This is a genomic window from Stenotrophomonas rhizophila, from assembly GCF_001704155.1.
Classification (GTDB): Bacteria; Pseudomonadota; Gammaproteobacteria; order Xanthomonadales; family Xanthomonadaceae; genus Stenotrophomonas; species Stenotrophomonas rhizophila_A.
The window spans coordinates 3454898-3568413 of sequence record NZ_CP016294.1 but is presented as its reverse complement, the minus strand read 5'-3'; the positions used below and the strand labels follow the sequence as shown (position 1 = coordinate 3568413).

Here is a 113516-nt window from a genome sequence, read left to right as displayed (position 1 = left end):
CATCCTGATCGTGGCCCTGCTGCCCCGGCGCACCGCGATCAAGCGCGGCGCGGCCGGCGAGCATTACCACCAGCAGGTGATCGCGGCCAACATCGATACCGTGTTCATCGTCTGCGGGCTGGATGCGGACTTCAACCCGCGCCGGATCGAGCGTTACCTGATGCTGGTGGGCGGTGGCGGCGCGCAGCCGGTGGTGGTGCTGACCAAGGCCGACCAGACCGAATACAGCGAAGATGCCCTGGCCGTGCTGGAAGAACTGGCCGCGCAGGACATCCCGCTGCTGGCCATCAACGGCCGCGACCCGGCCAGCGCCAGCGCACTGCTGCCGTGGCTCGGCGCCGGGCAGACCGTGGTGCTGGTCGGTTCCTCCGGTGCCGGCAAATCGACCCTGACCAACACGCTGCTCGGCTACGAGCTGATGAAGACCGCCGAAGTGCGGGGCAACGATTCCAAGGGTCGCCACACCACCACCCACCGCGCGCTGATTCCGATGCCGTCGGGCGCCTGCCTGATCGACACCCCCGGCATGCGTGAGCTCAAGCCCACCGGCGAAGAGGCGCTGGGCGAAGTAGGGTTCGCCGATGTGGAAGCGCTGGCCGCACAGTGCCGCTTCCGTGATTGCGCCCACCAGCGTGAGCCGGGGTGCGCGGTGCGCGCGGCGATCGACTCCGGTGAACTGGATGAAGAGCGGCTGCTCAACTACTTCAAGCTGAAGGACGAAGTGGCGGCCGCGGCCGCCAAGCTGGCGGTGCGCCAAGCCCAGCAGGCATTGGAGCGCAAGCATGTGAGCAAGGGGGCGCAGTGGCGCCCGCCGGGCAAAAAGCGCTGAGGCGCATCTCCGCGCCTCGATTACCGGCCTCTGCTCCGGAACAGCAGGTTGTACTGAAGTCGGCGCGTGGCCCGCGCGGTCATGCGCAGGGCATCGGGATGCTGGGCATTGATGAGAACAATGGTCTCTTCCGGAGCAATCACCGACGGTAGTTCGATGATCGCGTGAGCGCCCTCGCTGTACCACGCAGATCCCGTGTTCACCGAGATCATGCCGTGTGGAATGGCGTCCCAACCTACCGGCAGCGTGGCAGCGGAAGTAACACGTCGCGCCGCCCAGACATCATCCGGTACGTCGATCTCGATGACGTACCTGTTCAGCGGCAGGCCGTTGTCATCGATGTGCGCGGCGGTCTCCAGGACCGCCATGGCGAGACTGGGGGCCGCATACTCCACCTTCTCGCCAGGCCGGTTCCAGCGGCCCGGCGAACAGGCGGCGCCGGTGCCGCTGATGTCGTCGGGCGTCCACGCAGGCCCTGTCGAGCCAATGCGGGCCAGCTTCATTGATAGGCGCCGCTCTGGATGGCCCCCAGCACCCGCATCACCGACGCACGGCCGGTGGGCGTATCCATCACGTCGGCCGGCGCCAGGCCACCCAGCGCAGGTTGCGGCCGCTGGATCCACTCGCCCACCCATTTTTCGACGTCGAAGCCACGCGCCTGTTCGTTGTCGCGTTCGGCCGCGAGCATGTCTTCCACGCGGTTGATCAATTCCATCAAGCCCACGACGGACTGCCCGGTGGTGCCGGCGAACAGGGACTTGTCCCGCATCTTCTTGGTAAAGGTGGCTTTGGGAATGCGCACGAAGGTCTGGAATTCGGTACTGCTGTCGAATATCTCATCGATCAGGCCCTTCACCACCTGGTAGGGCACGCCTTCGCGTTCGATCTGCACGCGCTCGGCCAGTGGCGCGGTGCGCAGCAGGGCCCTGAACGAATCCACCTTCACCGGCAGTTTGAATTTCACGGTTGTCGCATCGCGCACAACCTGCGCGGAACGGGGTTCTTTCAGGGGTCCGATGGCGTACGACTCAACCTTGGCCGACGCGGGGGCACGCTTGCTGGCGGCGGACATCGTCATCTCCTCTGGCTACCAATAGTCCAACTATAGGCCAATAGTGCTCCATCCGCACCTGGCTGCCCATCCCCCTTTTGACCCTGCTAATGTCCGCTTCATGAGCATCGCTCCTCACCGCCCGCCGATGACCGTGGACCGGGACGTGGCCCACCACACCGAGCTGGACGCCCGGCTGGTGGAGGCCGTGGGGGGGCTGCGGCTGCTGGGCCTGACCAGTTGGCCGGCCGCCCTGCAGGCGCCGTTCCTGGCCAGCGTGGCGCGTGGCCAGCCGGTGCTGCCGGTGCTGGACTACCCGAAGCTCGATTTCGCCCGCACCCGCCGCGAACTGGCCGCGATCAGCGCCCAGTGCGATGTGGACCACCCCATCGGCCTGTACATCCGCCGCTCCGCCCACAGCTGGGACCTGGCCGCCGGCCTGCTCGAATCGCTTGGCACCGCTGCCGTGGACCGTTACTCGGTGGAGCTGTTCGGCTCGCCCGAACAGCCGCTGCCGGGCAACGGCCCCAGCACCCGCGAAGCGGCCCGCCACTTCATCCAGATCGCGCAGGAACTGGACCACGAGCTGCTTGCCCCGGAAGAGCAGGTGCCGGTCTCGGCCACCGCATTGCAGCTGCAGCTGCAGAGCGACCTGGATGCGTTCTTTGAATCGCGCATCATCAGCGTGCAGCTGGACCCGGAGCTGATCTCCAAGGCCGCTGCCGGCCCCACCCGCATCCGCCTGCGCACCAGTGCGCGCTTCAGTGCCTACGACCGCGCGCAGCTGTTCCACCATGAAGCGCTGGTGCACTCGCTCACCGCGCTCAACGGGCGCGAACAGCCGCACTTGCCCAGCCTGGCCTTGTCCTCGCCCCGGGTGACCGCCACCCAGGAAGGCTTGGCCACGTTCGCCGAACAGATCACCGGCAGCATCGACATCGAGCGGCTCAAGCGCATCAGCCTGCGCACCGAAGCGATCGCGATGGCACGCGAAGGCGCGGATTTCATCCAGGTATTCCGCTACTTCTGCGACGCCGGGCAGAACAACGAAGAAAGCTTCGCCTCGGCCCAGCGCGTGTTCCGCGGCGTGCCCGCCACCGGCGGCGCGGCCTTCACCAAGGACACCGTGTACCTGCGTGGGCTGGTGTCGGTGCACACCTTCTTCCGCCATATGCTGGCCGAAGACCGCCTGCAGAACTGCCGCTGGTTGTTCGCCGGCAAGATGTCACTGACCGACGCGGTGGATTTCGCGCCGCTGTTCGAAGAAGGCATCCTGCGCCCACCGCGCTGGCTGCCGCATTGGGTCAGCCGCGCCAATGGGCTGGCCGGCATGCTGGCGTTCTCGCTGTTCGCCAATCGCATTCGCATGGATCAGCTCGCGGCCGAGTAACCGAAATTGGACCCACGCATTCCATGCACCCGGTCGCACTTTGCGACGAGCCTCGCCAACCCGTAAGAATCCTTTCATCTTCCGTCCCCATGATGGCCGCGCACCTGCACCACGCAGGCACCTCCATCATGTAACGGACCCTCATGCTCAACCGACCCCTGACGATCGCCGTGGCGATCGCGCTGTGCGCTGCAAATGCGCACGCCGCCGACGTGGACAGCTCCCTCGACGCCAGCGGCGCGCCCAGCGCCCGCACCCTGGACGCCGTATCGGTGATCGGCCAGGGCGAAACCCGCCAGGTGCAGCGCGTTACGGCCGTGGACAAGCAGGTGTTGCCGCCCGGCACCAGCGCGCAGAAGATCCTCGACCGCCTGCCCGGCGTCTCGGTACAGTCCAACGACGCGTTCGGCGCCAACGAGGAATCGCAGACCATCAGCCTGCGCGGCTTTGACAAGAGCCGCCTGGGCTATACGCTTGATGGCATTCCGCTGGGCGACAACAGCTACGGCAACTACAACGGGTTGAGCATTGCGCGTGCACTGATCGCCGAGAATCTGGCCGGCGCCGAACTGTCGCAGGGCATCGGCTCGCTGGGCGTGGCCTCCACCAGCAACCTTGGCGGCACCATCCAGTACTTCTCGCAGGACCCGTCCACGGAGTTTGGCGGCCGTGCCAGCGTCACCGTCGGCGACGACAACCAGCGGCGTGGCTTCCTGCGCGTGGACACCGGCGACCTCAACGGCTTCTCGGCGTACGTTTCCGGCGTGCACCAGGACGCGGACATGTGGGCCGAACCGAACCAGAACCAGACTACCCGGCAGTTCAACGCCAAGGCGGTGTGGAACGTGGGTGATCACCGCTTTGGCGCATTCGCCGCCACCTCGCGGGTGAGCCAGGCCAACTACGCCTATCTGTCCAAAAGCATGCTCGAGCGCGGCCTGGGCTGGGACTGGAACATCTACGCCCCGGACTGGGATCGCGCCTTGGCCGCGGCCTACTGCGCGCCGGCCACCTACAACCCGCAGCGCTGCGCCTTCAGCGGTGGTGTCAACAGCATCGACGATGCGTACTACCAGAGCCGTGCGCTGCGCGATGACAACCTGTACTCGCTGGATGCGGATCTGGCATTGGGCGACAGCGCCCGCCTGAAGCTGCTGGCCTACCACCACGAGAACCGCGGCCAGGGCCACTGGTGGGCACCGGGGCAGGCGTCCAATCCCGGCACCCCGCAGGCGCTGCCGATCTCCATCCGCAGCACCAACTACACCATCAACCGGCAGGGCGTCACCGCTGCGCTGAGCTGGCAGCTTGGCCTGCACGAGCTGGAAGCCGGGCTGTGGTACGAGCGCAATGACCACAATGTCGAGCGCAACTTCTACTACATCACCGGGCCGTTCCTCGATGATGGGTACCTAAATTACCCGAACCGTCGCCTGTTCGACCAGGACTATGACATCCGCACCCGCCAGTTCTACGTGCAGGACCGCATGCGTTTCCTCGACGACAGGCTGACCGTGGACGTGGGCATCAAGAGCCCGAACACGCGCATGACCGCCGTATCCAAGCCGGGTACCGAGGCCAGTTATGCCTCTGGCACCCTGACCGCGAAGGAATCGGTGCTGCCGCAGGCCGGTATCGGCTTCAAGCTCAACGCGAACAACGAGCTGTTCGCCTCCTACGCGGAGAACATTGCCGCGTTCGTCGGCGGTGGCAGTGGTGGCCCGCTGCAGGTGTCGCCGGAATCGTTCGCGGCCAGCGTGGACGATCTGGAGCCGGAAAAGTCGCGTTCGTTCGAAGCGGGCTTCCGTACCTTCGGCGAGAAGTACCAGGCCTCGATCGCGGCCTACCACGTGATGTTCGACAACCGCCTGCTGTCGCTCAATCCCTGCACCAGCATTGAAGTGGGCACGCGGCCGGAGTGCATCACCCGCTTCATCAACGTCGGCTCGGTGAAGAGCCAGGGCGCGGAGCTGACCTTCATCCTCAAGCCGGTGGATGGGCTGCAGTGGTACAACGCGGTGTCGTGGAACAAGAGCACCTACGAGGATGATTACACCTCGGGCGGCGCGGTGGTGCCGGTGGCCGGCAAGATCACCGTGGATACGCCGCAGCGGATGGCCTCCAGCGAGATCAGCTGGAACCGGGATGGCTTCTTTGCCAGCCTGCGTGCCAAGTACACCGGCAAGCGCTATTACACCTACACGAACGATCAGTCGGTGCCGGGCGTGACCACCTTCGATGCGGGCATGGGGTATTCGTTCGGGCCGGGCCTCGGCCTGCGCGACATCAAGGTCTCGCTCAACGCCACCAACCTGACCAACAAGCGGTACGCGGGTCAGCTGAGCTCATTTGCCCCGACCGACCCGACCGGTACGCGCTACGCGATCCATGCGAGCGCGCCTCGGCAATTGTTCATGACGGTCAGCGCGGAGTTCTAACTCCGCGTCGCCGCCCGACCAACGGTCGGGCGCTACCGACCAGGGCGACATCGATCCAGGATGCAGGGTAGGAGCCGACCGTTGGTCGGCACATTGCCCGTCATCCCGGCACTGCATCAGAACATATGCAACCCGCCGTTCACGGCGTAATCGGCGCCGGTCACATACGCGGCATCATCCGACGCCAGCCACGCACACAGGCTGGCCACCTCTTCAGGCTTGCCGAGGCGGCGGATCGGGACCGAGCCTGCCAGGCGGTCCAGCACATCCGGCGGGAAGCTGCTGATCGACTGGCTGGCAATGTAGCCCGGCGAAATGGTGTTGACCGTTACCCCGCGCGTGGCCACTTCATTGGCCAGCGCCCGGCTGAAGCCGTGCATCGCCGCTTTGGCGGTGGCGAAGTTGACCTGGCCGATCTGGCCCTTGTGCGCGCTGACCGAGCCGATGTTGATGATGCGGCCCCAGCCGCGGCCGGCCATGCCGTCGATCACCTGCTTGGTGATGTTGAACAGCGCATGCAGGTTCGAGCCCATCACCGCGTTCCAGTCGTCCTGGGTCATCTGCCGGAACAGCACGTCGCGGCTGCCGCCGGCGTTGTTGACCAGTACGTCGATCTCACCCACTTCGGCCTTGACCTTGGTGAAGGCCGCCACCGTGGATTGCCAGTCCGCCGCATTGCCTTCAGAGGCGATGAAATCAAAGCCCAGCTCACGCTGTTCGCGCAGCCAACCGGCCTTGCGCGGCGAATTGGGCGCACAGCCGGCCACCACCGTGTGCCCGGTGCGAGCCAGCTTCTGGCAGATGGCGGTGCCCACGCTGCCCATGCCGCTGGTGACGTATGCGATACGAAGGGTCATCTCGGAATCTCCCGGGTCAAGCGGCAAGGGGATACAGCGCGAACAGCAGGCTGCCGGCCATCAGCACCAGCGACACCATCACCGCCCACTTCAGGGTGAACTTCTGGTGGTCGGCAAATTCCACCTTGGCCAGGCCCACCAGCAGGTAGGTCGATGGCACCAGCGGGCTGAGCAGGTGCACCGGCTGGCCGGCGAGCGAGGCGCGCGCCATTTCCACCGGGGTGATGCCGTAGTTGCCGGCCGCCTCGGACAGGATCGGCAGCACGCCGAAGTAGAAGGCGTCGTTGGACATGAAGAACGTGAACGGCATCGAGGCCAGCGCGGTGATCACCGCCAGGTAAGGGCCCCAGGCATCGGGAATGATGGCCAGGAAGCTGTGCGACATCGCCTCCACCATGCCGGTGTTGTTGAGGATGCCGGTGAAGATGCCCGCCGCGAAGATCAGCGACACCACCGACAGCACGTTGCCGGCATGGTTCACCACGCGGCGGCGCTGCTCGGCCAGGTTCGGGTAGTTGATGACCAATGCGATTGCAAAGCCGACCATGAACAGCACCGGCATCGGGAGCACGCCCATCACCAGCGCCGTCATCAGCGCCAGGGTCAGGCCCAGGTTCACCCACAGCAGCTTCGGTCGCTTGGTGTCTTCGGCATCTTCCACGGTGGGCAGCGCGCCGTCATCGGAAACGCTGGCATCCATCCAGCTGCCCCCCTTGGGCAGCGTCACCACACCCAGCCGACGGCGCTCCTTCAGGCCCAGGTACCAGGCCAGCAGCAGCACGGAGATGCAGGCCAGCACCATCGCTGGGATCAGCGGAATGAACACATCGGCCGGGTCCACGTGCAGCGCCGTGGCCGCACGCGCGGTCGGCCCGCCCCACGGGGTGAGGTTCATCACGCCGCCGGCCAGGATGGTCACGCAGGTCATGTTCAACGCGCTCATGCCCAGTCGCTGGTACAGCGGCAGCATCGCCGACACGGTGATCATGTAGGTGGTCGAGCCATCGCCATCCAGCGAGATCAGCATCGCCAATGCGGCCGTGCCCAGCACGATCTTCATCGGGTCGCCCTTGACCAGGCGCAGGATGATCCGCACCAGCGGGTCGAACAGGCCCGCATCGATCATCACCCCGAAGTACAGGATGGCGAACATCAACATCACGCCGGTGGGCGCGATCTTCTTGATGCCATCCAGCATCATCTGGTCGATATCCGCACCGAAGCCGCCCATCAGCGCGAACACGATGGGAATGGTGATCAGCGCGACCAGGGGCGACAGTCGTTTGCTCATGATCAAGTACATGAACGTAATGACCATGCCAAAACCGAGGATGCTCAGCATCATCTGCGGGTTTCCTTGCAAGGGGGGTTAGAAATCGAACTGCAGGCGGCCGGTAACGGCTCGGGTGTGGTCCACGGTGGCCGCGGCGAGGTAATCGCGGTTGCGGCTGTCGATCAGGTTCAGCATGAAGCGCAGATTCGGGCGCAGGTACCAGTTGCCGCCCAGGGTCCAGGCGTCGGTGCGCGCATCGATCAGGTCCGGCTGGCCGGACAGGTGCTGCTCGCCGCGCATCTGGTCGTAACGCAGCGCCAGCTCGAACGCACCGGCCTTGTGGCGGATGTCCTTGATGCGCGCGAAGCGCCCGGTCTTGCGGTCGTAGCCGCGCGATTCGCCGGTGACGAACCAGCTCAGCATCCCGTAGCCCGCCAGCACCGTGCCGCGCTGGCTGCCGTCATCGAAGGTGGCGCCGCTGAACTCGCCCTGCCACGACAGCGGGCCGCGCACCTGCGCGTATTCCAGCGACCACTTGTTGACGTCGGTATCGCGCCCGGAAGAGAAATCGATCAGGGTCAGCCGGCTATTGTCGGAAAGGTGCCCAGCCGGGCGCGGGCGGATCCGCAGCGCCGGCACGCCGTTGGCGCCCGGGGTGTCGTAGCGCTCATGCGCCAGCGACAGCCCCAGGTGCAGCACGTCGCCGGCAGTGGCGCCCGGTGCCCAGGTGGCGCGGCCGCCGGCCGCACGGCCCTTCACCTGCCACGCATCGATGCTCTCCAGACTGTAGGCACTGGCGGCCCAGGTCATGTCGTTCTTGGCAGCCTGCCACGACGCGCCCAGCCGGTACAGCGGCGCCAGCGTGGTGCCCGCGTTGCCTCGCTCCAGGAAGCTGCCGTAGTTGGAGCCGGTGCGGTCATCCAGCGAGAAGAACTGCTTGAACTGGCCCACGCTGAGCTTGCCGCCGCTGAAATCACGGCTGACGTAGACATCCTTGGCTTCCACCTGGTCGCCGGAGAAGTCCGCTTCCAGCTTGTAGTCCACCACGAAGAACCTGCCGGACATGTCCAGCCAGGCACGGCGGATCTCGGTGTCGTCCTTGTTCGGGGTGCCGCGCGCATCGTTGTCGAAATCAGCGAAATCCAGGTGCAGGCGGCCGCCGAAGGTGGCGGTGACCGGTCGGTCCGCATCGACCTCATCGGCGGCCCAGAGCGGGGCGATGGGCAACAACAGGGCGCAGGCGGCCAGCCCGCGGCAACGCAGGAGATTGAAGTGCATGAACCCTCCCAGGTACATGGCGGTGGGCGGGCAGGGCGTGTGGGCCATGCCAACCCGCAGGTTGTCGGGACGCGTCCGCACGGGGGTGCCTGGCGATGGCGCAGCCTAGTGCGGGGAAGCTGTCATCCACCTGTCGGCGCCTGCTGCAGCGCAGCGCAACCCACGGCACACCCCGCTCGCGCTAGGATTCCCGCACCCCCGCCTGTTTCCGCCCGATGCGCATCCTGCTGGTAGAAGACAACCCGGACCTGGCCGACGCCATCGTCCGCCGCATGCGCCGCAGTGGCCACGCGGTGGATTGGCAGAACGACGGCCTGGCCGCCGCCAGCGTGCTGCGTTACCAGAGCTTCGACCTGGTGGTGCTGGATATCGGCCTGCCCAAGCTCGATGGCCTGCGCGTGCTGGCGGGCATGCGCGAGCGTGGCGATGCCACCCCGGTGCTGATGCTTACTGCGCGCGATGGCATCGAAGACCGCGTGCAGGCGCTGGACGTGGGCGCGGACGATTACCTGGGCAAGCCGTTCGATTTCCGCGAATTCGAAGCGCGCTGCCGCGTGCTGCTGCGGCGCACGCGCGGGCAGGCCAGCGAAGTGGTGCAGATCGGCGGCTTCCAGTTCGACAACGCCTCGCACCGGGTCAGTCTGGATGGCCAGCCGATTGAACTGCCCAACCGCGAGTACCGCCTGCTGGAAATCCTGATGGGCCGGCTGGGCCACGTGGTCGGCAAGGACGAGATCGGCAACGGGCTGTTCGGCTTCGACGACGAAGCGGGCCCGAATGCCATCGAACTGTATGTGGGCCGCCTGCGGAAGAAGCTGGCCGATGCGCCGCTGCGCATCGTCACCGTGCGTGGCAGTGGTTACCTGCTCGAAGCCATCGACGGCACGCCCGATGCCGAAGGCTGAAACCCGCGCGCCCAGCTCCCTGCGGCGCACGCTCACCCTGTACCTGGGCGTGCTGCTGGCGGTGTTCGCCGTAGCGTTGCTGTTTGCCGCCCGCGATTACGGCCAGCGTGCCGCCAACCGTTCCTACGACCACCTGCTGGTGTCGTCAGCGCTGTCCATCATCGACTCGGTGGCGCTGGTGGATGCGCAGTGGCAGGTGGATCTGCCGTATGCCTCGCTGGACCTCTTGTCGATGGCGCCGGATGACCGCGTGTTCTACCGCGTGTTCGACGGCCAGAACCGCACCGTGACCGGCTACGCCGATCTCCCTCTGCCGCCACGCACGCCTTCGGACGAACCCCAGTTGTTTGATGCCCAGTACAGTGGTGAAACCGTGCGCTTCGTAGTGGTGTCGCGGCGCGTTTCCTCGCCATCGGCGCAGGCCGAAGTACGTGTACAGGTCGGCCAGACGCGACGCGCGCGCGAAGCGGTAGCGCAGGACATCGTCAACCGCGCGTTGCTCGCCATCGGCGTGCTTTCGCTGCTGTCGCTGGCGCTGGTTGCCTTTGGCGTGCACCGCGCCTTCCGCCCGCTGGTGAAGGTGGAGCGCGAACTGTCGCGGCGTGAGCCGTCCGACCTGAGCCCGCTGGATGCCCGCGTGCCGCGCGAGATGGACCAGATGGTGGCCGCGCTGAACCGCTTCATGGCGCGCCTGTCCAGCAGCAATGAAACCCTGCGCGCCTTCATGGCCGAAGCCGCCCACCAGATGCGCACCCCGCTGGCCGCCCTGCGTGCGCAGGCACAACTGGCGCTGGACGACGACGACCCCAAAGACATGCGCCGCAGCCTGGCCGCCATCGACCGCAACGCTACCCACATGAGCCGCCTGCTCAACCAGCTGCTCAGCGATGCCAGCGTGATCCACCGCTCTAACCTGCAGCGCTTCGCCCCGGTGGACATGGTGGAAACCGTGCACCAGGCGCTGCACGAAGCGCTGCCGCAGGCCTTGCCTGCTCCACGCGTGCAGCTGGCCGTGGGCGTGGCCTCCTCGCGCGTGCAGGGCGACGCACTGCTGCTGCGCGAAGCAATCAAGAACCTCATCGACAACGCCCTCAAGTACGGCGGCGACGGCCCGTTGCAGGTCGCGCTCACCGAAGAGGGTACCTACTGCGTGGTCACCATCGCCGACCACGGCCCGGGCATTCCGCCGGGCGATGCCGAGCGCGTGTTCGAGCGCTTCGCCCGTGGCGAAGATGCCGCACCGGGCGGGGCAGGGCTGGGCCTGGCCATCGTCAAGCGCGTGGTGGACAGCCACGGCGGCCAGATCGACCTGAGCAACCGGCCCAGCGGCGGGCTGGTGGCCACCATCCGTCTGCCGAGGCTGCACGCATGATGCGCACCGTGTTCCTGTTGTTGCTGCTGGCGGCAGGGCCGGCGTTCGCCGCCCCTGGCGATGTGCAGCGCTTCCCGGCCAAGGGCACCGCCACGGCCGAGCTGCGCATCCACGGCTCCACCGACATCGAAGTGTTCGCCACCGTCATCACCGATTACCAGCGCCTGCACCCCGGCACCGAGATCGTCTACGAAGACGTCATCACCCAGGACATGTACGCCCAGTACCTGCGCCAGCGCCACAGCCCCACCGGCCCGGACATGCTGATCAGCAGCGGCATGGACCTGCAGGCCAAGCTGGTCAACGACGGCCACGCCTTGCCACACCGCTCGCCGCAGACCGACGCACTGCCCGCGTGGGCGCAATGGCGGCATGAAGCATTCGGTATCAGCTACGAACCGGTGGCGATGGTCTACAACACCCGTACCCTGCCAGCGGCCCGCGTCCCGAAAACCCGCCGCCAGCTGCTCGAACTGCTGCGCGCCCCGGACGCCCCGCTGGCCGGCAAGGTTGGCACCTACGACGTGGAGCGCAGCAGCGTCGGCTACCTGCTGGCCACCCAGGACGGCCAGCGCGGCAGCATGGCCGGCGCGCTGCTCGGCGCGCTGGGCGACAACCAGGTACAGCTCGAAGAACGCACCGGTGTACTGCTGGACCGCGTAAGCAGCGGCCAGCTCTCGCTGGTCTACAACGTACTGGGCTCCTACGCCCAGGCCCGCATCGACGCCGGCGCTCCACTGGGCATCGTCGAGCCCGAGGACTACACCCTCGTTGTCCTGCGCACCGCCGTCATCCCGCGCACGGCCCAGAACGCAGCAGAAGCCCGTCGCTTCCTCGACTACCTGCTATCCCCCCGCGGCCAGCAGGTGCTCTCCCGCGAAGCGCGCCTGATGTCGATCGTCCCCACCCAGCGCGGCCGCGCCCCCGGCCGCAGCTACCGCCCGATCCTGCTGGGCCCGGGCCTGCTGGTCTACCTGGATGCCCTGAAACGCCGCCAGTTCCTCGACGCCTGGAAGGGCAGTACCCAGCCGCGCTGAACGGAACCACGTGGGGTGCACGGGTTGCGCTTCTTTCCGCGCGGACACGCATGGCGTACCCCTACCGCTGGGTGGCAACCCCACCCATGCGTGTCCGCTCTTCGCGGGATCCAAAATTCCCCCCTACAATCCCCCCATGAGCGAAACCACCATCCTCGTAGCCGACGACCACCCGCTACTCCGCGCCGCCGTCGTCCACTCCCTACGCCAGGCTCTCCCAGCGGTCCAGGTCATCGAGGTGGCCAGCGCCCAAGCCCTGGAAGTAGCCCTCAACCAGCACCCGGAAATCGAGCTGGTCCTGCTGGATCTGACCATGCCCGGCGCCCGGGGCTTCTCCTCACTCCTGCACGTACGTGGCTCCCACCCGGACATCCCGGTGGTCATCGTCTCCTCCAACGACCACCCACGTGTCATCCGCCGTGCCCAGCAGTTCGGCGCCGCCGGCTTCATCCCCAAATCCGCCCCGGCCGAAACCATCGGCCAGGCCGTCGCAGCAGTACTCGACGGCGGCCTCTGGTTCCCGGCGATGGCAGCAGAGCGCAGCGAATCCGACGCATTGCTCGCAGCCCGCCTGGCCCAGCTGACCCCCCAGCAATTCCGCGTGCTCCTGTGCCTCGCCGATGGCCTGCTCAACAAGCAGATCGCCTACGAACTGGGGCTTGCTGAGAACACCGTAAAAGTCCACGTAACCGCCATCCTGAAAAAGCTCGAGTGTGTCAGCCGCACCCAGGCAGCGGTACTGGTAAAGGCCCTTGAACCAGAAGGCGACGCAGGCGCAGACCTCACCTAGGCCCGGCGTGTGTGGCAACGCGGTGCAAACCAAGCGTTGCCCCAACAGGTAGGGTCGCATCCCAATCGACCGCCGATACGGCCCATCATCACGATAACGGCATGACCCAAACCGAAGACGCGCTCTTACCTCAGGTCGCGAGAATCTCAAGGACGAGCCAAACCATGCCACACCCTTGAGATACGACGAGAAGAGGAAGAGTCCTGTGGAGAATGCGGAGCAGATTAGCCTCGAAGAGTCGATGAAAAATTGCCTCTTCTATCTCGATGCCGCCGTGCTAAGCGTAGCCGGCGGGCCTGAACGCGCCTATCTGGACATGGGGGAGATCAGCGCGGCAGCGTGGGAATTGCGGCAGGAGCTGCTCGCAGGACAAGCACTTTTACAGTGGCAAGGGATCTCAGAGCGGGTCCGCGTCGCGCTTGAAGAAATGGTTTCTTTAGTGAATGCGCTGCCCGAAGCCGTATTCCAGGGAGAAGGGTTTGAAGGGCTCTGTCATCCGGCTTGGGGTGAAGTTAGGGGGGCTGCGAAGAAGTTCATTGGCGTCAGGCATAACGATGCGCCAACGGGTGAGTAGCTGGAACCTTAAAGCGCATCGTTAAAGGCGTAGGAATATGAGCGGAAACATCCACTACGTAGAGACCACGACAGGACGTACGTTCCCGCAGATACGTCATCGAGCTGACGAAGATCGATTTGGGAACTGTGATTTCGTGCGACATGAGATATAAGAATTAGCGCACATCGCCTGCTGGCTGGGCGATCCTTGCCGGCTTGATGATCTCGGGCGGCGCCGCCGCCGCCGAGAAGTCGGCGTTCTTTGTTGAGAATGCCAGCTCTGTGGCCGATGGGTGCCTCGACGTTGGCACACGAGAACTGCAGTTCTCATGCCACCCAATGCAACCGGGGGGGGCTCCCTCGGCCTTCTGTCAGTAGCCAATTGATCCATCGGAACGCCAGAAACACTGACCTTCTTCCCACGTGTTCCGTGTAGTGCGAGGGAGTCCCGCCGCGCCTAGACACTCATGAAGGCATCCATCCACGGCGCACGCCACTCGCTATGGAGGTCCCGCCTGACCAGGCAGGAAAAGCGTCTAGGTTGTTCGCCGGGCAATTCTCCCATAATCGTTCCCTCAATCAACTGGTCGTCGTACCCGAGCGGGAGCCCGGTTGAAAGAAGGCGAAAAGACATGTCGCTTGCGCCAGATCCTCCTCCCTCAAATCGCTCCATGGAAGGAAACATCTGCGACAGGCCAGGCGACGCTGGTCTTACGGAGACGCTGGTAATAGCGTGCTTGTCGTCGACGCCGGAAACCTCGATAAAAAGGTTATAGGGGGACGCGCGGGTACGTGGTCTGCTCGGGTCGTAGGAGCCGGTGAGCCTTACATGCAACGTCGCATCGCCAGCCGCGCACTGCGTGATCTCGTAGTCGTAGTAGGTAAATCTGTCGAACATCAGCACGAACAGGACCACCAGCGTGGATGCGATGGCTCCGAGGTAGATGATGGTAGATGCCTGAATTCGATTCATCTCATCTCTCCTGCCAATCGACCGTTGACCCTGCACGGTAGCGCGGTGTCGGTATCAACCTCGCCGAAGCTGCGTCTTCCGGATGGGGCATGCCTTCGTCGCGCCGCTCATCCGTCCGTGCAGTCGGCAGGTGCGCGACCCTACCTCGGCTTCTGCGCGAATAGTATGCCTTTCCGCGCTGATTGCGACGAGCCAAAGTGTGCGCCTATCAATACTCGAATATCATTCAAAACAAGCAATTTAACTTTGCGCGCTGCATGGTGCATGGTGTTGCCTCGGAGCTTGAAATCTCCTCAGTAACTGAACGTTGACGTGCCTTTTGTCGGGAGGGTGGCGAAATAGAACACCCTCGTGGGAATACGTCGCGCCGTGTGTTGCTGAGCGGATTTCAACCTCCCGACTCCCTCGCCATTCCGGCGAGGGAGACTTCCTTGGAGGTGGCAAATGCGTCGTTCAAATTCGGATCTGCATTCCAACGAACAGCCCCAAACCCGCATCGGCATGCATGTGCCGGAGAGCCTGCGTGTCGGGTCCTTCTCACATCCCGGCGGTCATGCGCTCCCTGACGGTGGTCGCATTCCCTGCCTGGTACTGCGCGGCATGTGGATGGAACGGTTTGAGCTGCCGGTAGGCAGTCGCGTCATGGTTGAAGTGGAGCACAAGCGCATCACGCTGACGTTGGATGAGACGCCGATCCCGGTGCCGTATCGGTATCTGGACCACGCTCCGAAGAAGAGCCGACGGCTGGCCGATACGACAACCGAAAAGGCGTCGGAGTAACGGGATTGGTCCGGTATCGCGGGGTGCGCCCGGTAGGGTCGCATCCCGATCGACCGCCGACGCCGTTCGAACGTTCGGTAACGGCATGACCGTCGGCGAAGAAGCGCATTCCGTTCGGAGGTCATGCGTTCGTCGCACGTAGCAGCGTTACGTGCAGTCGACCGGGGTCCGACCCTACCGAAGCAGCCGGGCGGATCCCGGTAGGGTCGCATCCCAATCGACCGCCGAGCATGCCCGAGCGTTCGGTAATGGCATGACCATCAACGAAGAGCAGCATCTCGCGCCGGTGAGGTGCACACCGGTTTACGCCCGGTGGCGCACCAGCAACTGCGTCATCAGCGCCCGAAGGGCCGGCGGGCGAACCGGCTTGGACAGGAAGCCCCAGCCGTTCTCCGCCGCCTGCGCCTTCAACGCATCATCGCGTTCAGCAGTAACCAGAATCACCGGTGGCCGTGCCCGCCACAGCTCGCACAGCTGCTCGTACAGGTCCGGCCCATGCCACTGGCCCATGCGTACGTCCAGCAGCACCAGCTGCGGCACGTTCAATGCAGAGGCAATCTCCAGCGCGGCATGCGGGCCATCGGCCAGCTCCACCCGGCAGCCCCAGCGTTCCAGCAGGGCGCGGGTAGCCGCACAGACACGCGGGTCATCATCAATGCTCCACACCCGGCACTGCCGCAGTGGGCTGTCATCGCCCGAATCCGCCGACACCGCCGGGGCAGGGGCGGGCGCCGGTATCGCATCGGCGCTGCCCAGCGGCACGGTCACGGCGAACACGCTGCCGCTGCCCAGTGTGGAGCGTAGGCTGATGCGGTGCCCCAGCAGCCGCCCGATGCGCTCCACGATCGCCAGGCCCAGCCCGGCCCCGCGCTCCTGGTCCACGCCATCATCCAGCCGCCGGAATTCCTCGAAGATCTCGCCCTGCAGGCTCTCCGGAATACCCGGGCCCTGGTCATGCACCTCAATGCGTAGCTGGTCGCCCACCCGGCGGCACCCGATCAGCACCCGCCCACGCGGCGTATAGCGCAGTGCGTTGGAGAGGAAATTCTGCAGGATGCGACGCAGCAGCGCCTCATCGCTCACTACCACCGCACGGGTATCCACCCAGTCCAGCCGCAGCCCACGCGCCTTGGCGGCAATCCCAAACTCACGCGCCAGTGTTTCCAGCAGTGGCGACAGCGCAAACGCACGCACATGGGTCTGCAGCGTGCCCGATTCCAGCCGCGAGATATCCAGCAGGCTGTTGAGGATGGAATCCTGCGCGGCCAGTGCAGCATCCACATGCTCGCTCAGCTCGCGCGCATCGCCACTCAGCTTGCCGCGCAGCACCGAGACGAACATGCGCGCCGCATTGAGCGGCTGCAGCAGGTCATGCACGGCCGAGGCCACGAAGCGGGTCTTGTAGCGGTTGGCGCGCTCGGCCTCACGCCGCGCCTCGTCCAGGTCGCGGGTGCGCTCGGCCACGCGGTGTTCCAGCGCATCGGCGAGCGAGCGCAGCTCACGTGCGGTGTTCTTGTAGGCGGTGATATCGGCGTAGCTGGTGACGAAGCCGCCATCGGGCAGCGGGTTGCCACGAATCTCCAGCACCGTGCCGTCGTCCTTCTCGCTCTCGCGCATGTGCGGCCGGCCGCTGCGCAGGTGGTTCAGGCGACGCTCGATGGCCTCGTCAATCGGTCCCGGGCCGAGCAGGCCGCGGCGGGCGTTGTAGCGAAACGCCTCGGCAATGGGCACACCCACCCGGATCAGGTCCGGCGGGAACCGGAACAGTTCCAGGTAACGCGCATTCCACGCCACCAACCGCTGCTCGCTGTCGATCACCACCACGCCCTGCGGCAGGTGCGCCAAGCTGCGGCTGAGCCCGCTGTCGGCCTGCTGGGCGGCCTGCAGCACGCCATCCTGCGCGGTGCGCAGTTCCTGTGCGTGCTGCTGCAGCACCGCCTCCAGTTCCAGCCGGCTGCGCTGCCGGTGCGAGGCCAGGCGCCGGCGCTGCTGGACGAACAGCGCCAGGAAGCACAGCGCCAGCCAGATGCCGCCGGCGGCCAGCGCGGTACTGCGGCCCACGGCGGCGCTGGCGCCGGCATCGTGCAGCAGGTGCAGCTTCCACTGCGGGTCATCCAGCACGTAGGTCTGCCACAGCATGGGGCGCGGCAGCGAGGGCTGCTCCAGCCGCACCATGCGCCCGCCATCGGCCAACACATCCAGCGTGCGCGCCTGCAGCGGCTGCAGCGAGCGGTCGGCGTACTGGCGGGTGGCCAGCATCTCCTTGCGCTCGGCCGGGGAGAGCGGGCGCAGCAGGCGGTAGCGCCATGCATCGCCGTTGGCCAGGAACACCACGTCATGCGCATCGCTGGCCATCACGATGTCGGTGCTCTGCAGCCATTCCTGCTCCAGCGCCCGCAGCTCGATCTTGATGGCGATGACACCCAGCACATCGCCCTCGTGGTCGAGGATCGCCTGTGACAGGAAGTAGCCCGGCACCGCCGTGGTCATGCCGATGCCGTAGAAGCGCCCGGTGCCCTTGGTCATGGCCTGCTGGAAGTAGGGCCGGTAGCTGTAGTCCTCACCCACGTTCGTGGTGGGCTGGTCCCAGTTGCTGGCAGCCACCGCTACGCCGTGGCGGTCGATCAGGGTCAGGGTGGAGGCGCGGGTGACGTTGTTGGCCTGCTGCAGTTTCAGGTTGAGCCGGTGGCGCTCGGCGTCATCGAGCGGGTTGCTCACCGCCTGCAGCAGTTCCGGGTCCAGCGCCAGCAGCTGGGGCAGGGTACGGAAGCGATCGATGCGCTGCTGCAGCGTCTGCGCGTACAGGTCCAGCTGGCGGCGCACCTGGCTGCTTTCGGCTGCGAGGGCGCGCTGCTGGGCATAGCGGCCGGCAACCAGGCCAGCCAGGAGCGTACCGCCCACCATGACCAGCAGGGTCAACAGCAACGGGCGGTAGCGGGAGACGCGGTACATGGCGTCAGTTTACGGCGTGCCGGCGGGTGCGCGTTGCACGCACCCGCCGTTGAACATCAGAAGTGAACCTGCGCCCGAAGCTCGAAGATCTCCGGCTTGGTCCGCACGCCACGGCGGCTCGCATCGGCCCACACGTAGTTCGCCTGGAACTTGAAGTGGCTGGTCAGGTACCAGTTGGCGCCCACGGTCCAGTCGTGCTGGCGGCCACCGAACACGTCGGCGTCGTCCAGGTCGATGCGGCTGTAACGGGCCAGCAGTTCCACCGCGCCGTAATCGTGCGCCGGCTTCACGTTGGCCACGGCGCCGGCGCTGTACGGGCGCGATTCGCCGGTGACGATCCAGCTGCCCATCACGTACTGGCCATCACCGGTGTAATCCGGCTTGCCATCACGGGTGACGGTGGTGCGCAGCGCTTCGGCCTGCACCGAGAACGGGCCATGGATGTAGATGCCCTCCAGGCCGGTGCGGCGGATCTGGTCGGCGGTGACCAACGAGCCCGAGTCCACCAGGCGGATGTCGGTCAGGCCGGCTTCCGGGCGCGCGCGCAGGCGGGCGCTGGCATTGAAGTGCACATCGCGGCCGTCGCGGTAGCCGCGCGGGTTTTCCTGCGAATAGGCCAGGCCCAGGTGGATCACATCGCCCGGTGCCTTCACCGGGGTCCACACGCCGCGCACGGCCTGGGTGGTGCCGGGGTTGTCACCCTGCAGGTCCTTGCCGCCATAGGCGCCGACCTGCATCAGGTACTGCGGGCGCTCCAGCACCCACTCGGCACCGGTGCGGCGGCCGGCGTAGAAGGCCTGCACGGGCAGGGCGGTTTCCACGAAGCTGCCGGCGCGCGAGGAGGTGTTGGAATCCAGGCCGACCGGGGTCTTCATGTAGCCGAAGCGGAAGCGGCCGATGTCCTTGCCGAACACGGCCTTGCTCTCGAAGCGGAAGAACACGTCCAGCCAGGTGTCGGCCTGGAAGTCGTAGTACACCATCGCGTCGTACACGCCCTTCTTCTTCAGGGTCGCGCCGAACTCCTTGCGGCGTACCGCATCGTCATCTTCGAACGCGTCGGCGCCGGAGAAGTCGTTGAGGTCATAGGCGATGTTGGCAGTGGCGGCCAGTTCGGTGCCGTCGCTGAAGGACACCTTGGTCGGCCAGTTGTCCCAGTCCGCGGCGGACGCGGCGAGGGGGGCGGACAGGGCGGTGAGGGCGATAAACAGGGGGGTCAGGCGCATGGATATGGTCTGGCTTCTAAAAAGTGGGGCAGAACAACAACGGCCGCGAGCGGGAAAACTGTTGGGCCACAAGGCCCGGAACGACACGGCCACCCGCCGCCGTGGGGGCGCGGTGCCCGTGCAGTGTAGGCACTGGGCTTGGCTGAACAGGGGGGCTAGTACCAATAGGTTATCTGCGTGGCGATGCAGCGGGCGTAAAAAGACCACGCCCGATGCCGCCGCCTGCGGCCGGCATCCCCGTGACACTGCCGGAGTTTCCCATGCACGTTCCCACCGCTGCCCCGCTTGCAGCCAAGCCGTTGCCGTTCTACCGCCAGCTGTATTTCCAGGTGGTGGTGGCGATCGTGCTGGGCGCCATCCTTGGCCATTACGAGCCGGCCTTCGCCGAATCGCTCAAGCCGCTGGGCGATGGCTTCATCAAGCTGGTGAAGATGATCATCGCCCCGGTGATCTTCCTGACCATCGTCACCGGCATCGCCGGCATGACCCACCTGCGCACCGTGGGTCGGGTGTTCGCCAAGTCGATGGCCTACTTCCTGTTCTTCTCCACCCTGGCGCTGATCGTGGGCATGGTGGTGGCGCACGTGGTGCAGCCCGGCGCCGGCATGAACATCAACCCGGCCGACCTGGACCAGACGGCGGTGCACAGCTACGTGGAAAAATCCCACGAGCTGACCCTCACCGGCTTCGTCATGGACATCATCCCGGCCACGCTGGTCAGCGCCTTCGTGGATGGCAATATCCTGCAGGTGCTGTTCGTGGCGGTGCTGTTCGGCATTTCGCTGGCCCTGGTGGGTGAGCGCGGCCGCCCGGTGCTGACCTTCCTGGAGGCGCTGACCGCCCCGGTGTTCCGCCTGGTCCACATCCTGATGAAGGCCGCGCCGATCGGTGCGTTCGGTGCCATCGCCTTCACCATCGGCAAGTACGGGGTGGGCTCGCTGATCAACCTGGCCTGGCTGGTGGGTTCGTTCTACCTCACCGCGTTCCTGTTCGTGGCGGTCATCCTGGGCGTGGTCTGCCGCCTGTGCGGGTTCTCGGTGTTCAAGCTGGCCCGCTACCTGAAGGCCGAACTGCTGCTGGTGCTGGGCACCTCGTCCTCGGAATCGGCGCTGCCGTCGCTGATGGAAAAGATGGAAAAGGCCGGCTGCAGCAAGTCGGTGGTGGGCCTTGTGGTCCCCACGGGCTACTCGTTCAACCTGGACGGCACCAACATCTACATGACCCTGGCCGCGCTGTTCATCGCCCAGGCCACCAATACCGAACTGACCTTGGGCCACCAGATCGCGCTGCTGCTGGTGGCGATGCTCAGCTCCAAGGGCGCTGCGGGCGTGACCGGGGCGGGCTTCATCACCCTGGCCGCCACCCTGGCGGTGGTGCCGGAAGTGCCGGTGGCCGGCATGGCGCTGATCCTGGGCGTAGACCGCTTCATGAGCGAATGCCGCTCGCTGACCAACTTCATCGGCAATGCGGTGGCCACGGTGGTGGTGTCGCGCTGGGAAGGCGCGCTGGACCGCAACCGCCTGGCGCTGGCCCTGGATGGCCGCGAGGCCGAGCTGCCGCCGCTGGCCACCGACGACCTGCCGTCGCCGCTGACCGCCCCGGCGCACTGAACACGCCCCTCCCCCTGATGTGTGTGCAGCAGGTCCGTGCTGTCCCCCCCTTGGGCGGCACGGCCTGCTTTTTCATAGGGGTTTCCGGTGATGTAAGTTGTCATCGGAGCCCGTCAGGCTGGCGTGGCATACGCCGGCGCACGGCCTGCCTGATGTGCGGTCGCAGCATGATCGCGACAGCGTAGCGACAGGTCCAACACCGCCAACGGGGGTATGATCCCCTGTTCCTCTCGCCCATTCATCTGCAGAAAGCGATGTCCAACGAAGATTTCAAACAGGCCGCCCTCGACTATCACCGCATGTCGCCGCCGGGCAAGATCAAGGTCACGGCGACCAAGCCGATGCTGACCCAGCGCGACCTGTCGTTGGCCTATTCGCCGGGCGTGGCCCACGCCTGCGAAGCCATCCTGGCCGACCCGCAGCAGGCCAGCGAGCTCACCGCCCGTGGCAACCTGGTGGCCGTGATCTCCAACGGCACCGCCGTGCTGGGCCTGGGCAACATCGGCCCGCTGGCCGGCAAGCCGGTGATGGAAGGCAAGGGCGTGCTGTTCCAGAAGTTTGCCGGTATCGATGTGTTCGACATCGAGATCAATGAAAACGACCCGGACAAGCTGGTCGACATCATCGCCTCGCTGGAGCCGACCTTCGGCGGCATCAACCTGGAAGACATCAAGGCGCCGGAGTGCTTCATCGTGGAGCGCAAGCTGCGCGAGCGGATGAACATCCCGGTGTTCCATGACGACCAGCACGGCACGGCGATCATCGTCGGCGCCGCGGTGCTCAACGCCATGGTCGTCACCGGCAAGAAGATCGAAGAAGTGAAGCTGGCCACCACCGGCATGGGCGCCGCCGGTGTGTCGTGCGTGAACATGCTGGTCTCGCTGGGCCTGAAGCCGGAAAACATCCTGGCGTTCGACCGCGAAGGTGTGATCCATACCGGCCGTGCCGACCTGGACCCGGAAAAGAAGCGCTATGCCCGTGATACGGACAAGCGCACGCTGGCCGAGATCGTCGATGGCGCCGATATCTTCCTGGGCCTGTCGGCGCCGGGCATCCTCACCGCGGACATGGTCAAGACCATGGCCAAGGACCCGGTGATCTTCGCGCTGGCCAACCCCACCCCGGAAATCATGCCGGAAGTGGCGCGCGCAGTGCGCCCGGATGCGCTGATCGGCACCGGCCGTTCGGACTACCCGAACCAGATCAACAACGTGCTCTGCTTCCCGTACCTGTTCCGCGGTGCGCTGGACGTGGGCGCCACGGCGATCAACGAAGAAATGAAGATCGCCTGCGTGCACGCGATCGCTGCGATGGCGCGCCGCGAAGCCAGCGACCTGGGTTCGGCCTATGGCGATGACACCCCGAGCTTCGGCCGCGACTACCTGATTCCGCGCCCGTTCGACCGCCGCCTGCTGGTGGAGCTGTCGGCCGCCGTGGCGCAGGCCGCGATGGATTCGGGCGTGGCCACCCGCCCGGTGGCCGATATGGGTGCCTACCGCGAGAAGCTGGCCCAGTTCGTCTACCGCACCAGCCTGATGATGAAGCCGGTGTACGACCGCGCGCGCGCCGATAAGCAGCGCGTGGTGTACGCCGAAGGCGAAGAAGAAGTGGTGCTGCGCGCGGTGCAGAACGTGGTCGACGAAGGCCTGGCCTTCCCGATCCTGATCGGCCGCCCGGACGTGATCGAATCGCGCATCGAGCGCATGGGCCTGCGCATGAAGGCCGGCGTTGATTTCGACGTCACCAATATCAACGACGATCCGCGTTTCAACGACTACTGGCAGTACTACCACAACCTCACCGGCCGTCGCGGCGTGACGGTGGCGGCGGCCAAGAACCTGATGCGCTCGCGTCCGACCTTGATCGCGGCGGTGATGGTGGCACGCGGCGAAGCCGATGCGCTGCTCACCGGCGTGGTGGGCCGCTTCCACAAGAAACTGGGCTACGTGCGTAGCGTCCTGCCGCTGGAATCGAAGGTCACCTCGACCTCGGCCATGACCGGTGTGATCAACCAGCAGGGCGTGTTCTTCTTCGTGGACACGCACGTGCAGGAAGACCCCACGGCCGAGCAGATCTGCGAAGCCACGCTGCAGGCGGCCTACCGCATGAAGCTGTTCGGGATCGAGCCGAAGGTGGCGCTGCTGTCGCACTCCAACTTCGGCAGCCACGATTCCAAGGACGCGCTGAAGATGCGCACCGTGCGCGAGCTGCTGCTCAAGCGCAACCCGCGTCTGAACGTGGACGGTGAAATGCAGGGCGATACCGCGTGGGATGAAGCGCTGCGCCAGAAGCTGCTGCCCGACAGCACGCTGAAGGGCCGCGCCAACCTGTTCGTGCTGCCCAACCTGGAAGCGGCCAACATCGCCTACAACCTGGTTCGCGTGTTCACCGACGGCGTGGCGATCGGCCCGATCCTGATGGGCGTGGCCAAGCCGGCGCACATTTTGACCACCAGCGCGACCTCGCGCCGCGTGCTCAACATGACCGCCATTGCCGCGGTGGATGCGCAAATCCGGAAACAACTCGAGGCGGAAAAGGCCTGAGGGTTGGATACCTGGTAGCTACCGACTGTTAGTCGGTAGGCAAAAGAGAGGGATCGGTGCAGCGCACCGATCCCTTTTTCGTTTCCGGGGTCGGCAACATCGCCGCAGTCCCGGCGTCACCGGCCTGCAACCTCCATCGGGCCAAATACCCCCACGCGGCCCGGCCGTGGCGGTGGTCCGCTGGACCCCGCCACCCTGGGCCCGACCACTTCCCCCCCCTCTGGAACAGCGCCATGCGCACTCGTCCTGCAAAGCGGTACTTCAAGCAGTTGTTCGCGTTGTATGCGGGTCTTGTACGCGGCAGGTAAACCGAAAAGGGGGCGCATTGCACCCCCTTTTCTTCACGGTGCGGCCGGCGCCAGCAGCTCCACTTCCGCCAGCTGCATCCGCCCCGGCCCTTCAATCCGCAACCGGTACTCGGCATAACGGCCCGGCTTGGCGATCCGGAAGGGACGGGTCTGCTGCTGCCACTCGAACGTTTCACCGCTGCGCTGGTCCAGCGTGACCCAGCTGCCGCCGGTCGTGCGCGCTTCCAGGGTCCACTTGCCACCTCGGATCGGCGCATTGCCGCTGGTCAGGGTGTACATCGACGGCGTGCCGTCAGACACCCCGGTGAACACCACGCTGCCCTTGCCGCCGAACGGCACCACGGTGCCGGCGTCATCATCGGTCAGCGCCGCCAGCACCTTCCCATCGTCCAGCTGCGCACGCGCGCCGCTGCCCAGCAGGTCATGCAGAATCGCCGGGCGTTCACCGCGCGCGGTCAACGAGCGCGGCGCATCGTCCGGCCCGGTGCCCCACCTGGACGGCGCCGGACCCATCTCGAAGTCCAGCGTGGCGCCCTTGGCAATCACCTCATGCGGCACCCAGGTCCTGGTCCACGGTTGGCCGTTGATCTTCAGCGACTGCACGTAGACGTTGCGGTCCGAATTTTCCGGGGCATTCACGGTCAGCACCGCGCCGCCCTGCAGTTCCACCTTGGCATGCCTGAAGGCCGGCGAGCCGATCACATATTCCGGCGAACCCATGCGCAGCGGGTACAGGCCCAGCGAGGCCAGCACGTACCACGCCGAGGTTTCGCCGTTGTCCTCATCGCCCGGGTAGCCCTGGCCGATCTCGCTGCCCACGTACAGCCGCGACAGGATCTCGCGGACGTGCTGCTGGGTCTTCCACGGCTGCCCGGCGTACAGGTACATCCACGGAATGTGGTGCGAGGGCTGGTTGCTGTGCGCGTACATGCCCATGCGCACATCGCGCGCTTCGGTCATTTCATGGATGGTGCCGCCGTAGGAACCGGAGAATTCCGGGTCGGCGGTTTCCGGGGTGCTGAAGAACGTATCCAATTTTTCAGCCAGCTTTTCGCGGCCACCGTACAGGCCGGCCAGGCCTTCGCCATCGTGCGCGGCGGTGAAGGCGAACGTCCAGCCGTTGGATTCGGTGTAATCGTGGCCCCACACGCGCGCATCGTAGTCCTTCGCAGCCACGCGCCAGCTGCCATCGTCCTTGCGGCCCTGGAAGAAGCCGGCGGCCGGGTCGAACACGGTGGCGTAGGTGCCGGCGCGGGCGCGGAAATACGCCGCTTCGGTGCTGTAGCGCTCGCGTGCGGCCGGGCTGCCGGCGGTTTTCGCCAGCACGGTGGCCATGTTGGCGATGCCGAAGTCGTTGAGCGCGCCTTCCATCGTCCACGACATGCCTTCGTGCACGTCGGCGCTGGCGTAGCCACGGAAGGTGGATTTATCCATGCCCTTGCGGCCGACATGGCGGTCCGGCGGCACCACGGTGGCGTTCTTCAAGGCGGCCTGGTAGGCCTCATCCGGATCGAAGCCCTTGATGCCCTTGAGGTAGGCATCGGCGAAGGCCACGTCCGAACTGGTGCCCACCATCAGGTCGGCATAGCCCGGCGAGGACCAGCGCGCCACCCAGCCACCGGCGCGGTACTGCTCCAGGAAGCCCTGCACCAGCTGCCCGGCATCGTCCGGGGTGAACAGTGCATACGCCGGCCAGGTGGTGCGGAAGGTGTCCCAGAAGCCGTTGTTGACGTACACCTTGCCATCGCGGATCGGTGCGAAGCTGCGCACCGCGCTGCCATCGGTGTTGTCGTCGGCGGCGCTGGCCTGGCTGGCGTAACGCCAGTCCGGGGCGGCAGCGGTACCGGCATTCTCGAACCCGGAATTCGGGTACAGGTACAGGCGGTACAGGCTGGAATACAGCGTGGTCTTCTGGTCGTCGCTGGCCTGGCCGATGTCGAAGCGGGCCAGGCGCTGGTCCCAGGCGTCCTGTGCGCGGGCGGCGACGGTAGCGAGCGTGTCTTCAGCAGCCAGTTCCAGCGCCAGGTTGTGGCGGGCCTGCTCGACCGAGATCAGCGAGGTGGCGATGCGCATGGTCACCCGACGGTCGCTGCCCGGGTCGAACTTGATGTAGCCGGTGGGCCGGCCGCTGGCGATGGTGCCGCTGCTGCGCCACGGCCGGTCGAAGCTGGCCACCACGTACATGCGGGTAGCGCCGTTGGACAGGCCGCTGCGCGTATCGGTGTAGCCCGACAGCGTCTGCGTGGCCGCATCCAGGGTCAGTCCGCCACGCGCGTCGACATTGTCGAACAGAAGGTTGGCATCGCCGTCCTTGGGGAAATCAAACTGGAACAGCGCGGCGTGGTCGGTCGGCGCGATGGCGGCGGCAATGCCGTTGTCGAAGCGCACCGCATAGCGGTACGGGCGCGCGCTTTCGTTATCGCGCGAGAACGACAACGCACGCTTGGCGCGGTCCGCTTCCGGCACGCCACGGGTGGCCGACGGCATCACCTGGAAGGTTTGGCGGTCGCCCATCCACGGGCTGGGCTGGTGGCTCAGGGCCAGTGCCTGCAGCTGCGGGCGGTTGGCCGCGTTGTTCTGTTCGTTCCAGCGATACAGCCAGTTCAGCGCGCCGGCATCGGTCACCGGGGTCCAGAAGTTGAACCCGTGTGGCACGGCGGTGGCGGGGAAGTTGTTGCCGCGCGAGAAGGTGCCATTGGCCTGCGTGCCGCGGGTGGTGAGCACCCAGTCGGACGGGCGGGCGGGGGCGGTGCGCGGCTGGCTGTCCAGGCGCACATCGTCGATCCAGCCGGACACCGGCGCGTTGGCGGCGCTGCCCAGATCCAGTTCGAGGGCGACCACGCGACGGCCACGCAGTGCTTCAACATCGCCCAGGCGCACCGACTTGTGCGCCCACTGCTGCGGGTAGAGGGTCTTGGAATCCCCTTGGGCCTTGGCGCCGAGCGAAATGCCGTGCAGGTCGCGCGCGGCGCTGGCCGAGACCCGGCTGCCATCGTCCAGCACCAGGTCCAGCGAAACGTAGGTGGAGGCCACCGTGTCCTCGCCCACGATCTCCGGCAGCACCAGCCAGGACAGCGTGGTGTCGGCGTCGATGGTTACATCGGTGGTGAACAGCGTAGTGGTGGCGGTACCGCCGGCACTGGCGTAGTGCAGGGCACGCAGGCCGCTGTAGCCCACCCCGGGCTTGGCCGCATACGGCGCCTCCGGGCCCTTGCCGATTTTCACCTGCACGCCGCCCTTGCTGGCCTGCGGGGCAGGTTCGCCGGGCTCGAAGGAGGTCTGCAGGCCCTGCGCGAAGACGGGCAGGGCAACCGGCGCGCAGGCCAGGGCGAGGGCCAGCGGAAGCAGGGCGCGGCGGGCAGGGCGGGGGTGCGGCAGGGTCATGCAGGGATCTCCCGGGTGGGACAGGCGGCAGGCGGAGCCCGCATCGGCGACCTCGGCAGACAGCACCACGCCGGCCGCCTGGAAAGGCAGTCGAAGCGATGCAGGTCCGGCGGGGGACGGGCCATGCGATCGGGTGTTTGATCGGAACGCACCCGATCCTGCAACACCCGGAGCGGGCTTGGCAAGTGAAATTAGTTCGATCTAAACCCGGAAAAATCGCATATCGGCCTTTTGCCGGCGGCGTCCCGCACGGAACCGGCCGCGCCGCGCCCGGCGCCTCGGGTGCTAGAATCGAGCCCCTCGCAATTCCTTTCCGTGCCCCGCCATGAGCCATACCGCCACCGCGCCCGCCAATGCCGAAAAGCGTTACACCGTGCACCGCAGCGACCTGCCGCTGAGCTGCCCGACGCCGGAGATGGCGCTGTGGAACTCGCACCCGCGCGTGTACCTGCCGATCGAAGACGAGCCGAACTGCGAAGCCGCGTGCCCGTACTGCGGTTCGGTCTTCGTGCTGGCCGACTGAGCAGGCGGAAACGAACGTGCGCCGACTGACCGTGGTGCAGCTGCTGCCGGCGCTGCACTCCGGCGGGGTTGAGCGCTCGACGCTGGAAATTGCCGCCGCGCTGGTCGCGGCCGGGCACCGCGCCATCGTGGTCTCCGCCGGTGGCCGGCTGGTCGAGCCGCTGCTGGCCAGCGGCGCCGAACACCTCACCCTGGATATCGGCCGCAAATCGCTGTGGACGCTGCGCCACGTGCGCACGCTGCGCAACCTGCTGGCCGAAACCGGCGCGGACATCGTGCACGCGCGCTCGCGGCTGCCGGCCTGGCTGGGCTACTACGCCGTGCGCAACCTGCCGGCGGCCACCCGCCCGCACTGGGTGACCACCGTGCATGGCTTGAATTCGCCCAGCCGCTACAGCGCGGTGATGACCAGCGGCGAACGGGTCATCTGCGTGTCCAACTGCGTGCGCGAATTCGTGCTCCAGCATTACCCGAGCGTACCCCCGGAGCGGCTGCAGGTGATTCCGCGTGGCGTGGATACCGCGCAGTTCCCGCGCGTGGGCCGCCAGGACCGGCGCCCGCGCCTGGCGGTGGCCGCGCAGCATCCAACGCTGGCTGGCGATGCGCCGCTGCTGTTGTTGCCGGGCCGTGGCACCCGCCTCAAGGGGCATCACCATGCGCTGGGGCTGCTGGCCGGGCTGCATGCGGCCGGGGTGCGGGCGCTGCTGTGGATGCCGGGCACCCGCGAGCCGGGGCGTGAGCGTTACGTGGCCGAGCTGGAGGCGCAGGCGCGCAGCCTGGGCATCGCCGATGCGGTGCTGATGACCGCGCCGACCTCGCGCATCGCCGAGGCCTACGCCGCCAGCGATCTGGTGCTGCAGCTGTCCGACAAGCCCGAGGCCTTTGGCCGCACCGTGGTCGAAGCGTTGTCGGTGGGCCGACCTGTACTGGGCTGGAACCAGGGCGGGGTGGGCGAGCTGCTGCAACACCTGCAGCCATCCGGCGCGGTACCCTTGGGCGACGCCGGGGCATTGCAGGCGCGTGCGCTGCAGTTGCTGGCGCAGCCGCCGTCGCTGCCCTCGCGTATTCCGTTCACCCTGCAGGCGATGCAACGTGACACGCTCCACCTCTATACCTCCCTCGCTGGCTGAGCCGGTCAAGGCGCCCGGTTCGCCGGGCTTCCGCGCGGGCCGCTGGGCGCCGTGGTGGGTCATTGCATTCGTGGCACTGCTGCCGCTGCCCGGGGTTGCCGAAACCGTACTGGGCCTGGGCGCGATCTACGCCGCCGCGCGCATGGTCCAGCTGCGACTGCAGGGCAAGCAACGCATGCTCAGCAGCCCGGCCTGGGCACTGACCAGCATCCTGTTCCTGGGCTACTGGCTGCCACAGGCGTTCTCCGCCTTCGATGCGATCGATCCGGGCACGGCGTGGCGCAAGACCGCTGCCGGCCTGCGCTATCTGCCCTTCATGTGGCTGGTGGCGATCGCGGTGGCCACGCCCGAGCGACGCGCACTGACCCTCAAAGGCATTGCGCTGATTACCGGGGTCTGGACGCTGGACGGACTGGCGCAGGCCGTACTCGGGACCAGCCCGCTGTTCTGGTCGATGGACCAGTTGAAGTGGGCGATCAGTGGGCATGGCTTGTGTCCACCGGCGGAGATGGCGGCAGCCGATCGCCTGAGCGGCGTGCTGGGGCCGTGCAATCTCAAATTCGGCCAGGTACTGGCGAGCCTGTCACCGTTCCTGCTGTTTGCCGCCGCCGCGCGCTTCGGCCGCTGGGGCTGGATGCTGGTGGCGGCTGCGGTGGGCGTGGTGCTGGTGCTGGCCGGTTCGCGCGCGGCATGGCTGACCTATGCGCTGGTGCTGGTGTTTTCCGGCTGGCGCCTGCTCGGCGCGCGCGGCCTGCTTGCCTGCCTGGCGGTGGGCCTGGTGGCGGCGGTGGCACTGGCCGCCGGCTCGCACCAGGTACGCGAGCGGCTGGAGCGCACTGCGATGGCGTGGGAAGGCGAGAGTGACGGCGTGAACCAGGCGTTGTCCGGGCGCGCGCAGATCTGGGCCGCGGCGGGCTGCATGATCGAGCAGCATCCGATCAACGGTGTAGGCGCACGGGGTTTCCGCGATGCCTACCCCGATTGCAATCCGCGCCCTGAAGAACAGGAAGTATGGGGCGCCGGCCCGGCGTTGCACGCGCACCAGATCCTGCTGGAGATCCTGGCCGAAACCGGCGTGCTCGGGTTGCTGCTGTGGTTGGCGGCTGCGGCGCAGGCGTGGCGCGCGTGGCGCTTCGCACCGCTGCCGGCACGCGAGCGCGCCCGCCCGGCGATGCTCGCCCTGGCCGTCACCGTGTTCCCGTTCAACACCCACCTGGCGTTCTATTCCACCTTCTGGGGCGGCCTCACGCTACTGCTCGCCGCCCTCTACGCAGGCAGCCTGCTGGCCAGCGACGACCCGTGATCCGTACGCGTTATTTGTAGAAATCGCTGCGGCCGCCCGGTTGGCGCTTGAAGCGGCGGTGGATCCACAGGTACTGGTCAGGGGCCTCGCGCACCATTGCTTCGATGGCCTGGTTGACCCGTGCGGTATCGGCTTCCACATCTTCGCTGGGGAAGTTCTCCAGCGGCGCGCCGATCTTCAGGAAGTACTTCCCGCCTTCGCGGCGGTGGAAGTACGGAATCACCGCGCAACCGGTCATCCGCGCCAACTGGTGGGTGGCGGTGATGGTCGAGGCGGTGTGCCCGAAGAACGGCACGAACACGGTGTCCTTGCCGCGCATGTCCTGGTCCGGCGCGTACCAGAGGAAGCCGCCCTTCTTCAGGTGACGCACGGTGGCGCGGATGTCCTCGTTGGCATACATCGCCTTGGCATAGCGCAGCCGGCCGAACTTCACCGCCCACTCGTACACCGGGTTGCGGTGCTTGCGGTACATGCCCGACAGGTCGACGTGGTCGCACAGCAGCCGCCCGCACATCTCCAGGGTCATGAAATGGCCCGATACCAGCAGCACGCCACGGCCTTCGGCCTGCATGCGGTGCAGGTGCTCCAGTCCTTCCACCTGCACCTTCGGGCGGATGCTGTCGATGCTGCCCCACCAGGCCCGGGCGAATTCGAAAATGCCCACGCCCAACGCGTCGAAGCTGTCACGCAGCAGGCGCTGGCGCCAGGCGTCATCCTTCTCGGGGAAGCACAGCTTGAGGTTGACCTCGGCCGCGCGCCGGCGGCTGCTGGCCACATGGTAGGCCACGGTGCCCACGCCCCGGCCGAGCGCGCGCTGCAGGCCCCAGGGCAGCCGGGCGATCACGAAGGCGGCCAGGATGAAGGCGAAGGTCGGCCAGTGGCGGGGATTGCGCAGGGACGGCCGGGTGGCGGTGGAAGCGTTATCTGACATGCCCCGATTCTAAGTCATGCGTCCCCGCAGGTGCGTCAGCGCGGGGATCGGCCCGCTCCTGCATGTTTTTCCCGGTGCCGCTCCCGTATCCTCTGCGCATGCGTAAAAGTCCCGTCGAATGGATCCTGCGCGGCCTGTATTCGGTCGTGCTGTACCTGTTGTTGCCGATCACCGTGTACCACCTGGTCTGGCGCGGATTCCGGGTGCGCGAGTACTTCCAGCGCTGGGACGAGCGCTACGCTTCCTACCCCGATTCCACCGCGCAGCCGCGGGTCTGGCTGCATGCGGTATCGGTGGGCGAGGTGAACGCGGCCGCGCCGCTGGTCAATGCGCTGCGCCAGCTGCGCCCGGACATCCGCTGGGTGATCACCACCATCACCCCCACCGGGTCGGAGCGGGTGCGCTCGCTGTGGGGCGATGCGGTGGACCACGTCTACCTGCCCTACGACGTGCCGGGCAGCGTGGGCCGTTTCCTGGGCCACTTCAAACCCAGCCTGGCGCTGATCCTGGAAACCGAACTGTGGCCGAACCTGCTGTTCGGCTGCCGCGACCGTGGCATTCCGGTGTATATCCTCAATGCCCGGCTGTCGGCTCGCTCGCTGCGCGGTTACCGCCTGCTGCGCCCGCTGATCGGGCGCACGCTGCGCACTGTCACCTGCGTGGCCGCGCAGTCGGCCGACGACGCCGAGCGCTTCATCGAACTGGGCGCGCTGCCCGAACAGGTCAAGCCGCTGGGCAACCTGAAGTTCGACATCGCCACGCCGAACGTGCGCGAGTTCACTGCCAGCTTCCATGCCGCCGTGCCCGGCACGCGCCCGGTATGGATTGCGGCCAGCACGCACGAGGGCGAGGAGCAGGCCACCATCGACCTGCACCGTCGCCTGCGTGCTGAAATACCCGGCCTGCTGCTGCTGTGGGCGCCGCGCCATCCCGAGCGCTTCCCGCGCGTGGAAGCGCTGGCGCGCGAGCAGGGCTGGAAGGTCAGCACGCGCCGCCAGCAGCACTGGCCGCAGGCCGACAGCGACGTGTTCGTGATCGATACGCTGGGCGAACTGATGGCGTTCTATGGCTGCGCGCAGGTGGCGTTCGTCGGTGGCAGCCTTCAGCCGATCGGCGGGCACAACCTGCTCGAGCCGGCGGCGATGGGCACCGCCACGGTGACCGGCCCGCACCTGCACAACTTCGCCGAGATCTCCCGGCGCATGCGCGAAGCGGGCGCGGTGCTCATCGCCGACGACGTGGCCGGCGTGGGCGACGCCCTGCTGACGCTGCTGCGCGATCCCGAGGCGCGCGAGGACATGGCCAGCGCAGGCTGTGCATTGGTCAGCAACGGACGTGGTGCGCTCAAACGAACGGTGGAGCTGATTGCTCCGCAGCTTCCGCCGCCGCTGGACCCATGAAAAAAGCCACCCTTGCAGGTGGCTTTTTCGTTTCCGGTTACGCCTGGGTTACTGGCCGTTTACCGTGGTGCTGGGCGTCGCGGCCTGCTGGGTGAGCAGACGGTTGATGTCCTGCAGGTCGGCGATGTCCAGCGTGCCGACGGCCTGGCCCAGCTGCAGGCGGTTCTGCAGGAAGGTGTAACGGGCATTGGCGTACTCGAGCTGGGCCGAGAACAGGATGCGCTGGTTCTGGATCACGTCCAGCACGGTGCGGGTACCCACTTCCAGGCCGACCTGCGACGCGTCATAGGCGCTCTGTGCCGAGACCACCGCCAGGCGGCGCGCTTCCACTTCGCTGATGCCGGCCACCAGGGTCTGGTAGGCGTTGCGGGTGTTGCGGTCCAGGGCGCGCTTCTGCTGCTCGTAGCCATCCTGGGCGATGTCACGCTGGGCCAGCGCCTGGCGCACGCCGGACTGGGTGGCGCCGCCGGAGAAGATCGGCACGCTCAGGGTCAGGCCGACGCTGTTGCTGCGGGCATCGGGGCTGAAGTTCGACCCGCTGCCGACCACGTCGCCCCAGCTGGCCTGGCGGCCGACGCTGGCGCCGAGCGAGAGGGTGGGGAGGTGGCCCGCACGCGCCGCCGACACGCTGGCTTCCGCCGCGCTCACCTGCAGTTCCTGCGCCTTCAGCGCCGGGTTCTGGGCGACCGCCTCGTTGACCAGCTGGTCAACGGTGGCGTACTTGGCCGGCAGTTCCGGGCGGAAGTCGGCCGGCAGTGCACGCAGGTCGGTAACCGGCTGGCCGGTCAGTTCGGTCAGCGCCTGGTAGGCGTCGGCCAGGGTGTTCTGCGCGATGATCGTGTTGGCACGGGCCTGGTCGTACTGGGCGCGGGCTTCATGCACGTCGGTGATCGGGGCCAAGCCCACTTCCAGCCGCTTGTCGGCGAAGTCGAACTGCTTCTTGGCGGCCGCTTCGTTGGTCTGCGCCGCCGACAGCGATTCAATGCCCACCAGCACGTTGAAGTACGCCGCCGAGGTGCGCACGATCAGGTCGTCGTTGGCCGAATCCAGGTTGAAGTCGGCTGCCTTGCTGAGCTCGCGCTGCGCACGCAGGTTGGCGAACTGGCTGAAGTTGACCAGCGTCTGCGAACCACTGATACCGTAATTGCGGTTCTTGGTGGTGTACGAGGTCGAACTCACATCGTGGTTCGGGTTGGTGCGGTTGCGGGTGAGCGAGGCTTCGCCATTGATCTGCGGCAGCAGCGCGGCACGGGCCTGCACGGCGCCTTCCTTGTCGAACAGACGGGTCGATTCAGCCGCGGACAGCTGCGGATCGCCGTTGCGCGCCATTTCGTAGACCTGCAGCAGGTCGGCGGCAGAGGCGGTCATGGGCAGCAGGGCGGCGGCCAGCGCAATAGCGAGGGATCGGCGGATCATTGCGGCTTCCTTGGACTCAGAGGTGGAACTGGGGTGCCGGCGCGGCACCGCGCAGGTAATCGATATCGGTTTCAAACAGCGAATCGCTGATGCTGCCATCGGTCTTGACCAGCACCGCTTCCATTGCCGGCGAATGGCCACGGATCACGAACAGGCGGCCACCGGTACGCAGCCACTGGGTGAAGCGGGCGGGGATGGTCTCCACCGCGCCGGTGACGCAGATGGCATCGAAGCGGCGCTCGGTATCCCAGGTCAACGCGTCGGCGGTTTCAATGCGGACATTGGTGCCCAGGCCGGTTGCATCCAGGCGCGCACGCGCGGCCACGGCCAGTTCCGGGTCGATTTCCAGGCTCAGCACTTCGCGCGCCAGGGCGCCCATGCAGGCGCTGAGGTAGCCGCTGCCGGTGCCGATTTCCAGCACTTCATCGCCCAGCTGCAGGTTCAGCGCCTGCAGGGTGCGGCCTTCGATGACCGGCTTCATCATCTTCTGGCCGTTACCGAGCGGCAGCTCGACATCGGTATAGGCGAGGGTACGGTTCGCATCGGCGACGAACGCCTCGCGCGGCAAACGTGCCAGTACGTCGAGCACACGGATGTCCAGCACGTCCCAGGGACGGATCTGCTGTTCAACCATCAGTTCGCGGGCGTGGGCGTAATCGATCGTCATGAGGTTCTTAATCCAGCGCAGTGGGCCGGCCATTTTACCGGTGCCGGGAGCCGGCGGCGCGCTGAGAGCATCGCTGCCGTCGCGCCGGGGTCGCAGTGCCGGAAGTCACCGCGACCTCCGGTCCATTCATGTTGTCATCACCGCCCGGGGCGGGTGGCGTAAGCCCTCAGGAAGAAGGTCACGCTGGCCTCGACATGGGCGTCGGCGTCGCACTCGGCCGGGGCCGTTCGCAGCCCGCACATCATATGCGTATGCAGCTCACCTTTGATGAGGGTGAAGAACTGCAGGGCGGCGGTCTGGAAGTCGGTGATCTCCAGTTCGCCACGCTCGGTGCGGGCCCGCAGGAATTCGGCCAGGGCATCGCTGGTGCGCTGCGGGCCGGCCACCCAGAACATCTCGCGGATACGGTCGTCGGTATCGGGGGCCATCATCACCCGCTGCACGGCCACGGCCGCCGGCGAGGTGATCATGGTGAAGAAGGCCCGGCCGATGCCCAGCAGCTGCTCGCGCAGCGCGCCATCGGCGTCGGTGACGAACAGCGCGTCCGGCAGCATCTCGACGCAGGTTGACTTCACAGCTTCGGTGAAAAGCGTTTCTTTGTCGCCGAAATGGCTGTAAACGGTCAGCTTGGATACGCCGGCCTGGGCCGCGATGCTGTCCATGCTGACGCCGCCATAGCCCTGGTCCACGAACAATGCCTTGGCCGCATCAAGGATGGCCGCGCGCTTGCCCAGATCCTTGGGACGGCCGGGCCCGGCTGCCTTGGCGGCAGGCTTGGACGGCACGGCTGAAGTGGTCGGATCGGTCATGCAAACAATACTAGACCAATCGGTTCGATATTTATACTATACCGACTGGTTCACTATTAGCCGTCGTGGAATAGAGTGTTGCTTCCAGACGGTTTCCCCCGGCAATTCAAGGTCCAGGACCTCATGAACAACTTGCGATGGATGGGCGGTAGCCTGCTGGCGTTGATGCTGGCGGCGTGTGGCAAACAGGACGCCGAGCCGGCCGCACCGATCCCGGTGCTGGTGGTGCAGCCGGGCACGGTGAGCGGCCAGGAAGTGGCGGCCTACCCGGGCGAGGTGCATGCGCTGCAGGAAAGCCCGCTGTCGTTCCGGGTCGGGGGCAACCTGGTCAAGCGGCATGTCGATGCCGGCCAGCGCGTGCGCAAGGGCGACCTGCTGGCCGAACTGGATGCCGCCGATTTCGCCTCGCAGGCAAGCGCCTCGCAGGCGCAGCTGGCCGCAGCCGAAGCCGACCTGGTGCGCGCCCGCGATGACCAGAAGCGCTACGCCACGCTGGCCGAGCAGCAGCTGGTCAGCCAGTCCGCCCTGGATGCACAGACCGCCGCGTTCAAGGCCGCGCAGGGGCAGGCCAATGCCGCCCGCGCCAACCTGGCGGTGGCCCGCAACCAGACCGGTTACGCGCAGCTGCGCGCGCCGGCCGATGGCGTGATCGCCAGCCGCCAGGCCGAAGCCGGGCAGGTAGTCGGCGCCGGGCAGACGGTGTTCACCCTGGCCGCTGATGGTGGCCGCGAGGTGCTTATCGCCCTGCCGGAAAGCAACATCCGCGATTACCAGGTTGGCCAGGACGTGCAGGTGGAGCTGTGGAACAAGCCGGGCCAGATGCTGCCGGGCACGATCCGCGAGATCGCCCCCGCTGCCGATGCACAGGCGCGTACCTACGCCACCCGGGTCAGCCTGGCGCCGGAGGCGGCCGCTGAAGTGGAACTGGGCCAGAGCGCGCGCGTGTTCGCCGCCGCCGGCCGCACCGGCACATTGCAGCTGCCGCTGGGCGCGGTGCTGCGCGGCGCCGATGGCAAGGCCAGCGTGTGGGTGGTGAACCCGTCCAATGGCGCGATCAAGGCCACGCCGGTGACCGTGGGTGCCTATGGCCCCGACGCGGTGCCGGTGCTGTCCGGCGTGGCCGCACAGGATTGGGTGGTGGCCGCCGGCGGGCACCTGCTGCGCGAAGGCCAGGCGGTCACCCCGGTGGACCGGCAGAACCGCCCGGTGCTGAAGCCGGCCGCCGCGCCTGCTGCCACGGCCAAGGGGCACTGAGCCCGTGCGCCGGTTCAATCTTTCCGAATGGGCGCTGGGCAACCGCGCGCTGGTGCTGTTTGCGATGCTGGCCTTCGCCATCATTGGCGCCTGGTCGTACAAACACCTGGGCCAGTCCGAGGATCCGCCGTTCACCTTCAAGGTGATGGTGGTGCGCACGATGTGGCCGGGCGCCACCGCCGAGCAGGTCTCGCGGCAGGTGACCGAGCCGATCGAAAAGGCGCTGCTCAATACCGGGCAGTACGAATTCATCCGCTCGTACTCGCGCCCGGGCGAATCGCAGGTGATCTTCGCGGCCAAGGACAGCCTGCGCTCCAAGGCGATCCCGGAACTGTGGTACCAGGTGCGCAAGCGCGTGGGCGACATCAAGCCGACCCTGCCGCGCGAAATCGTCGGCCCGTTCTTCAACGACGAGTTCGGCGATACCTTCGGCAACATCTACGCACTGACCGGTCAGGGCTTCGACTACGCGGTGATGCGCGACTATGCCGACCGCATCCAGCTGGAACTGCAGCGGGTGCCGGACGTGGGCAAGATCGAGCTGGAGGGCCTGCAGGACGAGAAGGTCTGGATCGAACTGTCCAATACCAAGCTGGCCACGCTGGGCGTGTCGCTGCAGCAGGTGCAGCAGGCGCTGGCCGACCAGAATGCGATTGCCGCCACCAGCTTCTTTGAAACCCCCACCGACCGCGTGCAGCTGCGCGTCACCGGCCAGTTCCAGAGCGTGGACGACATCCGCCGCTTCCCGATCCAGGCCGGCGACCGCACCGTGCACCTGGGCGACATCGCCGAGGTCAAGCGCGGCTTTGCCGACCCGGCCTCGCCGAAGATGCGCTTCATGGGCGAAGACGCCATCGGCATCGCGGTGGCGATGAAGGACGGCGGCGACATCCTCAAGCTGGGCACCACCCTGGATGCCGAGTTCGAGCGCCTGCAGAAGACGCTGCCCGCCGGCATGCAGCTGCGCAAGGTCTCCGACCAGCCGCATGCAGTGGAAGAATCGGTGGGCGAGTTCGTGCAGGTGCTCACTGAAGCGGTGGTGATCGTGCTGCTGGTGAGCTTCTTCTCGCTGGGCCTGCGCACCGGCCTGGTGGTGGGCGTGACCATTCCGCTGGTGCTGGCGATGACGTTCTTCGTCATGCACTACTTCGACATCGGCCTGCACAAGATCTCGCTGGGCGCGCTGGTGCTGGCGCTGGGCCTGCTGGTGGACGATGCGATCATCGCGGTGGAGATGATGGCCACCAAGATGGAGCAGGGCTACGACCGCCTGCGCGCGGCCAGCTTCGCCTGGGAGAGCACCGCGTTCCCGATGCTGACCGGTACGCTGATCACCGCCGCCGGCTTCCTGCCGATTGCCACGGCCGCCTCCAGCACCGGCGAATACACCCGTTCGCTGTTCCAGGTGGTGACCATCGCGCTGGTGGTGTCGTGGATCGCGGCGGTGCTGTTCATTCCGTACCTGGGCGACAAGATGCTGCCGGACCTGTTCAATCCGCAGCCGCCAAAGCCGGGCAGCGTCGCCGCGCGCTGGCAGGCCCGCCGCGCGGCATGGGGCGACCGCTACCCCGCGTTGGCACGCTGGATCGTGCCCAAGCAGCACGCACACGACCACGATCCGTACCAGCGTCCGTTCTACACGCGCTTCCGGCGCTTTCTGGATACCTGCCTGCGCCATCGCTGGTGGGTGATCGGGGCCACCGCGGCGCTGTTCGTGTTCTCGCTGCTGATCTTCCGCTTCGTGCCGCAGCAGTTCTTCCCGGACTCGACCCGGCCGGAACTGATGGTGGACATCGAGCTGGCGGAAGGCGCCTCGCTGGAGGCGACCAAGGCGCAGGCGGCAAAGCTGGAAAAGCTGCTGCACGGCCGTGAGGGCATCAGCAACTACGTGGCCTACGTGGGAACCGGTTCGCCGCGTTTCTACCTGCCGCTGGACCAGCAGCTGCCCGCCACCAATTTCTCGCAGTTCGTGGTGCTGACCGAAAACGCCGACGCGCGCGAGGCCACGCGCGACTGGCTGATCAAGGACGTGATTCCGCAGTTCACCGACGTGCAGATGCGCGTGACCCGCCTGGAAAACGGACCGCCGGTGGGCTACCCGGTGCAGATGCGCATTTCCGGCGAGCACATCGACCAGGTGCAGGCGATCGCGCGGCAGGTGCAGGCCAAGGTGCGCGAGAACCCGCACGTGATCAACGTGAACCTGGACTGGAGCGAGCCGAGCAAGGTGGTGCGACTGGTGATCGACCAGGATCGTGCGCGCGCGCTGGGGGTAAGCAGTGCGCAGGTGAGCCAGTTGCTGGGCACCTCGCTGTCGGGCATGAGCGTGAGCACGTACCGCGAAGGCAACCGCCTGATCGAGATGCTGCTGCGCGGCCCGGAAAACGAGCGGGTTCGGCTGGACATGCTGGGCAGCCTGGCGATTCCGACCGCCAGCGGCACCTCGGTAACGCTGTCGCAGGTGGCGCGGCTGGAGTATGTGTTCGAAGACGGCATCATCTGGCACCGCAACCGGCTGCCGACGGTGACCGTGCGCGCCGACGTCGGCGACGCCACGCAGCCGCTGGACGTGGTGCAGCAGATCCTGCCGACGCTGGACGGCATCCGTGCCGAGCTGCCGTCGGGGTACCTGCTGGAGACCGGCGGCACGGTGGAGGATTCGGCGCGCGGACAGGATTCGATCAAGGCCGGCATGCCGCTGTTCCTGATCGTGGTGGCGACGTTGCTGATGCTGCAGCTGCGCAGTTTCTCGCGCGCGGCGATGGTGCTGGTGACCGCACCGCTGGGCATCATCGGGGCCACGCTGTTCCTGCTGCTGTTCCGCGCCCCGTTCGGGTTCGTGGCGTTGCTGGGCACGATTGCGCTGGCGGGCATGATCATGCGCAACTCGGTGATCCTGATCGACCAGATCCAGCAGGACATCGACGCCGGCCATGACCGCTGGCACGCGATCATCGACGCCACCGTGCGCCGCTTCCGCCCGATCGTGCTGACCGCGCTGGCGGCGGTGCTGGCGATGATCCCGCTGTCGCGCAGTGCCTTCTACGGCTCGATGGCGATCTCGATCATGGGCGGGTTGATTGTCGGCACTGTGCTGACGCTGGTGTTCCTGCCGGCGTTGTATGCGGCGTGGTTCCGGGTGAAGCCGGACGAGGCCCAGTAGGGCCTCGTCCGGCGCTGCCATGCCCACGGGGCATGGCAGCCTTGTGTATCCCGAACGGGATGCACAAGGGGTAGAGCGGACTGTCAGTCCGCTGCCGTTCGCGCGGTGTGTGGGTCTGCGCCGAAAGCAGCGGACTAACAGTCCGCTCTACCATTCCGCCGCCGCTCTACCCGGCGCGCCGCTTATCCCAGACGCGCCAACACCGCGTCGGTGGCCTGCGTGGTGCTCACCGCCTGGCCCTTGGCGGCCAGGTCGGCGGTGAACACCCCATCGTCCAGCGCGGCATGTACGGCCGCTTCCACGGCGGCTGCTTCGGCTTCCAATCCCAGCGAATGGCGCAGCAGCATCGCAGCGCTGAAGATCGTGGCGTACGGGTTGGCGATGCCCTTTCCGGCGATGTCCGGGGCCGAGCCGTGGATCGGCTCGTAAATGCCCACCGCACCCGGCTCACCCAACGACGCCGACGGCAGCAGGCCCAGCGAACCGGCCAGCATCGAAGCCTCGTCGGTGAGGATGTCGCCGAACATGTTCTCGGTCACGATCACGTCGTACTCGCGCGGCTTGGCCAGCAGGTGCATGGCCATCGAATCCACCAGCTGGTGCTCCAGCGCGATCTCCGGGAATTCCTCGCGGCCGATCCGCGCCGCCACGTCACGCCACAGGCGCGAAGTTTCCAGCACGTTGGCCTTGTCCACCGAGGTGACCTTGCCACGGCGCTGCCGTGCCAACCGGAACGCACTGCGCATCACCCGCTCGATCTCGCCGACGCTGTAGCTGCACAGGTCACTGGCGGTGTCGGCCGTGCGCGTCTTCTCGCCGAAGTAGATGCCGCCGGTGAGCTCGCGCACCACCACGAAGTCCACGCCCTCCAGCAGCTCGGCCTTGATCGGCGAGGCGCCCAGCGCGGCCGGGTGGGTGCGCACCGGGCGCAGGTTGGCGTACAGCCCCAGCGCCTTGCGGATGGCCAGCAGGCCCTGTTCCGGGCGCACTTTCGCGTTCGGGTCGGACCACTTCGGGCCGCCCACCGCGCCCAGCAGGATCGCATCGGCCTGGCGGCAGGCCTCCAGCGTGGCCGCCGGCAGCGGCTCGCCGTGGCGGTCGATGGCGATGCCGCCGATATCGTGTTCGCTGAAATGGAAGGTGTGGGCAAAGCGTTGGGCCACGGCGCCCAGCACCGCAACCGCGGCCGCGGCGACTTCCGGACCGATGCCATCACCGGGCAATACGACAATCTCAGCGTGCATGTTCACTCTCGTAACGTTCAATGTCAGGGGTACGACCCAACAGATACCCCAGCTGGTCCACGCCTTCCAGCAGACAGGTCTGCGAGAAGCCGTCCAGCGGGAAGGAATACACCCGGCCATCGGGCGTGCGCAGCTCGCGCGCGGCGATGTCCACGGTCAACGCGTCGTCCGGGCGCTGCATCAGCGTCTGCACGTCGGCCTCGTCGAGCACGATCGGCAGCAGGCCGTTCTTCAGCGCATTGCCGCGGAAGATATCGGCGATTTCGCTGCTGACGATCGCGCGCAGGCCCAGGTCGGCCAATGCCCACGGCGCGTGCTCGCGCGAGGAGCCACAGCCGAAGTTGCGCCCGGCCAGCAGGATGCTGCGCCCGGCATTGTGCGGCTGGTTGAAGGCGAAACCCGGGTTCGGGCTGCCGTCGGCCTGCCAGCGCCAGTCGTTGAACGCGTGCTTGCCCAGCCCGGCACGTTCGGTGGTGGACAGGAACCGCGCCGGAATGATCTGGTCGGTGTCGATGTTGGTCTCGCGCAGCACCACGCTGGTCGAGGTCAGGGTGCGGAAGCCGCTCATCAGGCCACCTCCTGGCTGGCATACAGTTCACGCGGGTCGGCCACGTGGCCATTCACCGCTGCCCAGGCGGCCGTCATCGGCGAGGCCAGCAGCGTGCGCGAGCCCGGGCCCTGGCGGCCTTCGAAGTTGCGGTTGCTGGTGCTCACTGCCAGCTGCCCCGGAGCGACCAGGTCGCCGTTCATGGCAATACACATCGAGCAGCCCGGCTCGCGCCATTCGGCGCCGGCGGCGCGCACGATGGCATCGATGCCTTCGGCTTCGGCCTGGCGCTTGACGATCTCCGAACCCGGCACCACCAGCATGCGCACGCCATTGGCAACGCGCCGGCCCTGCAGCACCTGCGCCACTTCGCGCATGTCGCTCAGCCGGCCATTGGTGCACGAGCCGACGAACACCACGTCCACCGGCGTACCGGCCAGGGTCTGCCCGGCGTGGAAGTGCATGTAATCCAGGCCCTTCTGGTCGGCCGCGTCGTTGGCGGCAGGGATCGGGGCGTCCACCGCGATCGCCGTGCCCGGATGCGTTCCCCAGGTCAGGGTCGGGCGGATGTCGCCCGCGTCGATGTGGACTTCCACGTCGAAGCGCGCGCCGGCATCGCTGCGCAGCTGCTTCCACTGCGCCACGGCGATGTCGAACTCCGCGCCCTCGGGGCCGCGCGGCGTATTGGCTACCCAGTCGAAGGTGACCTGGTCCGGCGCGACCATGCCGGCGCGCGCGCCGGCTTCAATGGACATGTTGCACAGGGTCATGCGCTGCTCCATGTCCATCGCGGTGATCGCGCTGCCCCGGAACTCCAGCACATGGCCGGTGCCGCCGTTGACCCCGATCACGCCGATGATGTGCAGCACCACGTCCTTGGCGCCCACACCCGGCGCCAGTGCGCCATCGACGGTGATCGCCATGGTCCTGGCCTTGCGCTGCAGCAGGCACTGGGTGGCCAGCACGTGGCCCACTTCGCTGGTGCCGATGCCGAACGCCAGCGCACCGAACGCACCGTGGGTGGAGGTATGGCTGTCACCGCACACGATGGTCATGCCCGGCTGGGTGAAACCCTGCTCGGGTGCGATCACGTGCACGATGCCGCGGTTGGCCGACTGCAGGTCGAACAGCTCGATGCCGTGCTCGGCGCAGTTGCGCGCCAGCATGGCGACCTGCGCTTCCGAAGCGGCACTGGCGTACGGCAGCTTGCCGTCGGCACCGGCCGGCAGGGTCGGGGTGGAGTGATCCATGGTGGCCTTGGTCCGGTCCGGGCGGCGCGGCGACAGGCCGCGCTCGCGCAGTTCGGTGAAGGCCTGCGGCGAGGTCACTTCGTGGATCAGGTGCAGGTCGATGTACAGCACGGCGGGCGCGCTGTCCGATTCGGGCACGACCACGTGGGCGTCCCACAGTTTGTCGTACAGGGTGCGGGGAGCTGGGGTCATGGAATGGCCTTGCTGTGGTTCATGTGACGATAGGGCGGTTCGGGTCGGTCAGGAAGTGCGCAGCCGCGCCTCGAAGCGCAGCCGCACGTAATCGGCGGTCCATTGGCCGTGCGCGTTGCGCTGGGTCGGCGCCAGCAGCGCCACGGTGTCATCCAGCACGCGCTGGCGCTGGGCGGCATCCAACCCCACCAGGAAGGGCGAGGCGAAGGTGCGCAGCCAGCCCTGCATGCCGGTGGGCAACACGGTCGGGCGTGCCAGGCATTCGATATGGCGCACCTGGAAACCGTGCGCGCGCAGGCGCTCGGCGTAGGCTTCTTCGTCAGGGAAGTACCACGGGAACGCCGGCACGGCGTGGCCGTTGCTGCACAGGGCGGCCTGCAGTGCGCTGGTGATGGTGGCCACGTTGCCCTGGCCACCCATCTCGGCGACGAAGCGGCCACCGGGCCGCAGCGCACGGCGCACGCCGTCGATCACCCTGTCCGGTTCCCGCATCCAGTGCAGCGCCGCGTTGCTGAACACCGCATCGAAGCAGCGCTCGAAGGTCATCGCATGCGCGTCCATCAGCCGTGCATCGATCCCACGCGCACGCGCGCCACCGATCAGCTCCGGCGAACTGTCCACGCCGGTCACGTGCGCACCGCTCAGTGCCAGATCGAAGCTCAGCACGCCATCGCCGCAACCCAGGTCAAGGATCCGCTCGCCGCGCTGCGGGTCGAGCAGGCGCGCCACCGCACCGCCGAGCAGCGGCACGAAGCCGGCGTCGATGGCGTAGTCGTGCGCGTTCCAGTGCTGGGAAGCATCGGCGGTGTAGGGGCTGTCGAAGGCACTCATGCGTGGGTTCCTCAGGCGGCGGCAGTGGCCGCGGGGTGTTCGGCGCTGGCCTGGCGCTGGCGCAGCAGGCGGTTGGCCACGTCCAGCCAGGCCAGCGCCGAGGCTTCGATGATGTCGCGGCTGGTGCCGGTGCCTTCGTACTCCACGCCGTCGTGGCGCACGCTCAGGTTGGCTTCGCCGCGCGCGTCGGCGCCGATGCCCACGCTGTGCACGTGGTAGCTGTCCAGCATCAGCTGCACGCCGGTGGCGGCCGACAGCGCGCCGAACAGCGCGTCCACCGGGCCATCGCCCTGCGCGGTTTCAGCCACGCGGTTGCCGTCCGGGTCGGACAGTTCGACCAGCGCGTTGGCACGGCTGCCCACGTCGCTGATCGTCATCGAGGCCAGCCGGTAGCCGTTCTGGGTGGAGCTGCCCTGCATGAGTACCTGCAGGTCGGCGTCGGTGACCACGCGCTGCTGCTCGCACAGGGTCTTGAACTGCTCGAACACCAGCTTCAGCTCTTCTTCCTCCAGCCAGAAACCCAGGGCACGCAGGCGCGCTTCAACCGCGGCCCGGCCACTGTGGCGGCCCAGCACCATCTGCGAATTCTCCCAGCCCACGTCTTCCGGGCGCATGATTTCGTAGGTGCCCCGGTGGCGCAGCATGCCGTGCTGGTGGATGCCCGATTCGTGGGCGAAGGCATTGGCGCCCACGATCGCCTTGTTGCGCTGGACCGGCATGCCGACCAGGCGCTGCAGCAGCTGCGAGGTGGAGACGATGCGCGGGGTGTTGATGCGGGTGTCTTCCTCGTAGAAGGCGTTGCGTACCTTCAGCACCATGGCCAGCTCTTCCAGCGAGCAGTTGCCGGCGCGCTCGCCGATGCCGTTGATGGTGCACTCCACCTGGCGGGCGCCGCCTTCGATGGCCGCCAGCGAATTGGCCACGGCCAGGCCCAGGTCGTTGTGGCAGTGCGTGCTGAAGATGATGCGGTCGCTGTCGGGCACCCCGGCGATGACCCGCTGGAACATGCCGCGGATCTCTTCCGGGGTGGTGAAGCCCACGGTGTCGGGCAGGTTGATGGTGGTGGCGCCGGCAGCGACGGCCACGCGGGCCACTTCGATCAGGAAGTCTTCTTCGGTGCGGGTGGCATCCTCGGCCGAGAATTCCACATCGTCGATGTAGCTGCGCGCCAGGCTCACGTGCTTGTGCACCGATTCCAGTACCTGCTCGCGGCTCATGCGCAGCTTGTGCTCGCGGTGCAGCGGGCTGGTGGACAGGAACACGTGCAGGCGCGCATTGGCGGCTGCGTCCAGGGCCTTGGCCGAGGTTTCGATGTCGGCGGCCAGGCAGCGCGACAGCACCGCCAGGGTCGGGCGGCGCACTTCGCGGCCGATCATCGCCATCGCGTCGCGGTCGGACTGCGAGCTGGCCGGGAAGCCGGTTTCGATGACGTCCACGCCCAGCTCGTCGAGCGCGCGTGCCATCACCAGCTTCTGCTGCGGGCTCATGCTGCAGCCGGGCGATTGCTCGCCGTCACGCAGGGTGGTATCGAAAATTCGAATTCGGGGGGAGTTGGGCGTATTCACCAGGAGGTCTCCTCGACGGCAAGGTCGGATGGCAAGGCAGGGGAAGGAAGGACGATGGAATTCGGCGGTGGCGCGAGCACGGTCGGTAGCGGTGGCCGTGTCCGCTCGCTGGCGCGGCGGCGCGGTTTGCGCGGCGGGCGCGGGCGGATGTCGGACAGCAGCTGGGCCAGCACCATGGCGTCGATGTTGCCGCCGGAGACCACCGCGCACTTGCGCTTGCCGGCCACGCGGCGGCCGGCGGCCAGCGCCAGCGCGCCGGCGCCTTCGGCGATGATGTGTTCTTCCAGCGCCAGCCGGACCAGGGTTTCGCGCAGCTCGGCTTCGCGCACGATCACCACGTCGTCCAGCAGCGCACTGCACAGGCGGCGGGTCAGGGTGCCAGGGATCTTCACCTTCACGCCGTCGGCCAGGGTGGCCACCGGTGCGATCTCGCGCGTGTCGCCGCGGATCGCGCGCGCCATCGAATCCACGCCCTCGACCTGCGCGCCGACGATCCGCACGCCCTGCGATTTCAGCGCCAGCGCGACGCCGGAGGCCAGCCCGCCACCGCCGATCGGCACGATCACCACGTCCGGCGCATGCGCGGCCAGTTCGATGCCCAGCGTGCCCTGGCCGGCGATCACGTCCGGCTCGTCGAAGGCGGACAGGAAGCGGTAGCCGTGCTGGTCGGCCAGGGCGCGCGCGAAGGCGTACGCCTCGTCGTAACTGCTGCCGTGCTGGCGCACGGTGGCGCCCCAGTGGGCAACGCCCGCGATCTTGGTCGCCGGGGCGCCGTGCGGCATCACCGTGATGGCCGGGATATCCAGCCGGTAGGCCGACCACGCCACGCCCTGGGCATGGTTGCCGGCCGAGGCGCAGATGACCGGGCGGTCATCACCGCGTTCGCGCCCGGCCAGCAGCGCGTTCAATGCGCCGCGCACCTTGTACGAGCCGGTGCGCTGCAGGTTTTCCAGTTTCAGCCAGGTGCCGAACCGCTCCGCATAATGCAGCGGCGTGGGCGGCAGGAACCGGCGCAGCCGCGCCTGCGCGGCCAGCACGTCGGCGACGCTTACGTCGCCTACCTCCGATTCCTGCGGGGCACGGCTAGGCGGCATGGCGGCTCCGCAGATCGCACGCGGGATGACGGACGCGGTCGTGCGTGGGCGACGGGCCTTGAAGAAGACCCCTCCGTACCGGCACCGGAACCACGGCGCGGGCGTTCATACGGTTACCCCAGTACCCGGCTCCAGCGCGCTGATCCGCACCGAAACACAGTCATAGATCTTTTCGATCTGGCGGCACAACGTCTCCGGCGGGCGGGTGCTGTCCACCACCAGCTGCAGGTGCCAGCGACCATCGTCGGCCGCATTGGGCGCACCCACGATCGCGCGCGGCGCAAAGCCACGGCGTTCGGCCATGCCGATAACGCGCAGCAGCGCGCCTTCGGCGGGAACCAGCACCAGGTCAAGCCGGTATTGCATGGGGGAACTCCTGGGGCTGATGGGCGGGGTTGCTTTCCAGCATCGTGCTGTTGGCGTTGTTGGGCGGCACCAGCGGCCATACGTTGGCGCGCGCATCGATGGCCACATGCAGCAGCGCCGGGCCGGGTTCGGCCAGCAGCGCGGCCAGGCCGCCTTCGACGTCGTCGCGGTTCTCGATGCGGGTGGCCGGAATGCCGAACACCTTGGCCAGCGCGGCGAAGTCCGGGTTGTCGGACAGGTCGATCTCGCTGTAGCGCTCGGCGAAGAACAGCTCCTGCCACTGGCGGACCATGCCCAGCGAGCTGTTGTCCAGCAGCACGATCTTCACCGGCAGGCGGCAGCGGGCGATGGTCGCCAGCTCCTGCACGTTCATCATGAAGCTGCCGTCGCCGGAGACCAGCACCACGGTGCGGTCGGGGCAGGCGAACTGCGCGCCCATCGCCGCCGGCAGGCCGAAGCCCATGGTCCCCAGCGCACCGCTGGTCAGGTGGTTGCGCGGGTGGTTGAACCGACAATGCTGCGCCACCCACATCTGGTGCTGGCCGACATCGCAGGCAATGATCGCGTCGGCCGGCGCCACTTCGCTCAGGCGCTTCAGCAGCGCCGGTGCATAGATGTGCGCGCCCGGTGCGTCGTAGCGTGCGGCGAAGCGCTCGCGGTGCCCGGCGCAGCGCTTGCGCCACGACTCCTGCGATGCGGCGGCGCGCGGCAGGGCCGCAGTCAGTGCGCGCAGCGCGGTGCCGACGTTGCCCGGCACCGCCACATCGGCGGTACGCAGTTTGGAAATCTCATACGCGTCGGCATCGATATGGATGACGCGGGCGAACGGGGCGAACTCGTTCAACTTGCCGGTCGCGCGGTCGTCGAAGCGGGCGCCGACCACCACCAGCAGGTCGCTCTCCTGCACGGCCATGTTGGCCGCGCGGGTGCCGTGCATGCCCAGCATGCCCAGGTAATGCGGGTGCTGCGCCGGCAGCCCACCCAGACCGCGCAGGGTCAGCACGGTGGGAATGGCGGTGGCATCGACGAAGGCACGGAAGTCCTCCACCGCATCGCCCAGCGCGACACCGCCGCCGGCGTAGATCACCGGCTTTTCGGCGGCCTGGATCGCGGCGATGGCATCGGCCAGCGCGGCGTCGGCCGGGGCCACCGGCGGGTTGACCGTTTCCGGCACGTGCGCCGGCAGGTGGCTGGCGTCGGCGATCTGCACATCCTTGGGCAGGTCGATCAGCACCGGGCCGGGACGGCCCTCGCGCGCAATCCGGAACGCCTCACGGACGATCCGCGGCAGGTCGTCGACCGAACGCACCAGCCAGCTGTGTTTGACGATCGGCAGGGTCAGCCCGAACACGTCCAGTTCCTGGAACGCGTCGGTACCCAGCAGCGGGGTGGCGACCTGGCCGGTGATGCAGACCATCGGCACCGAATCCAGCATCGCATCGGCGATGCCGGTGACCAGGTTGGAAGCGCCCGGACCGGAGGTGGCCACGCAGACGCCAACGCGGCCGCTGGCGCGGGCATAGCCGTTTGCCGCCAGCGCCGCGCCCTGTTCGTGGCGCACCAGGATGTGCTTCAGCCCTGAATCCACCAGGGCGTCGTAGAAGGGCATGATGGTGCCGCCCGGATAGCCGAACAGCGTATCGACGCCCTCGGCTTCCAGGGCCTGCGTCAACCAGCGTGCGCCGTTGCGGGGCGCGGTGCTGTGTGCGGAGGTGTTCATGCGGTGACCTTTGCGAAAGCGGTGGGGGAGCCGCGCGGTTACGCGGCTTGACTTTGCAACCAGACCATCTTGGCGCGCAGTTCCTTGCCTACCTTCTCGATCGGGTGTTCCAGGTCGGCCTGCTTGAACTTGTTGTAGTTCGGCAGGCCCGCTTCGTATTCGGCCACCCAGTTCTTGGTGAACGTGCCGTCCTGGATGTCGGCCAGCACCGCCTTCATGCGCTCCTTGGTGCCGGCGTCGATCACCCGCGGGCCGCTCACGTAGTCGCCGTACTGCGCGGTTTCGGAGATGAACTCCAGCATGCGGGTGATGCCGCCTTCGTAGAACAGGTCCACGATCAGCTTCAGTTCGTGCAGCACTTCGTAGTAGGCGATTTCCGGCTGGTAGCCGGCTTCCACCAGCGTTTCGAACCCCGCCTGGACCAGTGCCGAGGCGCCGCCACACAACACGGCCTGTTCACCGAACAGGTCGGTTTCGGTTTCTTCCTTGAAGGTGGTCTGGATCAGGTTGGCGCGTGCGCCGCCCAGGCCGGCGGCATAGGCCAATGCGTACTCGGCGGCCTTGCCGCTGCGGTCCTGGTAGACCGCCCAGATGCACGGCACGCCGCGGCCGATTTCGTATTCGCGGCGGACCAGCGCGCCCGGGCCCTTGGGCGCAACCAGCACCACGTCCAGGTCTTCGCGCGGGGCGATCATGTTGAAGTGCACGTTCAGGCCGTGGGCGAACAGCAGCACCGCGCCGTGTTTCATGTTCGGCGCCAGCACGTCTTCGTAGAGTTTCTTCTGCACCATGTCCGGGGTCAGCACGGCGACCAGGTCCGCATCCTTGACCGCCTCGGCCGGTGCCTTGACGGTGAAACCGTCGGCCTGTGCCTTGACCTCGGTCGGGCCGCCCGGACGCAGGCCGATGACCACGTCGAAACCGGATTCACGCAGGTTCAATGCGTGGGCGCGGCCCTGGCTGCCGTAGCCGACAACAGCGATCTTGATCTGGGGCAGGTCGTTGGTGCTCATGGGGGAGGTCCTTTGGAGGAAGAAATCGGAGGGTTCTGAAACGAAAAAACCCGCACCAGGGTGGGTGCGGGTTTTGATGGATACCTGGCAGTTCTACTTACACGCCGGTCCGTCCCGCACCTGTTGGTTGGGTAATAAGTACGAGGACAAGAAGCGAACGGATGGAGGCCGCGCCGGGACCGGCGTGCTCGATGGATTCGCGAATGGGCGTGTGGCGCTGCAACATGTGATCGAGAAAACCACAGCGGTTTTGCCGCTGTCAACCGTGTTTGGACAATTTCCAACGGTTTCGGCTGTATCCAGCGCAAAGCCCCGCCGTATAAGGATGGTTGCGCGTGAAAGCGTTCCGGTGAACGTCAATTCAAGTTTTGAAGCCCGGTTTCTGCGCGGATCAGGCTGTCGTGGATGCCCCCGTGCATGACCATTGTCGGATGTGCGCAGCACGCCTCAACCGCCACCATCGAACGCTTTCCACCCCTCCAGGAAACTCCTCCGTGACCCGACCCCTTGTCCGTGCCGCCCTGGCTGCCGCGCTGCTGTGCGCCCTGCCGATGCTGTCTTCTGCCGCCGACCGGGTCACCGGGCATGGCTTTGCCACCCGCTCGGAAGTGATCGCCCCGCACGCGATGGCGGCCACCTCGCAGCCGCTGGCCACGCAGATCGCGCTGGATGTGATGAAGGGCGGTGGCTCGGCGGTGGATGCGGCGATCGCCGCCAATGCCGCGCTGGGGCTGATGGAGCCCACCGGAAACGGGGTGGGCGGGGACCTGTTCGCGATCGTGTGGGATCCGAAAACGCAGAAGCTGTACGGCTACAACGGCTCGGGCCGTTCGCCGAAGTCGCTGACCCTGGCCGAGTTCCAGCGCCGGGGGCTGAAGGACATCCCGGCCACGGGCCCACTGCCGGTGTCGGTGCCGGGCGCGGTGGATGGCTGGTTCGCGCTGCATGACCGCTTCGGCCGCAAGCCGATGGCCGACAACCTGGCGCCGGCGATCCGCTACGCACGCGAGGGCCACCCGGTGGCGGAGGTGATCGCCTACTACTGGGACCGGTCGGTGCCGAAGCTGTCGCAGTATCCGGGCTTCAAGGAGCAGTTCACGATCAATGGGCACGCGCCGCGCAAGGGTGAGGTGTGGAAGAACCCGAACCTGGCCAACACGCTGGAGCAGATCGCGCAGGGCGGCCGCGATGCGTTCTACAAGGGCGACATCGCGCGCACGATTGGCACCTACTTCAAGGCCAATGGCGGTTACCTGAGCTACGACGACATGGCCAGCCACCACGGCGAGTGGGTGGAGCCGGTGAGCAGCAACTACCGGGGGTATGACGTGTGGGAGCTGCCACCGAACAGCCAGGGTATCGCGGCGCTGCAGATCCTGAACGTGCTGGAGGGGTACGACTTCTCGAAGATTCCGTTCGGCTCGCCGGAGCATGTGCACCTGTTCGTGGAAGCCAAGAAGCTGGCCTTCGCGGACCGGGCGCGCTTCTACACCGATCCGGCGTTCCAGCCGGCGCCGGTGGCCAAGCTGGTGTCGAAGGAATACGCGGCCGAGCGGCGCAAGCTGATTTCAATGGACAAGGCGCTGCGCGAGGTGCAGCCGGGCACGCCGAAGCAGCTGGAAGAAGGCGACACGATCTACATGACGGTGGCCGATGCGGACGGGATGATGGTGTCGCTGATCCAGTCCAACTACCGCGGGATGGGCAGCGGCATGGCGCCGCCGGGGCTGGGTTTCATCCTGCAGGATCGCGGCGAGATGTTCGTGCTGCGCAAGGACCACCCCAATGGCTATGCGCCGGGCAAGCGTCCGTTCCAGACCATCATTCCGGGCTTCGTGACCAAGGACGGCAAGCCGTGGATGAGTTTTGGCGTGATGGGCGGTGCGATGCAGCCGCAGGGGCACGCGCAGATCGTGATGAACCTGGTGGACTTCGGCATGAACCTGCAGGAAGCCGGTGATGCGCCGCGCATCCAGCATGAAGGCTCGACCGAACCGACCGGGCAGGCCACGGCGATGAGCGACGGCGGCGAGGTGAACCTGGAAACCGGCTACCCGTATGAAACGGTGCGCGCGTTGATGCGCAAGGGGCACCGCGTGACGTTCGCTGACGGTCCGTACGGCGGGTACCAGGCGATCATGCGCGACCCTGAAACCGGGGTGTATTACGGTGCTTCGGAAAGCCGCAAGGATGGGCAGGCAGCCGGATACTGAGCAGTCCGGTGGAGCCACGCGGTGCGTGGCTGCTTCATGCATCTTTGCGAGCAGCCGGCGGCCCCTGTCAAAAACATGGATGTTTTTGCCAAGCCCCCAAGGGTGAAGGCGCACTGCTTGCGAGGCACTGCCTCGCGTGCGACTGAACGCCCAGCCGCTGGCGGCTGGGCCGGGGCCCGGAGGGCGGTTTACGGCGTGTCCCGTAAGAGGCTGCCCGTCGGCCTCCCCAGCGCGTAAAAACTGAAACGCTGCTCTTACCCCTTACGTATCCGCCCGCGAAGCCTCATCGCGCGTCTCTTCCTGCGCGGCGATCTCTCGCTCGATCCAGGCATCCATCATCCGCCGCGCGCGCAATGCGCGTCGACGCTGTAGCGCGTACTCCATGTCGAGCACGCGGTACAGCGACCACATGACGGCCAGCATCAGCAGTGCGAAGGGCAGGGCGGCGATGGTGATCATGCCCTGCAGCGCGTCCAGGCCGCCGGCCAGCAGCAGCACGGCGGCGATCAGGGCAATCGCCACGCCCCAAGTGATCTTCCGCGACAATGGCGGGTCGCCGGCTTCGTCGGTGGACATGCTGGCCAGTACCAGCACCGCCGAGTCTGCCGAAGTGACGAAGAAGATCATCAGCAGCACCAGTGCGATCACCGAGAGCACGGTGGGCAGCGGCAGGCTGTCGAACATGGTGAACAGCACGGTTTCGTAGCCGGTGCCCAGTGCCTGCACCAGGTCCACATGGCCGAAGATCTGCGACCACAGCGCGGTGCCGCCGAACACCGAGAACCACAGGAAGCCGAGCACGCTGGGTGCGATCACCACGCCGAGCACGAACTCGCGGATGCTGCGCCCGCGCGAGACGCGGGCGATGAACGAGCCCACGAAAGGTGCCCAGGCAATCCACCACGCCCAGTAGAAGATCGTCCAGTCGGCCACCCAGGTGCTGCCCGAGAATGGCGACATGCGCAGGCTCATGGTCACCAGCTGGTTGAGGTAGGCGCCAATGGTGGTGGTGAAGGTATCGAAGATGAAGGCAGTGGGGCCGAGCACCAGCACCAGCGCCAGCAGCACGGCAGCCAGGCCGAGGTTGAAGTTGGAGAGCCACTTGATGCCACGGTGCACGCCGCTGGCGGTAGAGGCCATGTACAGCACGAAGGCGACGGCGATGATGGTCAGCTGCAGCGGCGCGCCGGCGTGCAGGCCGAACACGCGGTCCAGCCCGGCGGCGATCTGGATGGTGCCAAAGCCCAGCGTGGTGGCCACGCCGATCGCGGTGGCCACCACCGCCGCAACGTTCACCACGGTGCCGATCCACCCCCGGTGGTGCGCGCCGATCAGCGGCTGCAGCAGATCGCTGATCAATCCACGGCCATTGCGGTTGAACTGGAACCAGGCCATCGCCAGCCCGATCAGTGCGTAGATCGCCCACGGGTGCAGGCCCCAGTGGAAGAACGCATAGCGCATCGAGGCGCGTGCCGCTTCCATGCTCTGCGGGGGCAGGCCTTCGGGTGGGGTGACGAAGTGCGAGACCGGTTCGGCCGCGCCCCAGAACACCAGGCCGATGCCCATGCCGGCGGCGAACAGCATCGACATCCAGCTGGCGTTGGAGAAATCCGGTTCGGCATCTTCACCGCCGATCCGCAGCGAGCCCAGCCGCCCGAAAGCGAGATAGAGCAGGAACGAGAGCGTGATGAACACCACCAGCAGGTACAGCCAGCCGGCACTGCGGACGATGTGCACCAGCCCGCCGCGCACGATTTCGTTGAACGGGTCGGGTGCCACCCCAGCGGCCAGCACCAGCAGTACCACCAGGGCGATGGAGAGTCGAAATACCATGCGCGGCAGTCTATCCAAGGCGGCATGACATGGCTGTTCACACTTGCGGTGCAGGTGTGGTCTAATCCGCCCCGAAGCGGGGGTACCGCGGCCATGTGGCCTCGGTTGAGACAGTCCCTTCGAACCTGATCCGGTTGATACCGGCGTAGGGAAGCTTCGCAACAGCCGATGCACCGCGCCGCCCAGCCCCCCGCCTGGGATCCGCGCGCCGTGCGCCGGCCGTGCGCCGCCGCTTCGTCCCTCGCCGTGCGAACCCTCGCACCGACAACCCAGGACGATGCCCGATGAACGCACACCCTTCCGCCCTGCAGCAACAGGCCCAGCAGCTGTCCGAGTCGGTCACCCGACCCATTCCCGGCTCACGCAAGATCCACGTGCCCGGCTCGCGCTGCGACCTGCAGGTGCCGATGCGCGAGATTGCGCTGAGTGGCGGCAACGCCCCGCTGACCGTGTACGACACCTCCGGCCCGTACACCGATCCCGAGGCCCGCATCGACCTGTCCACCGGCTTGCCGGCCCTGCGTGCAGGCTGGGTCGCCGAGCGTGGCGACACCGAACTGCTGGATCGGCCCAGCTCGGCGTTCGGGCGTTCGCGCGAAACCGATGCGCGGCTGGACGCGGTGCGCTTCCCGTCGCGGCTGCAACCGCGACGCGCGGTGGCCGGCGCCAACGTCACCCAGATGCACTATGCCCGTCGCGGCATCATCACTCCGGAAATGGAGTTCGTGGCGATCCGCGAGAACCAGCGCCTCGAGGCCATCCGCGACGAGGCGCTGCTGATGCAGCACCCCGGCCAGTCGTTTGGTGCCTCCATCCCCGCCTCGATCACGCCGGAGTTCGTGCGCGAGGAAATCGCGCGCGGGCGGGCGGTGCTGCCCAACAACATCAACCACCCCGAGAGCGAGCCGATGATCATCGGCCGCAACTTCCTGACCAAGATCAACGCCAACATCGGCAACAGCGCGGTGTCCTCGGGCATCGCCGAGGAAGTGGAGAAACTGGTGTGGGCGATCCGCTGGGGCGGTGACACCGTGATGGACCTGTCCACCGGCAAGCACATCCATGAAACCCGCGAATGGATCCTGCGCAACTCGCCGGTGGCGATCGGCACGGTGCCGATCTACCAGGCGCTGGAAAAGGTCGATGGCCGTGCCGAAGACCTGAGCTGGGAAATCTTCCGCGATACGCTCATCGAGCAGGCCGAGCAGGGCGTGGACTACTTCACCATCCATGCCGGCGTGCTGCTGCGCCACGTGCCGCTCACCGCGCGCCGGGTGACCGGCATCGTCTCGCGCGGCGGCTCGATCATGGCCAAGTGGTGCCTGGCCCATCAGCGCGAGAACTTCCTCTACACGCATTTCGAGGACATCTGCGAGATCATGAAGGCCTACGACGTGACCTTCTCGCTGGGGGATGGCCTGCGCCCCGGTTGCATCGCCGACGCCAACGATGCCGCGCAGTTCGGCGAACTGGAAGCGTTGGGCGAGCTGACGAAGATTGCCTGGAAGCACGATGTGCAGACCATGATCGAAGGCCCCGGCCATGTGCCGATGCAGCTGATCAAGGAGAACATGGACAAGCAGCTGCGTGAGTGCGGCGAGGCGCCGTTCTACACGCTGGGGCCGCTCACCACCGACATCGCGCCGGGCTACGACCACATCACCAGCGCAATCGGCGCGGCGATGATCGGCTGGTACGGCACCGCCATGCTCTGTTACGTCACCCCCAAGGAGCACCTGGGCCTGCCCAACCGCCAGGACGTGCGCGACGGCATCATGGCTTACCGCATCGCGGCCCACGCCGCCGACCTGGCCAAGGGCCACCCGGGTGCGCAGGTGCGCGACAACGCGCTGAGCAGGGCGCGCTTCGAGTTCCGCTGGGAAGACCAGTTCCACCTGGGCCTGGATCCGGAGAAGGCGCGCGGGTTCCATGACGAAACGTTGCCCAAGGACGCCCACAAGGAGGCCCATTTCTGCTCGATGTGCGGCCCGCACTTCTGTTCGATGAAGATCACCCAGGACGTGCGCGACTACGCGGCCGGGGCGGCCGTCATGCCGCCCGGGCGCGACAGCCGTTAAGCTTCGGCCATCGACACAGGGGCAGGGACACCACGATGGCCATAGCGCGCACCACCCGATGGCTGGCCATCGCCCGTCGGCACCCTTCGGCCTGGTTGCTGGGGGTGCAGTTGCTGGGCGTATTGCTGTACCCGGCCATGGACGAGTCCGGGGCCGGCCGCGCGCTGTTCGGCGCGTTCGGCATCGCGGTGCTTGGCCTGGCGTTGTGGGTGGTGCGGCGCAGCCCGCTGGGCATGTGGGTGGCGTTGCTGTTGGCCATTCCCTCCGTGGTGTTCTCCCTGTCCGGGGCACTGCTGGGGCGGCCGGCGCTGGTCACCACCGCGCAGCTGCTGGAATGCCTGCTGTATTTCTATACGGCCGGCAGCCTGATCGCCTACATGCTGCAGGACCACAAGGTGACCCGTGACGAGCTGTTCGCCGCGGGCGCGACCTTCACGCTGCTGGCCTGGGCGTTCGCCTTCGCGTTCGCCGTCTGCCAGCAGTGGTTCCCGGGCAGCTTCGTGGCCACCAGCGAGAGCGAACTGCGCACCTGGATGGAGCTGCTTTATCTCAGCTTCAGTTTGTTGTCCGGGGTGGGCCTGAGCGACGTCGTGCCGGTGCATCCACAAGCACGCGCACTGGTGATGCTGGAACAGTTCGCAGGCGTGATGTACGTAGCGTTGGTGGTGTCGCGACTGGTCGGATTGACCATGATCCGCAATGCGCGAAACTGAATCGCCGATAAAAAATTGCTGAATCAAACTTAAAAAGTTGCTGAATCGCAGATAAAAAATTCGCGCCAAGCGGCGCGAATGTTGAAGCAATTTATGTGGATTCGTCGGCGAGAGAGGCCTGATGTCCTCTGCGCGCACAGGCGCAGTTAACCGGCATAGGCTAGTATTCGCGCGCTTCAGTGTCTTTGCCCTTTGCACTGATGACGTGTGCGGAATCTGGCGGTTCGTTCGATCTGTGGTTGATTCGATGAATGCTGCGTTCCTGTTGTTCAGTTGTATTACGTAGCGCCGGAATGATCAGCCTGGATAGTGAGACACCCGCTGCCGACCGCCTGAGGATCGGCGATTGCACCATTACGCTGTCGTCGCGTGAGGTGGTGGTGGAGGGCGCGCGTCGTCCGCGCCGGCTCACGCCCAAGGCGCTGGGTGTGCTCAAGGTGCTCATGCGCGTGCCCGGTGCGGTGGTGACCCGCGAGGAACTGTTCGCCGAGGTCTGGCCGGACACGCTGCCCACCAACGATGTGCTGACCCAGGCCATCACCCAGCTGCGCAAGGCGTTCTCCCGCGACGACGACGGCGGCACCGCCTATATCGAAACCATCGCCAAGACAGGCTACCGGCTGCTGCAGCCGGTGTCGGTGCTGGTCGAGCCCGGCCCGGACGTCGATGCCGCGCCCAATGAAGACGAACGCGATGCGCTGGCCGCCGTGTTCGCCGCGGCAACCCCTGCGCCGCGCCCACGCAGCCGCTGGCGGCGCAACCGGCGCTATGTGTTCCTGGCCATCGGCCTGGGCATGTTCATCGCCCTGCTGGTGATGGCCGCACTGCTGCTGCAGCGCCCGCCGCGCGGGCCTGAAGGCAGTGGCGTGCTGGAAGACGGCAGCCGCGTGGTCGGCAGCCCGCAGCGCCCGTATCGTTTGATTACCGCCACGGCCGGCTTCGAGACCTACCCGACCGTATCGCCGGATGGATCGCAGGTGGCTTACGAGGCCGACGATGCAACTGGCGACGGCAGTGCGATCAAGGTGCAGACCTCCGGCAACGCGCCCGCGCGGCTGCTGACCGATACGCCTGCGGGCCATTCCGACCGTTTCCCGAACTGGTCGCCGAACGGCCGCGATATCGCATTTGCGCGGTTCGGGCCGGAGGGCAGCTGCGAGGTGCTGATCGCCAGTGCGACCGGTGGTGCGATCCGCCATGTCACGCGCTGCGACGGCACCGAGCTGCTCAGCTTCGACTGGACGCCCAACGGGCGTGGCCTGGTGTTCGGCTCGCTGTCCGGCCGCCATGCCTATCGCGGCATCCGCGTGCTGGACATCGCCAGCGGTGCATGGACCCCGGTGGACTACCAGGTTGCCGACGACAGCTTCGACTACGCCCCGCGTTTCTCGCCGGACGGCCGCTGGATCGTGTTCGTGCGCAACCCGCAGATCGGCGACCTCTGGCGCCTCCCGGCCAGCGGCGGCGTGCCCGAACAGCTGACCAACGATTCGGCCGAAATCCGTGGCTGGGCCTGGCGGGGCGACAGCCGGCACATCGTGTTCGGGCGCCGCGTGGACAGCGAAGCACGCCTGTACGAACTGGATACCGAAACGCGCACGCTGCGCGATGTGGGCCTGGACGACGCGCAGTCGCCGGCGTTGTCGCGCAGCAACAACATGCTGGCCTTCGTGCACCGCAAGGCGCAGTTCGGCCTGTTCCGCGTGCCGGTGAAGGACGGCCGTCCCGGCACGCCCGAACGCCTGTTCCCTTCCAACGGTCGCGATGGCCAGCCGATGCTGGCGCCCGATGGCCGGCAGCTGGTGTTTACCTCCGATCGTTCCGGCAACTACGGCTTGTGGTGGGCGGACCTGTCGCGCCCCGAATCGCTGCGGCCGGTGGAAGGCCTGCGTCCTGAAACCCGGCAATCCGCCGACTGGTCGCCTGACAGCACCCATCTGCTGGTATCGGGCCGTGATGCCCAGGCGCGGCCGGTGATCTACGAGGTTTCACCGCGCGACGAGCAGATCGTGGCGCTGCCGGTGCCGGTGGCGCAGCCCCTGCAGGCCTTGTACGCCGGCGACAACGACCACGTGCTGGTCGTGGAGCGCGACGACGACGAACGCATGCGCCTGTCGCTGTTCGATCGGCGCACCACGCCGTGGAAACTGCTGGGCCACGTCGATGGGGTGTCCCAGGCGCGGCTGGATGCGGCCCACCAGCGCGTGCTGTTCACCCGGTTGGCGGCGGGCGGCCTGTGGTCGGCCGATCTGCGCCTGGATCCGGCCAGCATCCAGCAGGTCAGCGAGGATCGGCCTTCGCGCTGGCGCTACCGCACCTGGGCGGTGGCCCGCGATGGCAGCCTGGATTACCTGTCCAGCCGGGCCGACTGCTCCACCGTGTTCGCACGGATCAACAGCCCGTCGCAGGGGGCGGAGTACTGCCTGGACGCCGATCGGCTCAGCGCCGGCAACGGCTTCAGCGCGCAGCCCGATGGCAGCGCCCTGTACCTGGCCCTGGCGGTCGCAGACGGCGCCGACATCGGGGTGATGACGCTGCCCGAGCCGCCCCGACCCGTGTTCTCGTCGGTGCCCAACCTGTTGTTCTGGAAAGGAAAGTAGTCTTCGTACTTCTTTCGTGGGGGCGTCGTGGCGAATTCGGATCAATCTCGTCGAAACGTCCTGACGCAGACCGCCTGACTTGGCAAAACGGTTGCCCCGTAACGGCAAACCCCGGTGTACGTCATGCGTCAGCTTTCCCTCGCCGATCGCGGCCAATCGCTCTCCCTGGACAAGATCGTCGACGACGGTCCGCTGCCCACCTGCCTGGGCGTGGCCCGGCTGGGCAGCCTGCAGACGGCTGGCACCACCTTCACCGTGTGGATGCAGCTGCGCGGCAGCGCGTGGGTCGAATCCAAGGAAGGCCGCTTCCGCCTGCGCCAGCGCGAGTGGATTGCGTTCGAGAAGGAATCCAAGCCGATGATCCAGGCCGGCCGCGATGGCCTGTGCATCGGCCTGAGCCTGGCCCCGGAAGCCCTGCGCGCGCTGGGCGAGCTGGCCGACTGCAGCTTGTACGCCGGCCGCGGCAGCATGAGCCGCAGTGAAGTGCGGGTGGCGCTGCGCCTGTGGCGCGATGCGCTGGCCAGTGGCCAGCCCGCGCAGGCCCTGCGCCCGGTGCTGCTGCACCTGGCCTCGATGCAGCGTGGCATGGCCACCGGCGTGCAGCGCTGCCCGGGCCGCTCGCGCATCCGCAAGCGCCAGGTGTTCGGCCGCATGCAGCGTGCGCGCCTGTACCTGGAAGGCAACAGCCACCGGGTGGTGCGCATCGGCGAACTGGCCGAGTTGACCAACTTCTCCAGCTGGTACCTGTCCAAGACGTTCCAGAGCCTTTACGAAGAGAGCCCGCAGTCGCTGTCGGCGCGCCTGCGCCTGGAGCGCGCCGCAGACCTGCTGCGCGACACCGACATGATGATCGGCGAAGTGGCCGCCGCCAGCGGCTTCGACAACTGCTGCAGCTTCGCGCGTGCGTTCCGCGCCCGTTATGGCCAGTCGGCATCGGGCTTCCGGCAGACCGGTGGATCGCTTTCGCCAAAGTCGGCAAAGAGTCCGGTGGCATCGCGCAAATAATTAACGGTAACGCAATCGTAACTTTCCGAGGCGGTTTAACACGCTACTAACGTACCTTGGAGAGATTGATGAATTTTCGTACTCCCGCAGTGCGGCTGGGCCTTCTGCCGGCCGGCATTGCGCTGGCGCTCGTGCCGAGCTTCGCTTCGGCACAGGAAGCAGCCTCCGGCACCACTGACCTGGATCGCATCTCGGTCACCGGCTCGCGTATTCGCGGTGCCAACATGGAGACCCAGCAGCCGATCCTGACGATGACCCGCGAATCCCTGGAAAAGCAGGGCTTCTCGAGCGTCGCCGACGTGCTGAACAACCTGACCTCGGCCGGTTCGCCGGCCATCTCGCGTTCGGATTCGCTGTCCTCGGGCGAAGACGTGGGCGGTGCCTATGTCGACATCCGCAACCTGGGCGCCCAGCGCACCCTGGTGCTGATGAACGGCAAGCGCCTCGGCGCCACCACCTCGGGTCTGCAGGACCTGAGCCAGATTCCGATGTCGGCCGTTGAGCGCATTGAAGTCCTGAAGGACGGCGCCTCCTCGATCTACGGTTCGGACGCCATTGCCGGCGTGGTCAACGTGATCACCCGCAAGAACGTCGACGGTGGTGAAGTCAACGTCTACTTCGGTCAGTACGACAAGGGCGACGGCGACAACCAGCAGTACTCGATGACCCTCGGTGCGACCGGCGAGCGTGGCAGCCTGACCCTGTCGGCCGAATACGCCAAGCAGGATCCGGTGTGGGCCAAGGACCGCTGGTACAGCCGCGATGGCGGCAAGGGCCCGAACTCCACCACCGCTGACTGGAGCGCCGTCAGCCAGAATGGCAGCTGGTGCAACCCGACGCAGGTGGACTGCACCGATACCGACACGGCGGTGTGGAAGACCCTGAACCCGGGTGGCAACCCGAACAACCCGAACGACTACCACCAGATCACCGGTGCCGAGTACGCCAACTCCAACGAGCAGATGAGCCTGCTGACCGGCGTTGAGCGCAAGTCGCTGTACATCAACGGCACCTACGACTTCACCGACACCATCAGCCTGAACACCGATGTGCTCTACAACGAGCGCAACACGTTCCAGCAGATCGCCGGTTACCCGTACCAGTCGACCTCGTTCGAAACCCCGCTGTCGGCCGACAGCGCCTTCAACCCGACCGCCGTCAATGGCGTCGGCGGCCAGGACGTCGACTTCCGTCGCCGCCTGTGGGAAGTGCCGCGTACCACCGACAGCCAGCTGAAGACCCTGCGCTTCGCGCCGACCATCAGCGGCTACTTCGAGCTGGCCGGCAAGTCCTTCGATTGGGACGTCGGCGCGCTGTGGAACCGCAATGAGTCGATCAAGACCCAGCGCGGCGACATGAGCCTGATCGGTTCCCAGCAGGCGCTGGGTGCGTCCTTCATCAACGCGCAGGGCGTGGCACAGTGCGGTACCGCTGCCAACCCGATCGCGCTGGGTGACTGCCGTCCGTGGAACCCGCTGCTGCCGTACGGCGTTGCAGGCCAGGGTTCGCTGGCTGACCAGGACCTGCAGGACTTCCTGTTCCCGACCTACACCACCCGTGGTGTGACCAAGACCACCAGCTTCACCGCCAACCTGTCGGGTTCCATCGTGGCCCTGCCGGCCGGCGACCTCGGCTTCGCCGTGGGCGTGGAGCACCGCAAGGAAGAAGGCAGCTACGTGCCGGACGCCTTCGCACAGTCGGGCATGTCCACCGGCCTGGGCCAGAAGCCGACCCAGGGTGAGTACGATCTGAACGAGGTCTACCTCGAACTGAACGTGCCGATCCTGGCCGACATGGCGTTCGCCAAGGAACTGACCCTGAACGTTGCCAGCCGTTATTCGGACTACAGCAACTTCGGTGGCACCACCAACAGCAAGTTCGGTCTGACCTGGCGTCCGATGGACGAGCTGCTGGTCCGCGGCACCTACGCCGAGGGCTTCCGCGCTCCGACCATCGCCGATCTGTACGGCGGCCTGAGCTCCAGCTTCGAGCGTTACATCGATCCGTGCGGCACCACCGCACCGGGCAGCGTTGCCGGCAACGGCCCGTGCTCGGCGGCTGGCGTTCCGGCCAACTACGTGCAGCTGGGCCAGGCCGGTGAAGTGTGCGGCACCCTGCCGTGCCAGTCCGGTGACCAGTTCATCTCCGGTGCCAACCCGAACCTGTCGCCGGAAACCTCCAAGAGCAAGACCGTCGGTCTGGTCTGGAGCCCGCGTTGGGTGCAGGGCCTGGACGTCTCGCTGGATTGGTACCGTTACGAGATCAAGGACATGATCATCGCTGACAGCGTTGATCGCATCCTGCGTGACTGCTACGTGCTGGGCGATTCGTCGCGTTGCGACGGCATCGTGCGTGCGGCTGACGGCCACATCAGCGCGCTGACCTACGGCACCGCCAACCTCGGCTCCATGGAAACCGAAGGTTATGACCTGGGCGTCAAGTACCGTCTGCCGGAACTGGGCATTGGTCAGTTCAACATCGACTGGCAGACCAGCTACCTGGCCAAGTACGACGAGTCGGCACAGAACGCTGCGGGTGACAACATCATGATCGGCCGCGTGGCACAGGATGCCCTGTTCCGCGTGCGTTCGAACCTGGCCGTCAACTGGGCGCTTGGCGACTTCGGTGTGAACTACACCGCTCGCTACTACTCGGGCATGAACGAAGACTGCATCGCCATCGGCTGCACCGACCCGGATCGCATCGCCAATGGCGAAGCGGCTCCGCTGCGCAAGACCGGTTCCAACACCTTCCACGACCTGCAGGTCAGCTGGAAGGCACCGTGGGATGCCACCATCGCCCTGGGCGCGAACAACGTGTTCGACCACAAGGGTCCGCTGATGTACTCGGCACCGAACTCGAGCTTCGCCTACTACGGCGGTTTCGATATCGGCCGCTTCCTGTACATGAAGTACACCCAGAAGTTCTGATCCATCGAACCACTGGTGCAATAAAAGGAGGGCGGCCCGCAAGGGCCGCCCTCTTTCTTTGCCCGCAGGGCAAAGAAAAAAGCCGACCTTCAAAGGTCGGCTTTGGGTAGCGCCGGCCGTTGGCCGGCCGTTGATCTACGCTTGAAGCATCAAGCGTCGGCCGTAGCCAACCCCATCAACCCATTGGCATGGTCCCGCCACTGCGGCAGCTTGGCCAGCACGCCCGCGCGCTGCAGGTAGTCCTCGTCCACCGGGTCGCCGTTGACCAGCGCCAGCGCCACGTGCACCGCACCGGTCACCCAGAAGCTGCGCGTGTTGGAACGCTGCGGCTGCAGGTGGAAGGCCACCGCCTCGATGATCGGCATCGGCAGGCCCCACAGCCCCAGCAGGTAGGCACCGGCTTCGCTGTGGCCCGGGCGCGGGTCGGCGTCGTCGGCCGGCTCATTGCGCTCGTTGCGCACGCCGGGCAGCAGCAGGCCGATATCGGCCAACAGTGCGGCGGTCGCGCCCAGTTCGGCACTGGAATCGGGCAGGAGCTTGGCGGCCAGTCGCGAAGCGAGCAGCGCGCGCTGCTGCAGCGCGTTGCGTTCACCGCTGGACAGCGGCGAAGCCGAGAACACCTCGCTGGCCAGCACCAGGTCGCGCAGGGTCGACAGGCCCAGGCGGGTCACGGCGGTGCGTAGGTCGGAAATGGTGCGGCCGCTGTTGAAGAAGGCCGAGTTGGACAGCTGCAGCACCTTGGCCGCGATCGCCGGATCGGCCGACACCAGCTTGGAGACATCTGCCGTGTCGGTGTCGTCGTCGTGCTCCAGCGCCTGGGTCAGGCTCAGGTACAGGTGCGGCGGCGAGGGCAGCTTCTCGATGCGGCCGATGGCGCTGCGCAGGCGCGCGCTGTCGAGCAGCTCGCGCAGCTCTTCCAGGCTGGTGAGCGCTTCAAGCAGCACTTCCGGTGCCAGCGGCAGCGGCAGGAAACGGTGGGCAACGCCGATCAGGCGTGCCGGCGGCGGGCGGTTGCCCTGGGCCGCATCGACCAGCGCGATGCGGATCGTCTCCGGACGCAGCGTCCGGATCTGGCCCAGCAGCGTGGTGGCGTTGAGATCGGGCAGGGAGGGGCAGGCGATCACCGCATCCACCGGCGTGGACGCCACCATGTTCATGGCCGTCTGGCCATCGGGTGCCCGCAAGGGCTGCCACTCTTCCCCAAGATCGGCAATGAAATCCATCAGCTCAGCCGACAGGCTGGCTTCGTCCCCAACTAGCAGAATACGCACGACACAATCCCCTGGGTGACCACGGTGAACCCCACCGTGGACGGTGTAGAAGTCGCAATGTACCCAATCCGGCGCAAACAGTGATGTGCCGCATTGTAAAAACGTGATGCCCATCGCTCCGGCGACCAGCGCCGGAGCAGGGTCTTTCAGCCTCAGCTGTTGCTGGACAGGTAGCGCTGGTGCGCTTCAACCAGGATCTGCTTGGCTTCGGCGGCGCCGCCCCAGCCATCCAGCTTGACCCACTTGCCCTTCTCCAGGTCCTTGTAGTGCTCGAAGAAGTGGCCGATGCGCTCCAGCCAGTGCTTGGACACCTGCTCGATGTCTTCCACGTGCGCGTAGCCGCTGAACACCTTGGAGATCGGCACCGCCAGGATCTTCTCGTCGCCGCCGGCTTCGTCGCTCATCTTCAGCACGCCCACCGGACGGCAGCGCACCACCGAACCCGGGACCAGCGGCAGCGGCAGCACGACCAGCACGTCGGCCGGATCGCCGTCGCCGCACAGGGTGCTCGGCACGTAGCCGTAGTTGCAGGGGTAGCGCATCGGGGTGGAGAGGATGCGGTCGACGAAGATCGCGCCGGTTTCCTTGTCCACTTCGTACTTGACCGGCTCCGAGTCCTTCGGGATCTCGATGATGACGTTGATTTCTTCCGGCGGGTTCTTGCCGGGCGAGACGAGTTCCAGACCCATGGTGTGCTCCGAGAGGGGGGATGGCGCGATAAGACCTCCCATTTTATGCCTTTGCCGGCCAACGTGCAGGGTGGGGACTATCCGACCCGCCGCAGTGGCGATCGCCGACCGCAACCAGCGCACCCGGCTGATCCCGCCCGGACCTGGGCAGGCGCACGGTGGAGGTCCCTTCACGGAGCACGCCCATGACCCTTCCACTGCCTTCCCGCCACCCCTGCAACGCCTTGGCCGCGTTGATCCTGCTGGCGCTGGCCGTTGCCGGCCCGGCCGCCGCCAGCCCGCCGCCCGCTGCGCCCCTGCACGTCGATCTGGTCGATTACCCCACGCCGCAGGCGAACTGGTCCGCCTTCCGCGACCTGCGCCATCGTCTTGAAGCCGGCTTCGACGATGTCTGCCCCGATACCTTCTGCGAAGGCGAGTACACCGATTACCAGCCGCTGAAACTGCGCTGCTCGGTCGAACGGGCCACGGGCAGGGTCAATGTCTGCGGCTGGGCCTTCGCTGCAAGCGAGCTGCAGGTGGACCCGGCGACCGGCGCCCTGCAGCGGCAGCAGCCCACCTGGCTGTGCCACTTCCCGACCGGCGGCGGCACCACCGTGGCGGCATTGCTGGCGGCACTGGACGGACCGCAGCCGTTGTTCCAGCGGCTGCCCGCCACGGGAAAAACCGTGTTCGAGGCACTGGGAGACTGCCTGCGCTAGCCTGCTCGCATGGACTCCCTGCTCGCCGCCGCCGCACGTGCCCTTGCCGCTGGCGACGTACTGACCGCACTGGGCCATGTGGCCCTGCGCAGCGACCCGCCGGCACTGGCGCTGCGCGGCGTGGCCATGGCCCAGCTGGGCGAGCTGCAGCGGGCCCGGGAACTGCTGCGGCTGGCCCACCGCGGCTTTGGCGCCGATGAGGTGCTGGCCCGGGCGCGCTGTGTGGTGGCGGAGGCGGAAGTGGGGCTGGCGCTGCGGGATCTTGCCGGTACCCCCGCGCCGCTGCTAGCCGCCGCCCATGCGTTGGAGGAGCGCGGCGATCCGCACAATGCGCTGCAGGCCTGGTTGATCCTGGCCCGCCGCTGGCTGTTGCTCGGGCGTCGGCAGGAGGCCGAATCGGCCTTGGCGAAGGTGCAGGGCAGGGCGCTGACGCCCGCCCTGGCCGCCATGGCCGGGCTGGCCGAAGCGGCCTTGGCGGCGCGCGCGTTGCGGGTGTCGCAGGCGACGGCGGCGCTGGAGGCGGCTGCGGCCGCCGCGCAGGCGTCGGGCATCGGCGCCCTGCACGCAGAGGTCGTGCAGGCCCGCCGCCATCTGGCCCAGCCGGCGGCACGCCGGGTGGCCCGGGAGGCCGCTGACCGCCTGCTGGATCTCCAGGCCGTGCAGGACCTGCTGGCCTCAACGGCCTGTGTGGTGGATGGCTGCCGGCGCGGCGTGTGGCTGGGAGGGCGCTGGCGGTCACTGGCGCGCCGGCCGCTGCTGTTTGCGCTGCTGCGTGCCGTCGGCCAGGCGTGGCCGGGGGATGTAGACCGCGACGTGTTGATTGCCGAGGTGTTCCGCACTCGTAATGGCGACGACAGCCACCGCGCGCGGCTCCGGGTGGAAATGGGGCGCGTCCGCGCTGCGGTGAAGGGACTGCTGTCGGTGGAAGCGACCGCCAACGGCTACCGGCTGATAGCCGCGCCCGGCATCGCTGTGGTGGTGCTGGCGCCACCGATCGAAGGCGAGCAGGGCGCCGTTGCCGCATTGCTGGCCGATGGGGCGGCCTGGTCCAGTTCGGCACTGGCCTTGGCGCTGGGCGCCAGCCAGCGCACGGTGCAGCGCGCGTTGGCGGCACTGGAAAGCACCGGCCAGGCACGCGCGACCGGGCGCGGGCGCACGCAGCGCTGGTGGGCCTTGCCGCTGTCCGGATTCACGACGATCTTGTTACTCCCGGCCGCGCTGCCGGGCGACTAGGGTGGTGGCCAGGCACCCCTTCCGATGTGCCAGGAGATGCTGAAATGAACGCTGGAACGCTGAACCCCGCCGCTGCCCCGCGCGTGCACGACGCCGAGGTGGCCCGCGAATATGGTCCCTTTGACGGCGCCGACTGCATCCACGGGGTCAGCTTCGATGGCCGCCATGTCTGGGCCGCCACCGGCCCGGCGCTGCTTGCGTTCGACCCGGACAGCGGCACCCCGGTACGCACGCTGGCCGTGCCCTGCGATGCGGGCACCGCGTTCGACGGTACCCACCTGTACCAGATCGCCGAAGCGCGCATCGACAGGATCGACCTGCAGACCGGCCAGGTGCTGGCCTCGATTCCCGCGCCCGGCGGCGGCACCGATTCGGGCATGGCCTGGGCCGAAGGCAGCCTGTGGGTGGGGCAATACCGCGAACGCCGCATCCACCAGGTGGATCCGGCCACGGGCGAGGTGCTGCGCACGATCGAATCAGACCGCTTCGTCACCGGCGTGACCTGGGTCGACGGCCAGCTGTGGCATGGCACCGACGATGGCGAGCGCAGCGACATCCGCCACGTGGATGCCCACAGTGGGCAGGTGCTGGAGCAGCTGCGCATGCCCGAGGGCATGCATGTCAGCGGGCTGGAGGCCGATGGTGCGGGCCTGTTCTACGCCGGCGGCGGGCGCAGCGGCAAGGTGCGGGCGGTGCGCCGGCCGCGCGCTTAACGTGACTCATTCTCATTTGAGGGGTAATATGCCGCCGCCCCGGGCCCCCTCTGCATGTCCTCCAACGCATCCACCCTGACCGACCTGTTGATCCGCGAACGCCCGGCGCTGCTGCGTCGGGTGCAGCGGATACTGGGCAGCGACGGCAGTGCCGAAGACGTGATCCAGGCCATCTGGTTCAAGGCGCGCGGGGTGGATGCCGGGGTGACCATCGACAACCCGCGGGCCTATCTGTACCGTCTGGCCACCAACCTGGCCACCGACCAGGGCCGGGAACGCAGCCGCCAGATGCGGCTGTTGGCCGACCACTACCTGTGGGGGCCGGATGAAGTGCTGTCCACGGAAGAACAGGCCATGGCCCAGGACGAGCTGCAGCGCGTGCTCGCCGCCGCCGACCACCTTCCCGAACCGACACGTACGATCTTCCGCCTCAACCGGTTGCAGGGGCTGACCCAGGCGGAGATTGCCCGGCGCCGTGGCGTGTCGGTCACGACCGTGGAAAACCATGTACGCGCTGCGCTGCAGCGGCTGGCATGGGCGCGCAGCGGGCGGTGAGGCGCGGGGGCTTGGGGAAGTGCCGTTCCCACACGTCTTGATGGTATCGGCGCTGCCCTTCGCACCCTTGCCAGCCATGAGCCCGCACGACCTGCCTACCGACCCGACCGCGCCCACCTCGCCCGACCTGCTTGCCGAACAGGCACAGGCGTGGATCACGTGGCTGGCCTCCGGCGCCGTGGACGCGCCGCGCATGCAGGCCTTCGAACACTGGCTCAGCCTGCCCGGGCACCGCCGCGCGTTCGAATACGAGCGCCAGCTGTGGCAGGCCGTGGCGCAGCCGCCGGCGGCGGCGAAGCGTCCGCATGTCCGCCGTCGTCGCGTTCCCCGTCTGGTGCTGGCCGCTGCCGCCGCGCTGGCGCTGGTGTGGGTGTCACCCGAAGCCTGGTTGCGCCTGCGTGCCGATTACCGCAGCAGCCACGAAGTGGTCACGCTCGCCCTGCCCGATGGCAGCCGCGCGGTGCTCGATGCCGATTCGGCGATTGCCGTGGACTATGACGACCAGCGCCGCAGCATCCGCCTGCTGCGCGGGCGCGCCTGGTTCGAAGTTGCGCCCGGGCGCGCGCAGCCGTTCCAGGTGACCGCACAGGACGGTGTGGTGGAGGACATCGCCACGGCGTTCGCGGTGGCCAGCACCCCGCAGGGAGTGGAAGCGGAAGTCTCGCAGGGCCAGGTCCGCGTCGCGGCCTCGCCCAACGGCGGCTGGACCTACCTGCTGGCTGGCCAGCGCGCCGGCTTTGCGCCTGGCGGCCGGGTGGTGCGCCATGACGACCTGGCCCCCGACCGCATTGCCGCATGGCGCGACGGCGAGCTGCTGCTCGATGTCAGCGGCGTGGCCGATGCGGTCGCGCAGATTGCGCGCTATCGCCAAGGCCCCACGTTCGTGCGCGGCGACCTGTCGTCGCTGCCCGCCGTCAACGCCGCACTGCGCGTAGACCAGCCCGAGCAGGCGCTGGATGCGCTGGCGATGTCGGCCGGGCTGCGCATCACCCGCCTGCCGATGGGCGTGGCGATCGTGAGCGCCACCCCCGCGCGCTGAATGCGCCTTGGGGAAGGGATCGCCCCGCACGTCTTACCCCCGAACGTACCCGCCGCCGCCACGTACGTCGCAGCGCCCGCACCGCGTGCGGGGAAGCCGTGCTTTCGCGGCATCGCCTCTCAACAGGTTTCAACATGCTTCCCATTTCCCGACCGGCGCCGATGCTGCGCCCGTCCCGCCTGTGCACCGCGTTGTTGGCTGCCGGCCTGGCCTCGGCCACCGCGTTGCCGGTACTGGCCCAGTCCGGCGACACCGCTCCACTGGCCGCCGCCCACCCGTTCGATATCCCCGCCCAACCGCTGGCCGATGCGCTGCGCAGCTACATGCGCCAGTCCGGTGTGCAGGTGGCCTACCCGGCCGCACTCGCCAACGGTGCCACCTCCACTGCGGTATACGGCGCGCTGGACGCGCAGGCCGCACTGGCGCGGCTGCTGCAGGGCAGCGGCCTGGCGCCGCGCGCGCTGGGGCCGGGCGCGGTCACCCTGGAACGCGCGCCGCGCGGCCAGGGCGAGGATGGCGTGATCCACACCGCGCCCCTGCGCGTGGCCGGTGACCAGGCCAGCGCCGAAGGCACCACCGAGCGTGCGCTTGAGCAGTACCGCAGCAGCGGGTCGAGCGTGTATGTGCCACGGACCACCCTCGAGCGCTTCCGTGGCACCTCCACCGCCGACATCGTCAAGGGCGTGGTCGGCGTGACCGCCGGCGATCCGCGCACGGCCAACGCGTTGGACCTCAACATCCGTGGCATCCAGGGCCAGAGCCGCATCCCGGTGATCATCGACGGCGGGCAGTCCACCATGGACACCTACCGCGGCTATGCCGGCCAGTCGCAGCGCACTTACCTCGACCCGGACCTGATTTCCAGCCTCACCGTGACCAAGGGCCCCAGCCTGGGCGCCAATGCGTCGGGCGGCATCGGCGGCGTGGTGGAAATGGAAACGCTGAACATCGGCGATGTGCTGCGCGACGGCCAGGACGCCGGCCTGCGCGTGCGCAGCGGCATCTCCAACGGCAGCGCGCGTGACCTTCCCGCCTACAACGGCACCCCCGGTACCGACCGCAGCAGCCTCGGCGGGCAGTTCTTCAACATCGCCGGCGGCAAGCACTGGGAAAGTTTTGACCTGGTGGCGGCTTACGCCTGGCGCGATACCGGCAACTACTACTCGGGCAAGCACGGCTACGACGATTTCCCGCAGACCCGGCGCACCCTGGCACCGTTGAACCCGCCCAACACCGAAGTGTTCAACACCTCGTCCAAGTCCAACTCGGTGCTGCTCAAGGGCACCTGGCGGATCGATGACGTGCAGACGCTGGAGGCCGGCTACCGCCACTACAGCGGCCGCCAGGGCGAAATCATGGCCTCGCAGATCATCCGCGTGGACCGCGACCGCGTGCCGCAGTGGGAGCCGGGCAGCGTGGACCTGGATGCCTACAATCTGCGCTACCGCTTCAACCCGGGCAACGACATCGTCGACCTGAAGGCCAACCTCTGGTACACCCAGGCCGACAGCCTGATGTACAACGGCCTGACCGGCATCACCCCGTGGTACTTCGACCGCCGCACCGAATGGTATGACGGCCCGACCTTCAACACCGACCCCGGTTACAAGGATGCCTATCGCAACGACATGAGCCAGACGCGGTTCGGCCTGGACGTGTCCAACACCACGGTGATGACTACCGACAGCGCCGGCCTGTTCACCTTCGACTACGGGCTGTCCTTCAGCGATGAAGACGTGGGCCCGGGCGACAGCGCGCCGATCATGCACGACGACCTGGTCAACAACCGCTTCCTGCGCAATGCCACGCGCAGGGAATACAGCGCGGTGGCCTCGATGAAATGGCAGCCGGGCGAGCGCTGGGACATCCTGGTGGGTGGCCGCTTCAACCGCGTCAGCATCCACGACCGCAACCGCCTGGCCACGCCGGAAACCGAGGAAGTGATCGGCCAGTACCGCTATACCCAGCTGCTCAACGGCAACCCGGCGCTGCCGGCCTGGCGCGCGCAGCGGATCGCCATGCTCAACTGGTACCCGGATGCGAACGGCCAGTTCACCGAGGCCTCGCTGCTGGCTTCGCCGTACAAGAAGGGCACAGTGGCCGACATCACCGGCTGGAACTTCCACGATGTCACCGCCACCGAAGACCTGGTGGTGCCCACCAGTTGGACCTGGTCGCAGCCGATCCGCCGCACCGACAACGCGTTCATGCCCACCGCCAGCGTCACCTGGCACGCCGATGAAGACACCCTGGTCTACCTCAAGTACGCCGAAGGCGTGAAGCTGCCCAGCCTGTTCGAAAGCACCCTGGGCCTGTTCACCGCGGCCAAGCCGGTGGGCGGCGAACTCAAGCCCGAGCGCGCGGGCACCTGGGAAGTGGGCGCCAGCACCGTGCGCCATGATCTGTTTGCCGAAGGCGACCAGGCCGCGTTCAAGCTGGCCTACTTCAACACCCGCATCGACGACCTGATCACGCGCGACTACCGCACGCTGTCGGCCGGCTATATCCGCAACATCGACCGCTTCAAGGTGTCCGGCCTGGAGTTCCAGTCCAGCTATGACGCCGGCAAGGTGTTCGCCGATCTGTCGGCGCACTACTACTTCGAAGCCAAGACCTGCGCCCCGGACATCGCCGCCGAGCGCCGCGCATACGGCGTGCAGCGAAAGAACGAAGAACTGGCCAACACGCCGGACTGCGTCGACGGTGGGTTCGAGGGGTCCTACAGCAACACCCAGAATCCGCCGCGCTACACGGTCAACCTGACGCTGGGGTCACGGCTGCTGGACCAGCGGCTGAGCTTCGGTACCCGCGTGATCCACAACAGCGGTCCGATCAGCAAACTGGACAAGGAATGGAACGTGGGCCTGTCGGCGATCCAGCAGCTGTACCAGCCGGCGACCATCGTGGACGTGTTCGCCAGCTGGCAGGCCAGCGAGCAGCTGGCGGTCGACTTCAACGTGGACAACCTGACCGACCGCTACTACCTCGACCCGCTGGCGCTGGGTGTCATGCCGGCCCCGGGCCGGATCATGCGCCTGGCGGTCACCTGGCGGTATTGAGAAAACCCGCGAGCCGGGCTCTGCCCGGCTCGCGGGTACGCTATCGGGCGGTCGCATCCGCGTGCAGCGCCTCGTTCAACTCATCCACCACGATCGCCCAATCCGCATCTTCCTTCAGCTCTTCACGCAGGAACTGACGCTGCGCATCGCTCCAGTAAGTGGCTTCGGCCAAGGTCACGTCGCCGGGCAGCTGGTGCGCCCGGATGAACGCCGCAATGGCCTCCGGGCTGGAGTCCAACCCCAACTGCTCGAACAGGTTGGTCATGCGCGATTCGGTGGTGTCCATCATGGCAATCCTTGTGGGCGAAAGAATGCTCCATTATCAACACCCCAAGGTGAGGATGGCATCGCCGGAATGGGGGGGGGAGGGCAGCACCGGCAATCCGGGTTGGGGTAGTCTGCGCGACAGGCGTCTTATCCCTGTGCCGGACCTTGCCCGGCGCTGCCACCTTCTTTCTGCCAGAACGCCATGAACGCCACCGATACCCTTGAAGCGACCCGCAGCCAGCGCCTGAAGGCCGCCACCCGAGACAGCCACGGCGCGCTGGACAAGCGCATCATGGCCGGCGAGATCTTCGCCGACCGTGGGCGGTTCGCGCGCTTCCTGCGGGTCCAGTACCGCTTCCACCGCGATATCGATGGCCTGTACGCCAACGCCGCGCTGGATGCGCTGCTGCCCGACCTGGCCGAACGCCGGCGGCTGCCGCAGGTCACCCGCGACCTGCGCGATCTGGAACAGACCCTGCCGGGCCCGGTGCCGCTGCGGCTGGACCCGGACCTGCCACTGGCTGCCGCATTGGGCTGGTTGTACGTGGCCGAAGGCTCCAACCTGGGCGGCACCATCCTGTACAAGATGGCCGCGCAGCTGGGCCTGGATGCGGACTTCGGCGCACGCCACCTGGCCGCGCATCCCGATGGTGCCGCACGCCACTGGCGCGAGTTCACCGCCGCGCTGGACAGCGTCGTACTCACCGACGTCGAAGAGCAGCAGATGATCGATGCGGCCGATGCCGCGTTCCGCAGCGTGCACGATCACGTGGAGCTGGAATTCGCATGAGCAGGGGCGTGCGCGCCGTGTCGCGCTGATGCGCTGGCTCTGGTTCTGCCTGGGTTGGGTGATGGTGGCGCTGGGGGTGATCGGCGCGCTGTTGCCGGTGATGCCCACCACCATCTTCCTGATCCTGGCGGTAGGTTGTTTCGCGCGCAGCTCACCGCGCTTCGAGCGCAAACTGCTGGAGCATCCGCGTTACGGCCCGTCGCTGCGCGCCTGGCGCGAGCAGGGCGCGGTGAGTCGCAAGGGCAAGGCATTTGCCGCCGGCGGCATGGCATTCGGGTTTGCAATGTTCTGCTGGGGCGCGAGGCCATCGTGGCCGTTGTTGCTTGGCGTCGGCCTGTTCTTCGCCGCAAGCGCGGCCTACGTGTTGTCGCGGCCGACGCCGTTGCCGTGATGGTGCGGGTCAGGCGACACCCCATGGGACACGCACGGCGGGTTGCGTGCGCAGGATCATATCCGTGGTCGCCTGGTCTGGGGTCCCCGACCTTGGTCGGGGACCCGATAGACGTTACAGCAACGGCACCAGCAGCAGCGCCACGATGTTGATGATCTTGATCAGCGGGTTGATCGCCGGGCCGGCGGTGTCCTTGTACGGATCGCCGACGGTATCGCCGGTCACTGCCGCCTTGTGCGCCTCGCTGCCCTTGCCGCCGAAGTGGCCGTCTTCGATGTACTTCTTGGCGTTGTCCCAGGCACCGCCGCCGGTGGTCATCGAGATCGCCACGAACAGGCCGGTCACGATGGTGCCGATCAACAGGCCGCCCAGTGCGCGCGGCCCCAGCAGCAGGCCCACCACCACCGGCACCGCGACCGGCAACAGCGAAGGCACGATCATTTCGCGGATCGCCGAGCGGGTCAGCATGTCCACTGCGCGGTCGTACTGCGGCTTGCCGGTGCCTTCCATGATCCCGGGAATCTCGCGGAACTGCCGGCGCACTTCTTCCACCACCGCACCGGCGGCGCGGCCCACTGCTTCCATCGCCATCGCGCCGAACAGGTAGGGGATCAACCCGCCGATCAGCAGGCCGATGATCACCGTGTGGTCGGACAGGTCGAAGGCGAACACTTCACCCGGGTGCGCGGCCTGCAGGTTGTGGGTGTAATCGGCGAACAGCACCAGCGCGGCCAATGCCGCCGAACCGATCGCATAGCCCTTGGTCACTGCCTTGGTGGTGTTGCCCACCGCATCGAGCGGATCGGTGATGTTGCGGATTTCCGGTGGCAGCTCGGCCATTTCGGCGATGCCGCCGGCGTTGTCGGTGATCGGGCCGTACGCATCCAGCGCCACGATCATGCCGGCCATCGACAGCATCGCGGTGGCCGCGATGGCGATGCCGTACAGGCCGCCGTGCAGGTGCGCCAGCCAGATCGCCAGGCATACCGCGATCACCGGCAGCGCGGTGGACTTCATCGACACGCCCAGGCCGGCGATGATGTTGGTGCCGTGCCCGGTGGTGGAGGCCTGTGCCACATGCTGCACCGGCTTGTACTGGGTGCCGGTGTAGTACTCGGTGATCCACACGATCAGCCCGGTCAGCACCAGCCCGATCAGCGCGCAGATGTACAGGTTCGTTGCCCCGTGGGCGTTGTCCGGCATCAGCTGCAGGGTGATCGGGTAGAAGGCGATGGCGGCCAGCACGCCCGACACGATCACGCCCTTGTACAGCGCGCCCATGATCGAGCCGCCCGGCTTCACCTTCACGAACAGCGCGCCGATGATCGACGCGATGATCGACACCCCGCCCAGCACCAGCGGATACAGGATCGCGTTGCGACCGGCTTCGGCGATCATCAGGCTGCCCAGCAGCATGGTGGCGATCACCGTCACCGCGTAGGTTTCGAACAGGTCGGCGGCCATGCCGGCGCAGTCGCCGACGTTGTCGCCCACGTTGTCGGCAATCACCGCCGGGTTGCGCGGGTCGTCCTCGGGAATGCCGGCTTCGACCTTGCCGACCAGGTCCGCGCCCACGTCGGCACCCTTGGTGAAGATGCCGCCGCCCAGCCGGGCGAAGATCGAAATCAGCGAGGAGCCGAAGGCCAATCCAACCAGCGCGTGCAGCGCTGCGGCAGTGTCCAGCCCCATCCGCAGCAGCAGCGCGTAATACCCGGCCACGCCGAGCAGGCCCAGCCCGACCACCAGCATGCCGGTGATCGCACCGCCACGGAATGCCACATCCATGGCGGCACTGAGGCCATTGCGTGCCGCTTCGGCGGTGCGTACGTTGGCCCGCACCGACACGTTCATGCCGATGTAACCGGCCGCACCGGACAGCACCGCACCGATCGCGAACCCGATCGCGGTGTACCAGCTGAGGAAGATGCCGACCAGCACGAACAGCACCGCGCCGGCGATGCCGATGGTGAGGTATTGGCGGTTGAGGTAGGCGCGCGCGCCTTCCTGGATGGCGGCGGCGATTTCCTGCATCCGGGCATTGCCCGCCGGTTGCCGGAGGATCCAGCGTGCCGACACGATGCCGTAGAGAATCGCGAGAATGGCGCAGAACAGCGCCAGAGAAAGCCCATAACGTTCCAGCATGTCCCCTCCCGGGTGATGGATGGCATCCAGTTGACGGACGAACCTCACCACGCGGGGCACAACGGGCTGCAACGATGGACCAACCCGTTCAGACCGTACCCGGTCATCAAGCGTGTGGCTTTGTTCAGCAATCCCTGGTGCCCCCGAGTATGCAGTGAAATCGTCGCCCCTGCCCAGCGCTTGCGCCGAACAGCCCAACGAAGCCCTGATCCAAGGCGCACGAGGCTGTAGCGCCGACCGTTGGTCGGCTCCGCGGTTGGCGCAATCCCATCAGCCCCGCGTGCGCCCCCTTGCCACACCGTTCATCCCTCCCAAGCCACCCTCACTCCACCCCAACGGAGGCTTCCCGCATGTCCCCCCGCCACCTCATCCTGCTGGCCCTGCTTCCTGCCCTGGCGGCTACTGCCGCCGAAACCCCCGAACGCCAGCGCCCGGTCGGCGCAGCACAGGCAGTGAACGTCACCCACACCCTGCGCCAGATCCCCGAAGCCTGCGCCCGCCTGGAAGGCACCTTCACCGGCGACGCAGCGCAGCCCTACCGGTTCGTGGTCGCCCGCACCAGCGAGCAGTGCCAGCCACGCGCGAAGTTCGTCGACTTCGACAAGGCGCAGCCCAGCGAAGCCAAAGGCTGGAAGCTCAACGACGTGATCCGCGTGCCCAGCGCGGCCTGTCCCACCCAGCAGGCAGTAGTGAGGGTCTGGCGCCTGCCGGTGGAACAGAAGCTGCAGCTCGATGGCCAGGGCCAGTCGCGCATCTACCTGGAAGACGCCAAGAAGCAGGCCGCTGCCGGCCAGATCGCGGAGATTCCGATGTTCGCGGCGAAGATGACCGTGGAAGGCAAGGCCTGCCCGTAACGCGCGCAGCAAAAACGCCCGTAGAGCCACGCACTGCGTGGCTGCACAGTGTCCGCAGGCCCGTTACGCCTCAAATGTTGGCAGCTTCTTCTTCACCGCCACATTCTTCAGGGTCACGTATTTCGGCAGTCCATCGGTGCCGTAGGGCAGCGGTGCCTCGCCCTTGATCAGCGGCGACAGGTACGCGCGGGCCTTTTCGGTGATGCCGAAGCCATCGCGGCGGATGAAGCCGGCCGGCATCTTCTTCTCGTGGTTGGCCACCTTGTGCAGCGGCGCCGGCTCGATCTTCCAGCGGTACGGGGCGTCGCTGCTGCGCACGATCACCGGCATCACCGCGTTCTGGCCCTTCAGCGCGTACTGCACCGCCGCCTTGCCCACCGCCTGCGCCTGTTCCCAGTCGGTCTTCGAGGCAATGTGCCGGGCCGAGCGCTGCAGGTAGTCGGGCAGGGTCCAGTGCACCTTGTAGCCCAGCGTGTCCTTGACCCGCGCGGCCAACTGCGAGGCCACCCCGCCCAGCTGGGTGTGCCCGAACGAATCCTTGCCGCCGCCGGCATCTGCCACGAACCGGCCATCGGCGGTCTGGATGCCTTCGGAAGCCACCACCACGCAGTGGCCCACGCGTTCCACCACCTGCTTCACCTTGGCCAGGAACGCGGCTTCGTCGTAGGCGCGCTCGGGCAGCAGAATGATGTGCGGAGCCTCGTCCGGTCCATTTCCGGCCAGCCCGGCCGCAGCCGCCAGCCAGCCGGCATGCCGGCCCATGGCCTCGTACACGAACACCTTGGTGGAGGTTTCAGCCATGGCCGCCACGTCCAGCGCCGCCTCGCGCACCGACACGGCGGTGTACTTGGCCGCCGAACCGAAGCCCGGGCAGGTGTCGGTCACCGCCAGGTCGTTGTCGATGGTCTTGGGCACGCCGATGCAGGTGAGGTCGTAATCGAAGGCCTTGGCCAGCTGGGAGACCTTCCACGCGGTATCGGCCGAATCGTTGCCGCCGTTGTAGAGGAACCAGCGCACGTCGTGGGCGCGCAGCACCGCCAGCAGGCGCTCGTAGCGGGCCCGGTCGGCCTCAAGCGATTTGAGCTTGTAGCGGCAGGAGCCGAAGGCGCCGCCGGGGGTATGGGCCAGCGCCGCAATCGCCGCGGCCGACTCCTTCGAGGTGTCGATCAGCTCCTCGCGCAGCGCGCCCAGGATGCCGTTGCGCGCGGCCAAGACCTTGATTCCCTTGGCCCTGGCGGTGCTGATCACCGCCGAGGCGGTAGCATTGATGACGGCGGTGACGCCGCCTGACTGGGCGTACAGCAGGGTACCTTTGGACATGGTGGGACCTTTGTCGGGGGGAAGGACATTGCAGGGACATTACCGGTATGAGGTAAAGTGCGCGTATTGCGGTGCAGCGTGATTGTGGACAATCCCGGGCGCGCGCCCTTCCGTTTTTTACCAAGTTGGAGTCAGGTTGATGCGATTGGTTCTGTTGGGACCGCCCGGTTCGGGCAAGGGGACGCAGGCGACGCGCCTGAAGGAACACCTGAACATTGCGCACATTTCCACCGGTGACCTGCTGCGCGCCGAAGTGGCTGCCGGCACCGAGCTGGGCAAGCAGGCCAAGGCCGTGATGGACGCCGGCAACCTGGTGTCCGATGACATCCTGCTGGGCATGCTGGAATCGCGCCTGGGCCAGGCAGACGTGGCCAATGGCTTCATCCTGGACGGTTACCCGCGCAACGTGGCCCAGGCCAACGCGCTGGACGCCGTGCTGGCCAAGATCGGCCAGCCGCTGGACGCGGTGGTGCAGCTGGATGTGCCGAGCGAACTGCTGGTCGAGCGCATTGCCGGCCGCGCCCAGGAACAGGGCCGCGCCGATGACAATCCCGAATCGGTGCGCAAGCGCCTGCAGGTCTACACCGACCAGACCGCGCCGGTGGTGGATTTCTATGCGGGCCGCGGCACCCTGGCGCGCGTTGATGGCGTTGGCGAGCTTGCCGACGTGGAAGCGCGCATCCAGGCAGCGCTCAAGCGCTGACAACCTACACGCGCACGCCCGGTCCTATCGGAACCGGGCGTGCGGTGTAGAGCGCCAGCGATCGGGCCTGCTCAGGGCCCCACACCATGAGCCCCCCCTGGGGACGGCCTCTTGGGGAGTAGGACCATCGGGGGTAGTGCGGCTGGCGCGCTGAATTGTGTACGTGTTCACAGTACACCGCTATCGGGAATTCCCTGACAGCACGCGTAAAGCCGCGCGCTGTCGTCCCACAGTCTGCTCTGCAAACAGTGGGCCCCATTGTCTGCGTCCATACCCCGGCCGCTGCGCGGCCGCCCCCTGACTCAGGGGCTACCCCCCAGATGCTTTGCGTCTCCCCTTCAGAGTGGGCTTTGGGCGACAATCGGGTGATGAGCACGATCCACATTCTTGGAATTGCCGGCACCTTCATGGGCGGCGTGGCCGCCCTGGCGCGGGAACTGGGCCATACGGTCCGTGGCAGCGACCAGGCGATCTATCCGCCGATGTCCACCCAGCTGGAACAGCTGGGCATCGCCCTGGACCCGGGCTATCGCGCCGACAGCGTGGCCCGCGATTGCGATGAAGTCGTGGTCGGCAACGCGTTGTCGCGTGGCAACCCGGCCGTGGAAGCGGTGCTGGATGCCGGGCAGCGCTACATTTCCGGCGCGCAGTGGCTGTCCGAACAGGTGCTGCCGGGCCGCGACACGCTGGCCGTGGCCGGTACCCATGGCAAGACCACTACCACCACCATCCTGACCTGGCTGCTGCAGGCCGCCGGCCGCGAGCCGGGCTTCCTGATCGGCGGCGTGGCCGAGGATTTCGGCGTGTCCGCACGGGTGGGGCAGGGCCGCGAGTTCGTGGTCGAGGCCGACGAGTACGACACGGCGTTCTTCGACAAGCGCAGCAAGTTCGTGCACTACCGCCCGCTGGTGGCCATCCTCAACAACCTCGAATACGACCACGCCGACATTTTCCCGGACGTGGCCGCGATCCAGCGCCAGTTCCACCACCTGGTGCGCACCGTGCCCGCGCGCGGACGGCTGATCGTCAACGGCGAAGACACCTACCTGGCCGAAGTGCTGGCGATGGGCTGCTGGACGCCGGTGGAACGCTTCGGTTTCGATCCCGGGTTGGAATGGCATGCCGAACTGGTCAATGCCGACGGCAGCGCCTTCATCGTGCACCACCGTGGCGTGGCGCTGGGCGAAGTGCGCTGGTCGCTGCTGGGCCGCCACAACGTGCTCAACGGCCTGGCCGCATTGGCCGCCGCGCACGCGGTAGGCGTTGCGCCGGCCACCGTGATCCCGGCATTGGCGCAGTTCCGCAGCGTCAAGCGGCGCATGGAAGTGATCGGCGTGGTCGACGACATCACGGTCTACGACGATTTCGCCCATCATCCCACCGCCATCCGCACCACGCTGGAAGGCCTGCGCGCCAAGATCGGCCAGCGCCGCATCGTGGTCGCGATGGAGCCGCGCAGCAACTCGATGCGGCTGGGCGCACACGCCGATGCGCTGGCCCCTTCGCTGGCGCTGGCCGACGCGGTGGTGTTCCTGCACCGGCCGGAACTGGCCTGGGATGCGGCCAGCGTGATCGCCGCCGTGCGCGGCGACGCGCACGCCGTGCCCGATACCGACGCACTGCTGGCACGACTGGGTGCCACCGTGCAGCCGGGCGACCATGTGGTGTTCATGTCCAATGGCGGCTTCGACGGCGCGCCGCGCCGCTTCCTGGCCCAGCTGCAGGCGCGGTGATCGGTTGGCCATGACCGATTCCGTTGCCACGCTGCCGCTGTTCCCGCTGCACGCGGTGCTGCTGCCCGGTGCCACGCTGGGCCTGCGCGTGTTCGAGCGCCGCTACCTGGACATGCTGCGCGAGTGCAGCCGCAACAACACCCACTTCGGGGTCTGCCTGATCCTGGACGGTGATGAAGTCGGGGCCCCGGCCACCCCGGCCGCGCACGGGGTGGAAGCGCGCATCGACGATTTCGACATGGGCGACGACGGCGTGCTGGTGCTGCGCCTGCGCGGCCATCGCCGGTTCCATGTGCGCCAGGTGCGGGTGCGCGACAACGGCCTGATCATGGCCGAGGTGGAATGGAGCACGCCCGACCACGACGACGAACTGCGCCCGGAACATGCGCTGCTGTCCACCGTGCTGGGCCACATCATCGAACAGGCCGGCACCGCGTTCGCGCCCGCGCATCCGGCGCTGCTGGACCAGGCCGCCTGGGTCGGCTGGCGGCTGGCCGAACTGCTGCCGCTGGAGGAATCGCAGCGCTTGCAGCTGCTGCAGCACGACGACCCGCACGAGCGTCTTGACGCACTGCTGCGCTGGATGCCGGCCAACTCAACGCCGATCGACGAGAACTGGTAACCCGAACCGGGTGACCCCGGCCGGTAGATCACGACCGTTGGTCGTGATCGCCCTCAATACGTCCGCACCCGCAACACCGGCATGCCGGTTTCAGGATGCGTTCCGACCTCCTGCGGCAACCCTTCCAGCGCCTCGCGCACCGCCTTCAGCGACGGATCGATGCCGCGCATCGGCCGCCACATCCCGATCAGGTGGAAGTGCTGGTAGTGCAGCGTCTGCGCGCTGCCCAGCCAAAGCGGCTGGTCGCCCGGCTGCAGCTGGGTAGCGGCCGGCCACAGGCGCAGCGCGAAGATCTCGTTGGGCGCATTGCCCGGGCGCAGCAGCAGCAGCGATTCGACCTGCGTATCCAGCGTGGCCGGCAGCACCGGCACTTCGTCCGGGGTGGCCGATTTGTCCAGCATCAGCAGCGCCTGTTCCCAACCGGCCTGCGGCTGCACGCGCCAGCCCTGGCTTTCCAGGCGCTCGCGCAGCGGCGCCAGCGGCCCGGCCACCTGCACGTCCAGCGGCCAGCGCTGGTCATCATCGAATTCATTGCGGCGCGAAGGCTGGGTGCGCCACTGGCTGCCCCACCAGTCCTGCGCGGCCACATTGGCCGGCGCCGGCTGGGCCGGCTCGAAGCGCTCCAGCTTCGCCTCGGTGTTGCGCGGGGCATACCACAGCGCGGCCACCGCGAAAGTGCCGTAGAACAGCCACGACACCGGCTTGACCCAGAACGAGCGGTTGAAGCGGCGGCGGTAGGCGATGCCCAGCACCAGCAGCCAGAAGATGCCGAACAGCATCCCGCCGACCACGTCGCTCAGCCAGTGCGCGCCCAGGTACAGCCGCGAGAAGCCGATCAGGCTGACGATGATGCCCGACAGCAGGTACGGCCACACACGGGTGCGGCCGGGCAGCTCGCGCGCGATCAGTACCGCAAAGAAGCCAAAGGTGATGGTGGCCATGGTCACCGACACCGACGGGAACCCGAAGCCGCTGCTCGCCCCCGGCGGGCGCACCACGGTCACCGTGGCGCCCAGCAGCTTGGTCAGCGCCAGCCCGAAGGCCAGCGCGGCCAGCCAATGCGCGGCCGCCATCCAACGCCGACGCCAGATCAGATAGCCCATCGTGACCGCCGTGGCAGGCAGCAATACCGGCCAGGCGCCCAGCGATGCCAGCGCCGCCATCGGGTAGTCGGCCAGCGGATTGCGCAGCGCCAGCATCGCCTGGTGCACGGCCAGGTCCAGGCTGAGCGGCTCGCCGTGGGCCACCACCGCCATCAGCAAGGCGAACCAGCACCAGCCCAGCAACAGCAGCATCAATGCCAGCATCGCCAGCGGTACCGATTCACGGCGCTGCGGGTCGAACACCGACACCGAGTAGCGACCCAGGGTGGGGTGGCGCTGCGACCAGCGCAGCAGGCCGGCCAGCCAGCTGTCCATGCGCGCGGCCGACCAGCGGTAGCCGTACAGCACGATCGCCCAGACCACGCCCATCACCACGCCGACCAGCGCCAGCACCATCACCAGCCGCCCGGCCACCGCAGCAACTGCGTCATAAGCCTCGCCCAGCACCCAGCCCGGGGCCAGGAACAGCACCGCCCAGGAAATGCTGGCGATGCCGCTGGCCTGCACGTAGCGCATGGCCGGCATGTTCATCATGCCGGCGATGGCCGGCACGAACGGACGGATCGCGCCTACATAGCGCGCCACCAGGATGCTCTTGAAGGCATTGCGGCGGAACATCGTCTCGCCACGGTCAAGCAGCTGCGGGTAGCGGCTGAACGGCCAGAAGCCGCGCAGCCGGTCACCCCAGCGCCGGCCGATCCAGTAGCTGATGCCATCGCCGGCGAACGCACCCAGCGCCGCGCACGCCACGGCGTACGGTCCGGAGATCTGGCCCAGGCCGATGAACACGCCCACCGCGAACAGCAGCGGCAGCGCAGGCACGATGGCGCCAAGCACGATGACGGCATCGCAGAAGGCGATGAGGAAGATGACCGCACCGGCAAGCACGGGGTGAGCTGAGATCCACGCAAGCGTGGCATCGATCCATGACGAGTCCATCGGGGGATTATAGAGGGGCCAAAGTGACTGACTCCCGGCCAGCTAGAATGGCCGGCATGAATCGCCCGCTCCCGCCTGCCGCACACGCCCTCAAGGCCGACAGTTTTGGCCGCATCCTGCTGATGGAGGAGGGCGGCACGCGCTTCGTCCGCCGCGACCTGCTCGCCACCCCGTGGTGGCTGCGGCTGCCGGCCTGGTGGCTGGCCCGGCGTGAAGCCCGCGCGCTGGCGCATCTGGATGGCATGCCGGACACCCCGGCGCTGCTGGCCTGGAACGGCCGCTGGCTAGACCGCAGCTTCATGGCCGGCGACGCGATGTACCAGCGCCCGCCGCTTGGCGACGTGGCCTACTTCCGCGCCGCGCGCCGGTTGCTGCAGCGGGTGCACCGCCACGGCATCGCCCACAACGACCTGGCCAAGGAAGCGAACTGGCTGGTGCGCGAAGACGGCAGCCCGGCGCTGATCGACTTCCAGCTGGCCGTGATCGGCAACCCGCGCTCGCGCTGGATGCGCCTGCTGGCCCGCGAAGACCTGCGCCACCTGCTCAAGCACAAGCGCATGTACTGCCGCGAGTCACTCACTCCGGTGGAAAAGCGCGTGCTCAAGCGCCACTCGTGGGTGCGCGACCTGTGGTTCCGCACCGGCAAGCCGGTGTACCGGTTCGTGACCCGGAAGATCCTGCACTGGGAAGACAACGAAGGGCAGGGGCCGAAGCCGTGACCTGGCGTGGCAGGTACCGGACATGGAGCGGCGCAGGCATCCTGGGATAAGGAAATTAACCATGCACAAGACGGTCCACATAGCCCTCGCACTGGCAGCGCTCGCGCTCGGCATCTGGGCGTATTACGCCATGCCCGGCTGGATGGGGCTGATGGTGTGTGGTGTTCTCTTGGCATGCGCAGCGGTCGCAACCGTTGTTGCCGCGCTGGGTCGCGGGGCACGGCAACGGGTTGCACGGCTGTGGAGGGAATTCTTCGATTCCCTCTACGGACTCTGATGCACCGACATGCTTACGGTGCCACGGGCACCAGCTGCTGCGCGATGAAATTACGCTCGGCATCGAAGTCATAGCCCATCTGCACGCTTCCCAGGTCGGGGCAGGCGTGGCACTCGCGCAGTGGCGTGCGGTACAGCAGGCGAACGCCGCCGCCGTCCAGCGGGGCGGTGCCCGCCGCCTGTGCCGGGGCGAACGGTGTCGCCTGCGGATCGGCGGCCAGCAGCGCCTGTACGGCCGGGTCGGCGCGCAGCGTGTCGTCCAGCTGCACGTTGTCCACGTCAATGCGCTTGCCGCTGGCATCGATCAGCCGGGTGCCCTCGTTGGTATTGGCGCGGAACGGGTAGTTCACCGTTGCTACGCCGACGCCGTCCTGGTCATGCCAGGCGACCACATGGGCCAGCTCGCCGGCGCTGCTCAGCTGCTCGGCGGCGGTGACGGCATCGTCACTCGCACCACCGGCCAGCATGGCCTTCATCAAGCACTCGCGGGTGGCTGCGGACTCGCCCTGGCGGCAGACATTGAGGTCGCCACTCCAGACCACCGCGTTGCTCCAGCGCAGAGTGCCGTTGGCGGGTGATTGAGCGGTGGGGGTGTTGGCGGTGCCAGCAGGTGCTGCATCGGGCGCGGCGGCGCTGGGCTCGCGTTGGCAGGCGGTGGCGACCAGGACCACGCCGAGGGCAATGAACAGACAGCGGGAACGGCGCATGGTGAATACCTCGCAGCAGTAACCGGGGCAGTAACTATCGTCAAGGGGCGGTTAATTGCGCGTGGGCGCGGCATACTTGGCCGATCGTGAATTCGCAGGAGTTGATCGACGTGGCCAGTCTGCAAGGGAAAACCCTATTCATCACCGGCGCCTCGCGCGGTATCGGCCTGGCGATTGCCCTGCGCGCCGCACGCGATGGCGCCAACGTGGCGATTGCGGCGAAGTCCGCCGTGCCCAACCCGAAACTGCCGGGCACCATTCATAGCGCCGCCGAAGCGGTCACCGCTGCGGGCGGGCAGGGCCTGGCACTGAAATGCGACATCCGCGAAGAAGACCAGGTGCGCGCAGCGGTGGCGGCCACCGTGGATACCTTTGGTGGCATCGACATCCTGGTCAACAACGCCAGTGCGATCTGGCTGCGCGGCACGCTGGATACGCCGATGAAGCGGTTCGACCTGATGCAGCAGGTCAATTCGCGCGGCAGCTTCCTGTGCGCGCAGGCCTGCCTGCCGCACCTGCTGCAGGCGCCCAACCCGCACATCCTCACCCTGGCGCCGCCGCCGAGCCTGGACCCGAAGTGGTGGGCCCCGCATACCGGCTACACGCTGGCCAAGATGGGCATGAGCTTCGTGACCCTGGGCCTGGCGGCAGAGTTCGGCCCGCAGGGCGTGGCCGTCAACGCGCTGTGGCCGCGCACGGTGATCGCGACCGACGCAATCAACATGATTCCCGGCGTGGACGTGGGCGGCTGCCGCACACCGGAGATCCTGGCCGATGCCGCGCACGCGGTCCTGACCCGCGAGGCGGCAGGTTTCAGCGGCCAGTTCCTGCTGGATGACGAGGTACTGGCCGAAGCCGGTATCACGGACTTGACCGGCTATGCCGTAGATCCGACGCGCCCGCTGATGCCCGATCTGTTCCTGGACTGAGAGGCGCTGGTTATAGCGTCTCGGTGAAACTCTTGTCGCGATTGGTCATAACCTCGGCGATGGAGTCGCGAACGGCGGACATGTTAGCTTCAAGCTTGGTGACGTTTGCCATTGTTTTCAGGCAATCCTGCAATCGTTGACGATCGTGCTCAGTCAAGTGGGCTGAATACGACAACGACGCCTGCGTTGATGCCGCGTGGTGCGGTAGCGCGCAGGTTACAGACACGTTGCTGAGTGTGTCGGGAGTGATGCTGGAATCGGCAGATGGGGCCGCCGCCGACGAACGGAGCTCTGCACGTGTCGTGCTGGTAGGTGAAGAAGTGGGAGTGATCATGCGCGACGACTTCGTATGGTGGTGGACAAGCTAGAGGCTACGTTCATCCAGCAGCGGTTGCTTTCGCGATTCGATCCTCGATACCTTGCCGCGCAACGCGAGTGCGCCTAGGTGTTCATCGGCTCCGGCAGGCGCTCCCCACACTGGCGGCAATGCTTCGCATCCGGCTCATGCCCTTCCAGCCCGCACGCCGGGCACCCGCGCGCATCGCGCTTGGACGCGCGTTCGGCATCGCGCATGGTATTGGCCAGCTCCGCGGTGTAGATGCCGGTAGGCACGGCGATGATGCTGTAGCCGATCAGGATCAGCACCGAGGTCACGAAGCGGCCCAGTACCGTCTGCGGCACGATGTCGCCAAAGCCCACCGTGGCCATCGTCACCACTGCCCAGTACATCGCGCTGGGAATGCTGGTGAAGCCATGGTTCGGCCCCTCGATCACGTACATCAGGGTGCCGGCGATGATCGTGATGGTGATCACTGTGAACAGGAACAACAGGATCTTGCGCCGGCTGCGCCACAGCGATTCCATCAGCACGCCGCTTTCTTCGATGTAGCGGGTCAGCTTGAGGATGCGGAACACGCGCAGGATGCGCAGCGCACGCACCACCAGCAGGCTCTGCGCACCGGGAATGAACAGCGACAGGTAGGTGGGCAGGATCGAGGCCAGGTCGATGATGCCCCAGATGCTGAAGGCATACCGCAGCGGCCGCTTCACCACCACCAGCCGCAGCAGGTATTCGGCGGTGAACAGGATCGTGAACCCCCACTCGACCACGTACAGCCAGCTGGCATGTTCGATATGGAAACGCTGCACGCTGTCGAACATCACCACCAGCACGCTGGCGATGATGGCGTAGACCAGCAGCAGGTCGAAATTGCGCGACGGCCGGGTGTCGTGGCGGTAGATGATGTCGAACCAGGTCCGGCGCCAGCCGGAGTCGGTGGCGGGGTTCAGCTGGGGGGCGCGCAGGGGGTGCATGGGCCGCATTGTGCCCCAGCCGGTGGAGGGGGAGAATGGACCCCCTTCCCGGACCCCTCGGACCCCTGACCGCCATGACCGCTGCTGCCCCCGATCCGCTCCTGTCCCTGTCGCATTACTACCTGCCGGTGTACAAGCCGCGCCAGGTGGTGCTCGAACGCGGCCAGGGCGCCCGCGTCTGGGACAACCAGGGCCGTGAGTTCATCGACCTGGCCGCCGGCATCGCCGTGTGCGGCCTGGGCCACAACGATCCGGACCTGAAGGCGGCGCTGATCGAGCAGGCTGGCAAGCTGTGGCACACCAGCAACGTGTTCTACAGCGAACCGCCGCTGCGCCTGGCCGAGGAGCTGGTCACCGCCTCGCGCTTCGCCGAGCGCGTGTTCCTGTGCAATTCCGGCGCCGAAGCCAACGAAGTGGCGATCAAGCTGGTGCGCAAGTGGGCCTCCTCGCAGGGCCGTCCGGCCCACCAGCGCGTCATCGTGACCTTCCGTGGCAGCTTCCATGGCCGCACCCTGGCCGCGGTGACCGCCACCGCGCAGCCGAAGTACCAGGAAGGCTACGAGCCGCTGCCCGGGGGCTTCCGCTATGTGGACTTCAACGATGAAGTGCAGCTGGAAACGGCGATGGCCGCCGGCGACGTCGCTGCGGTGATGCTGGAGCCGATCCAGGGCGAGGGCGGGGTGATGCCGGCCAAGCCGGGCTTCATGAAGCGCATCCGCGAGCTGTGCGACCAGCATAACGCGCTGATGGTGCTCGATGAGATCCAGGTCGGCATGGGCCGCACCGGCACGCTGTTCGCGCACTGGCAGGACGAGATCAAGCCGGACATCGTGACCCTGGCCAAGGCACTGGGTGGCGGCTTCCCGATCGGCGCGATGCTGGCCGGCCCCAAGGTGGCCGAGACCATGCAGTTCGGCGCGCACGGCACCACCTTCGGCGGCAACCCGCTGGCGGCGGCGGTGGCGCGCGTGGCGCTGCGTAAATTGTCGTCGCCGGAGATCGCACGCAACGTGAGCCGCCAGTCGCAGGCGCTGCGCGATGGGCTGGGGAACATCAATGACGAGTTCAAGGTGTTCAGCCAGGTGCGCGGCCGCGGCCTGATGCTGGGCGCGGTGCTGGACAAGGATTTCGCCGGGCAGGCCGGGGCGATCCTGGATCATGCTGCCGAGCATGGGCTGCTGACGCTTCAGGCCGGGCCGGATGTGCTGCGGTTCGTGCCGGCGTTGAACATCAGCGATGAAGAGATTGCCGAAGGTTTGAAGCGGCTGCGGGCTGCGGTGCAGTCGTTCGTCGCGTCGCGTTGAGGAGGGGCCGCTGACTGATGGTAGCCGACTAAGAGCAGCCGACTAACAGTCGGCTCTACACGTCGGCTGCCCTGCATCAGGCATTGATGCCGAAACGGTGCATGAGCTTGCCGAAACTGCGGCTGTCGCGCGCGGTGTCGGCTGGCAGCCCGGCCAGGCGCGCGCCGCGCACATTGACGAACAGGTCGTCGACGAACAGGGTGCGGGCGGGACGTGCGTCGAGCCGTTCCACCGCTTTCAGGAACACCGCCGGGTCGGGTTTGCGCCCGCCCAGTTCGCCACTGCACAGGATGCGCCCTTCCAGCATCGGCGCCAGCGTAGGCAGGATGCGTGGAATGGTCTGCGCCATCAGTGCGCCGTTGTTGGTGAGGATGGCGATCGGCATCGCCTGCGCGATGCGCTGCACGCGCTCGACCACGCCGGTCTGCGGCGGTGAGGCGGCGATGCGCGCGTCCTGCCATTGGGCGAGGCTGATGGTCACGCCGAGTGCATCGCCCAGTTGCTGCAGGTAGCGCGTGCTGTCCAGCCCCAGATCGAACTGCTGTTCCAGTCCGCTGTCGAACAGTGCCGCGTGCACCTGTGCGGGCGTGCATCCGCAGGACTCGGCCAGGTGGCGCACACGCAGGTGCCGCGCGTAGTTGACCAGCACGCCATCAAAATCCAGCAGCAGGCAGTCCAGGGCAACCGGCATGTTCCACTCATGTGCGAAGCGACAGCCGACGTTACCGCACTGTCGGGGTTCGCTGCGACATCCCGTCGCACCACGACCTTGGTGGAGCTGCCTAGAATTGCAGTGACTGAAGGATGGAGAACGCCGTGAACCTGTTTGTCCCCATGATCCTGGCAGGGTTGGCGCTGGCGCCCGTCGCACAGGCACGCGTGTGTGCGGTCAGCATCGACAGCACCGACCAGATGAGCTTCAGCAGCAAGGAGATCAAGGTGGCCGGCGACTGCAGCCAGGTGAAGCTGACCCTGCGCCACACCGGCAAGCTGGCGGCCACGGCGATGGGGCACAACTGGGTGCTGACCAAGGCGGCGGACTACCAGCCCGTGGCGATGGCCGGCATGCGGATGACGCTGGCCGACAGCTACCTGCCGAAGAAAGATCCGCGTGTGCTGGCACATACGGCGGTGATCGGCGGCGGGCAGAGCACCAGCGTGACCTTCCCTACCGCAGCATTGCGCAAAGGCGGGGACTACACGTTCTTCTGCTCGTTCCCCGGGCATTTTGCGATGATGAAAGGCAGGTTTGTGTTCGGCTGATGCCGAACACAAACCTCCGGGCTGCTCAGCCCTTGGCGACCTTGAACGCCTCGCGCGCGGCTTCAATCGTTGCGTCGATGATGCTGTCATCGTGCGCGCTGGACAGGAAGCCGGCCTCATACGCCGACGGCGCCAGGAACACTCCGCGCTCGAGCATCGCGTGGAAGAAGCGGTTGAACGCGGCGGTATCGCAGGCCGTGGCCTGGGCGTAGGTTTCCACCTTCTGGTCGGTGAAGAACAGCCCGAACATCGCGCCCACCTGGTTGGTGGTGACCGCGACGCCCGCTTCCGCCGCCGCAGCTTCCAGCCCGGCGCACAGGCGCGCGCTGGCCGCCGACAGGCGGTCGTGGAAGCCCGGTTCCTGCACCAGTTCCAGCATCGCCAGGCCCGCGGCCATGGCCACCGGGTTGCCGCTCAGCGTGCCGGCCTGGTAGATCGGGCCGGCCGGGGCGATCTGAGACATCAGCTCGCGGCGGCCGCCGTAGGCACCTACCGGCATGCCGCCGCCGATGATCTTGCCGAAGGTGGTCAGGTCCGGGGTAATGCCGTAGTGCGCCTGCGCGCCGCCCAGCGCCACGCGGAAGCCGGTCATCACTTCATCGAAGATCAGCACCGTGCCGTACTGCGTGCACAGCGCGCGCAGGTGCTGCAGGTAGCCGTCGCGCGGCGGAATGCAGTTGGCGTTGCCCACCACCGGTTCGATGATAAGGCCGGCGATGTCCGCGCCCTGCTCGGCGAACAGCGCGGTGGCCGCCTCGAAATCGTTGTAGGGCAGGGTCAGGGTGAGTTCGCTCAGGCCGGCCGGCACGCCCGGCGAGGTCGGCACGCCCAGGGTCAGCATGCCGCTGCCGGCCTTGACCAGGAACGAGTCGCCGTGGCCGTGGTAGCAGCCTTCGAACTTCACGATGCGGCTGCGGCCGGTAGCGCCGCGCGCCAGCCGGATCGCCGACAGGGTGGCTTCGGTACCCGAATTGACCATGCGCACCATCTCGCACGACGGCACCAGCCGGGTCAGCGCTTCAGCCATGGTCACTTCGGCCGCGCACGGCGCGCCGAACGACAGGCCGTTGTTGATCGCGTGCTTGACCGCCTGGCGCACCGCGCTGTGGTTGTGGCCGACGATCATCGGGCCCCACGAGCCCACGTAGTCGATGTAACGGTTGCCGTCGACGTCGTACAGGTACGGGCCGTCGGCGCGCTCGACGAAGAACGGCTCGCCGCCCACCGACTTGAACGCGCGCACCGGCGAATTGACGCCGCCCGGAAGCAGTTCCTGGGCGCGGGTGAACAGGGCGTGGGACTGGTCGTGCTTCATGCGGAAGGGTCCTGGAAACAAGCAAGGTAGGCGTGCAGGGTGGCCACCGGGTCGTTGGCGGCGAAGACGCTGCTGACCACGGCCACCAGATCGGCGCCGGCGGCGATGATCGGGCCCACATTGTCCGGCGTCAGCCCCCCGATCGCCACCCGCGGCACCCCGAGTGCGGCGCTTTGCCGCAGCAGGTCCGGGTGGGCGCGGCTGCTGGTGACCTTGGTGGTGGTCGGGAAGAAGGCGCCAAAGGCCACGTAGCTGGCCCCGGCGGCCAGCGCCCGTTCGGCGTTGGCCAGCTGGTCATAGCAGGAGGCGCCGATGATGGCGGCCGGGCCGAGCAGGGCGCGCGCGGCGCCGATGTCGCCATCGGTGCCGCCCAGGTGCACGCCGGCCGCGCCGACCTCCAGGGCCAGGGCCGGGTCGTCGTTGATGATCAGCGGCACGCCGTGCGCGGCGCACAGGTCCTGCAGGGCAAGCGCCTGCTCGCGGCGCAGCGCGTCGCTGGCGGTCTTGTTGCGGTACTGCAGCCAGGTCGGGCCGGCGGCCAGCAGCGGGGCCACGCGGGCCAGCAGACGGGCGGTATCGGCCTCGTCGGGGGTGATCAGGTACACGCCGCGCGCGGGCGCGGGCGGGGAAGCAGGGAGCGTCATCGATGGCTACCGGTAGAACGGTGGGAGTGGGACAATGGCCTATGACCGTACTGCCCAACGCCTGATTATCCGATGACCGACGCCACCGCCACCACCTTCCGCACCTGGATGTGCGTTGTCTGCGGCTTCATCTACAGGGAAGTCGATGGCCTGCCCGAAGAGGGCATCGCCCCGGGTACCGCCTGGGAAGACGTGCCCGATACCTGGACGTGCCCCGATTGCGGCGTGACCAAGGACGATTTCGAAATGGTCGAGATCGATTGACCGGTAGCGTTAGCGGGTAGAGCCGACTGTCAGTCGGCTCTACCCGGCGGGCGTCCCATGTTCAATGCAGGCGCGGTACGCGCCCCCCCATCTCCACCAGCTTCTCGCGCACCCACTGCGCATCATTGGCCTGGCCGTTGCGCTGCAGGTACAGCGCCAGGTCCTGGCGCGCGCCGGCCTGGTAATCCAGCTGCAGGTAGGCCAGGCCGCGGTCACGCAGGGCATCGTCCTGTTCCGGGGCGAGCTTCAGCAGGCGGTCGGCACTGCGCGCGGCGCGGTCCCACTCGCTGCGCTCCACATATACGCCGTGCAGGTTGCGCAGCATCCGCATCAGGATCGCCCGCGCCGGGGCCGCATCCAGGATCTGCGCCAGCACGCTGTCATCGGGTACTTCGCCGCCCAGGTGCGAGCGCGCGCGTTCGCGCAGCTCCTCCACGTCGAGCGGCCGCCCGCCGTTGAACGGGTCCATCACCAGCATGCCGTCGTCCACCGGCAGCCGCACCAGGAAATGGCCGGGGAAGGACACGCCGTCCAGCGGAATGCCCAGCCGCCGGGCCACTTCCATCTGCACCATGGCCAGGGAGATCGGGTTGCCCAGCCGGCGTTCGAACACCTGGTTGAGGTAGCTGTTACGGGGGTCGTAATACTCGCCATGGTCGCCGCCATAGCCGAGTTCATCGAACAGGTGGCGATTGACCGCCGCGATCTTGAGCGGCCAATGCTCGATCGTGTCCACCTCGGTGCGCAGGTGGTCGGCGTGGCTCTGCACCAGCGCGTCATAGACCTGCGGGTCCAGGTCGGGGTATTCGTCGCGGGCGATCAGCAGCGCCGTGGGCAACAGCGGCAGCGCCTCGTCGTCCAGTTCGGCCAGGGAGTCCCACGCCGGCAATGTCATTGGCGCCTGCATGGACACAGACTGGCGACAAACGCGGCCCGATTCAAGCGGGATCGCGTGAAAACTCCGGGACTGGCGGGGCGTGCCCGCCAGCCCGGTTCAGGGCTTGTCGGCGATACCCGGGCCGAAGGTCAGCACCGCGCCATCCTGCAGGCCCAGCTTCTCGGCCTGGCCGGCGTTGAGTTCCAGCACGTAACGGGCCGGGCCGCTGCTGGGATAGGGCGGGCAGCGGTCGCCGGCCGAACACGGCGGCACATCGCGCTGCTGGCTCACCAGGCGGCGCTGATCATCGAAATACAGGATGTCCAGCGCGATCTTGGTGTTCTTCATCCAGTACGCCTGCAGCTCCTGGCGGTCGTGCACGAACAGCATGCCGTGGTCGGCCGGCATCTCGTCGCGGAACATCAGGCCGCGCGTGCGGCTTTCATCGTTGGTGGCCAGTTCCACCTGGTAGCGGGCCCCGCCCAGTTCCACCCAATGGCTGGCACCGGCGCTGGCACAGCCGGACAACGTGAGCAGCAACAGCAGCGGCAGCAGCAGGCGCATGAAGGGCATGGGCGGTCCTCGCAGAAGAGCCGGCACGGGCGTGCCGACGGTGGATATCAGAACACCATCGGCGGTTCACCGCCAACAATCACCACATCGGCCGGGCGGCGCGCGAACAGGCCCACGGCAACCACGCCCGGCAGCTGGTTCAGCTCGCGCTCCAGCCCCACCGGGTCGGTGATCTGCAGGTGGTGGATGTCCAGGATCTGGTTGCCATTGTCGGTCACCACGCCTTCGCGCCAGGCGGGCTGGCCGCCGGTCATGTCCATGATGCGGCGGGCGATCAGGCTGCGCGCCATCGGGATCACTTCCACCGGCAGCGGGAATCTGCCCAGCACCGGCACCTGCTTGCTCGGGTCGATGATGCACACGAAGCGCTCGCTGGCCTCGGCGATGATCTTTTCGCGGGTCAGCGCGGCGCCACCGCCCTTGATCAGGCACTTGTTGCCGTCGCACTCGTCGGCGCCGTCCACGTACAGCGACAGGCCGCCGGTGTGGTTGAGTTCCAGCACCTCGATGCCGTGCTGCTTCAGGCGCGCGGTGCTCTGCTCGGAGCTGGACACGGTGCCCTTGATGCGGTGCTGGATGCGGGCCAGGCCGTCGATGAAGTAGGCAACGGTGGAGCCGGTGCCGACCCCGACGATCATGCCGTCTTCGACGTATTCGAGGGCTTTTTCTGCGGCGAGGCGTTTGGCTTCGGACATGGCGGGAAACTCGTGAAGGAAAAGGTCAGTGTTTTTCGAGCGACAGCAGCAGCTTCCACTGCGCGGCGGTCACCGGCAGGATCGACAGGCGGTTGCCGCGCGCGATCAGGGGAAACCCTTCGCCCAGCGCGTCGGCATGCAGCTTGATCTCGTCCAGCGAAATGGTGTCGCGCAGCTTGCGCTCGAAGGCCACGTCCACCAGCAGCCAGCGTGGCGTTTCGCGGGTGGCCTTGGGATCGTAATAGTCCGATTTCGGATCGAACTGGGTGTCGTCCGGATACGCCTCGGTGGCGACCGTGGCGATTCCCACGATGCCCGGCACCTTGGTGTTGGAGTGGTAGAACAGGATGCCGTCGCCGACCTTCATGCCATCGCGCATGAAGTTGCGCGCCTGGTAGTTGCGCACGCCGTTCCAGGGTTCCTGGCCCACGCGCTTGAGGTCATCGATGGAAAAGGCGTCCGGTTCGGACTTCATCAGCCAGTAGCGCTTGCGTGCGGTCATGCGTCGTTCTATCGGGGAAGGTACGTGGTGGTGTCGGTACAGATCGCATCCACGCCGACGTCCCACGGCTGCACGGGCAGCTCATCGACCTGCTGGACCGAAAAACCGACGCCGGCCAGCCACGGCGGGGCCGGGCGCTGGTTGCGGAATGCGAAGCTGCGATCATACCAGCCGCCTCCCATGCCCAGCCGCCGGCACTGCGCGTCGAAGCCCACCAGCGGAGCTACCACCAGCGTCATCTGGTCCGGCGCGAGGGTGTCGCCTGCGGCGATGTCGGGTTCTGGAATGCCGAAGCGGTTGCTGGTCAGCGGCTGGCCCGGGCGCCACGGCGCGAAGCGCAGCGTGTCGCCGGCCAGCACGGGCAGGCAGTAGACGGCGGTGTCGGGCAGGCGCATCTGCCAGCGGTGCAGCGCGATTTCGCCATCCAGTGCCCAGTACCCTGCCACGAAGCCGTGGGTGGGCGCGAAGGGCAATGCAAGCAGGGCATCGGCAAGCAGTTCGGCAGCGGCCAGCCGCTGCGCGGCGGGAATGTCTCGGCGGCGTTGGCGCAGCTGCTGGCGCAGTGCGGAGCGCGGGTCGGTCATGCCTGGGTCCGTTGGGGCCGGATAAAACAAGAGCGACGTTCCAGTGGAACGTCGCTCTTGCAGGAATACTGCATTCTCCGCGGTGACGATGCGTGCGAAACGACCTTGAACCCGGGGTTCAAGTGGGTACGCTGGGCCTCCATTGGGCTTCCCGCTACAAGGCGGACCTGCACTCCCGGCGACGTCGCGCACCCGTGGTCGTAATTAAGGGACAAGGCGAATGTTTGCACACGCCGTCGTTCACAGCAGAGAACGCATGGCCATTATAGCCAACCGGACCGGATCGGATACCCCGTTCGTCGGTCCAATTACGTGCCAATTCAGAACAATGAAAAACGCGTGCAGTTCAGCCCGCGTCGAGGGCCCGGTCCAGCCGCCTGTTCAGATCGGCCAGCGTCTGCTGCAGGGCGACCCCTTGGCGCGCATGGTCGTCGCGCAGCTGCTGCAGTTCATGCGCCAGGTTCAGCGCGGCCAGCACCGCGACGCGGTCCACGGCGGCCATGCGGTTGCTGCCGCGGATCTCGCGCATCTTGGCGTCCAGCAGGCGCGCGGCGGCGGTGAGGCTTTCGCGCTCTTCGGCGCCCACGCCCACGGTGTATTCGCGGTCCAGGATGCGGACACTGACCGGTTCGGTCTGGCTCATGTGTGCTGCTCCAGGCTTTTGAGCCGGGTGATCATCGCTTCCACCCGCGAGCGCGCCTGCTCGTTCTTGGCCAGCAGCTGCGAGCGCTCGTTGACCAGCTGTTCCTGCTGGTGGCGCAGGCTGCGGTTTTCCTCGGCCAGGCGCTGGTTGCGGTCCAGCAACGCCTCCACCCGGGCGGCAAAGGCCTGCAATTGGGCGATGGCATCGGCGGGTTCCATGTCCGGCACGATAGGCAAGCCGGGTGGAGGCGGTCAAGCTAATAATGACAAGGGGCGGATTGATACACTGTGGCGCTGCCAACCCAGGGTTGCCGGCGGCGCCGCCGACCCATCAGATCGAGCCCCAAGATGACCGAACTTCCGAGTGTCAACGACGTAAACCAGGCCAGCCAGGCGGCCGGCCTGGGCGCTACTGCCGCGGAGCTCCACGGAGGCCTGTGCGGCTGGCTGGCGGCCGGCGGCGCGCCGGTGCCCGAATGGCCGGCCCGTGTGCTGGCCGACGACAACCTGCCGACCCCGACCGCAGGCGATGCGCTGGACCGGCTGCTGGGCGCCAGCGTGGCGCAGCTGGAGGACCGGGATTTCGCCTTCGAGCTGCTGCTCAGCGACAGCGATGACACCGCCGCGCAGGCCGATGCGCTGTTCACCTGGGCGCGTGCGTTCCTGGGCGGCTTCGGCCTGGGTGCGGGCCAGCAGCGTCCCACCCTGTCCGAAGAAGGCGAAGAGGCGCTCAACGACCTGGCCAAGCTGGCCCAGGCCTCGAGCGAGGATTTTGAAAGCGGCAACGATGACGACGAGGACGCGCTCGCCGAAATCGAAGAATTCATCCGCGTGGCGGTGCTGATCCTGCACGGTGACTGCGTGATGGCCGTGCGCCACCGGCAGCGCCTGAACTGAGATGGATATCCGCGAGTTGACCGGCATCACCGCGGCCGAATACGCGGGGCGCCGCCAGGCGCTGATGGAAATGGCGGGCGATGATGCCATCCTGGTGCTGCCGGCCGCGTCGGAGCGGGTGCGCAGCCTGGATACGCACTATCCGTTCCGGCAGGATTCGGACTTCTGGTACCTGAGCGGCTTCCCGGAGCCGGATGCGGTGCTGGTGCTGATTCCTGGCCGCCGCCACGGCGAAGTGATCCTGTTCTGCCGCGAGCGCGACGCCGACCGCGAAGCCTGGGACGGCGCACGCGCCGGTCAGGAAGGCGCGGTGGCGCAGTACGGCATGGACGATGCGTACCCGATCGACGATCTGGACGACATCCTGCCGGGCCTGCTGGAAGGGCGCTCGCGGGTGTACTACCACTTCGGGCGCGACGCCGAGTTCGACCTGAAGCTGATCGGCTGGGTCAACCGGGTGCGTTCGCAGGTGCGGCATGGCGCGCAGCCGCCGCATGAATTCCTGGAGCTGGGCCACCTGTTGCACGAGCAGCGGTTGTTCAAGTCGAGCGCGGAAATCGCCCTGATGCAGCGCGCGGCCGATATCACGGTGCAGGCGCACCGGGTGGCGATGCGCGCGGCGCGGCCGGGCATCCACGAGTACGAGCTGCAGGCGGACCTGGAGCGCGAGTTCCGCGCCAACGATGCGTGGGCGGCCTACGGCAGCATCGTGGGTACCGGCGCCAACGGTTGCATCCTGCATTACCGCGCCAACAACGCGCGCAGTCGCGATGGCGAGCTGGTGCTGATCGATGCGGGCGCCGAGTACCGCGGCTACGCCAGCGACATCACGCGAACGTTCCCCGTAAATGGTCGCTTCACGGCCGAACAGCGCGCGCTGCACGATCTGGTCGGTGCGGCGCAGGCGGCAGCACTCGCGCAGGCCAAGCCGGGCGTGCCCTACGAGGCGGGCCACCTGGCGGCGGTACAGACGCTCACCGAAGGCCTGCTGCGGCTGGGCCTGCTCACCGGCACGCTGGAAGAAAACATCGCCGACGGCCATTACCAGCGTTTCTACCGGCACAAGACCGGGCACTGGCTGGGCCTGGACGTGCACGACGTGGGCGACTACCGCCTCGCGGGCGATTCGCGGCTGCTGGAACCGGGCATGGTGTTCACCATCGAGCCGGGCCTGTACATCAGCGCCGACGACCGCAGCGTGGAAGCGCGCTGGCGCGGCATCGGCATTCGCACCGAGGATGACGTAGTGATCACCGACAGCGGGCATCACGTGCTGACAGCTGGGTTGGCGCGAAGTGCTGATGAGATTGAAGCGGAGATGGCTTCTAGTCGCTGACTGCAGGGTTTGCGCTTAGAGCAGCGTTTCGGTTGCTACGTGCCGGGGAGGCCGACGGGCAGCCCCTTACGGGACACGCCGTAAACCGCCCTCCGGGCCCCGGCCCAGCCGCCAGCGGCTGTGCGTTCAGTCGCACGCGAGGCAGTGCCTCGCAAGCAGTGCGCCTTCACCCATGGGGGCTTGGCAAAAACATCCATGTTTTTGACAGTCCCTACAGGGGCTGCCCGCCGGCCTCCCCTGATGGTTGATCGCGTGCGGATGCAAAAAGCAGCCACGCATGGCGTGTCCCTACGCGGCGGGTGCGCGAATGGGGTTGAGGCCGGTTATGCGGCGGGTAAGCCGAATGGAGCTGGGGGCGGTAGCGTCGGTTCCCAAACGACGGCACGGAACACCACCTCGTCCGTTGACGCATGAAAACGATCGGCACTGCCGTTGATCTTCCCGTGGTCCCCAACACACCGTCGAGGGTCGGCGGGGGCGGGTTTGCGGGACTGTAGAAAACATGGATGTTTTCTACAAGCCCCCATGGATGGGTTCACGGCGTGTCCCGCAAACCCGCACCCGCCGGCCCAGCTCAGGCCACGCGATGCGCACCGGCTGTTCGCCAAAATGCATGAAGCAGCCGGGCAACAGCCCGGCTGCATGGGCAAGCGTCGATCAACGTTACGCCTTGGCAAACTCCGGCCGGGTCAGGTTGTCCGCATCGCCGTCGGTGCACAGCACTTCGTCTTCAATGCGGATGCCACCGTAAGGCCGGAAGAAGTCCACGCGAGCCCAGTCAATGCTGTCGCCGTGGCCGCGCTGCTTCACCTCGTCCAGCAGCATGTCGATGAAGTACACGCCCGGTTCGATGGTGACCACCATGCCCGGTTCCAATGCGCGGGTCAGGCGCAGGTACGGGTGGCCTTCCGGGCGCTCGACGCGGCCGCCGCGGTCGCTTGCCGCGAAGCCGGCCACGTCGTGGACCTGCAGGCCGATCAGGTGGCCCAGGCCGTGCGGGAAGAAGGCCGCGCTGACGCCGGTGGCCAGGGCCGCTTCCGGCGAGACCTTCAGCACCCCGAAGTCCTTCAGGATGCCCATCAGCGACAGATGCGCATCGATGTGCAGCTGCTTGTAATCCACGCCCGCCCGCACGCCGGCACCCATTTTCTGCTGGGCGGCATCGACCGCATCGATCATCGCCTGAAACTCGTCGTGGCCAGCGGCCGCATACGTGCGCGTGATATCGCTGGCGTAGCCGTACGCGCTGGCGCCGGCGTCGATCAGGAAGCTGCGCAGCGGCTGCGGCGCGCTGCGGCCCAGGTCGGTGTAATGAAGCACCGCAGCATGTTCGTTCAGTCCGATGATGTTGCCGTAGGGCAGTTCGTTCGCATCCTGACCGACCGCGCGGCAGTAAGCCATGTGAATCTCGAACTCGCTGGCACCGGCGCGGAACGCCGCCTCGGCCGCGCGGTGGCCGCGCACGCCCAGCTGCTGGGCCTGGCGCATCAGCGCGATTTCATACGCCGTCTTGTACGCCCGGTGCCAGTCCAGATAGTGGATCACCGGCTCGGGGTTGTTCGGGGTGAACGCGCCCAGCGCGCTCTGCGGCTCGCCCAGGATCGCGCAGCGCGCCGCATCGCGTGGCAGCAGCGCCAGCGCCTGGTCCGGCGTGCGGATGATCTCGATGTCGAAATGGTCCACCCACCAGCCGTTCGGCGCATCGGGCACCACGTGCCAGTAATCGAACGGCTGGTGGAAGATCACCTTCGGGCGCTGGCCCGGGGTGTACACCACCCAGCTGTTGGGCACCTTGGTCAGCGGCAGCCAGGCCTTGAAGTTCGGGTTCACCGCGTACGGGTAATCGCGGTCATCGAAGGCCTGGTAGTGCAGCGTGCCGCTGGGAATCACCAGGTGGTCGAAGCCGCCGCGCGCCAGCGCCTCGTCGGCGCGTTGGCACAGCACGCGGACATGATGGGAATACAGGGCGGCGAGGTCGGGCTGGTTCATCGCGGAAGCTCACAGGGCAGTGCGGAATGCAGCCCCTGATTCTGCCGCAATCAGCCCGTGCGCGCTGTGCCGGAACCGGCACTCACACCGCCGAAGATTCCTCGGCGATCCAGGCGCGCAGCTGGTCGCGGTGCTCGCGGCTCAGCGTGAGGAAGCGGAAGCCCGCCCAGGACTGGCCCGGCGCATTGCTCTGTTCGATCCACAGCAGGTGCGCCCCCACGTCCACCTGCACCGGTTGGCCGTTCGGCCCCTGGATGGCGAAGCGGAACTGGTAGTTGCCGTCCGGCGTCAATGGCACCGAACAGATCATCAGCATGCCGGTTTCGGACACATTGCCCAGCCGGCCGATCACCGCCTCGGCCATCGTGTCGGTCACCGGCACCTGCTCGGCCACCTGGCGGCGGGGCGCGCGGCGGGTGTCGTCGTTCATTCGTCAGTCTCTGCAGTGGCCGGGGTGCCGGCCAGCGAGCGCAGGGTGCGCAGCGTGGCCTGCCAGGCGCGGTCGATCAGGCGGCTCTTGCCCTCGCTGACCAGGCGCGCCTGCCCGTGCACCATCAGCCGGGCCAGGCTGTCCAGCGAATGCTCGGCCACCTTCTGCCCGCGCGGATTGACGAACAGCGCGTTGTCGGTGATCAGGCTGTACCAGGACAGCCGCTGGCGGCGCATGTCGCCCTGCTGGTTGGTGGTGAATTCGAACCAGGTGCCGAACGGCAGCGTGCGCAGCTGGCGGTAACAGTCTTCCTCGGCAGGGCTGCGCGCCAGCGGCGCCTCGCGCCGGGCTTCGGTGCCTTCGGCCTGCTCCCCCAGCCGGGTGCGCGCACGGATGCGCGCGGTCAGTTCGGTGCGTGAGCTGCTGTCGTCTTCACCGCCCGGGGTGGACAGCCGTCGCGCGATCGCCGCCGCTTCGTCCTGGTGGTAGCCGACCTGCAGCAGTGCCGCTTCGACCTGCTCGCCGAGCTGGGTATCACTCCCGGCGCTGCCGGGTGGTTGGCAGGTGACCTCGGCGATGCGTGCGGTTTCCTGCTCGCGCGCCTGCCATTGCTCGGAGCCTTCGCCGCTGCGCAGCAGGGTCAGGGTCAGCACGTCCGACCAGGCCTGCTTCAGCAGCGACTGCACGAACCGCGGCGGCGCGGTCTGCGCGCACAGCTGTTCGATGCTGGCGCCGGCCTGCTGCTTGGCCGATTCCAGCCGTTCCTTGCCGCGCGCCGCTTCCACGTGGCGGCGCTCGGCCAGCTCGGCCTTGTGCGCCAGGGCCCGGAAGTGCTGCTGGATCTCGTCGTTGGCCGCTTCGAAGACCGCCGAATCACCCTCGTAGTCGGTGACCACCTTGTCGACGGCGCGGTCCAGCTTCTGCACCAGCTGCGGGTCGACATCCTCCTCGCCCAGCCAATTGGCGCCGGCTTCGGCCACCGCGTTGAGCAGCTCGCGGGCCGGGTGCTGGTCGCGCACGAAGAAGGCCGGGTCGGACAGTGCCGCGCGCGCCACCGGCACCTGCAGGCGGGTGAGCAGGTCCACGGCGGCCGCGTCGGGGCGGACCTCGCGGTGGATCTGCCCGTACAGCATGTCCAGCAGGTCGAAGGTGTCGGTGTCCTTGACCGTCAGCGCGGCCTGCGGGCCGTGGTCGGCGCGCATCTGGGCGAGCAGGGCGTTGTGCAGGTCGGCCATGGTGCGGCGCACGCCGGCCGACTGCGCCTGCAGCTTGGCCAATGTGGCGTGGAGGTTGCCGCTCGAGATCGCGACCGGTTCCGGCCGATCACCTGCCCCCGCGGCCTCCGGATGGGGCGACGCCCCGGTTGCGGCTTGTGCTCCCTCCACGCCACCGGTGTCAGGGCCGGCGGCGGTACCGGGCTGGCCCGGCGTTACTGGAATGCCATGGCCGAGACCCGCCGGGCCCTGGGTATGCCGGGCGGCGTCCAGCAGGTGGTGCAGGGCGGACAACGCCGGGGCGTTCATGTCCACCGGGGCGACATCCGCGGGCGCTGCAGCGGCCACGGCCGGCGCCGGCGGCGCCATCTGGCCGATCACCTCGCTGGTCATCGCCGCCCAGTTGCCGCTGGCGGCCGAGCCGCTCCAGCCGGTGAGCGGGCGTCCGCCCGCCCCGCCGGGTTCGCGCGCCGGCGCGGTGCCGGCGCCGCGCTCGGGGCCGGTGACGATCCGCCGCGTGGTGGCCGAGCGCGCCAGATACGGGGTGTAGACCAGCCCTGGCAGCACGCCCTCATGGGTCAGCAGCACGTTGGCGCGTTCCAGCAGCTCGCCCAGGCGTTCCAGCAGCTGGCGGTCGAACACGCGGAACAGCGCCAGCTGGGTTTCCAGGCCCAGCGCGAATTCCTCGCCCAGCTCACGGGTGATCCGGCACAGCACGTAGGGCCCGAACGGCAGGTCCTCGGCGTCGAACGCGGGGCCGGCAGCGAGCACGCCGAAGCGCTGCCCGAGCAGCTGCAGCGCACTGGCCGAGCGCTGCGCCTCGCGCCGGGTGATGTCGGCCAGCACGATGTCGCGGTCGATATCAGTGTCGGTGACCAGGGTCAGCGTGGTGGCCGCCACCGGCGCGCTGGGGGCCGGCACGTGCCGCACCCGCGGTTCGCGCAGGTTGGCCAGGGCCGTGGCCAGGGCGTCCAGGAAGCGCGGCGCAAACTGCGCGTTGACGTCGTGCAGGCGCCGGGCCTGGGCGTAGATGTCGGCCTGGATCTGGCTGTTGCGGGCGCGTTCGGCATCGCGGAACAGCTCGCGCTCCAGCTCCACGATGGTCAGCTTGAGCGGGGTGCTCAGGGTCTGCACGGCCAGCGCGTGCAGCGCCGCCAGCAGGCGGCGCACGCGCGGCGGTGCATCGACCCCGGCGAACCGGATCGGATCGGATGACGATGAAGGTGCGGACGCAGACATCCGTTGTAGGTTCCGGCTCCCCTGAGAGCACAGAATCTAACGTTTTCCCGGGGTCCCCGCCAGAAGGGATCTCCCGACAACCTCAGCCCAGGAACAACTCCACCACGTCGTTGGTGAAACGCCGGCCCAGCTCGGTCGGCTGCACCTGGTCGCCCTGCACCGTCATCCATCCCCTGGCGAGGGCGGTCTGCAGCGGCGCGGCGATGCTCGCCCGGTCCAACCCGGTGCGCGACTCGAAGTCCTTGAACCGGAAGCCCTCGTGCAGGCGCAGCAGGTTGAGCATGTACTCGAACGGCAGGCGGTCGGCGCCGATCACCTCGTCGCCGCCGATCGACGCGGCCGTGCCGGCAGTGTCCATGAACGTCTGCGGGTGCTTGTGCTTCCAGCGGCGCAGCACGTGCTGCCCGGCGCCGGAGCTGATCTTGCCGTGGGCGCCGGCACCGATGCCCAGGTAATCGCCGAAGCGCCAGTAGTTCAGGTTGTGCTGGCTCTGCCGCCCGGGGCGCGCGTAGGCGCTCACTTCGTACTGCGCATAGCCGGCCTCGGCCAGCAGGCGCTGGCAGTGTTCCTGCATGTCCCAGGCCGAATCATCGTCGGGAATGCCCTGCGGCGGCCGTGCGAAGAACACGGTGTTCGGCTCCAGGGTGAGCTGGTAGTGCGACAGGTGGGTGGGCTGCAGCGCGAACGCACGTTCCAGGTCGTGCTCGGCCTGGGCCAGGGTCTGCTGCGGCAGCGCGTACATCAGGTCGATGTTGAAGTTGTCGTAGCCGGCATCCTGGGCCAGCTTCACCGCGCGCTCGGCTTCACCGCTGTCATGGATGCGGCCCAGCCGCTGCAGCGCCCCATCGTTGAAGGTCTGGATGCCGAAGCTGATCCGGTTCACCCCGGCCGCGCGGTAGCGGTCGAAGCGCCCGTGCTCGGCCGTGCCCGGGTTGGTTTCCAGGGTCACCTCCAGGTTCGGGGCGAAGCGCAGCCGTGCCGAAGCTGCCTGCAGGAAGCGGTCGATCGCCTCCGGCGGGAACAGGCTGGGCGTGCCGCCGCCGAAGAACACGCTGTTCACCACCCGACCCCAGACCAGCGGCAGGTCCTGGTCGAGGTCGCGGATCAGCGCGTCGATGTAGGACTCGAACGGCAGTTCGCCCTTGGCCTGGTGCGAGTTGAAATCGCAATACGGGCACTTGCGCACGCACCACGGCAGGTGCACGTACAGCGACAGCGGCGGCGGTACCAGCGAGACCGCGTGGTCGTGGTCGCAGCTTTCGCCCGGAAGGTGGTGGCAATCGGTGTCGGACATCGTGCTCATCGGTAGCGCCGGCCGTTGGCCGGCCCTCGGGAAATCATCAACAATCGATTCAGATCAACGCCGACAGCTTCTGCTTCAACACCTGCAGCGCCTTGCCGCGGTGGCTCATCGCGTTCTTTACATCCGGTGCCATTTCCGCGGCGGTCTGGCCCAGCACCGTGTCCAGGAACAGCGGGTTGTAGCCGAAGCCGTGGCTGCCGCGCAGTTCGTCCAGGATCTCGCCTTCCCAGCTGCCTTCGCAGATCAGCGGCTGCGGGTCGTTGGCGTGGCGCAGCAGCACGATCACCGCGTAGAAGCGCGCGGTGCGGCGCTCGGCCGGTACATCGCGCATGGCGTCCAGCAGCTTGGCGTTGTTGGCCGCGTCATCGGTCGGGCTGCCGGCATAACGCGCGCTGTACAGACCGGGCGCGCCGTCCAGCGCATCCACGATCAGGCCCGAATCGTCGGCCAGCGCCGGCAGGCCGGTGCTGGCGCAGGCATGGCGGGCCTTGATCAATGCGTTCTCGACGAAGGTCAGGCCGGTTTCCGGCACATCGCTCACGCCCAGCGCGCCCTGCGCCACGATTTCCAGCGGCAGGCCGGCCAGCATGGCCTGCAGTTCCTTCAGCTTGCCGGCGTTGCCGCTGGCCAGTACCAGTTTCATTGCTTGGGCTCCAGCAGGTCCCACGTGTTGCCGTACAGGTCGCGGAACACCGCAACCGTGGCGTAGGGCTCCTCGCGCGGGGCTTCGAGGAATTCCACGCCGCGCGCGGTCATCGCGGCATGGTCGCGGTAAAAATCGTCGGTGTTGAGGAAGAAACCGACCCGGCCACCGGTCTGGTTGCCGACGCGGCTCTGCTGCTCTTCATTGCTGGCGCGTGCCAGCAGCAGCGCCGCCGCGCTGCCGTCGGTAGGACCGACCACCACCCAGCGCTTGCTGCCCTGGTCGATGTCATCGATCAGATGGAAGCCGAGCTTGCCCGTGTACCAGGCGATCGCCTCGTCGTAATCGGCCACCACCAGGGTGACCAGGGCGAGGCGCCGGCTCACGGCTGCGCCAGTGCGGCCTGCTGGGCCGCGAACAGGTCGGTGATGCCCTTTTCGGCCAGCGCCAGCAGCGCGTCCAGCTCATCGCGGCGGAACGCGTGGCCTTCGGCGGTGCCCTGCAGCTCGATGAAGCCGCCGCCGTCGTTCATCACCACGTTCATGTCGGTGTCGCAGTCGCTGTCTTCGGCGTAGTCCAGGTCCAGCACCGGGGTGCCGCGGTAGATGCCGACCGACACCGCGGCCACGGCGCCGAAGATCGGGTTGCGCTTGATGTCGCCGCGCTTGATCAGGAAGTTCACCGCATCCACCAGCGCCACGTAGGCACCGGTGATGGCGGCGGTGCGGGTGCCGCCATCGGCCTGCAGCACGTCGCAGTCGAGGGTGATGGTGCGTTCGCCCAGTGCGCTCCGATCAATGCAGGCGCGCAGGGTGCGGCCGATCAGGCGCTGGATTTCCAGGGTGCGGCCGCCCTGCTTGCCGCGCGCCGCTTCGCGGTCGTTGCGGGTGTGGGTGGAGCGCGGCAGCATGCCGTATTCGGCCGTGACCCAGCCTTCGCCCTTGCCGCGCAGGAAGCCCGGTACGCGGTTTTCCACGCTGGCGGTGCACAGCACGCGGGTTTCACCGAAGCTGACCAGCACCGAGCCTTCGGCATGGCGGGTGAAGGCGCGTTCGATGCGCACTTCGCGCAACTGCTCGGCCTGGCGGCCGCTGGGACGGGGATCGGACATGGATGGCTTCCGGTAAGACGAGGGATGCGGGACCGCGCCCGGACCGGGGACCGGCAGGCGAGGAGGCTCCAAAGGAACCGCTAGGGTACCATTTGCACTTTGAGAGCACCGGAAACCCGCATGATTCGAAGCATGACCGCCTATGCCGGCGGCGAGCGCGCCACGCCCTGGGGCACGCTGGCCTGTGAGCTGCGCTCGGTCAACCACCGGTTCCTGGAGGTGGGCGTGCGCCTGCCCGAGGAGCTGCGTGCGCTTGAACCGCAACTGCGGGAGCGTGTCGCCAACCGCTGCAGCCGCGGCAAGATCGATCTGGTCATGCGCCTGCGCGCGCCGGAGGTCACCGGGGCATTGGTGGTCAACGACGCGCTGCTGGCCCAGCTCGGCGAGCTGGCCAGCCGGCTGGCGCCGGGCTTCCCCAGCCTGCAGGTGAGCTTCACCGAGCTGCTGCAGGTGCCAGGCGTGATGCAGGGCGAGGCAGTTGATGCCGCCGCCCTTCAGGCCGAGGCCCTGGCCCTGCTGGAAGAGAGCCTGGACGGTTTCGTCGCCGCGCGTGAGCGCGAGGGCGACAAGCTGGCCACGGCGATTCAGGAGCGCGTCGATGGCGTGGAGCGCATCGCCGCCGAGGTCACCACCCTGATTCCGCTGATCCGCGATGGCCAGCGCGCCAAGCTGTCGGCCCGGCTGGCCGACCTGCCGCACCCGGTCGATCCCGGCCGCGCCGAGCAGGAACTGGTGCTGTGGCTGCAGAAGCTGGACGTGGACGAGGAGCTGGACCGCCTGCGCAGCCACATCGTGGAAATCCGCCGCGTGCTCACGCAGCGCGAGCCGGTCGGCCGCCGCCTGGACTTCCTGCTGCAGGAGTTCAACCGCGAAGCCAACACGCTGGGCTCCAAGTCGGTGGACAGCCGCACCTCCAATGCCGCCGTCGAGCTGAAGGTGCTGATCGACCAGATCCGCGAACAGGTGCAGAACATCGAATGAGCAGCCAGCCCCTCCAGAGCCCGGAACCGGCCCGCGGCACGCTGTACATCGTGGCCGCCCCGTCCGGGGCCGGCAAGAGCAGCATCGTCAATGCGACCCTGGCCCGCGACCCGCAGATCGCCCTGTCGATCTCGTTCACCTCGCGCGCGATGCGCCCGGGCGAAGTGAACGGCGAGCACTATCACTTTGTCAGTGCGCCCGAGTTCGAGCGGATGATCGCCGCCGGCGACTTCTTCGAACACGCCTGGGTGCATGGGGACTGGAAGGGCACCGCCCGCCAGTCGGTCGAGCCGCAGTTGTCGGCCGGCCAGGACGTGCTGCTGGAGATCGACTGGCAGGGCGCCCAGCAGGTCCGCCAGCTGGTCCCCGGCACGGTCACGGTGTTCATCCTGCCGCCGTCGAAGCAGGCCCTGCAGGACCGCATGCGCAAGCGCGGGCAGGACAGCGAGGCGGTGATCGCCCAGCGCCTGGCCGCCGCCCGCGAGGAAATGCTGCATTTCAACGACTTCGACTACGTCATCGTCAACGAAGTGTTCGAGACCGCCGTGGACGAGCTGTGCGCCATCTTCACCGCCAGTCGCCTGCGCCGGGAGGCCCAGAAGGTCCGCCACGCGGGCCTGATCCAGGCCCTGCTGACCCAGGACGCAACGGCAACTGACTGATTCACAAGGGGCGGGTAGCCGGTCGGCTTGATTTTGTCCAGCCCTGGCCGGTACAATCCGTCCCCTTTCCCTCATTCGATGAGCAGCCCCTGCCGGCTGCCGGGAGCCCGCATGGCCCGCATCACCGTAGAAGATTGCCTGGAAGTCGTCGATAACCGTTTCGAGCTGGTCATGATGGCGTCCAAGCGCGCCCGTCAGCTGGCCAACGGTGTCCAGGCCACCCTGGACAACAGCGAAACCGAAGACAAGCCGACCGTGCTGGCGCTGCGCGAAATTGCCGCCCGCAAGATCGACAACGCCCTGATCGACGAAGTCGAGAAGGCCGAGCGCGAGCGTGCCGAGCGTGAAGCACTGGAATGGGCCGCTGCCGAAGTCGTCGCCGACGAAGACATGTCCAAGAACGACGACTGATCCCATCCGATCATCCGTTGTTGCAACAGACAGCCCGCCATGTGCGGGCTGTCTGCTTTTGAGCGGCAGGTCACCCCGTTGGTGGTGACGCATTTGACGATTGCCCGAACGCAATAGTTTGCCGTTATCCCGTCGCTGGAATAGTCTTCCAGCCATGAACCCAGGCCCCTCTGCCAAGGTCGCCACGTCTCCCGGCGCGGCCGTACCCGACTATGTCCTCCAGCTTGAACGCGCAGCCCATTACCTGCCGCCCGAGCAGTTGCCGCTGCTGCGTCGCGCCTGGGAGGTAGGGGCCTCCGCGCATGCCGGGCAGACCCGCAAATCGGGCGAGCCGTACATCACCCACCCGGTGGCGGTGGCGCAGGTACTGGCCGAGCTGGGCCTGGACGTGGAAGCGCTGATCGCCGCGATCCTGCACGACACCATCGAAGACACCCCGCTGACCCGCGAAGAACTGGCCGCCGAATTCGGCGAAGCCGTGGCCGAGCTGGTCGATGGGGTGACCAAGCTGGACAAGCTGAAGTTCCGTGACCGCCAGGAAGCGGCCGCCGAAAGCTTCCGCAAGATGCTGCTGGCGATGTCGCGCGACCTGCGCGTGATCATGATCAAGCTGGCCGACCGCCTGCACAACATGCGCACGCTGGGCGCGCAGAGCACCGAGGCGCGCGGCCGCATCGCGCGCGAGACCCTGGAGATCTACGCCCCGATCGCGCAGCGGCTGGGCATGAGCCTGGTCAAGAGCGAGCTGCAGAACCTGGGCTTCAAGGCGCTGTACCCGTGGCGCCACGCGATCCTGGAAAAGCACATCCGCAGCCAGCCGGTGGTACGCCGCGAGGCAATGGCACAGGTGGAAGTGCAGCTGTCGCAGCGGCTGGCCAAGGAAGGGCTGGAACACCGCCTGGTCAGCCGGATCAAGACCCCGTGGAGCATCTACAACAAGATGCGCGACGAGAACAAATCCTTCGACCAGGTCATGGACGTGTTCGGCTTCCGCCTGGTCGTGCGCAGCGTGCCCAACTGTTACCACGCGCTGGGATCGGTGCATGCCACCTTCAAGCCGCTGGATGGGCGCTTCCGCGATTTCATCGCCATTCCCAAGGCCAACGGCTACCAGTCGCTGCACACGGTGCTGTTCGGCCCGTACGGCTCCCCGATCGAAGTGCAGATCCGCACCGAGGAAATGGACCTGATCGCCGAGCGCGGCGTGGCCGCGCACTGGACCTACAAGTTCGGTGGGGACACCCCCAACAGCGCGCAGAGCCGTGCGCACGCCTGGATCGTGGAACTGATCGATTCGCAGCGCGCCGCCGGTTCGTCGCTGGAATTCCTCGACAACGTCAAGGTCGACCTGTTCCCGGACGAGGTCTACCTGTTCACGCCCAAGGGCAAGATCCTGGCCCTGCCGCGCAACTCCACCGCGCTGGACTTCGCCTATGCGGTGCACACCGACGTGGGCAACATGGCGGTGGCCTCGCGCGTGGACAAGAAACTGGTGCCGCTGCGCACCAAGCTGGTCAGTGGGCAGACCGTGGAAGTCATCACCGCACGCTCGGCCACGCCCAAGCCGCAGTGGCTCGAATTCGTGGTCAGCTCCAAGGCGCGCACCGCGATCCGCCACCAGCTCAAGCAGCTCGAACACGAAGATGCCGTGCAGCTGGGCCACCGCATGCTGGACCGCGCGCTGGAGGCGATGGACAGCTCGCTCGAACGCCTGCCCAAGGGGCGCCTGGATGCGTTCCTTGCCGAACACCGCTACCCGCGCCTGGAGGCCCTGCTGGCCGAAGTGGCGCTGGGCAACTGGATGCCCAACCAGGCCGCGCAGGCCCTGATGGCCTATGCCGAACTGCGCGGCGGCGCGCATTCCAAGCACTCGCAGGAAAAGATCCTGATCAACGGCAGCGAACGCGGCGTGGTCAGCTTCGCCAACTGCTGCCAGCCGATTCCCGGCGACGAGATCATGGGCTACCACACCGCCGGCAAGGGCATCGTGGTGCACCGCCTGGACTGTCCGAACCTGGCCGAACTGCGCAAGTCGCCCGAGCGCTGGGTGCCGATCGGCTGGGACACCACCGTCTCCGGCGATTACGACACTGCGCTGGTGGTGGAAGTGGAGAACGGCACCGGCGTGCTGGCCCAGCTGGCCGCAGCGATCGCGCAGAGCCATTCCAACATCGAGCGGGTGGACTACCTGGACCGCGACTTCAACGCCGCCGTGCTGGCCTTCAACATCCAGGTCCGCGACCGCAACCACCTGGCCGAAGTCATGCGCCGGCTGCGGCGTTTGTCAGTTGTCCAGTCGGTGCGCAGGCAATAGGCAATGATCGAAACCGATACAATGGCCCACCATTGTTCGACATAACGAGGCACCCCATGTCCCGCCAGATCATCAACACCGAAAACGCACCGGCCGCGATCGGTCCGTATTCGCAGGCCGTGCGTGCCGGCAACACCGTGTACTTCTCCGGCCAGATTCCGCTGGACCCGGCCACCGGCGACATCGTCGGTGCCGGTGATGTCGAAGCGCAGGCCCGCCGCGCCTTCGACAACCTCAAGGCCGTGGCCGAAGCCGCCGGCGGCTCGCTGGACAAGGTGGTCCGCCTGGGCCTGTACCTGACCGACCTGGCCGAATTCGCCAAGGTCAACGCGGTCATGCAGGACTACTTCCAGGCGCCGTTCCCGGCCCGCTCCACCATCGAAGTGTCCGGCCTGCCCAAGGGCGCCAACTTCGAGGTTGATGCGGTGATGGTCATCGACTGACCGCCACGTGGCACGCAGACCGGCGGTCACCCCGGCGCTGGCGCCGTCCGGCGAAGCTTCGCTGGCGGTGCTTGCCGGCGTGGGTCCGGCCGTGGCCGCCAAGCTGGCGGCGCGCGGCCTGTCCTCGCTGCAGGACCTGTGGCTGCACCTGCCGCTGCGGTACGAAGACCGCACCGCTCTGACCCGCATACAGGACCTGCGCAACGGCGTGCCGGCGCAGGTGGAAGTCCGCGTGGTCGCGGTGGACCGCGGCATGCGCTTCCGCCCGACCCTGAAAGTGGCCGTGGAAGACGAAGGGCAGGGCACCCTGGTGCTGCGTTTCTTCCACTTCCGCCAGCAGCAGGTGGCCCAGTTCTCCGTGGGAACCCGCCTGCGCTGCTTCGGCACGCCCAAGCCGGGCCAGCTGGGTCTGGAAATCGTCCACCCCAGCTACCAGGTGCTCGGCCGTACCGATGACCCGGCGCTGGGCGACAGCCTGGACCCGGTCTACCCCACGGTGGAAGGCATCGGCCCGGCCACGCTTCGCCGCCTGATCGGCCAGGCGCTGGACCGCCTGCCCGAAGAATCCAGCCTGGAACTGCTGCCGACGGGCTGGCTCGATGGCCTGGCGTTGCCCTCGCTGCGCAGTGCCTTGCTGACCGTGCACCGCCCGCCACCCGACGCCAACCTGGCCGCGCTCGCCGCAGGCACGCATCCCGCGCAGCGCCGGCTGGCGCTGGAAGAGCTGCTGGCCCACCACCTGAGCCTGCGCCGCCAGCGCATAGCCCTGCAGGCGCACCATGCGCCACCGCTGGCCGGCCCCGGGAGACTGGCCAAGGCCCTGCTCAAGCAGCTGCCCTTTGCCCTGACCGCCGCGCAGAAGCGTGTGTTCACCCAGATCCGCGAGGACCTGGCCCAGCCGCGCCCGATGCTGCGGCTGGTGCAGGGCGATGTCGGCTCGGGCAAGACCGTGGTGGCCGCGCTGGCGGCCATGCTGGCGGTGGAGCAGGGCAAGCAGGTCGCGCTGGCTGCCCCCACCGAACTGCTGGCCGAACAGCACCTCACCAACCTGCGCGGCTGGCTGGAACCGCTGGGCGTGCAGGTCGCCTGGCTGGCCGGCAAGGTCACCGGCAAGGCGCGCGCGAAGGTGCTCGAACAGGTCGCCAACGGGCAGGCCCAGGTGGTGGTGGGCACCCATGCGCTGATGCAGGAATCGGTGGTGTTCCACGACCTGGCGCTGGCCATCGTCGACGAGCAGCACCGGTTCGGCGTGCACCAGCGGCTTGCGCTGCGCGACAAGGGACCGGGCGGGCACAGCGTGCCGCACCAGCTGGTGATGACCGCCACGCCGATTCCGCGCACGCTGGCAATGTCCGAATACGCCGACCTGGACGTGTCGGCGATCGACGAACTACCGCCCGGGCGCACCCCGGTGCAGACCGTGGCATTGAACAATGATCGCCGCCCCGAACTGATCGAGCGCATCGCGCTGGCCTGCCGCGAAGGCCGCCAGGTGTACTGGGTGTGCACCCTGATCGAAGAAAACGACGAGCTGGATGCCACCCCCGCGCAGGCCACGTTCGAATCGCTGCAGGCGTTGCTGCCGGGCGTGCGGGTGGGGCTGGTGCATGGCCGGCTGAAGGCCAGCGAGAAGCTGGCCACCATGGTCGCGTTCAAGGCCGGGCAGATCGACCTGCTGGTGGCCACCACGGTGATCGAAGTCGGCGTGGACGTGCCCAATGCCTCGTTGATGGTGATCGAGAACGCCGAACGCCTTGGCCTGGCCCAGCTGCACCAGCTGCGCGGACGGGTCGGGCGTGGTTCGGCGGTGTCGCGCTGCGTGCTGCTGTACCAGGCGCGGCTGTCGGCGATGGCACGCGAGCGCCTGGAAACCATGCGGCAGACCAACGATGGCTTCGTGATCGCCGAAAAGGACCTGGAACTGCGCGGTCCGGGGGAGCTGCTGGGTACCCGCCAGACCGGCCTGGCCGGCTTCCGCATGGCCGACCTGGCCCGCGACGCGGATCTGCTGCCGGGCGTGCATGCGCTGGCCGAGCGGTTGATGGTGGAGGCGCCGACGGTGGCCGATAGGGTGGTCGAGCGGTGGATTGGCAACGCGGTGAGATACGCGTCGGCATAGTCGGCATGGTCTGGGCCGGCCAACGGCCGGCGCTACCGATCGAATGATCCCGACGGTCGATTGATCCAGATCCCAATGGGCCCGTAACAATTCGTAGCGCCGGCCGTTGGCCGGCCCAAGTGGCCCCGACCCGCGCCTTGTATTTGTCATCCCGGGGTGCGAAAGTCCCTTGCCGCTTACCAAGACGGCACGCATGACCAAGAAGATTCCGCTGTTGATCGACACCGATCCGGGTGTCGATGACGCCCTGGCCCTGTTGATGGCCTTTGCCGACGAACGCCATGACGTGGTCGGCCTCACCATTGCCGCCGGCAATGTCGGCCTGGACCACACGGTCCGCAATGCGCTGAAACTG

At 67.4% G+C, this 113516-nt stretch carries 99 protein-coding genes, 1 other RNA gene and 1 riboswitch (2 of these 101 running past the window's edge); of the genes, 50 read left to right on the top strand and 50 right to left on the bottom strand.

Features of this window, described 5'->3' with window-relative positions:
- Window positions 1-829 carry the 3' portion of a ribosome small subunit-dependent GTPase A gene (gene rsgA, locus BAY15_RS15870; protein ID WP_068853967.1) on the top strand. It extends 263 nt beyond the left edge of the window, so the window shows 829 of its 1092 coding nt (coding positions 264-1092); its start codon lies beyond the left edge, outside the window; it ends in the stop codon at window positions 827-829.
- A gap of 20 nt (window positions 830-849) precedes the next feature.
- Here rsgA and BAY15_RS15865 read toward each other — a convergent pair whose 3' ends face one another.
- Window positions 850-1332 carry an RES family NAD+ phosphorylase gene (locus tag BAY15_RS15865; RefSeq protein WP_068853966.1) on the bottom strand — a complete coding sequence of 161 codons (483 nt, stop codon included), beginning with the start codon at window positions 1330-1332 and terminating at the stop codon, window positions 850-852.
- The gene (locus tag BAY15_RS15860; RefSeq protein WP_068854781.1) at window positions 1329-1793 is read right to left on the bottom strand and encodes an antitoxin Xre/MbcA/ParS toxin-binding domain-containing protein; all 465 of its coding nucleotides are present in this window, start codon (window positions 1791-1793) and stop codon (window positions 1329-1331) included. The genes BAY15_RS15865 and BAY15_RS15860 overlap by 4 nt, the downstream gene beginning before the upstream one ends.
- A 208-nt stretch (window positions 1794-2001) precedes the next feature.
- Here BAY15_RS15860 and BAY15_RS15855 point away from each other — a divergent pair, with 208 nt between their 5' ends.
- The gene (locus tag BAY15_RS15855) at window positions 2002-3270 is read left to right on the top strand and encodes a flavohemoglobin expression-modulating QEGLA motif protein (RefSeq protein ID WP_426804271.1); all 1269 of its coding nucleotides are present in this window, start codon (window positions 2002-2004) and stop codon (window positions 3268-3270) included.
- Between the two features lie 143 nt (window positions 3271-3413).
- Entirely contained in the window at window positions 3414-5708 is a 2295-nt protein-coding gene (locus BAY15_RS15850; protein ID WP_068853964.1) for a TonB-dependent receptor, read from the top strand.
- 116 nt (window positions 5709-5824) lie between these two features.
- Here BAY15_RS15850 and phbB read toward each other — a convergent pair whose 3' ends face one another.
- From phbB to BAY15_RS15835, 3 genes are read right to left on the bottom strand one after another with little or no spacing between them, the layout of a single operon-like run.
- On the bottom strand, window positions 5825-6565 hold the full coding sequence (phbB, locus tag BAY15_RS15845; protein ID WP_068853963.1) for an acetoacetyl-CoA reductase: 741 nt from the start codon (window positions 6563-6565) through the stop codon (window positions 5825-5827).
- A 16-nt stretch (window positions 6566-6581) separates the two neighbouring features.
- Window positions 6582-7907 carry a CitMHS family transporter gene (locus tag BAY15_RS15840; protein WP_068854779.1) on the bottom strand — a complete coding sequence of 442 codons (1326 nt, stop codon included), beginning with the start codon at window positions 7905-7907 and terminating at the stop codon, window positions 6582-6584.
- A gap of 27 nt (window positions 7908-7934) precedes the next feature.
- A complete protein-coding gene (locus BAY15_RS15835; protein ID WP_068854777.1) occupies window positions 7935-9116 on the bottom strand; it encodes an OprO/OprP family phosphate-selective porin in 1182 nt (393 codons plus the stop codon).
- A 215-nt stretch (window positions 9117-9331) separates the two neighbouring features.
- On the opposite strand from BAY15_RS15835, the gene BAY15_RS15830 reads away from it, so the two are divergent.
- The 5 genes from BAY15_RS15830 to BAY15_RS15810 all read left to right on the top strand — a co-directional run bounded on the left by BAY15_RS15830 (window position 9332) and on the right by BAY15_RS15810 (window position 13794).
- On the top strand, window positions 9332-10021 hold the full coding sequence (locus BAY15_RS15830; RefSeq protein ID WP_068853962.1) for a response regulator transcription factor: 690 nt from the start codon (window positions 9332-9334) through the stop codon (window positions 10019-10021).
- The gene (locus BAY15_RS15825; RefSeq protein ID WP_068853961.1) at window positions 10008-11393 is read left to right on the top strand and encodes a sensor histidine kinase; all 1386 of its coding nucleotides are present in this window, start codon (window positions 10008-10010) and stop codon (window positions 11391-11393) included. The genes BAY15_RS15830 and BAY15_RS15825 overlap by 14 nt, the downstream gene beginning before the upstream one ends.
- On the top strand, window positions 11390-12430 hold the full coding sequence (locus tag BAY15_RS15820; protein ID WP_068853960.1) for an ABC transporter substrate-binding protein: 1041 nt from the start codon (window positions 11390-11392) through the stop codon (window positions 12428-12430). Before BAY15_RS15825 ends, BAY15_RS15820 begins: the two co-directional genes overlap by 4 nt.
- 136 nt (window positions 12431-12566) lie before the next feature.
- Window positions 12567-13220, top strand: a complete 654-nt coding sequence (locus tag BAY15_RS15815) for a LuxR C-terminal-related transcriptional regulator (RefSeq protein WP_068853959.1) — start codon at window positions 12567-12569, stop codon at window positions 13218-13220.
- 241 nt (window positions 13221-13461) lie between these two features.
- A complete protein-coding gene (locus BAY15_RS15810; RefSeq protein WP_208856109.1) occupies window positions 13462-13794 on the top strand; it encodes a hypothetical protein in 333 nt (110 codons plus the stop codon).
- Between the two features lie 438 nt (window positions 13795-14232).
- Here the strand turns inward: BAY15_RS15810 and BAY15_RS15805 are convergent, their stop codons facing one another.
- Window positions 14233-14748 (bottom strand): hypothetical protein, encoded by a 516-nt coding sequence (locus BAY15_RS15805; protein ID WP_068853957.1) that lies wholly within the window; start codon window positions 14746-14748, stop codon window positions 14233-14235.
- 444 nt (window positions 14749-15192) lie between these two features.
- Here BAY15_RS15805 and BAY15_RS19275 point away from each other — a divergent pair, with 444 nt between their 5' ends.
- The gene (locus BAY15_RS19275; RefSeq protein WP_157771767.1) at window positions 15193-15528 is read left to right on the top strand and encodes a hypothetical protein; all 336 of its coding nucleotides are present in this window, start codon (window positions 15193-15195) and stop codon (window positions 15526-15528) included.
- A 303-nt stretch (window positions 15529-15831) separates the two neighbouring features.
- Here BAY15_RS19275 and BAY15_RS15795 read toward each other — a convergent pair whose 3' ends face one another.
- Both BAY15_RS15795 and BAY15_RS15790 read right to left on the bottom strand, forming a co-directional pair.
- Window positions 15832-18480 carry a hybrid sensor histidine kinase/response regulator gene (locus tag BAY15_RS15795; RefSeq protein WP_068853955.1) on the bottom strand — a complete coding sequence of 883 codons (2649 nt, stop codon included), beginning with the start codon at window positions 18478-18480 and terminating at the stop codon, window positions 15832-15834.
- Between the two features lie 56 nt (window positions 18481-18536).
- Window positions 18537-19703, bottom strand: a complete 1167-nt coding sequence (locus BAY15_RS15790; RefSeq protein WP_068853954.1) for an OprO/OprP family phosphate-selective porin — start codon at window positions 19701-19703, stop codon at window positions 18537-18539.
- A gap of 260 nt (window positions 19704-19963) precedes the next feature.
- On the opposite strand from BAY15_RS15790, the gene BAY15_RS15785 reads away from it, so the two are divergent.
- Both BAY15_RS15785 and BAY15_RS15780 read left to right on the top strand, forming a co-directional pair.
- On the top strand, window positions 19964-21313 hold the full coding sequence (locus BAY15_RS15785; protein ID WP_068854775.1) for a dicarboxylate/amino acid:cation symporter: 1350 nt from the start codon (window positions 19964-19966) through the stop codon (window positions 21311-21313).
- Window positions 21314-21567: 254 nt separating this feature from the next.
- Window positions 21568-23856: an NADP-dependent malic enzyme gene (locus BAY15_RS15780; protein WP_068853953.1), complete on the top strand. Its 2289-nt coding sequence runs from the start codon at window positions 21568-21570 to the stop codon at window positions 23854-23856.
- Window positions 23857-24197: 341 nt separating this feature from the next.
- Here BAY15_RS15780 and BAY15_RS15775 read toward each other — a convergent pair whose 3' ends face one another.
- Entirely contained in the window at window positions 24198-27548 is a 3351-nt protein-coding gene (locus BAY15_RS15775) for a GH92 family glycosyl hydrolase (protein ID WP_068853952.1), read from the bottom strand.
- Window positions 27549-27873: 325 nt separating this feature from the next.
- Here BAY15_RS15775 and BAY15_RS15770 point away from each other — a divergent pair, with 325 nt between their 5' ends.
- From BAY15_RS15770 to BAY15_RS15760, 3 genes are read left to right on the top strand one after another with little or no spacing between them, the layout of a single operon-like run.
- Window positions 27874-28071, top strand: a complete 198-nt coding sequence (locus tag BAY15_RS15770; RefSeq protein WP_068853951.1) for a zinc-finger domain-containing protein — start codon at window positions 27874-27876, stop codon at window positions 28069-28071.
- A 16-nt stretch (window positions 28072-28087) separates the two neighbouring features.
- Window positions 28088-29200, top strand: coding sequence for a glycosyltransferase (locus BAY15_RS15765; protein WP_068853950.1), 1113 nt, complete (start codon window positions 28088-28090; stop codon window positions 29198-29200).
- Complete coding sequence (locus tag BAY15_RS15760) at window positions 29181-30503, top strand: O-antigen ligase family protein (protein WP_428999307.1); 1323 nt, start codon at window positions 29181-29183, stop codon at window positions 30501-30503. The genes BAY15_RS15765 and BAY15_RS15760 overlap by 20 nt, the downstream gene beginning before the upstream one ends.
- Window positions 30504-30513: 10 nt before the next feature.
- On the opposite strand, the gene BAY15_RS15755 is transcribed toward BAY15_RS15760, so the two are convergent.
- Window positions 30514-31434 carry an LpxL/LpxP family Kdo(2)-lipid IV(A) lauroyl/palmitoleoyl acyltransferase gene (locus BAY15_RS15755; RefSeq protein WP_068853949.1) on the bottom strand — a complete coding sequence of 307 codons (921 nt, stop codon included), beginning with the start codon at window positions 31432-31434 and terminating at the stop codon, window positions 30514-30516.
- 98 nt (window positions 31435-31532) lie between these two features.
- Between BAY15_RS15755 and waaA the strand changes: the two genes are divergently transcribed.
- Entirely contained in the window at window positions 31533-32834 is a 1302-nt protein-coding gene (gene waaA / locus BAY15_RS15750; protein WP_068853948.1) for a lipid IV(A) 3-deoxy-D-manno-octulosonic acid transferase, read from the top strand.
- A gap of 48 nt (window positions 32835-32882) precedes the next feature.
- Here the strand turns inward: waaA and BAY15_RS15745 are convergent, their stop codons facing one another.
- The 3 genes from BAY15_RS15745 to BAY15_RS15735 form a co-directional block, all read right to left on the bottom strand.
- Window positions 32883-34250 (bottom strand): TolC family outer membrane protein, encoded by a 1368-nt coding sequence (locus tag BAY15_RS15745; protein ID WP_068853947.1) that lies wholly within the window; start codon window positions 34248-34250, stop codon window positions 32883-32885.
- Window positions 34251-34266: 16 nt separating this feature from the next.
- Window positions 34267-34917, bottom strand: a complete 651-nt coding sequence (locus BAY15_RS15740; protein WP_068853946.1) for a protein-L-isoaspartate O-methyltransferase family protein — start codon at window positions 34915-34917, stop codon at window positions 34267-34269.
- Between the two features lie 137 nt (window positions 34918-35054).
- A complete protein-coding gene (locus BAY15_RS15735; protein WP_068853945.1) occupies window positions 35055-35726 on the bottom strand; it encodes a TetR/AcrR family transcriptional regulator in 672 nt (223 codons plus the stop codon).
- Between the two features lie 123 nt (window positions 35727-35849).
- On the opposite strand from BAY15_RS15735, the gene BAY15_RS15730 reads away from it, so the two are divergent.
- On the top strand, window positions 35850-36980 hold the full coding sequence (locus BAY15_RS15730; RefSeq protein WP_068853944.1) for an efflux RND transporter periplasmic adaptor subunit: 1131 nt from the start codon (window positions 35850-35852) through the stop codon (window positions 36978-36980).
- Between the two features lie 4 nt (window positions 36981-36984).
- A complete protein-coding gene (locus BAY15_RS15725; RefSeq protein WP_068853943.1) occupies window positions 36985-40143 on the top strand; it encodes an efflux RND transporter permease subunit in 3159 nt (1052 codons plus the stop codon).
- Between the two features lie 182 nt (window positions 40144-40325).
- Here the strand turns inward: BAY15_RS15725 and leuB are convergent, their stop codons facing one another.
- The 9 genes from leuB to ilvC form a co-directional block, all read right to left on the bottom strand.
- On the bottom strand, window positions 40326-41387 hold the full coding sequence (gene leuB / locus BAY15_RS15720; RefSeq protein WP_068853942.1) for a 3-isopropylmalate dehydrogenase: 1062 nt from the start codon (window positions 41385-41387) through the stop codon (window positions 40326-40328).
- The gene (leuD, locus tag BAY15_RS15715) at window positions 41377-41955 is read right to left on the bottom strand and encodes a 3-isopropylmalate dehydratase small subunit (RefSeq protein ID WP_068853941.1); all 579 of its coding nucleotides are present in this window, start codon (window positions 41953-41955) and stop codon (window positions 41377-41379) included. The genes leuB and leuD overlap by 11 nt, the downstream gene beginning before the upstream one ends.
- Entirely contained in the window at window positions 41955-43376 is a 1422-nt protein-coding gene (gene leuC / locus BAY15_RS15710; protein WP_068853940.1) for a 3-isopropylmalate dehydratase large subunit, read from the bottom strand. The genes leuD and leuC overlap by 1 nt, the downstream gene beginning before the upstream one ends.
- Window positions 43377-43424: 48 nt before the next feature.
- Window positions 43425-44207, bottom strand: a complete 783-nt coding sequence (locus BAY15_RS15705; RefSeq protein ID WP_068853939.1) for a class I SAM-dependent methyltransferase — start codon at window positions 44205-44207, stop codon at window positions 43425-43427.
- Window positions 44208-44218: 11 nt separating this feature from the next.
- Window positions 44219-45772, bottom strand: coding sequence for a 2-isopropylmalate synthase (locus BAY15_RS15700; protein WP_068853938.1), 1554 nt, complete (start codon window positions 45770-45772; stop codon window positions 44219-44221).
- Complete coding sequence (locus BAY15_RS15695; RefSeq protein ID WP_068853937.1) at window positions 45769-46866, bottom strand: threonine dehydratase; 1098 nt, start codon at window positions 46864-46866, stop codon at window positions 45769-45771. Before BAY15_RS15695 ends, BAY15_RS15700 begins: the two co-directional genes overlap by 4 nt.
- Before the next feature lie 105 nt (window positions 46867-46971).
- Entirely contained in the window at window positions 46972-47232 is a 261-nt protein-coding gene (locus BAY15_RS15690) for an ACT domain-containing protein (protein WP_068853936.1), read from the bottom strand.
- On the bottom strand, window positions 47216-48952 hold the full coding sequence (gene ilvG, locus BAY15_RS15685) for an acetolactate synthase 2 catalytic subunit (protein ID WP_068853935.1): 1737 nt from the start codon (window positions 48950-48952) through the stop codon (window positions 47216-47218). Before ilvG ends, BAY15_RS15690 begins: the two co-directional genes overlap by 17 nt.
- A 38-nt stretch (window positions 48953-48990) precedes the next feature.
- Entirely contained in the window at window positions 48991-49965 is a 975-nt protein-coding gene (gene ilvC / locus BAY15_RS15680; RefSeq protein WP_068853934.1) for a ketol-acid reductoisomerase, read from the bottom strand.
- A gap of 494 nt (window positions 49966-50459) precedes the next feature.
- Here ilvC and ggt point away from each other — a divergent pair, with 494 nt between their 5' ends.
- A complete protein-coding gene (gene ggt / locus BAY15_RS15675; RefSeq protein WP_068853933.1) occupies window positions 50460-52178 on the top strand; it encodes a gamma-glutamyltransferase in 1719 nt (572 codons plus the stop codon).
- Between the two features lie 261 nt (window positions 52179-52439).
- Here the strand turns inward: ggt and BAY15_RS15670 are convergent, their stop codons facing one another.
- The gene (locus tag BAY15_RS15670; RefSeq protein WP_068853932.1) at window positions 52440-54011 is read right to left on the bottom strand and encodes a BCCT family transporter; all 1572 of its coding nucleotides are present in this window, start codon (window positions 54009-54011) and stop codon (window positions 52440-52442) included.
- 68 nt (window positions 54012-54079) lie between these two features.
- Window positions 54080-54181, top strand: a riboswitch (TPP riboswitch).
- Window positions 54182-54295: 114 nt separating this feature from the next.
- On the opposite strand from BAY15_RS15670, the gene thiC reads away from it, so the two are divergent.
- The 5 genes from thiC to BAY15_RS15645 all read left to right on the top strand — a co-directional run bounded on the left by thiC (window position 54296) and on the right by BAY15_RS15645 (window position 63337).
- Window positions 54296-56089, top strand: coding sequence for a phosphomethylpyrimidine synthase ThiC (gene thiC, locus BAY15_RS15665; protein WP_068853931.1), 1794 nt, complete (start codon window positions 54296-54298; stop codon window positions 56087-56089).
- Between the two features lie 35 nt (window positions 56090-56124).
- Window positions 56125-56802, top strand: coding sequence for an ion channel (locus BAY15_RS15660; protein ID WP_068853930.1), 678 nt, complete (start codon window positions 56125-56127; stop codon window positions 56800-56802).
- Between the two features lie 293 nt (window positions 56803-57095).
- Window positions 57096-59402, top strand: a complete 2307-nt coding sequence (locus tag BAY15_RS15655) for a winged helix-turn-helix domain-containing protein (protein WP_068853929.1) — start codon at window positions 57096-57098, stop codon at window positions 59400-59402.
- A gap of 123 nt (window positions 59403-59525) precedes the next feature.
- Window positions 59526-60407 carry a helix-turn-helix transcriptional regulator gene (locus tag BAY15_RS15650; RefSeq protein WP_068853928.1) on the top strand — a complete coding sequence of 294 codons (882 nt, stop codon included), beginning with the start codon at window positions 59526-59528 and terminating at the stop codon, window positions 60405-60407.
- A 68-nt stretch (window positions 60408-60475) separates the two neighbouring features.
- Entirely contained in the window at window positions 60476-63337 is a 2862-nt protein-coding gene (locus BAY15_RS15645; protein ID WP_068853927.1) for a TonB-dependent receptor, read from the top strand.
- A 149-nt stretch (window positions 63338-63486) separates the two neighbouring features.
- Here the strand turns inward: BAY15_RS15645 and BAY15_RS15640 are convergent, their stop codons facing one another.
- Window positions 63487-64608, bottom strand: coding sequence for an HDOD domain-containing protein (locus BAY15_RS15640; RefSeq protein WP_068853926.1), 1122 nt, complete (start codon window positions 64606-64608; stop codon window positions 63487-63489).
- 152 nt (window positions 64609-64760) lie between these two features.
- The gene (ppa, locus tag BAY15_RS15635; protein ID WP_068853925.1) at window positions 64761-65297 is read right to left on the bottom strand and encodes an inorganic diphosphatase; all 537 of its coding nucleotides are present in this window, start codon (window positions 65295-65297) and stop codon (window positions 64761-64763) included.
- 185 nt (window positions 65298-65482) lie between these two features.
- On the opposite strand from ppa, the gene BAY15_RS15630 reads away from it, so the two are divergent.
- The 6 genes from BAY15_RS15630 (at window position 65483) to BAY15_RS15605 (ending at window position 72597) form a co-directional block, all read left to right on the top strand.
- The gene (locus BAY15_RS15630) at window positions 65483-65998 is read left to right on the top strand and encodes a hypothetical protein (protein WP_068853924.1); all 516 of its coding nucleotides are present in this window, start codon (window positions 65483-65485) and stop codon (window positions 65996-65998) included.
- A 9-nt stretch (window positions 65999-66007) separates the two neighbouring features.
- Complete coding sequence (locus BAY15_RS15625) at window positions 66008-67231, top strand: DNA-binding protein (RefSeq protein ID WP_068853923.1); 1224 nt, start codon at window positions 66008-66010, stop codon at window positions 67229-67231.
- 44 nt (window positions 67232-67275) lie between these two features.
- Window positions 67276-67944, top strand: coding sequence for a DUF5074 domain-containing protein (locus BAY15_RS15620; RefSeq protein WP_068853922.1), 669 nt, complete (start codon window positions 67276-67278; stop codon window positions 67942-67944).
- A gap of 54 nt (window positions 67945-67998) precedes the next feature.
- The gene (locus BAY15_RS15615; RefSeq protein ID WP_068853921.1) at window positions 67999-68499 is read left to right on the top strand and encodes an RNA polymerase sigma factor; all 501 of its coding nucleotides are present in this window, start codon (window positions 67999-68001) and stop codon (window positions 68497-68499) included.
- Between the two features lie 76 nt (window positions 68500-68575).
- The gene (locus BAY15_RS15610) at window positions 68576-69538 is read left to right on the top strand and encodes a FecR family protein (RefSeq protein WP_068853920.1); all 963 of its coding nucleotides are present in this window, start codon (window positions 68576-68578) and stop codon (window positions 69536-69538) included.
- Between the two features lie 134 nt (window positions 69539-69672).
- Window positions 69673-72597 carry a TonB-dependent receptor gene (locus tag BAY15_RS15605; RefSeq protein ID WP_068853919.1) on the top strand — a complete coding sequence of 975 codons (2925 nt, stop codon included), beginning with the start codon at window positions 69673-69675 and terminating at the stop codon, window positions 72595-72597.
- A 40-nt stretch (window positions 72598-72637) separates the two neighbouring features.
- On the opposite strand, the gene BAY15_RS15600 is transcribed toward BAY15_RS15605, so the two are convergent.
- Window positions 72638-72883, bottom strand: a complete 246-nt coding sequence (locus tag BAY15_RS15600) for a DUF2789 domain-containing protein (protein ID WP_068854771.1) — start codon at window positions 72881-72883, stop codon at window positions 72638-72640.
- Window positions 72884-73066: 183 nt separating this feature from the next.
- Between BAY15_RS15600 and BAY15_RS15595 the strand changes: the two genes are divergently transcribed.
- Both BAY15_RS15595 and BAY15_RS15590 read left to right on the top strand, forming a co-directional pair.
- Window positions 73067-73654: a biliverdin-producing heme oxygenase gene (locus BAY15_RS15595; RefSeq protein ID WP_068853918.1), complete on the top strand. Its 588-nt coding sequence runs from the start codon at window positions 73067-73069 to the stop codon at window positions 73652-73654.
- Between the two features lie 28 nt (window positions 73655-73682).
- Window positions 73683-74045: a YbaN family protein gene (locus BAY15_RS15590; RefSeq protein WP_068853917.1), complete on the top strand. Its 363-nt coding sequence runs from the start codon at window positions 73683-73685 to the stop codon at window positions 74043-74045.
- A gap of 114 nt (window positions 74046-74159) precedes the next feature.
- Here BAY15_RS15590 and BAY15_RS15585 read toward each other — a convergent pair whose 3' ends face one another.
- On the bottom strand, window positions 74160-76187 hold the full coding sequence (locus tag BAY15_RS15585) for a sodium-translocating pyrophosphatase (RefSeq protein ID WP_068853916.1): 2028 nt from the start codon (window positions 76185-76187) through the stop codon (window positions 74160-74162).
- A 350-nt stretch (window positions 76188-76537) separates the two neighbouring features.
- Between BAY15_RS15585 and BAY15_RS15580 the strand changes: the two genes are divergently transcribed.
- Window positions 76538-77041, top strand: a complete 504-nt coding sequence (locus BAY15_RS15580; protein WP_068853915.1) for a hypothetical protein — start codon at window positions 76538-76540, stop codon at window positions 77039-77041.
- Window positions 77042-77104: 63 nt separating this feature from the next.
- Here BAY15_RS15580 and BAY15_RS15575 read toward each other — a convergent pair whose 3' ends face one another.
- Window positions 77105-78361, bottom strand: coding sequence for a 6-phosphofructokinase (locus BAY15_RS15575; protein ID WP_068853914.1), 1257 nt, complete (start codon window positions 78359-78361; stop codon window positions 77105-77107).
- Window positions 78362-78500: 139 nt separating this feature from the next.
- Here BAY15_RS15575 and BAY15_RS15570 point away from each other — a divergent pair, with 139 nt between their 5' ends.
- From BAY15_RS15570 to BAY15_RS15560, 3 genes are all read left to right on the top strand, one after another.
- Window positions 78501-79064: an adenylate kinase gene (locus tag BAY15_RS15570; protein ID WP_068853913.1), complete on the top strand. Its 564-nt coding sequence runs from the start codon at window positions 78501-78503 to the stop codon at window positions 79062-79064.
- 368 nt (window positions 79065-79432) lie between these two features.
- Entirely contained in the window at window positions 79433-80797 is a 1365-nt protein-coding gene (gene mpl / locus BAY15_RS15565) for a UDP-N-acetylmuramate:L-alanyl-gamma-D-glutamyl-meso-diaminopimelate ligase (RefSeq protein ID WP_068854769.1), read from the top strand.
- Window positions 80798-80807: 10 nt separating this feature from the next.
- The gene (locus BAY15_RS15560) at window positions 80808-81419 is read left to right on the top strand and encodes an LON peptidase substrate-binding domain-containing protein (RefSeq protein WP_068853912.1); all 612 of its coding nucleotides are present in this window, start codon (window positions 80808-80810) and stop codon (window positions 81417-81419) included.
- 53 nt (window positions 81420-81472) lie between these two features.
- Here the strand turns inward: BAY15_RS15560 and BAY15_RS15555 are convergent, their stop codons facing one another.
- Window positions 81473-83461, bottom strand: coding sequence for a bifunctional DedA family/phosphatase PAP2 family protein (locus tag BAY15_RS15555; protein ID WP_068853911.1), 1989 nt, complete (start codon window positions 83459-83461; stop codon window positions 81473-81475).
- Between the two features lie 56 nt (window positions 83462-83517).
- On the opposite strand from BAY15_RS15555, the gene BAY15_RS15550 reads away from it, so the two are divergent.
- Window positions 83518-84180: a phosphotransferase gene (locus BAY15_RS15550; RefSeq protein WP_068853910.1), complete on the top strand. Its 663-nt coding sequence runs from the start codon at window positions 83518-83520 to the stop codon at window positions 84178-84180.
- A gap of 61 nt (window positions 84181-84241) precedes the next feature.
- Window positions 84242-84457 (top strand): hypothetical protein, encoded by a 216-nt coding sequence (locus BAY15_RS15545; protein WP_068853909.1) that lies wholly within the window; start codon window positions 84242-84244, stop codon window positions 84455-84457.
- A gap of 13 nt (window positions 84458-84470) precedes the next feature.
- On the opposite strand, the gene BAY15_RS15540 is transcribed toward BAY15_RS15545, so the two are convergent.
- Complete coding sequence (locus BAY15_RS15540; protein WP_068853908.1) at window positions 84471-85163, bottom strand: hypothetical protein; 693 nt, start codon at window positions 85161-85163, stop codon at window positions 84471-84473.
- Between the two features lie 110 nt (window positions 85164-85273).
- On the opposite strand from BAY15_RS15540, the gene BAY15_RS15535 reads away from it, so the two are divergent.
- The gene (locus tag BAY15_RS15535) at window positions 85274-86092 is read left to right on the top strand and encodes an SDR family oxidoreductase (protein ID WP_068854767.1); all 819 of its coding nucleotides are present in this window, start codon (window positions 85274-85276) and stop codon (window positions 86090-86092) included.
- Window positions 86093-86102: 10 nt separating this feature from the next.
- On the opposite strand, the gene BAY15_RS19270 is transcribed toward BAY15_RS15535, so the two are convergent.
- Both BAY15_RS19270 and BAY15_RS15530 read right to left on the bottom strand, forming a co-directional pair.
- A complete protein-coding gene (locus BAY15_RS19270; protein WP_157771766.1) occupies window positions 86103-86426 on the bottom strand; it encodes a hypothetical protein in 324 nt (107 codons plus the stop codon).
- Window positions 86427-86533: 107 nt separating this feature from the next.
- Window positions 86534-87406, bottom strand: coding sequence for an ion transporter (locus BAY15_RS15530; protein ID WP_068853907.1), 873 nt, complete (start codon window positions 87404-87406; stop codon window positions 86534-86536).
- 74 nt (window positions 87407-87480) lie between these two features.
- On the opposite strand from BAY15_RS15530, the gene BAY15_RS15525 reads away from it, so the two are divergent.
- Window positions 87481-88710: an acetylornithine transaminase gene (locus tag BAY15_RS15525; protein WP_068853906.1), complete on the top strand. Its 1230-nt coding sequence runs from the start codon at window positions 87481-87483 to the stop codon at window positions 88708-88710.
- A 76-nt stretch (window positions 88711-88786) separates the two neighbouring features.
- Here the strand turns inward: BAY15_RS15525 and BAY15_RS15520 are convergent, their stop codons facing one another.
- The gene (locus BAY15_RS15520; protein ID WP_068853905.1) at window positions 88787-89401 is read right to left on the bottom strand and encodes an HAD-IA family hydrolase; all 615 of its coding nucleotides are present in this window, start codon (window positions 89399-89401) and stop codon (window positions 88787-88789) included.
- 143 nt (window positions 89402-89544) lie between these two features.
- Between BAY15_RS15520 and azu the strand changes: the two genes are divergently transcribed.
- Window positions 89545-89973 (top strand): azurin, encoded by a 429-nt coding sequence (gene azu, locus BAY15_RS15515; RefSeq protein ID WP_093533832.1) that lies wholly within the window; start codon window positions 89545-89547, stop codon window positions 89971-89973.
- 25 nt (window positions 89974-89998) lie between these two features.
- On the opposite strand, the gene hemL is transcribed toward azu, so the two are convergent.
- Window positions 89999-91288 (bottom strand): glutamate-1-semialdehyde 2,1-aminomutase, encoded by a 1290-nt coding sequence (gene hemL, locus BAY15_RS15510; protein ID WP_068853903.1) that lies wholly within the window; start codon window positions 91286-91288, stop codon window positions 89999-90001.
- Window positions 91285-91932 (bottom strand): thiamine phosphate synthase, encoded by a 648-nt coding sequence (gene thiE, locus BAY15_RS15505; protein WP_068853902.1) that lies wholly within the window; start codon window positions 91930-91932, stop codon window positions 91285-91287. The genes hemL and thiE overlap by 4 nt, the downstream gene beginning before the upstream one ends.
- A 72-nt stretch (window positions 91933-92004) precedes the next feature.
- Here thiE and BAY15_RS15500 point away from each other — a divergent pair, with 72 nt between their 5' ends.
- The gene (locus BAY15_RS15500) at window positions 92005-92196 is read left to right on the top strand and encodes a rubredoxin (protein ID WP_068853901.1); all 192 of its coding nucleotides are present in this window, start codon (window positions 92005-92007) and stop codon (window positions 92194-92196) included.
- 61 nt (window positions 92197-92257) lie between these two features.
- On the opposite strand, the gene BAY15_RS15495 is transcribed toward BAY15_RS15500, so the two are convergent.
- The 8 genes from BAY15_RS15495 to BAY15_RS15460 all read right to left on the bottom strand — a co-directional run bounded on the left by BAY15_RS15495 (window position 92258) and on the right by BAY15_RS15460 (window position 96288).
- The gene (locus BAY15_RS15495) at window positions 92258-93103 is read right to left on the bottom strand and encodes a SirB1 family protein (protein ID WP_068853900.1); all 846 of its coding nucleotides are present in this window, start codon (window positions 93101-93103) and stop codon (window positions 92258-92260) included.
- A gap of 87 nt (window positions 93104-93190) precedes the next feature.
- Complete coding sequence (locus BAY15_RS15490) at window positions 93191-93646, bottom strand: DUF192 domain-containing protein (RefSeq protein ID WP_068853899.1); 456 nt, start codon at window positions 93644-93646, stop codon at window positions 93191-93193.
- A 47-nt stretch (window positions 93647-93693) separates the two neighbouring features.
- Window positions 93694-94341, bottom strand: a complete 648-nt coding sequence (gene rpiA / locus BAY15_RS15485; RefSeq protein WP_068853898.1) for a ribose-5-phosphate isomerase RpiA — start codon at window positions 94339-94341, stop codon at window positions 93694-93696.
- Between the two features lie 25 nt (window positions 94342-94366).
- Window positions 94367-94843 (bottom strand): EVE domain-containing protein, encoded by a 477-nt coding sequence (locus BAY15_RS15480; protein WP_068853897.1) that lies wholly within the window; start codon window positions 94841-94843, stop codon window positions 94367-94369.
- Between the two features lie 8 nt (window positions 94844-94851).
- A complete protein-coding gene (locus BAY15_RS15475; RefSeq protein ID WP_068853896.1) occupies window positions 94852-95427 on the bottom strand; it encodes a 5-formyltetrahydrofolate cyclo-ligase in 576 nt (191 codons plus the stop codon).
- Window positions 95428-95497: 70 nt separating this feature from the next.
- Window positions 95498-95682, bottom strand: a non-coding RNA gene (gene ssrS, locus BAY15_RS15470) — 6S RNA.
- Between the two features lie 91 nt (window positions 95683-95773).
- Window positions 95774-96070: a cell division protein ZapA gene (locus tag BAY15_RS15465; RefSeq protein WP_068853895.1), complete on the bottom strand. Its 297-nt coding sequence runs from the start codon at window positions 96068-96070 to the stop codon at window positions 95774-95776.
- Window positions 96067-96288 (bottom strand): TIGR02449 family protein, encoded by a 222-nt coding sequence (locus BAY15_RS15460; RefSeq protein WP_068853894.1) that lies wholly within the window; start codon window positions 96286-96288, stop codon window positions 96067-96069. The genes BAY15_RS15465 and BAY15_RS15460 overlap by 4 nt, the downstream gene beginning before the upstream one ends.
- Window positions 96289-96417: 129 nt before the next feature.
- Here BAY15_RS15460 and BAY15_RS15455 point away from each other — a divergent pair, with 129 nt between their 5' ends.
- Window positions 96418-96966, top strand: a complete 549-nt coding sequence (locus BAY15_RS15455) for a UPF0149 family protein (RefSeq protein ID WP_068853893.1) — start codon at window positions 96418-96420, stop codon at window positions 96964-96966.
- A gap of 7 nt (window positions 96967-96973) precedes the next feature.
- Window positions 96974-98302: an aminopeptidase P N-terminal domain-containing protein gene (locus tag BAY15_RS15450; protein ID WP_068854766.1), complete on the top strand. Its 1329-nt coding sequence runs from the start codon at window positions 96974-96976 to the stop codon at window positions 98300-98302.
- A gap of 663 nt (window positions 98303-98965) precedes the next feature.
- Here BAY15_RS15450 and pepQ read toward each other — a convergent pair.
- From pepQ to rph, 7 genes are all read right to left on the bottom strand, one after another.
- The gene (gene pepQ, locus BAY15_RS15445) at window positions 98966-100291 is read right to left on the bottom strand and encodes a Xaa-Pro dipeptidase (RefSeq protein ID WP_068853892.1); all 1326 of its coding nucleotides are present in this window, start codon (window positions 100289-100291) and stop codon (window positions 98966-98968) included.
- 82 nt (window positions 100292-100373) lie between these two features.
- Window positions 100374-100721 (bottom strand): PilZ domain-containing protein, encoded by a 348-nt coding sequence (locus BAY15_RS15440; protein ID WP_068853891.1) that lies wholly within the window; start codon window positions 100719-100721, stop codon window positions 100374-100376.
- The gene (locus BAY15_RS15435; protein WP_068853890.1) at window positions 100718-103174 is read right to left on the bottom strand and encodes a DUF1631 domain-containing protein; all 2457 of its coding nucleotides are present in this window, start codon (window positions 103172-103174) and stop codon (window positions 100718-100720) included. Before BAY15_RS15435 ends, BAY15_RS15440 begins: the two co-directional genes overlap by 4 nt.
- A gap of 82 nt (window positions 103175-103256) precedes the next feature.
- Window positions 103257-104468, bottom strand: a complete 1212-nt coding sequence (gene hemW, locus BAY15_RS15430) for a radical SAM family heme chaperone HemW (RefSeq protein ID WP_237334369.1) — start codon at window positions 104466-104468, stop codon at window positions 103257-103259.
- Between the two features lie 58 nt (window positions 104469-104526).
- On the bottom strand, window positions 104527-105120 hold the full coding sequence (rdgB, locus tag BAY15_RS15425) for an RdgB/HAM1 family non-canonical purine NTP pyrophosphatase (RefSeq protein ID WP_068853889.1): 594 nt from the start codon (window positions 105118-105120) through the stop codon (window positions 104527-104529).
- Window positions 105117-105506 carry a VOC family protein gene (locus tag BAY15_RS15420; protein ID WP_068853888.1) on the bottom strand — a complete coding sequence of 130 codons (390 nt, stop codon included), beginning with the start codon at window positions 105504-105506 and terminating at the stop codon, window positions 105117-105119. The genes rdgB and BAY15_RS15420 overlap by 4 nt, the downstream gene beginning before the upstream one ends.
- A complete protein-coding gene (gene rph, locus BAY15_RS15415; protein WP_068853887.1) occupies window positions 105503-106231 on the bottom strand; it encodes a ribonuclease PH in 729 nt (242 codons plus the stop codon). Before rph ends, BAY15_RS15420 begins: the two co-directional genes overlap by 4 nt.
- A 120-nt stretch (window positions 106232-106351) precedes the next feature.
- Between rph and BAY15_RS15410 the strand changes: the two genes are divergently transcribed.
- The 7 genes from BAY15_RS15410 to BAY15_RS15380 all read left to right on the top strand — a co-directional run.
- Entirely contained in the window at window positions 106352-107212 is an 861-nt protein-coding gene (locus tag BAY15_RS15410; RefSeq protein ID WP_068853886.1) for a YicC/YloC family endoribonuclease, read from the top strand.
- Entirely contained in the window at window positions 107209-107874 is a 666-nt protein-coding gene (gmk, locus tag BAY15_RS15405; RefSeq protein WP_068853885.1) for a guanylate kinase, read from the top strand. The genes BAY15_RS15410 and gmk overlap by 4 nt, the downstream gene beginning before the upstream one ends.
- 111 nt (window positions 107875-107985) lie before the next feature.
- Window positions 107986-108285: a DNA-directed RNA polymerase subunit omega gene (gene rpoZ, locus BAY15_RS15400; protein WP_068853884.1), complete on the top strand. Its 300-nt coding sequence runs from the start codon at window positions 107986-107988 to the stop codon at window positions 108283-108285.
- A gap of 154 nt (window positions 108286-108439) precedes the next feature.
- Window positions 108440-110599: a RelA/SpoT family protein gene (locus BAY15_RS15395; protein ID WP_068853883.1), complete on the top strand. Its 2160-nt coding sequence runs from the start codon at window positions 108440-108442 to the stop codon at window positions 110597-110599.
- A 56-nt stretch (window positions 110600-110655) separates the two neighbouring features.
- The gene (locus BAY15_RS15390; protein WP_068853882.1) at window positions 110656-111042 is read left to right on the top strand and encodes a RidA family protein; all 387 of its coding nucleotides are present in this window, start codon (window positions 110656-110658) and stop codon (window positions 111040-111042) included.
- A 7-nt stretch (window positions 111043-111049) separates the two neighbouring features.
- The gene (gene recG, locus BAY15_RS15385) at window positions 111050-113161 is read left to right on the top strand and encodes an ATP-dependent DNA helicase RecG (protein ID WP_068853881.1); all 2112 of its coding nucleotides are present in this window, start codon (window positions 111050-111052) and stop codon (window positions 113159-113161) included.
- Between the two features lie 193 nt (window positions 113162-113354).
- Window positions 113355-113516 carry the beginning of a nucleoside hydrolase gene (locus BAY15_RS15380; RefSeq protein WP_068853880.1) on the top strand. 777 nt of this gene lie beyond the right edge of the window, so 162 of the gene's 939 nt are visible here — the first part of the coding sequence; the start codon lies at window positions 113355-113357; its stop codon lies off the right edge, out of view.

Bases quoted from the DNA above. Each gene is read 5' to 3' on its own strand.
- BAY15_RS15865 (WP_068853966.1), bottom strand. From the start codon at position 1,332: ATGAAGCTGGCCCGCATTGGCTCGACAGGGCCTGCGTGGACGCCCGAC.
- BAY15_RS15855 (WP_426804271.1), top strand. From the start codon at position 2,002: ATGAGCATCGCTCCTCACCGCCCGCCGATGACCGTGGACCGGGACGTG.
- BAY15_RS15850 (WP_068853964.1), top strand. From the start codon at position 3,414: ATGCTCAACCGACCCCTGACGATCGCCGTGGCGATCGCGCTGTGCGCT.
- phbB (WP_068853963.1), bottom strand. From the start codon at position 6,565: ATGACCCTTCGTATCGCATACGTCACCAGCGGCATGGGCAGCGTGGGC.
- BAY15_RS15840 (WP_068854779.1), bottom strand. From the start codon at position 7,907: ATGCTGAGCATCCTCGGTTTTGGCATGGTCATTACGTTCATGTACTTG.
- BAY15_RS15835 (WP_068854777.1), bottom strand. From the start codon at position 9,116: ATGCACTTCAATCTCCTGCGTTGCCGCGGGCTGGCCGCCTGCGCCCTG.
- BAY15_RS15830 (WP_068853962.1), top strand. From the start codon at position 9,332: ATGCGCATCCTGCTGGTAGAAGACAACCCGGACCTGGCCGACGCCATC.
- BAY15_RS15825 (WP_068853961.1), top strand. From the start codon at position 10,008: ATGCCGAAGGCTGAAACCCGCGCGCCCAGCTCCCTGCGGCGCACGCTC.
- BAY15_RS15820 (WP_068853960.1), top strand. From the start codon at position 11,390: ATGATGCGCACCGTGTTCCTGTTGTTGCTGCTGGCGGCAGGGCCGGCG.
- BAY15_RS15815 (WP_068853959.1), top strand. From the start codon at position 12,567: ATGAGCGAAACCACCATCCTCGTAGCCGACGACCACCCGCTACTCCGC.
- BAY15_RS15810 (WP_208856109.1), top strand. From the start codon at position 13,462: ATGAAAAATTGCCTCTTCTATCTCGATGCCGCCGTGCTAAGCGTAGCC.
- BAY15_RS15805 (WP_068853957.1), bottom strand. From the start codon at position 14,748: ATGAATCGAATTCAGGCATCTACCATCATCTACCTCGGAGCCATCGCA.
- BAY15_RS19275 (WP_157771767.1), top strand. From the start codon at position 15,193: ATGCGTCGTTCAAATTCGGATCTGCATTCCAACGAACAGCCCCAAACC.
- BAY15_RS15795 (WP_068853955.1), bottom strand. From the start codon at position 18,480: ATGTACCGCGTCTCCCGCTACCGCCCGTTGCTGTTGACCCTGCTGGTC.
- BAY15_RS15790 (WP_068853954.1), bottom strand. From the start codon at position 19,703: ATGCGCCTGACCCCCCTGTTTATCGCCCTCACCGCCCTGTCCGCCCCC.
- BAY15_RS15785 (WP_068854775.1), top strand. From the start codon at position 19,964: ATGCACGTTCCCACCGCTGCCCCGCTTGCAGCCAAGCCGTTGCCGTTC.
- BAY15_RS15780 (WP_068853953.1), top strand. From the start codon at position 21,568: ATGTCCAACGAAGATTTCAAACAGGCCGCCCTCGACTATCACCGCATG.
- BAY15_RS15775 (WP_068853952.1), bottom strand. From the start codon at position 27,548: ATGACCCTGCCGCACCCCCGCCCTGCCCGCCGCGCCCTGCTTCCGCTG.
- BAY15_RS15770 (WP_068853951.1), top strand. From the start codon at position 27,874: ATGAGCCATACCGCCACCGCGCCCGCCAATGCCGAAAAGCGTTACACC.
- BAY15_RS15755 (WP_068853949.1), bottom strand. From the start codon at position 31,434: ATGTCAGATAACGCTTCCACCGCCACCCGGCCGTCCCTGCGCAATCCC.
- waaA (WP_068853948.1), top strand. From the start codon at position 31,533: ATGCGTAAAAGTCCCGTCGAATGGATCCTGCGCGGCCTGTATTCGGTC.
- BAY15_RS15745 (WP_068853947.1), bottom strand. From the start codon at position 34,250: ATGATCCGCCGATCCCTCGCTATTGCGCTGGCCGCCGCCCTGCTGCCC.
- BAY15_RS15740 (WP_068853946.1), bottom strand. From the start codon at position 34,917: ATGACGATCGATTACGCCCACGCCCGCGAACTGATGGTTGAACAGCAG.
- BAY15_RS15735 (WP_068853945.1), bottom strand. From the start codon at position 35,726: ATGACCGATCCGACCACTTCAGCCGTGCCGTCCAAGCCTGCCGCCAAG.
- BAY15_RS15730 (WP_068853944.1), top strand. From the start codon at position 35,850: ATGAACAACTTGCGATGGATGGGCGGTAGCCTGCTGGCGTTGATGCTG.
- leuB (WP_068853942.1), bottom strand. From the start codon at position 41,387: ATGCACGCTGAGATTGTCGTATTGCCCGGTGATGGCATCGGTCCGGAA.
- leuD (WP_068853941.1), bottom strand. From the start codon at position 41,955: ATGAGCGGCTTCCGCACCCTGACCTCGACCAGCGTGGTGCTGCGCGAG.
- leuC (WP_068853940.1), bottom strand. From the start codon at position 43,376: ATGACCCCAGCTCCCCGCACCCTGTACGACAAACTGTGGGACGCCCAC.
- BAY15_RS15705 (WP_068853939.1), bottom strand. From the start codon at position 44,207: ATGAGTGCCTTCGACAGCCCCTACACCGCCGATGCTTCCCAGCACTGG.
- BAY15_RS15695 (WP_068853937.1), bottom strand. From the start codon at position 46,866: ATGCCGCCTAGCCGTGCCCCGCAGGAATCGGAGGTAGGCGACGTAAGC.
- BAY15_RS15690 (WP_068853936.1), bottom strand. From the start codon at position 47,232: ATGCAATACCGGCTTGACCTGGTGCTGGTTCCCGCCGAAGGCGCGCTG.
- ilvG (WP_068853935.1), bottom strand. From the start codon at position 48,952: ATGAACACCTCCGCACACAGCACCGCGCCCCGCAACGGCGCACGCTGG.
- ilvC (WP_068853934.1), bottom strand. From the start codon at position 49,965: ATGAGCACCAACGACCTGCCCCAGATCAAGATCGCTGTTGTCGGCTAC.
- BAY15_RS15670 (WP_068853932.1), bottom strand. From the start codon at position 54,011: ATGGTATTTCGACTCTCCATCGCCCTGGTGGTACTGCTGGTGCTGGCC.
- thiC (WP_068853931.1), top strand. From the start codon at position 54,296: ATGAACGCACACCCTTCCGCCCTGCAGCAACAGGCCCAGCAGCTGTCC.
- BAY15_RS15660 (WP_068853930.1), top strand. From the start codon at position 56,125: ATGGCCATAGCGCGCACCACCCGATGGCTGGCCATCGCCCGTCGGCAC.
- BAY15_RS15655 (WP_068853929.1), top strand. From the start codon at position 57,096: ATGATCAGCCTGGATAGTGAGACACCCGCTGCCGACCGCCTGAGGATC.
- BAY15_RS15650 (WP_068853928.1), top strand. From the start codon at position 59,526: ATGCGTCAGCTTTCCCTCGCCGATCGCGGCCAATCGCTCTCCCTGGAC.
- BAY15_RS15645 (WP_068853927.1), top strand. From the start codon at position 60,476: ATGAATTTTCGTACTCCCGCAGTGCGGCTGGGCCTTCTGCCGGCCGGC.
- ppa (WP_068853925.1), bottom strand. From the start codon at position 65,297: ATGGGTCTGGAACTCGTCTCGCCCGGCAAGAACCCGCCGGAAGAAATC.
- BAY15_RS15630 (WP_068853924.1), top strand. From the start codon at position 65,483: ATGACCCTTCCACTGCCTTCCCGCCACCCCTGCAACGCCTTGGCCGCG.
- BAY15_RS15625 (WP_068853923.1), top strand. From the start codon at position 66,008: ATGGACTCCCTGCTCGCCGCCGCCGCACGTGCCCTTGCCGCTGGCGAC.
- BAY15_RS15620 (WP_068853922.1), top strand. From the start codon at position 67,276: ATGAACGCTGGAACGCTGAACCCCGCCGCTGCCCCGCGCGTGCACGAC.
- BAY15_RS15615 (WP_068853921.1), top strand. From the start codon at position 67,999: ATGTCCTCCAACGCATCCACCCTGACCGACCTGTTGATCCGCGAACGC.
- BAY15_RS15610 (WP_068853920.1), top strand. From the start codon at position 68,576: ATGAGCCCGCACGACCTGCCTACCGACCCGACCGCGCCCACCTCGCCC.
- BAY15_RS15605 (WP_068853919.1), top strand. From the start codon at position 69,673: ATGCTTCCCATTTCCCGACCGGCGCCGATGCTGCGCCCGTCCCGCCTG.
- BAY15_RS15600 (WP_068854771.1), bottom strand. From the start codon at position 72,883: ATGGACACCACCGAATCGCGCATGACCAACCTGTTCGAGCAGTTGGGG.
- BAY15_RS15595 (WP_068853918.1), top strand. From the start codon at position 73,067: ATGAACGCCACCGATACCCTTGAAGCGACCCGCAGCCAGCGCCTGAAG.
- BAY15_RS15590 (WP_068853917.1), top strand. From the start codon at position 73,683: ATGCGCTGGCTCTGGTTCTGCCTGGGTTGGGTGATGGTGGCGCTGGGG.
- BAY15_RS15585 (WP_068853916.1), bottom strand. From the start codon at position 76,187: ATGCTGGAACGTTATGGGCTTTCTCTGGCGCTGTTCTGCGCCATTCTC.
- BAY15_RS15580 (WP_068853915.1), top strand. From the start codon at position 76,538: ATGTCCCCCCGCCACCTCATCCTGCTGGCCCTGCTTCCTGCCCTGGCG.
- BAY15_RS15575 (WP_068853914.1), bottom strand. From the start codon at position 78,361: ATGTCCAAAGGTACCCTGCTGTACGCCCAGTCAGGCGGCGTCACCGCC.
- BAY15_RS15570 (WP_068853913.1), top strand. From the start codon at position 78,501: ATGCGATTGGTTCTGTTGGGACCGCCCGGTTCGGGCAAGGGGACGCAG.
- mpl (WP_068854769.1), top strand. From the start codon at position 79,433: ATGAGCACGATCCACATTCTTGGAATTGCCGGCACCTTCATGGGCGGC.
- BAY15_RS15560 (WP_068853912.1), top strand. From the start codon at position 80,808: ATGACCGATTCCGTTGCCACGCTGCCGCTGTTCCCGCTGCACGCGGTG.
- BAY15_RS15555 (WP_068853911.1), bottom strand. From the start codon at position 83,461: ATGGACTCGTCATGGATCGATGCCACGCTTGCGTGGATCTCAGCTCAC.
- BAY15_RS15550 (WP_068853910.1), top strand. From the start codon at position 83,518: ATGAATCGCCCGCTCCCGCCTGCCGCACACGCCCTCAAGGCCGACAGT.
- BAY15_RS15545 (WP_068853909.1), top strand. From the start codon at position 84,242: ATGCACAAGACGGTCCACATAGCCCTCGCACTGGCAGCGCTCGCGCTC.
- BAY15_RS15540 (WP_068853908.1), bottom strand. From the start codon at position 85,163: ATGCGCCGTTCCCGCTGTCTGTTCATTGCCCTCGGCGTGGTCCTGGTC.
- BAY15_RS19270 (WP_157771766.1), bottom strand. From the start codon at position 86,426: ATGATCACTCCCACTTCTTCACCTACCAGCACGACACGTGCAGAGCTC.
- BAY15_RS15530 (WP_068853907.1), bottom strand. From the start codon at position 87,406: ATGCACCCCCTGCGCGCCCCCCAGCTGAACCCCGCCACCGACTCCGGC.
- BAY15_RS15525 (WP_068853906.1), top strand. From the start codon at position 87,481: ATGACCGCTGCTGCCCCCGATCCGCTCCTGTCCCTGTCGCATTACTAC.
- BAY15_RS15520 (WP_068853905.1), bottom strand. From the start codon at position 89,401: ATGCCGGTTGCCCTGGACTGCCTGCTGCTGGATTTTGATGGCGTGCTG.
- azu (WP_093533832.1), top strand. From the start codon at position 89,545: ATGATCCTGGCAGGGTTGGCGCTGGCGCCCGTCGCACAGGCACGCGTG.
- hemL (WP_068853903.1), bottom strand. From the start codon at position 91,288: ATGAAGCACGACCAGTCCCACGCCCTGTTCACCCGCGCCCAGGAACTG.
- thiE (WP_068853902.1), bottom strand. From the start codon at position 91,932: ATGACGCTCCCTGCTTCCCCGCCCGCGCCCGCGCGCGGCGTGTACCTG.
- BAY15_RS15500 (WP_068853901.1), top strand. From the start codon at position 92,005: ATGACCGACGCCACCGCCACCACCTTCCGCACCTGGATGTGCGTTGTC.
- BAY15_RS15495 (WP_068853900.1), bottom strand. From the start codon at position 93,103: ATGCAGGCGCCAATGACATTGCCGGCGTGGGACTCCCTGGCCGAACTG.
- BAY15_RS15490 (WP_068853899.1), bottom strand. From the start codon at position 93,646: ATGCCCTTCATGCGCCTGCTGCTGCCGCTGCTGTTGCTGCTCACGTTG.
- rpiA (WP_068853898.1), bottom strand. From the start codon at position 94,341: ATGTCCGAAGCCAAACGCCTCGCCGCAGAAAAAGCCCTCGAATACGTC.
- BAY15_RS15480 (WP_068853897.1), bottom strand. From the start codon at position 94,843: ATGACCGCACGCAAGCGCTACTGGCTGATGAAGTCCGAACCGGACGCC.
- BAY15_RS15475 (WP_068853896.1), bottom strand. From the start codon at position 95,427: ATGACCGACCCGCGCTCCGCACTGCGCCAGCAGCTGCGCCAACGCCGC.
- BAY15_RS15465 (WP_068853895.1), bottom strand. From the start codon at position 96,070: ATGAGCCAGACCGAACCGGTCAGTGTCCGCATCCTGGACCGCGAATAC.
- BAY15_RS15460 (WP_068853894.1), bottom strand. From the start codon at position 96,288: ATGGAACCCGCCGATGCCATCGCCCAATTGCAGGCCTTTGCCGCCCGG.
- BAY15_RS15455 (WP_068853893.1), top strand. From the start codon at position 96,418: ATGACCGAACTTCCGAGTGTCAACGACGTAAACCAGGCCAGCCAGGCG.
- pepQ (WP_068853892.1), bottom strand. From the start codon at position 100,291: ATGAACCAGCCCGACCTCGCCGCCCTGTATTCCCATCATGTCCGCGTG.
- BAY15_RS15440 (WP_068853891.1), bottom strand. From the start codon at position 100,721: ATGAACGACGACACCCGCCGCGCGCCCCGCCGCCAGGTGGCCGAGCAG.
- BAY15_RS15435 (WP_068853890.1), bottom strand. From the start codon at position 103,174: ATGTCTGCGTCCGCACCTTCATCGTCATCCGATCCGATCCGGTTCGCC.
- hemW (WP_237334369.1), bottom strand. From the start codon at position 104,468: ATGTCCGACACCGATTGCCACCACCTTCCGGGCGAAAGCTGCGACCAC.
- rdgB (WP_068853889.1), bottom strand. From the start codon at position 105,120: ATGAAACTGGTACTGGCCAGCGGCAACGCCGGCAAGCTGAAGGAACTG.
- rph (WP_068853887.1), bottom strand. From the start codon at position 106,231: ATGTCCGATCCCCGTCCCAGCGGCCGCCAGGCCGAGCAGTTGCGCGAA.
- BAY15_RS15410 (WP_068853886.1), top strand. From the start codon at position 106,352: ATGATTCGAAGCATGACCGCCTATGCCGGCGGCGAGCGCGCCACGCCC.
- gmk (WP_068853885.1), top strand. From the start codon at position 107,209: ATGAGCAGCCAGCCCCTCCAGAGCCCGGAACCGGCCCGCGGCACGCTG.
- rpoZ (WP_068853884.1), top strand. From the start codon at position 107,986: ATGGCCCGCATCACCGTAGAAGATTGCCTGGAAGTCGTCGATAACCGT.
- BAY15_RS15395 (WP_068853883.1), top strand. From the start codon at position 108,440: ATGAACCCAGGCCCCTCTGCCAAGGTCGCCACGTCTCCCGGCGCGGCC.
- BAY15_RS15390 (WP_068853882.1), top strand. From the start codon at position 110,656: ATGTCCCGCCAGATCATCAACACCGAAAACGCACCGGCCGCGATCGGT.